At 51.1% G+C, this 114395-nt stretch carries 108 protein-coding genes, 2 tRNA genes, 3 pseudogenes and 1 riboswitch (1 of these 114 running past the window's edge); of the genes and pseudogenes, 56 read left to right on the forward strand and 57 right to left on the reverse strand.

Annotation, left to right across the window (positions count from 1 at the left end; genetic code table 11):
- Positions 1–347: 347 nt before the first annotated feature.
- The 4 genes from NDI45_RS16050 to NDI45_RS16065 all read right to left on the reverse strand — a co-directional run bounded on the left by NDI45_RS16050 (position 348) and on the right by NDI45_RS16065 (position 3017).
- Positions 348–908: a GNAT family N-acetyltransferase gene (locus NDI45_RS16050; RefSeq protein WP_348247921.1), complete on the reverse strand. Its 561-nt coding sequence runs from the start codon at positions 906–908 to the stop codon at positions 348–350.
- A gap of 354 nt (positions 909–1262) precedes the next feature.
- Entirely contained in the window at positions 1263–1487 is a 225-nt protein-coding gene (locus NDI45_RS16055) for a hypothetical protein (RefSeq protein ID WP_348247922.1), read from the reverse strand.
- 215 nt (positions 1488–1702) lie between these two features.
- Positions 1703–2242 (reverse strand): cold shock domain-containing protein, encoded by a 540-nt coding sequence (locus NDI45_RS16060; protein ID WP_348247923.1) that lies wholly within the window; start codon positions 2240–2242, stop codon positions 1703–1705.
- Positions 2243–2480: 238 nt separating this feature from the next.
- Entirely contained in the window at positions 2481–3017 is a 537-nt protein-coding gene (locus tag NDI45_RS16065; protein ID WP_348247988.1) for a GNAT family N-acetyltransferase, read from the reverse strand.
- A gap of 135 nt (positions 3018–3152) precedes the next feature.
- On the opposite strand from NDI45_RS16065, the gene NDI45_RS16070 reads away from it, so the two are divergent.
- The gene (locus NDI45_RS16070; protein ID WP_348247924.1) at positions 3153–4031 is read left to right on the forward strand and encodes an aldo/keto reductase; all 879 of its coding nucleotides are present in this window, start codon (positions 3153–3155) and stop codon (positions 4029–4031) included.
- Between the two features lie 159 nt (positions 4032–4190).
- Here NDI45_RS16070 and NDI45_RS16075 read toward each other — a convergent pair whose 3' ends face one another.
- Complete coding sequence (locus tag NDI45_RS16075; protein ID WP_348247925.1) at positions 4191–4556, reverse strand: ASCH domain-containing protein; 366 nt, start codon at positions 4554–4556, stop codon at positions 4191–4193.
- A 453-nt stretch (positions 4557–5009) separates the two neighbouring features.
- On the opposite strand from NDI45_RS16075, the gene NDI45_RS16080 reads away from it, so the two are divergent.
- From NDI45_RS16080 to NDI45_RS16130, 11 genes are all read left to right on the forward strand, one after another.
- Positions 5010–5204: a hypothetical protein gene (locus NDI45_RS16080; RefSeq protein ID WP_190790952.1), complete on the forward strand. Its 195-nt coding sequence runs from the start codon at positions 5010–5012 to the stop codon at positions 5202–5204.
- Positions 5205–5369: 165 nt separating this feature from the next.
- Positions 5370–7349, forward strand: a complete 1980-nt coding sequence (gene htpG, locus NDI45_RS16085) for a molecular chaperone HtpG (RefSeq protein ID WP_190790951.1) — start codon at positions 5370–5372, stop codon at positions 7347–7349.
- A gap of 128 nt (positions 7350–7477) precedes the next feature.
- On the forward strand, positions 7478–7714 hold the full coding sequence (gene rpmB, locus NDI45_RS16090) for a 50S ribosomal protein L28 (RefSeq protein ID WP_190790950.1): 237 nt from the start codon (positions 7478–7480) through the stop codon (positions 7712–7714).
- A gap of 673 nt (positions 7715–8387) precedes the next feature.
- Positions 8388–13568 (forward strand): hormogonium polysaccharide biosynthesis protein HpsA, encoded by a 5181-nt coding sequence (gene hpsA / locus NDI45_RS16095; RefSeq protein ID WP_348247926.1) that lies wholly within the window; start codon positions 8388–8390, stop codon positions 13566–13568.
- Positions 13569–13739: 171 nt separating this feature from the next.
- Entirely contained in the window at positions 13740–14579 is an 840-nt protein-coding gene (locus NDI45_RS16100) for a hypothetical protein (RefSeq protein ID WP_348247927.1), read from the forward strand.
- 49 nt (positions 14580–14628) lie between these two features.
- Positions 14629–15732 (forward strand): prepilin-type N-terminal cleavage/methylation domain-containing protein, encoded by a 1104-nt coding sequence (locus NDI45_RS16105; RefSeq protein ID WP_190791450.1) that lies wholly within the window; start codon positions 14629–14631, stop codon positions 15730–15732.
- A gap of 132 nt (positions 15733–15864) precedes the next feature.
- Positions 15865–16383: a GspH/FimT family pseudopilin gene (locus NDI45_RS16110; RefSeq protein WP_190791449.1), complete on the forward strand. Its 519-nt coding sequence runs from the start codon at positions 15865–15867 to the stop codon at positions 16381–16383.
- 328 nt (positions 16384–16711) lie between these two features.
- The gene (locus NDI45_RS16115; RefSeq protein ID WP_348247928.1) at positions 16712–18028 is read left to right on the forward strand and encodes an AmpG family muropeptide MFS transporter; all 1317 of its coding nucleotides are present in this window, start codon (positions 16712–16714) and stop codon (positions 18026–18028) included.
- Positions 18029–18082: 54 nt separating this feature from the next.
- On the forward strand, positions 18083–18361 hold the full coding sequence (locus NDI45_RS16120) for a hypothetical protein (RefSeq protein WP_348247929.1): 279 nt from the start codon (positions 18083–18085) through the stop codon (positions 18359–18361).
- A gap of 57 nt (positions 18362–18418) precedes the next feature.
- Positions 18419–18907 (forward strand): GNAT family N-acetyltransferase, encoded by a 489-nt coding sequence (locus NDI45_RS16125; protein WP_348247930.1) that lies wholly within the window; start codon positions 18419–18421, stop codon positions 18905–18907.
- Positions 18908–19047: 140 nt separating this feature from the next.
- Complete coding sequence (locus tag NDI45_RS16130) at positions 19048–19959, forward strand: aldo/keto reductase (RefSeq protein ID WP_348247931.1); 912 nt, start codon at positions 19048–19050, stop codon at positions 19957–19959.
- 146 nt (positions 19960–20105) lie between these two features.
- On the opposite strand, the gene NDI45_RS16135 is transcribed toward NDI45_RS16130, so the two are convergent.
- Complete coding sequence (locus tag NDI45_RS16135; RefSeq protein ID WP_348247932.1) at positions 20106–20717, reverse strand: peroxiredoxin; 612 nt, start codon at positions 20715–20717, stop codon at positions 20106–20108.
- Between the two features lie 424 nt (positions 20718–21141).
- Between NDI45_RS16135 and NDI45_RS16140 the strand changes: the two genes are divergently transcribed.
- A complete protein-coding gene (locus tag NDI45_RS16140) occupies positions 21142–23199 on the forward strand; it encodes an amylo-alpha-1,6-glucosidase (protein ID WP_348247933.1) in 2058 nt (685 codons plus the stop codon).
- Here NDI45_RS16140 and mug read toward each other — a convergent pair.
- Complete coding sequence (mug, locus tag NDI45_RS16145) at positions 23133–23741, reverse strand: G/U mismatch-specific DNA glycosylase (RefSeq protein WP_242067596.1); 609 nt, start codon at positions 23739–23741, stop codon at positions 23133–23135. The genes NDI45_RS16140 and mug overlap by 67 nt on opposite strands.
- A gap of 366 nt (positions 23742–24107) precedes the next feature.
- Here mug and NDI45_RS16150 point away from each other — a divergent pair, with 366 nt between their 5' ends.
- Positions 24108–24392, forward strand: coding sequence for a hypothetical protein (locus tag NDI45_RS16150; RefSeq protein ID WP_348247934.1), 285 nt, complete (start codon positions 24108–24110; stop codon positions 24390–24392).
- 71 nt (positions 24393–24463) lie between these two features.
- Here the strand turns inward: NDI45_RS16150 and NDI45_RS16155 are convergent, their stop codons facing one another.
- Together NDI45_RS16155 and NDI45_RS16160 are read right to left on the reverse strand one after the other, a co-directional pair.
- The gene (locus NDI45_RS16155) at positions 24464–25039 is read right to left on the reverse strand and encodes a DedA family protein (RefSeq protein WP_348247935.1); all 576 of its coding nucleotides are present in this window, start codon (positions 25037–25039) and stop codon (positions 24464–24466) included.
- Between the two features lie 123 nt (positions 25040–25162).
- A complete protein-coding gene (locus NDI45_RS16160; RefSeq protein WP_348247936.1) occupies positions 25163–25297 on the reverse strand; it encodes a hypothetical protein in 135 nt (44 codons plus the stop codon).
- 310 nt (positions 25298–25607) lie between these two features.
- Here NDI45_RS16160 and NDI45_RS16165 point away from each other — a divergent pair, with 310 nt between their 5' ends.
- Positions 25608–26054: an NUDIX domain-containing protein gene (locus tag NDI45_RS16165; protein WP_348247937.1), complete on the forward strand. Its 447-nt coding sequence runs from the start codon at positions 25608–25610 to the stop codon at positions 26052–26054.
- Between the two features lie 123 nt (positions 26055–26177).
- Positions 26178–27137, forward strand: a complete 960-nt coding sequence (locus tag NDI45_RS16170) for an aldo/keto reductase (protein ID WP_348247938.1) — start codon at positions 26178–26180, stop codon at positions 27135–27137.
- 143 nt (positions 27138–27280) lie between these two features.
- Here the strand turns inward: NDI45_RS16170 and NDI45_RS16175 are convergent, their stop codons facing one another.
- The 5 genes from NDI45_RS16175 to NDI45_RS16195 form a co-directional block, all read right to left on the reverse strand.
- Positions 27281–28051: a universal stress protein gene (locus NDI45_RS16175; protein WP_348247939.1), complete on the reverse strand. Its 771-nt coding sequence runs from the start codon at positions 28049–28051 to the stop codon at positions 27281–27283.
- A 228-nt stretch (positions 28052–28279) separates the two neighbouring features.
- The gene (locus NDI45_RS16180; RefSeq protein WP_190794664.1) at positions 28280–29119 is read right to left on the reverse strand and encodes a nitrate ABC transporter ATP-binding protein; all 840 of its coding nucleotides are present in this window, start codon (positions 29117–29119) and stop codon (positions 28280–28282) included.
- A 38-nt stretch (positions 29120–29157) separates the two neighbouring features.
- Entirely contained in the window at positions 29158–30627 is a 1470-nt protein-coding gene (locus NDI45_RS16185; RefSeq protein ID WP_348247940.1) for an ABC transporter substrate-binding protein, read from the reverse strand.
- 259 nt (positions 30628–30886) lie between these two features.
- On the reverse strand, positions 30887–31741 hold the full coding sequence (gene ntrB, locus NDI45_RS16190) for a nitrate ABC transporter permease (RefSeq protein ID WP_190794666.1): 855 nt from the start codon (positions 31739–31741) through the stop codon (positions 30887–30889).
- Positions 31742–31864: 123 nt separating this feature from the next.
- Positions 31865–32003, reverse strand: a riboswitch (cyclic di-AMP (ydaO/yuaA leader).
- 521 nt (positions 32004–32524) lie between these two features.
- Positions 32525–33043: an Hsp20/alpha crystallin family protein gene (locus NDI45_RS16195; protein ID WP_348247941.1), complete on the reverse strand. Its 519-nt coding sequence runs from the start codon at positions 33041–33043 to the stop codon at positions 32525–32527.
- A gap of 546 nt (positions 33044–33589) precedes the next feature.
- On the opposite strand from NDI45_RS16195, the gene argF reads away from it, so the two are divergent.
- Positions 33590–34516, forward strand: a complete 927-nt coding sequence (argF, locus tag NDI45_RS16200; RefSeq protein WP_348247942.1) for an ornithine carbamoyltransferase — start codon at positions 33590–33592, stop codon at positions 34514–34516.
- Positions 34517–34838: 322 nt separating this feature from the next.
- On the opposite strand, the gene NDI45_RS16205 is transcribed toward argF, so the two are convergent.
- Together NDI45_RS16205 and NDI45_RS16210 are read right to left on the reverse strand one after the other, a co-directional pair.
- Positions 34839–34923: transfer RNA gene (locus NDI45_RS16205), tRNA-Leu, on the reverse strand.
- Entirely contained in the window at positions 34902–35774 is an 873-nt protein-coding gene (locus NDI45_RS16210) for a M48 family metallopeptidase (RefSeq protein ID WP_190794669.1), read from the reverse strand. The genes NDI45_RS16205 and NDI45_RS16210 overlap by 22 nt, the downstream gene beginning before the upstream one ends.
- A gap of 161 nt (positions 35775–35935) precedes the next feature.
- Between NDI45_RS16210 and NDI45_RS16215 the strand changes: the two genes are divergently transcribed.
- The 3 genes from NDI45_RS16215 to NDI45_RS16225 all read left to right on the forward strand — a co-directional run bounded on the left by NDI45_RS16215 (position 35936) and on the right by NDI45_RS16225 (position 39611).
- Positions 35936–36568 (forward strand): HD domain-containing protein, encoded by a 633-nt coding sequence (locus tag NDI45_RS16215; RefSeq protein ID WP_190794670.1) that lies wholly within the window; start codon positions 35936–35938, stop codon positions 36566–36568.
- A gap of 92 nt (positions 36569–36660) precedes the next feature.
- Positions 36661–38715, forward strand: coding sequence for a thioredoxin domain-containing protein (locus tag NDI45_RS16220; RefSeq protein WP_348247943.1), 2055 nt, complete (start codon positions 36661–36663; stop codon positions 38713–38715).
- A gap of 11 nt (positions 38716–38726) precedes the next feature.
- On the forward strand, positions 38727–39611 hold the full coding sequence (locus NDI45_RS16225; protein WP_348247989.1) for a LysR family transcriptional regulator: 885 nt from the start codon (positions 38727–38729) through the stop codon (positions 39609–39611).
- Between the two features lie 208 nt (positions 39612–39819).
- On the opposite strand, the gene NDI45_RS16230 is transcribed toward NDI45_RS16225, so the two are convergent.
- Complete coding sequence (locus tag NDI45_RS16230) at positions 39820–40245, reverse strand: thioesterase family protein (RefSeq protein ID WP_190791352.1); 426 nt, start codon at positions 40243–40245, stop codon at positions 39820–39822.
- A gap of 84 nt (positions 40246–40329) precedes the next feature.
- On the opposite strand from NDI45_RS16230, the gene NDI45_RS16235 reads away from it, so the two are divergent.
- A complete protein-coding gene (locus NDI45_RS16235) occupies positions 40330–40707 on the forward strand; it encodes a helix-turn-helix domain-containing protein (protein WP_190791355.1) in 378 nt (125 codons plus the stop codon).
- A 125-nt stretch (positions 40708–40832) separates the two neighbouring features.
- Here NDI45_RS16235 and NDI45_RS16240 read toward each other — a convergent pair whose 3' ends face one another.
- From NDI45_RS16240 to accC, 3 genes are all read right to left on the reverse strand, one after another.
- Positions 40833–41621 carry a sulfite exporter TauE/SafE family protein gene (locus tag NDI45_RS16240; RefSeq protein ID WP_348247944.1) on the reverse strand — a complete coding sequence of 263 codons (789 nt, stop codon included), beginning with the start codon at positions 41619–41621 and terminating at the stop codon, positions 40833–40835.
- Positions 41622–42211: 590 nt separating this feature from the next.
- Positions 42212–43681: a 9,9'-di-cis-zeta-carotene desaturase gene (gene zds, locus NDI45_RS16245; RefSeq protein WP_348247945.1), complete on the reverse strand. Its 1470-nt coding sequence runs from the start codon at positions 43679–43681 to the stop codon at positions 42212–42214.
- A gap of 65 nt (positions 43682–43746) precedes the next feature.
- On the reverse strand, positions 43747–45090 hold the full coding sequence (gene accC, locus NDI45_RS16250) for an acetyl-CoA carboxylase biotin carboxylase subunit (RefSeq protein ID WP_348247946.1): 1344 nt from the start codon (positions 45088–45090) through the stop codon (positions 43747–43749).
- Positions 45091–45116: 26 nt separating this feature from the next.
- Between accC and NDI45_RS16255 the strand changes: the two genes are divergently transcribed.
- A complete protein-coding gene (locus NDI45_RS16255) occupies positions 45117–45284 on the forward strand; it encodes a hypothetical protein (protein WP_190794516.1) in 168 nt (55 codons plus the stop codon).
- Here the strand turns inward: NDI45_RS16255 and NDI45_RS16260 are convergent.
- Entirely contained in the window at positions 45251–46564 is a 1314-nt protein-coding gene (locus tag NDI45_RS16260; RefSeq protein WP_348247947.1) for a hypothetical protein, read from the reverse strand. The genes NDI45_RS16255 and NDI45_RS16260 overlap by 34 nt on opposite strands.
- Here NDI45_RS16260 and NDI45_RS16265 point away from each other — a divergent pair.
- From NDI45_RS16265 to NDI45_RS16290, 6 genes are all read left to right on the forward strand, one after another.
- Positions 46563–46784, forward strand: a complete 222-nt coding sequence (locus NDI45_RS16265) for a hypothetical protein (protein ID WP_348247948.1) — start codon at positions 46563–46565, stop codon at positions 46782–46784. The two genes, NDI45_RS16260 and NDI45_RS16265, sit on opposite strands and share 2 nt — an antisense overlap.
- 423 nt (positions 46785–47207) lie before the next feature.
- Positions 47208–47816, forward strand: a complete 609-nt coding sequence (locus NDI45_RS16270; protein ID WP_190794513.1) for a chemotaxis protein CheB — start codon at positions 47208–47210, stop codon at positions 47814–47816.
- Positions 47813–48268: a hypothetical protein gene (locus tag NDI45_RS16275; protein WP_348247949.1), complete on the forward strand. Its 456-nt coding sequence runs from the start codon at positions 47813–47815 to the stop codon at positions 48266–48268. The genes NDI45_RS16270 and NDI45_RS16275 overlap by 4 nt, the downstream gene beginning before the upstream one ends.
- Before the next feature lie 248 nt (positions 48269–48516).
- A complete protein-coding gene (locus tag NDI45_RS16280; RefSeq protein WP_347277933.1) occupies positions 48517–48912 on the forward strand; it encodes a response regulator in 396 nt (131 codons plus the stop codon).
- A 244-nt stretch (positions 48913–49156) separates the two neighbouring features.
- Complete coding sequence (locus tag NDI45_RS16285) at positions 49157–49597, forward strand: response regulator (protein WP_190794511.1); 441 nt, start codon at positions 49157–49159, stop codon at positions 49595–49597.
- A gap of 421 nt (positions 49598–50018) precedes the next feature.
- Positions 50019–53600, forward strand: a complete 3582-nt coding sequence (locus NDI45_RS16290) for a PAS domain-containing protein (RefSeq protein ID WP_348247950.1) — start codon at positions 50019–50021, stop codon at positions 53598–53600.
- Positions 53601–53820: 220 nt separating this feature from the next.
- Here the strand turns inward: NDI45_RS16290 and groL are convergent, their stop codons facing one another.
- Positions 53821–55503: a chaperonin GroEL gene (gene groL, locus NDI45_RS16295; protein WP_348247951.1), complete on the reverse strand. Its 1683-nt coding sequence runs from the start codon at positions 55501–55503 to the stop codon at positions 53821–53823.
- A 95-nt stretch (positions 55504–55598) separates the two neighbouring features.
- Entirely contained in the window at positions 55599–56582 is a 984-nt protein-coding gene (locus tag NDI45_RS16300; protein WP_348247952.1) for a M48 family metallopeptidase, read from the reverse strand.
- A gap of 192 nt (positions 56583–56774) precedes the next feature.
- On the opposite strand from NDI45_RS16300, the gene NDI45_RS16305 reads away from it, so the two are divergent.
- On the forward strand, positions 56775–57023 hold the full coding sequence (locus NDI45_RS16305; protein WP_190793089.1) for a hypothetical protein: 249 nt from the start codon (positions 56775–56777) through the stop codon (positions 57021–57023).
- A 9-nt stretch (positions 57024–57032) separates the two neighbouring features.
- On the opposite strand, the gene NDI45_RS16310 is transcribed toward NDI45_RS16305, so the two are convergent.
- The 6 genes from NDI45_RS16310 to rpmF all read right to left on the reverse strand — a co-directional run bounded on the left by NDI45_RS16310 (position 57033) and on the right by rpmF (position 61091).
- Positions 57033–57719, reverse strand: coding sequence for a hypothetical protein (locus NDI45_RS16310; RefSeq protein ID WP_190793090.1), 687 nt, complete (start codon positions 57717–57719; stop codon positions 57033–57035).
- 105 nt (positions 57720–57824) lie between these two features.
- Entirely contained in the window at positions 57825–58211 is a 387-nt protein-coding gene (locus tag NDI45_RS16315) for a histidine kinase (RefSeq protein WP_190793091.1), read from the reverse strand.
- A gap of 60 nt (positions 58212–58271) precedes the next feature.
- Positions 58272–59060, reverse strand: a complete 789-nt coding sequence (gene larB, locus NDI45_RS16320; RefSeq protein ID WP_348247953.1) for a nickel pincer cofactor biosynthesis protein LarB — start codon at positions 59058–59060, stop codon at positions 58272–58274.
- 216 nt (positions 59061–59276) lie between these two features.
- Positions 59277–59942, reverse strand: a complete 666-nt coding sequence (plsY, locus tag NDI45_RS16325; RefSeq protein ID WP_348247954.1) for a glycerol-3-phosphate 1-O-acyltransferase PlsY — start codon at positions 59940–59942, stop codon at positions 59277–59279.
- A gap of 145 nt (positions 59943–60087) precedes the next feature.
- Entirely contained in the window at positions 60088–60684 is a 597-nt protein-coding gene (locus tag NDI45_RS16330) for a sulfite oxidase-like oxidoreductase (protein ID WP_348247955.1), read from the reverse strand.
- A 233-nt stretch (positions 60685–60917) separates the two neighbouring features.
- On the reverse strand, positions 60918–61091 hold the full coding sequence (rpmF, locus tag NDI45_RS16335) for a 50S ribosomal protein L32 (protein ID WP_190793095.1): 174 nt from the start codon (positions 61089–61091) through the stop codon (positions 60918–60920).
- 152 nt (positions 61092–61243) lie between these two features.
- On the opposite strand from rpmF, the gene NDI45_RS16340 reads away from it, so the two are divergent.
- Entirely contained in the window at positions 61244–63193 is a 1950-nt protein-coding gene (locus tag NDI45_RS16340) for an ABC-F family ATP-binding cassette domain-containing protein (protein WP_348247956.1), read from the forward strand.
- Positions 63194–63209: 16 nt separating this feature from the next.
- On the opposite strand, the gene NDI45_RS16345 is transcribed toward NDI45_RS16340, so the two are convergent.
- Both NDI45_RS16345 and NDI45_RS16350 read right to left on the reverse strand, forming a co-directional pair.
- Positions 63210–64595 (reverse strand): serine/threonine-protein kinase, encoded by a 1386-nt coding sequence (locus tag NDI45_RS16345; RefSeq protein WP_348247957.1) that lies wholly within the window; start codon positions 64593–64595, stop codon positions 63210–63212.
- A gap of 411 nt (positions 64596–65006) precedes the next feature.
- Positions 65007–65075: pseudogene (locus tag NDI45_RS16350) on the reverse strand (transposase); the annotation flags it as partial.
- Between the two features lie 326 nt (positions 65076–65401).
- On the opposite strand from NDI45_RS16350, the gene NDI45_RS16355 reads away from it, so the two are divergent.
- The 5 genes from NDI45_RS16355 to NDI45_RS16375 all read left to right on the forward strand — a co-directional run bounded on the left by NDI45_RS16355 (position 65402) and on the right by NDI45_RS16375 (position 71424).
- A complete protein-coding gene (locus tag NDI45_RS16355; protein WP_348247958.1) occupies positions 65402–66466 on the forward strand; it encodes a BMP family ABC transporter substrate-binding protein in 1065 nt (354 codons plus the stop codon).
- A gap of 1 nt (position 66467) precedes the next feature.
- The gene (locus tag NDI45_RS16360; protein WP_348247959.1) at positions 66468–68024 is read left to right on the forward strand and encodes an ABC transporter ATP-binding protein; all 1557 of its coding nucleotides are present in this window, start codon (positions 66468–66470) and stop codon (positions 68022–68024) included.
- A 155-nt stretch (positions 68025–68179) separates the two neighbouring features.
- Positions 68180–69274, forward strand: coding sequence for an ABC transporter permease (locus tag NDI45_RS16365; protein WP_348247960.1), 1095 nt, complete (start codon positions 68180–68182; stop codon positions 69272–69274).
- A gap of 1 nt (position 69275) precedes the next feature.
- The gene (locus NDI45_RS16370) at positions 69276–70253 is read left to right on the forward strand and encodes an ABC transporter permease (RefSeq protein ID WP_348247961.1); all 978 of its coding nucleotides are present in this window, start codon (positions 69276–69278) and stop codon (positions 70251–70253) included.
- 94 nt (positions 70254–70347) lie between these two features.
- On the forward strand, positions 70348–71424 hold the full coding sequence (locus NDI45_RS16375) for a phosphoesterase (protein ID WP_348247962.1): 1077 nt from the start codon (positions 70348–70350) through the stop codon (positions 71422–71424).
- 500 nt (positions 71425–71924) lie between these two features.
- On the opposite strand, the gene NDI45_RS16380 is transcribed toward NDI45_RS16375, so the two are convergent.
- Together NDI45_RS16380 and NDI45_RS16385 are read right to left on the reverse strand one after the other, a co-directional pair.
- The gene (locus NDI45_RS16380; RefSeq protein WP_348247963.1) at positions 71925–72527 is read right to left on the reverse strand and encodes a Uma2 family endonuclease; all 603 of its coding nucleotides are present in this window, start codon (positions 72525–72527) and stop codon (positions 71925–71927) included.
- 84 nt (positions 72528–72611) lie between these two features.
- Positions 72612–73034 (reverse strand): hypothetical protein, encoded by a 423-nt coding sequence (locus NDI45_RS16385; protein WP_348247964.1) that lies wholly within the window; start codon positions 73032–73034, stop codon positions 72612–72614.
- A 235-nt stretch (positions 73035–73269) separates the two neighbouring features.
- Between NDI45_RS16385 and NDI45_RS16390 the strand changes: the two genes are divergently transcribed.
- On the forward strand, positions 73270–73869 hold the full coding sequence (locus NDI45_RS16390) for a hypothetical protein (protein WP_348247965.1): 600 nt from the start codon (positions 73270–73272) through the stop codon (positions 73867–73869).
- A gap of 188 nt (positions 73870–74057) precedes the next feature.
- Here NDI45_RS16390 and NDI45_RS16395 read toward each other — a convergent pair whose 3' ends face one another.
- From NDI45_RS16395 to NDI45_RS16420, 6 genes and pseudogenes are all read right to left on the reverse strand, one after another.
- Positions 74058–74597: a transposase gene (locus tag NDI45_RS16395; RefSeq protein ID WP_190794754.1), complete on the reverse strand. Its 540-nt coding sequence runs from the start codon at positions 74595–74597 to the stop codon at positions 74058–74060.
- 2 nt (positions 74598–74599) lie between these two features.
- Positions 74600–74896, reverse strand: a complete 297-nt coding sequence (locus NDI45_RS16400; RefSeq protein WP_190794751.1) for a transposase — start codon at positions 74894–74896, stop codon at positions 74600–74602.
- A gap of 90 nt (positions 74897–74986) precedes the next feature.
- Positions 74987–75319: a XisI protein gene (locus tag NDI45_RS16405; RefSeq protein WP_190794752.1), complete on the reverse strand. Its 333-nt coding sequence runs from the start codon at positions 75317–75319 to the stop codon at positions 74987–74989.
- Positions 75307–75724 (reverse strand): annotated as a pseudogene (locus NDI45_RS16410) (XisH family protein). The gene NDI45_RS16405 and the pseudogene NDI45_RS16410 overlap by 13 nt, the downstream one beginning before the upstream one ends.
- A gap of 86 nt (positions 75725–75810) precedes the next feature.
- Entirely contained in the window at positions 75811–76170 is a 360-nt protein-coding gene (locus tag NDI45_RS16415; protein WP_348247966.1) for a hypothetical protein, read from the reverse strand.
- A 9-nt stretch (positions 76171–76179) separates the two neighbouring features.
- The gene (locus tag NDI45_RS16420; protein ID WP_190794919.1) at positions 76180–76425 is read right to left on the reverse strand and encodes a hypothetical protein; all 246 of its coding nucleotides are present in this window, start codon (positions 76423–76425) and stop codon (positions 76180–76182) included.
- 189 nt (positions 76426–76614) lie between these two features.
- On the opposite strand from NDI45_RS16420, the gene NDI45_RS16425 reads away from it, so the two are divergent.
- Positions 76615–76830 carry a helix-turn-helix transcriptional regulator gene (locus tag NDI45_RS16425; protein WP_348247967.1) on the forward strand — a complete coding sequence of 72 codons (216 nt, stop codon included), beginning with the start codon at positions 76615–76617 and terminating at the stop codon, positions 76828–76830.
- Here NDI45_RS16425 and NDI45_RS16430 read toward each other — a convergent pair.
- From NDI45_RS16430 to NDI45_RS16470, 9 genes are all read right to left on the reverse strand, one after another.
- On the reverse strand, positions 76827–77780 hold the full coding sequence (locus tag NDI45_RS16430) for an HNH endonuclease (protein ID WP_348247968.1): 954 nt from the start codon (positions 77778–77780) through the stop codon (positions 76827–76829). The genes NDI45_RS16425 and NDI45_RS16430 overlap by 4 nt on opposite strands.
- 2 nt (positions 77781–77782) lie before the next feature.
- The gene (locus NDI45_RS16435; RefSeq protein ID WP_348247969.1) at positions 77783–78352 is read right to left on the reverse strand and encodes a hypothetical protein; all 570 of its coding nucleotides are present in this window, start codon (positions 78350–78352) and stop codon (positions 77783–77785) included.
- Position 78353: 1 nt separating this feature from the next.
- Positions 78354–78809 (reverse strand): DNA phosphorothioation-associated protein 4, encoded by a 456-nt coding sequence (locus NDI45_RS16440; RefSeq protein ID WP_348247970.1) that lies wholly within the window; start codon positions 78807–78809, stop codon positions 78354–78356.
- Positions 78810–79053: 244 nt separating this feature from the next.
- A complete protein-coding gene (locus NDI45_RS16445; protein ID WP_190791786.1) occupies positions 79054–79623 on the reverse strand; it encodes a Uma2 family endonuclease in 570 nt (189 codons plus the stop codon).
- 53 nt (positions 79624–79676) lie between these two features.
- Positions 79677–81737: an AAA family ATPase gene (locus NDI45_RS16450; protein ID WP_190791785.1), complete on the reverse strand. Its 2061-nt coding sequence runs from the start codon at positions 81735–81737 to the stop codon at positions 79677–79679.
- Positions 81734–81898, reverse strand: coding sequence for a hypothetical protein (locus tag NDI45_RS16455; protein WP_190791784.1), 165 nt, complete (start codon positions 81896–81898; stop codon positions 81734–81736). The genes NDI45_RS16450 and NDI45_RS16455 overlap by 4 nt, the downstream gene beginning before the upstream one ends.
- Positions 81899–81904: 6 nt before the next feature.
- Positions 81905–84022: a DNA phosphorothioation system restriction enzyme gene (locus NDI45_RS16460; RefSeq protein ID WP_348247971.1), complete on the reverse strand. Its 2118-nt coding sequence runs from the start codon at positions 84020–84022 to the stop codon at positions 81905–81907.
- A gap of 32 nt (positions 84023–84054) precedes the next feature.
- Positions 84055–84381, reverse strand: coding sequence for a nucleoside triphosphate pyrophosphohydrolase (locus NDI45_RS16465; RefSeq protein ID WP_190791783.1), 327 nt, complete (start codon positions 84379–84381; stop codon positions 84055–84057).
- A gap of 356 nt (positions 84382–84737) precedes the next feature.
- Positions 84738–85358 carry a tyrosine-type recombinase/integrase gene (locus NDI45_RS16470; RefSeq protein ID WP_199296526.1) on the reverse strand — a complete coding sequence of 207 codons (621 nt, stop codon included), beginning with the start codon at positions 85356–85358 and terminating at the stop codon, positions 84738–84740.
- 320 nt (positions 85359–85678) lie between these two features.
- Between NDI45_RS16470 and cas12k the strand changes: the two genes are divergently transcribed.
- Positions 85679–86260 carry a type V CRISPR-associated protein Cas12k gene (cas12k, locus tag NDI45_RS16475; protein WP_347277868.1) on the forward strand — a complete coding sequence of 194 codons (582 nt, stop codon included), beginning with the start codon at positions 85679–85681 and terminating at the stop codon, positions 86258–86260.
- A gap of 962 nt (positions 86261–87222) precedes the next feature.
- On the opposite strand, the gene NDI45_RS16480 is transcribed toward cas12k, so the two are convergent.
- Positions 87223–87295 (reverse strand) — tRNA-Thr (locus NDI45_RS16480).
- A 442-nt stretch (positions 87296–87737) separates the two neighbouring features.
- Positions 87738–88946 carry a CIA30 family protein gene (locus NDI45_RS16485; RefSeq protein WP_242067217.1) on the reverse strand — a complete coding sequence of 403 codons (1209 nt, stop codon included), beginning with the start codon at positions 88944–88946 and terminating at the stop codon, positions 87738–87740.
- 225 nt (positions 88947–89171) lie between these two features.
- Here NDI45_RS16485 and NDI45_RS16490 point away from each other — a divergent pair, with 225 nt between their 5' ends.
- Positions 89172–91682 (forward strand): M48 family metalloprotease, encoded by a 2511-nt coding sequence (locus NDI45_RS16490; RefSeq protein WP_348247972.1) that lies wholly within the window; start codon positions 89172–89174, stop codon positions 91680–91682.
- A 46-nt stretch (positions 91683–91728) separates the two neighbouring features.
- Here the strand turns inward: NDI45_RS16490 and NDI45_RS16495 are convergent, their stop codons facing one another.
- Both NDI45_RS16495 and NDI45_RS16500 read right to left on the reverse strand, forming a co-directional pair.
- A complete protein-coding gene (locus NDI45_RS16495) occupies positions 91729–92118 on the reverse strand; it encodes a hypothetical protein (protein WP_190790964.1) in 390 nt (129 codons plus the stop codon).
- 48 nt (positions 92119–92166) lie between these two features.
- Entirely contained in the window at positions 92167–93195 is a 1029-nt protein-coding gene (locus NDI45_RS16500; protein ID WP_190790963.1) for an S-layer homology domain-containing protein, read from the reverse strand.
- Here NDI45_RS16500 and NDI45_RS16505 point away from each other — a divergent pair.
- A complete protein-coding gene (locus NDI45_RS16505) occupies positions 93194–93394 on the forward strand; it encodes a hypothetical protein (protein WP_190790962.1) in 201 nt (66 codons plus the stop codon). The two genes, NDI45_RS16500 and NDI45_RS16505, sit on opposite strands and share 2 nt — an antisense overlap.
- A gap of 21 nt (positions 93395–93415) precedes the next feature.
- On the opposite strand, the gene NDI45_RS16510 is transcribed toward NDI45_RS16505, so the two are convergent.
- Entirely contained in the window at positions 93416–94999 is a 1584-nt protein-coding gene (locus tag NDI45_RS16510; protein WP_348247974.1) for a DUF3747 domain-containing protein, read from the reverse strand.
- A gap of 154 nt (positions 95000–95153) precedes the next feature.
- Here NDI45_RS16510 and NDI45_RS16515 point away from each other — a divergent pair, with 154 nt between their 5' ends.
- Entirely contained in the window at positions 95154–95384 is a 231-nt protein-coding gene (locus NDI45_RS16515) for a hypothetical protein (protein ID WP_348247975.1), read from the forward strand.
- Between the two features lie 835 nt (positions 95385–96219).
- Here NDI45_RS16515 and NDI45_RS16520 read toward each other — a convergent pair.
- Positions 96220–97014, reverse strand: a complete 795-nt coding sequence (locus NDI45_RS16520; protein ID WP_190790959.1) for a PD-(D/E)XK nuclease family protein — start codon at positions 97012–97014, stop codon at positions 96220–96222.
- 437 nt (positions 97015–97451) lie between these two features.
- On the opposite strand from NDI45_RS16520, the gene NDI45_RS16525 reads away from it, so the two are divergent.
- The 4 genes from NDI45_RS16525 (at position 97452) to NDI45_RS16540 (ending at position 101965) form a co-directional block, all read left to right on the forward strand.
- Positions 97452–97973: a phosphoribosyltransferase family protein gene (locus NDI45_RS16525; protein ID WP_348247976.1), complete on the forward strand. Its 522-nt coding sequence runs from the start codon at positions 97452–97454 to the stop codon at positions 97971–97973.
- 108 nt (positions 97974–98081) lie between these two features.
- Complete coding sequence (locus NDI45_RS16530) at positions 98082–98207, forward strand: hypothetical protein (RefSeq protein ID WP_277879064.1); 126 nt, start codon at positions 98082–98084, stop codon at positions 98205–98207.
- 113 nt (positions 98208–98320) lie between these two features.
- Positions 98321–99265 (forward strand): PleD family two-component system response regulator, encoded by a 945-nt coding sequence (locus NDI45_RS16535; protein WP_190790957.1) that lies wholly within the window; start codon positions 98321–98323, stop codon positions 99263–99265.
- 132 nt (positions 99266–99397) lie between these two features.
- Positions 99398–101965 (forward strand): glycogen/starch/alpha-glucan phosphorylase, encoded by a 2568-nt coding sequence (locus NDI45_RS16540; protein WP_348247990.1) that lies wholly within the window; start codon positions 99398–99400, stop codon positions 101963–101965.
- 18 nt (positions 101966–101983) lie between these two features.
- Here the strand turns inward: NDI45_RS16540 and NDI45_RS16545 are convergent, their stop codons facing one another.
- Entirely contained in the window at positions 101984–102436 is a 453-nt protein-coding gene (locus NDI45_RS16545; protein ID WP_348247977.1) for a hypothetical protein, read from the reverse strand.
- A 343-nt stretch (positions 102437–102779) separates the two neighbouring features.
- Between NDI45_RS16545 and NDI45_RS16550 the strand changes: the two genes are divergently transcribed.
- The 5 genes from NDI45_RS16550 to NDI45_RS16570 all read left to right on the forward strand — a co-directional run bounded on the left by NDI45_RS16550 (position 102780) and on the right by NDI45_RS16570 (position 108014).
- The gene (locus NDI45_RS16550) at positions 102780–103043 is read left to right on the forward strand and encodes a YkvA family protein (RefSeq protein WP_348247978.1); all 264 of its coding nucleotides are present in this window, start codon (positions 102780–102782) and stop codon (positions 103041–103043) included.
- A gap of 69 nt (positions 103044–103112) precedes the next feature.
- Positions 103113–103679: a hypothetical protein gene (locus tag NDI45_RS16555; protein ID WP_190793748.1), complete on the forward strand. Its 567-nt coding sequence runs from the start codon at positions 103113–103115 to the stop codon at positions 103677–103679.
- Between the two features lie 48 nt (positions 103680–103727).
- Complete coding sequence (locus NDI45_RS16560) at positions 103728–103916, forward strand: YqaE/Pmp3 family membrane protein (RefSeq protein WP_348247979.1); 189 nt, start codon at positions 103728–103730, stop codon at positions 103914–103916.
- A 130-nt stretch (positions 103917–104046) separates the two neighbouring features.
- On the forward strand, positions 104047–104445 hold the full coding sequence (locus NDI45_RS16565) for a phage holin family protein (protein WP_190793750.1): 399 nt from the start codon (positions 104047–104049) through the stop codon (positions 104443–104445).
- A gap of 440 nt (positions 104446–104885) precedes the next feature.
- Positions 104886–108014, forward strand: coding sequence for a response regulator (locus NDI45_RS16570; RefSeq protein ID WP_348247980.1), 3129 nt, complete (start codon positions 104886–104888; stop codon positions 108012–108014).
- Here the strand turns inward: NDI45_RS16570 and NDI45_RS16575 are convergent.
- Entirely contained in the window at positions 107968–108639 is a 672-nt protein-coding gene (locus NDI45_RS16575) for a cytochrome b N-terminal domain-containing protein (RefSeq protein WP_348247981.1), read from the reverse strand. The two genes, NDI45_RS16570 and NDI45_RS16575, sit on opposite strands and share 47 nt — an antisense overlap.
- Positions 108640–108914: 275 nt before the next feature.
- Between NDI45_RS16575 and NDI45_RS16580 the strand changes: the two genes are divergently transcribed.
- The 4 genes from NDI45_RS16580 to NDI45_RS16595 all read left to right on the forward strand — a co-directional run bounded on the left by NDI45_RS16580 (position 108915) and on the right by NDI45_RS16595 (position 113408).
- Complete coding sequence (locus NDI45_RS16580) at positions 108915–109736, forward strand: DUF6671 family protein (protein ID WP_190793472.1); 822 nt, start codon at positions 108915–108917, stop codon at positions 109734–109736.
- Between the two features lie 11 nt (positions 109737–109747).
- On the forward strand, positions 109748–110443 hold the full coding sequence (locus NDI45_RS16585) for an aspartate/glutamate racemase family protein (protein ID WP_348247982.1): 696 nt from the start codon (positions 109748–109750) through the stop codon (positions 110441–110443).
- Between the two features lie 134 nt (positions 110444–110577).
- On the forward strand, positions 110578–112017 hold the full coding sequence (locus NDI45_RS16590) for a TldD/PmbA family protein (RefSeq protein WP_348247983.1): 1440 nt from the start codon (positions 110578–110580) through the stop codon (positions 112015–112017).
- 59 nt (positions 112018–112076) lie between these two features.
- Positions 112077–113408 carry a TldD/PmbA family protein gene (locus NDI45_RS16595; RefSeq protein WP_348247984.1) on the forward strand — a complete coding sequence of 444 codons (1332 nt, stop codon included), beginning with the start codon at positions 112077–112079 and terminating at the stop codon, positions 113406–113408.
- Here the strand turns inward: NDI45_RS16595 and NDI45_RS16600 are convergent.
- Entirely contained in the window at positions 113396–113581 is a 186-nt protein-coding gene (locus NDI45_RS16600; RefSeq protein ID WP_348247985.1) for a hypothetical protein, read from the reverse strand. The two genes, NDI45_RS16595 and NDI45_RS16600, sit on opposite strands and share 13 nt — an antisense overlap.
- Between NDI45_RS16600 and NDI45_RS16605 the strand changes: the two are divergent.
- Together NDI45_RS16605 and NDI45_RS16610 are read left to right on the forward strand one after the other, a co-directional pair.
- Positions 113571–113699: pseudogene (locus NDI45_RS16605) on the forward strand (DUF29 family protein); the annotation flags it as partial. The gene NDI45_RS16600 and the pseudogene NDI45_RS16605 overlap by 11 nt on opposite strands.
- A gap of 59 nt (positions 113700–113758) precedes the next feature.
- Positions 113759–114395 carry the 5' portion of an MBL fold metallo-hydrolase gene (locus tag NDI45_RS16610; RefSeq protein ID WP_348247986.1) on the forward strand. The gene runs 236 nt beyond the window's last position, so only the first 637 of its 873 coding nucleotides appear in the window; the start codon lies at positions 113759–113761; the stop codon falls past the right edge of the window.

The following is a 114395-nucleotide window of genomic DNA, read 5'->3' on the forward strand; positions in this document are numbered from 1 at the left end:
GCCTCTCGTTGTAACATCCTTGCAGCCATGCCGGAAGTCATTCGTCAGCACACGCTATTTCACTGGTGGAGGCAGGCATAAAATAGTGTTACTTTACTATCCGGATTCCGTATTAGTAATGCACTTTTACGGTCTAACTTACAGCACATTGATAAGCTCTTTCAGTATCTGAAATAGGTTCTAAGTGTTGTAGTAGCCTTGCGGGTATTTTCAGATAATTTGCCCTATCAAAAATTCCTAAACCTATCTCAACCAAACCTCGTGCTCGGGCATCTCCATAAGAACTTGCAAGCTAATGGCTAAAGTGAGCGGTGACAAACAACATTGAAACGAAGCGCAAAGGCTCTTCACGTTCGCTCCACTACTGTGTTAGCTGGCTCCTGTTCGAGGATGAACTGATGCACTTTCTCTGCAAAGCTTGCATTGCTGACTAAGCCGCCATCCTTGAACCCCACCCGCGCAGCGACGATCTTTGAATACTGATTAGCTGGCACAATCAAAGCGATCACTCGACGATAGCCAAGTTCATCAAGGGAGTAACGAGCAAGTGCGGTAGCGATCTCCGTTGCATACCCTTGCTGTCTCGCGCTCGGCATCACTGCGTACATTATCTCTATCGTCTCTTCGTCGTGCGGATTCAAGCCACAGAACCCCACAAACTGTCTGGTCATCTGTTCTTCGACCGCAAAGGCAAGCATGGGATGTGCAGAGCTATATGACTCGATGGTGGACTCAACAAGTTGCTTGGCTCCCTCTCTGCTCTTCTGCTCCTGGGCAAAGGGAAGAAATGCCGTGGACTCGCAATCCGTCATAAAGCTGATGAACAACTCAATATCTTCGCGAGTGAATCTGCGAATTCGCAATCGTGCTGTATCAATCTGTTGTGTGGGTAGAGGTGGAGAGATCATCGATATCCTCCTTGACAGCTAACAGTTCCCATCACCCGCTCCAGAGAATTTTTTACATTTGACAGACAACCTTTTAGCGGTTAGTGTGCATGGGAATTGTTATACGGTTCATAGTGGGTATTCAGCCGATGGCGCAAGCCCAAGTTCTTATCTATCTAAACCTAGTTCACTGATTTCTTCAATTGAATCTTCTGAGATTGCTCCGAGGGTAATGCAGTAGGGAAGTTCCCGGTCTTCTCTATGGAAGGCAACATATGCAATTCCTTCTTCTTTAATCCAATAACACATTTCAATCGCCCAAATTCGGAACCACTTTGGATACCCTCCGTTTTCAGGGTTACCCCTAAAGTCGGGCTATCCCCATTCCTCTTGGATTTTTGATACTACTCTTATATACTCCTGCAAAAAATCTTCCTCAATGGCTTCCCAACCTGAATAATCGTATTCAGAGAAACCGCGTGAGACTTTCCAATCACAGGTTTGCCCAAATGTACTGTAATTGCCGGGGATTAGTTCAACGAGCAACTTCTCTAGAATATCTTTAGGGTGTTTATCAGCAGGGCATTTTAGGGCTTCCATTCAAACCCTCCATAACGGCAGCATGAACATTATTAACAATCTTAGAAGACACTCTAATTGAGAGCCTTATTTCAATTTGAATCTCAGCAAATGAATGTCTGATTACACCCAAGGCGTAGCCGCATAACGGCAAAATGCAGCGGAGGCAGATAAACTCGAACTCAGCACCAGCGGCTCTCGACCGTTCGCTGTCATGAAGTGTTGGGCGGCTGTAGCTACCTTGGTGCTTTACGCCAACCATTTGCGATCGCCTCTGACTCTGAGCAAAACCACCTCTCGCTACCTGCTGGATCGATAACAGTTGATTCATAATCCTCCATACCCGGAAGATGATATAACTTATTACTTGTTTCAACTGAAATATTGCCTTTGATAATGCATCCTGGCTGTGTAATGGATGTGATTGGCGAGGGAGAACGGCTACGACTAAACTGCATTGTAACCAGAGTAATAGCAGCTAGAATGATGACACTAGCAATGGTTTCGAGTAATCCACCTTTTCTGTTTTTTCTTTTAGTTGCCAAAGGTTGAGACACAACACCTTGGATGAATGCTCTAGCAGCACGTATCTTTCCATCAGATTCTGCAACTTGCTCATATAGAATCGTGTCTCCAACCTTTGGACGACGACCCGATCCTTTTAGAGCATTGATATGTAAGAAAACTTCTTTTCCACCATTATCTGGTTTGATGAAACCAAAGCCTCTATCATCCTTCCAAGTTGTTAATTGCCCCTTCTGTAGTGCGGGTTTCATGCAATAGCCTCAAGGTAATACCCATTTTTTAGTTTTCCCAAACGCGATCACCTCAACAACACTCTCAAAGTAATATCATACAGATAACCTCAAAATAGATTAGCCTTTGCTACTCATAGATAACCTCGCTGTACCGTCCCCAAAAGGATATGAAGCAGCCCAACATTCGCGCTCACCAGACGCAGATAGACTTTGCAACTCAATCAATCATTTGATCCGTTCCGGTGCAGCGCGATGGTTAGGTTGCTGGTAGTTTCTCAGGTGCTTCTCTTCTCCAAGTTTGAATTTCATAATAAAGCAATGGATGCTCATTGATGATCGCTCTCCGAGTTCGGGACATCCCCAACGCTTCAAGCACTCGAATCGAAGCTATGTTAGGCTCATCAACATCTGCCTCTACTTTCTTCAATCCAAGCACATTAAATGTGTAGTGAAGTACAGAGAGTGTAGCTTCCTTTGCATATCCCCGTCCCCAAAGTTGAGGCTGTGTGCCAAAAATTAGACTTGGTGAACTTTGTAATGAATGAAGCAGACCTGAAAACCCTGCTACCTGATCGCTTTGACGATCAAAAAAGAGCCAAATCCCATAGCCATAACGAGCAAAGCTCATCACACTTGTTTCGATAAATGACTTTGCTTCCTCATTAGTAATTTGTCGGTCGTCGAAGAGAAACCGTCGGACATCAGCCTCTGTCCATAGCTGGTGTATAGCATCTAAATCGCTCAGTTGACAGGGGCGCAAACTCAAACGTTCAGTGCGAAGCAAATGTGACATTATTCTGATGCCCTGCTCTATGTTTTCTCTCAACAAATTCAACTTAGCACTGAGTTTCTGAAATTGTTTGAAGCCTTTCGCTATACCAAGGTGATTCCTTAGATATGATTCAACAGTCATTGATGGAGATGCGATATGACAACCAATTCTGAATCGCTTCCACTCACGTATTCGATGAGTGACGGCTTACCTGTTAATCGAGTGGGCTATGGTGCAATGCGTTTGACCGGGCAACCTGGGAACTTTGGCGCTTATGCTGATTGGGAGGGCGGAAAAACGTTATTGCGTCGTGCTGTTGAACTGGGTGTGAATTTTATCGACACGGCTGAAGCCTACGGTCCTGGCTTTAATGAAGAACTCATTGCTGCTGCACTGCATCCCTATCCAAAGAACCTTGTGATTGCAACTAAAGGCGGTATTGTTAAAACATCTCCCAGCGACATCCGACCTAACGGTAATCCAGAAAATCTACGACGAGGTTGTGAAGCCAGTTTGCAACGTCTTAAACTTGATCGCATTGATCTTTATCAACTGCACCGACCCGATCCCAATGTGCCATTTCTAAAATCCATCGAAATGCTGGCAGAACTGCAACGAGAGGGCAAGATTCGGCATATTGGCTTATCCAACGTGTCGATCGACCAAATTGAGCAAGCCCGTCAAATCATTGCGATCGCTGCTGTGCAAAATCGCTTCAGTTTAACAGACCGTAGTGGTGAAGAGACTCTAGATTACTGCACACAGCATAACATTATGTTCATTCCCCACGGTTCACTGGGAGCACACCCACTGAGGCAAGGAGCACCATTAGCCAATGCAACAGGAGCTTTGGCAGATATTGCTACACAACACGGTGTTCAGTCAAGCCAAGTTGCGCTTGCTTGGATGCTGGGTCGTGCGCCAAACATTGTATTAATTCCAGGCACTACTGCAATCGCTCATCTAGAAGAAAATACTGCGGCTACCTCAATCAAACTGACTGTTGATGAACTTGAGTTACTAAATCGGATGTGAACCGAACTATTTCCTCTCACAATTGATTTTAGGTCATGCCTCAACCGATAACTTAAGCAGCCCAACGGCAAAGTTGAGCGGCAGTAAACAAACCTAAACTCAATATCAAGATCCTCCGGCTGTCCGCTCCAACGAAGTGTTCGACCGCATTTGCGCTCATCATACTACTTGATTCGGTTCAACAAGCTCAAAGTAGTAAGCTACAAACTCGAACTCATCAGGGGGATGATTAAAATATTCAACATGATCGCTTCGGAACTCTTCTGCCGACATATTAGTTTCACCCCGCCAGAGCCTTTCTGGTATGTTGTTCCACGTGCATAACTCCAGGCAAAGAATTCGTATTTTGCACGCTGGTGTTTTGTCTAGCTTGTAAACAGTGTAGTATTCACCAACTGTCAATGCATGATTGTAGTCATCCTCATCACCAAGCTGATCTAGCCACACACAACTTGCCGTTTTACGACCTTGAACAATTTGGTCAGCTAAATTATCAGAAACAAACTGAATTCGCTTTTCTTGCATTCTTAGAACTTCTGTACCTTGAAACTGTCGTGTAGACGGAGATGAACAAAGCAGATTTAACGATTTCCTCGTCTTCTCGTAGCAATATAAACCAAGTTGTGGCAGACAACACTAATACACCACTCAACAGATACCCTAGCGGTCGAACTATTAATTAGGCTGAACTCGTTCGGGCTATCTACCCTGTAGAGGCAATTAGGCTGAATAAATTCCGTCTAATCGCTCCGATCGAACATTAGCCCGACATTTTATATTCTGCCTAAGATCTTAAAAACGGAATTAGCCCGAATCAAGGGTGTTTCGATCGAATTACAGCCTAGACCACGGCTGTTTCTGATCAATGACGATTACCCCGAAGGGGGAACTGCTTCGCATCGCCCCAAACCTCAATATTGCGATCGAAGAAAATTGGTAGGTTGAGCGAATGGCTTCTTGCGCTCCACTGAGAGAGCCATGACCCTTCCTAAAGATGGACTGAGGGAACTGGTCGAATCCCGATCAAACGAGAGTCTGACGATTTCTGGGCCTGAGAATGCGGTGATGCTCAGCAGCTCCCTCTTAAGGGCACTCGTTCAGGTTCGACCGGGCGGAGTGATGCGGCTTTACAAACGCGGGGCTCTCATCACCATTCAGACCATTCCCCTGTAGCGTAGCTGTTGTCGCTCTAACTCCGATGCAGAAGGTAGGGGAATCCGTAATCCTTCAAGTAGGGTCAACCAGAATGATTACAATGGGAACGATCGCCTAGTCTAGAGAATCATCGGACTGGCAAAAGTTTGTACTTGTAACTTGTAACCCCTGCGGCACTAATCTATGACCACGATTCTGGAACAGGGCAATATCAGCATCCATACGGAAAATATTTTTCCGATCATCAAAAAATGGCTCTACTCCGACCACGAGATTTTTCTGAGAGAGCTAATTTCCAACGCAGTAGATGCAATCCAAAAGCTGCGGATGGTGTCTCGCTCTGGGGAATTTACGGGCGACGCGGGTGAACCGGAAATTACGATCGCCATTGATAAGGAGAAAGGCACGCTGTCGATTTCCGATAACGGCATCGGTATGACGGCGGATGAGGTGAAGAAATACATCAACCAGGTCGCCTTCTCTAGTGCAGAGGAGTTCGTCCAGAAATATAAGAACAGTACCGATCAGTCGATTATCGGTCACTTTGGTCTGGGCTTCTATTCATCTTTTATGGTGGCGTCGCAGGTTGAGATCGATACGCTGTCTTACAAAGAAGGATCGCAGCCCGTTCACTGGTCTTGCGACGGTTCGACTCAGTTTGAGCTTTCGCAGTCCGATCGCCAGGCGGTTGGCACGACAATAACGCTGACCTTGATGGAGGAAGAAAAAGAATATCTGGAGCCGTATCGGATTCAGCAGTTGGTCAAAACCTACTGTGATTTCATGCCCTTCCCGATCAAGCTGGACGGCGAACAGACCAACAAGCAAAAAGCTCCCTGGAAGGAGTCGCCCAACAGCCTCACCCAGGAAGACTATCTGGAGTTTTACCGCTACCTGTATCCGTTCCAGGAAGAGCCATTGCTCTGGGTACACCTGAATACGGACTATCCGTTTGTGGTCAACGGCATCCTCTATTTTCCGAAGCTGAAGCCGGATGTAGATGTCACTAAGGGGCAGATCAAGCTGTTCTGCAATCAGGTGTTTGTGAGCGACAACTGCGAGGAAGTGATTCCCCGCTTCCTGCTGCCCCTGCGCGGCGTGATCGACAGCTCCGATATCCCGCTCAACGTTTCCCGTAGCTTTTTGCAGAACGATCGCACTGTCCGCAGAATTGCCGACTACATTGCGAAGAAAGTAGGCGATCGCCTCAAGGAGCTTTATCGGGACGATCGGACTCAGTATATTCGCTGCTGGCAAGACCTGGGAACCTTTGTCAAGTTCGGCTCGATGAACGACGACAAGTTCAAAAAGCAGGTCGAAGATATCCTGATCTTCCGCACCACGTTTGAAGGGACACCGAAGAGCGATACGTCAGCGGTTCAGGTACAGTCGGCAGAGGGCGATTTGTGGCAGGACGTTGAGCCAAAGGAGCAGGCAGCAGACAGCCTGGACGGCAAATTCTACACCACGCTCAAAGACTATCTGGAGCGCAACAAAGCCCGCCACGAAAATCGGGTTTACTACTGCACTGACCCAGCCTCTCAGGCGACTTACGTGGAACTCCACAAGAGCCAGGGCTTAGAAGTGCTGTTTATGGATTCGTTCATCGATTCCCACTTCATCAGCTTCCTGGAGCGCGAGCATCCCGAAGTCAAGTTTTCCCGCGTTGATTCTGACTTGGATGAAACGCTGATTGATAAAGAGAAATCCAGCGAAATCGTTGACCCGACGACGAATAAAACTCGCAGTGAGCAGGTCAAAGAGCTGTTTCAGCAGGCGTTAGGCAAGCCCAAGGTAACGATTCGCACTGAGGCTCTCAAGTCTGACCATGCAGAAGCAGCTCCTCCAGCGATCGTCCTTCTTCCCGAAGAGCTGCGCCGTATGAGCGAAATGACTGCCCTGCTGACGCAGCAAACTGCTGAGTTCCCGGAAGAACATACGCTGCTGGTCAACACCGCACACCCCCTGATCCAAAATCTGCTGACGATCAACCAGGGCAAGATCCTTCAGGCGGGCGGTCAGTCTCCCTCTGGCGAATTGTCTACGCTCATCTGTCAGCACGTTTACGATCTGGCACTGATGGCGCAAAGGGGCTTTGACGCAGACGGCATGAAATCGTTTGTGGAGCGATCGAATCAGGTGCTAACCCGCCTGACGCAGTAGTAAAGTAGCCGCAGAGCAGGACAGGGAGAGAAGCTGCTCGATCGCTTGCAATCCGGCTGCGATGCTCTGCACTGCTGCTATACTAAGGGATTGTGTCCATCGAAGTCGAAATAACCAGGTCAAATCCTATGGCTCGTCGCTGTCAAATTACTGGCAAAAAGGCAAACAACGCCTACGCCGTGTCTCACTCGCACCGCCGCACTAAGAAATTGCAGGAAGTTAATCTTCAGGAAAAGCGCATCTGGTGGGAAGGGGGAAAGCGGTTTATCAAGCTGCGTCTTTCGACCAAAGCAATCAAAACGCTCAACAACCGGGGTTTAGATGCAGTTGCCCGCGAACTGGGACTGGATCTCAGCAAGCTATAAATTCCGCTTTCTGCGCTTTTTATCGGGTTTTGCTGCGCTTAATTGAATTCATTTCGATCGCGTTATTGACTATCAAAATTCGCTGTCGAAACCTTCTCAATCGAGAAATTCTATTTTTTCGAGCTTTCTATTTCAGAGATCTTTCTCAGGCAAAAGCCCTAGTGAGAAAGGTCTCTTTTATTTTGCTGATCTTTTTGCTGATTGCGGCGGCGTGTGCTTGAGGGCTGTGATCAGAGGAGCCTTCATGATTTGGGCTTCATCTTCATGACTCTGACGATCGCTTCATCGGATTTTATAATGCGTTGCGGTTCAAACCTGCGGCTGCGCTTGATCGTTTCTCCAGTTGGGGCGGGTATCCTATGCGGCAATAGGCGCAAATAGGCACGATCCGGGCAGGGTTTACTCTGGTTGACATTTCAGACCTTTTCCCTCGATAAATTTACTGAGACTTGTTTAATAATGTCTTGTTTACTCTGAACAAATTCGAGTTTCCCTGTAATTTCCTGCGCGTGATTCTCCTGTTGTTCCAGCGGCTAGAAGTTGTTAAGACGGTGATTACAGAGACCGATTGGCAAGATTGATCCCAAAAACACGGTTCAAATGTGAAGTTTTGAAAGGTCAAAATCTCATTTTCTCGAACCTCACTGACTAGGCAGAAAACAGGCAGACAGATATGTCAACCCCACGGAAAATCAGGGCAATCCCTAAACTGATGCAGCACCTTATCAAATCGCCACGTACCTGGATTAAAGGCTTCGTGCGCTGGGTCATGCGTGTGTTGCTCTTGATTGGCAGACAGCCTCAGCCTCAAGCAGGTTTTGTGCTGCCCACCACGGCACTGCTGCTGCTGGTCGTCACGCTGACGGTTGGCGCGATCGGCTATCGCACTTATACCCGGACGCAGCAGACGATCGGCGAACGGCAACAGCAGGTTATTTACAATGCCGCAACTCCGGCGATCGATCGGGCAAGGGCAAAGCTAGAGTTTTTGTTTGATCCGCTTCGTGATCCTCGTGCAGGGGGCGTTCCCAGCCAGCGACAGTTGCTTGGCATGATGCTCAACGATGGGCGGAATATTGCAGGTTCCCCCGGACCTCAACGCTTTCCATCTGATCCCAATGCTCCTGATCCCTACACGCTGCCAGGGGAAGAACGTCTCGACATTGACGGCGATCGTTTACGGGATAACGCCTGGAAGTATCCTGCCGATACAAACGGTGACGGTGTAACCGATGCAACCGTTCTCTATTCCATTATCATGACGGCTCCGGCAAACAATGCGGCTGGCGTCACCCCTGTCAATCCGCTACAAGATTCCCGGCAGACTGCCCTGGAGGATCGTGCCGAACGGCTGCAAGTGCGAAACGCACCGCTCAGTAATACTAACCAGGCAAACCTGGCTTGCCAGCGTTCTAACGGAGGGGCGGCAGGCTTGAGTCTTGTAAACGGCGACGGCTGGTTTCCTGACCCTAACAACCGCACCAGGCTGCGGAAGAATTTTCAGGTCAATGCCTATGTCGTACCGAATTCGCAAAACGGAACGGTATCGACGCTAGAGTTTCAGCAAGACCGGGAAGCAACCCAGGGCTTTAAGTGGGCTGCCTGGTTCCGCAATGACCTCGAGATCTTTCCGGGTGCGTCGTTTAACTGGAACGGGGCGATGCACACCGAGGGCAGCTTTATTTTGGGTGGAAACAACTTCCGCAGCTTTTTGGTGAGTTCGGCAAACTCCTGTATTTTTGACAAGTCGGAGTTGACCGTTGCTCGCAATCTGAATAGCACCAATACAGAAACCTTTGCTGGGCAGTTCATTCTGGGCATTACCAGAGACGACACCGATAACAGTTCAGTCAAAATTGATGCGGATCTGGCGCAGTTAAATCAAACCTTTGATAGGAACAACGATTCGGTCGATCGCACCCGTGTTTCGCCGCAGCCTTCAATCACCGACTTAACGCTGGAACCTGTAGTTCTGCAAACTCAGGACGAGTCACGTTCTCGTGGAGCCAGCATTACCAATGGCAATCCTCAAAATGCTGCGGATACACGCTGGGTGGATGGGATATTTAACAATAGTGCGCAAGGCAGACTGATCCAATCGCCCCAGCCCACACCCTACCTGGATGATATTTTCCGAGCGGATAATCGCCTTGGTCCAAAGCCCAAAGTCGGACGCCAAAATCCCCTCCCAGTTGAGCAAGTGATCGTCGGCAGCACGATCGGGCAAGACATCCCTAGCGATCGACAGGATCTGATTAGTGCTGATCCTCCTGAGGGCGGCGCAAACTCAGAGGTTGGTCTTGATGGCTACTGGGAACGACGGGCAAGGCTCGAAGGTTTGCGGCTGGTAGTCGGGCAGCGGCTCGAACTCGGCGACGCGGCAGGCTGGGGCGGACCCACCGATGCAAGTGGATTTTCAGCGGACGGTAATCCCCTGGGTGCGGGATCAGAGCCGCTTCGCCCCTGGCCCGGAGGTTGCTCCTCGGCAGCCAATCGCTGCAACGAACAGCGACAGCGACGCACCCTGTTCGATAATCTGCCTGCGGTTCAGGCAACTGCGGTCTACCATGCCAGTGCGCAAACGGGTCGCGACTTTCCCCTGGCTTGTATTGCCACCACGGTGCATCCGGGAACCGCTGGAACCCTGGATAGAAGTTCAATATTTGAAAATTTAGCGGCTCCTCTTCAGGGAACGGCAGCCATTCCTGGGTACAGCGATCAGGCAAACCCAATGGTGATTAGCGATTTCTTCCGGGGTCGCGGTACAAATGGCTGGGAGTTTGAAACGCCCAGGCTGGACGAGTTTACTAACCCTAACAGTAGCCTGATCACTGCTCTGAAAAATCTGGCGAACTTTGCAGGCGATCCCAACGGTGGTGCGCCCTCTTTCCAACCTCCAGCAACGCAAGTAGGTCGAAACGAAGTCCATCCCTATCCCAGCATGGCGATGTGGGGTGATTTCTCGATGCTGCGGAGAGTCCTGGCTATCTATGGAAGTCGTGGTTATGCTTCCCTGAGTCCTGCTGATAAGACAACGCTCCACACCGCTGCCTGCACCCTGGGAATGCTGGCATACAACGTCGATTACCTGGAAAAGCTTGATTACGCTACCCTGGAAGCCATTCCATTACCCGGAAGTCCTACCCTACGACTACTGGGCAGCCCTCTTCCCCCAGATCGTGCCGAAATCACAGGTAATAACTTCTCCAGCCTGACGAATGATCAAATCGTCACGTACTTCTCTGGTCTGCGGGGACGCATTCGCCTGATTAACCTGATGATTGATGCTGAGACTGAGGTGGCTGCGCGTGAGATTAACGAAAAGGTTCGCAGTGCCAACCCAGCCTTAAACTTAGCCCTGCCTGATTCAGTTTCAGGCAGCCGCATTCTCAGGGATCTGGCACTGATGAGCAGTACTGAGCGACAGTTCATGACCGACTTGGACCGTAACAGCAATCCAGAGTTCTACGTGCGTCTGTTAGAACGCTGGCGCGACGATCCGGGTGCTGGAAATGTGGCAGCCCGCCGGGTTATCCAAGACCAGATCTACCTGGCTCAGCTCATTATTACGAAGGAGCAAGTTGCCCGCGATCGACAGTTTGGCTTTTACGGTACCTATGGGGAAAACACAGAAGCAGAAGGAGGAAACATAACAGAGCGGGTATTAGCACAGGCTCCATTAGGGCAATGCCAAGCCTGGAATGCCATTGCCACCGACACCACGCCCAAGGATGCGCTTTTCAATCTCTGTTCCTATCGTCCTCGCTATCCCATTCTCTATTCGCTCTTTCCTGCGGGAACCAGTGATACCAATCCGACCCCTGCCCCAACGGTTGCCGCAGCCCTTGACGGTGCTGGAACAGACGACTTTATCTCCCATCCTGACTACCAGGGAATTGCAGGCAGTGAAAACGACCTCTATGTCCGTGACTCAGAAGACCGGAGCACCAGAGGAACCTATATCTCACTGCAGAATTCCACGGTGACCTATAACGTGGTGCGTCCTGAGAATGTTGCCCTGCGTCCTCGCAGATTGCCAATGCCCAATGCCAGCCATACTGCTCTGGGTGGGGCACTCCGCGATCGATCGACGGGAACGATTATGGCGGGGCAGGATTGGCTGCTGCCTACAGGTGCTGGGCTATCGGATAGTGTCACTGGGGTAACGGATGGTCGTACACCCAACGGCAACGCCCGTAACTGGATTAAGGTTTGCTCGGTGTCCTGCTCCTTCCCGGCAGAAAGCTCCAACAACGCAAACTATCCTCGCCTGCTCCAGCTGACTAGCGCGACTGGCGCAAATAACACGCCTGGCGCAATGTTCCCCGTCATGTTTAAGGATCATGCCTTCTTTAACGGACGGGAAATGATGACGGTCAGAAGCCTGGATCTCGACCTCGACCTGATGCGGAATAGCCAAAGCAGCGTGGGCTCTGACTACTGGCTTCCCAGAAGCGGTATTGTGTACGCCTTCCGAGAAGATTCAGTATCTGAGGCAAATATTGTTCGTCCGGCTAGCAATCGCTGGAGCAGCTGCAATACCGAAGCGCGTATGCAGACGACCGCGACCTGCCAGATGAATACCTACGCCGATGCCTATGCTTCAACCGACCCCCCTCTGAACGCTGCCAACCGGATCACGCCAAAACCTGTGGATTACCTGCCTGATCCCGATCGTCGTCCGTACGGGTTCCGCTTAAAGCAGGGCATCTCTCTGGTCAGGGGCGGAGCTGCTGCCAATGAAAACAACCTGTGGCGGGGCCTCTCCTTTGTGACAGCCAACCCTGCCTACATTCTGGGCGACTTCAACCTGCACCGCACCTTTGATGCAGCCCCCGCTGCTCTCGAAGAGTTTACGGCTCCCCTGGCAGCGAACTACGGTAACTTCTACCAGCGTGGCTCCGGTGGGGCAAACGGAACCTTAAACGAAAACTTTGCGAAGTCTACAACCGACCAGTTCCGACCGAGCGAAGTTGTGGCAGATGCCGTCACGATCCTGTCGTCTAGGTTCTGCGATGGCAGTATCCAAGATGCGATGACAACCGCAGGTCGGCGTGGTCGAACAGTGGAAGTAGAACCTTCTTCGCTACAGGGTCGTTATGGATGCAGTACCCGTACCACATCGTTCCTGAACCAAAACCGTCCGACGGTTCTGCCCAATGCTGACCCGCCTAACACCCAGAAACAGGCGCGCTGGGTGACTGCCAACATTGCAGATAGCTATCCCCTGATTCTGCGAGATTTGGCATCTGGCAATAACCCCGATATTGGGGATTCGCCCCTCTTGATTAGCCGCAGTGGAATGCCCATTCAGTGGAATGCGAACGACGGCTTCCGGGAATACCGCGCAGCTGACGGCTTTTATCGCACGAGCCAACGACGGGCAATCAACGAGGCGCCAAACGCAACACGAATCAACACGATCGTGGTAGGAGGTCTCGTTCCGACGCGCTCTAACCAGGGCTACGGGGGGTTGCACAACTTCCCTCGCTTCATCGAGTGGTGGAAAGACAAAGACCTGTTCTTCTCTGGAGCATTCCTTCAGCTCAACTTCAGCAGCTATGCGACTGCGCCGTTTGACCTGGATGCCTGGGAGCAGGGAGCCACGCCTGCCCAGGGAGCTGGTTGTCCACAGAATGATACGAGCACAGAAGACATTTGCTACTACGAGGCTCCAGATCGCCGCTGGGGTTATGATCCGGCACTGCAATACGGACCTCCGGCTCCAGTTGCCGAACGATTCCAGCAGCCTGACTCAACTCGCAGCGAGTTCTACTCAGAGCCTCCGGCGGATGATCCCTATATTGCACGTTTGAGCCAATGCGTCGCGCCAAATAGCTGTCGCCCAAGCTAGGCAAGATCGCCCAATGGAATGTCCTTGCTGCTAACCCCTGCGGCAGGGCATTCCCTCAAGCCCATCTGCGTTTGCCTGTCCTAGAGTTTGCTTGTCCTAAAGTTTGCTTGTCCTGCATTTGCCTGTTCTGGAGTTTGATGGTTCTGGAGGAGTTCTGCCAAGGAGATGTCTATGTCTGCCCATCCTGCCCACCGTTTAATCTGGTTTCTGCTCTGGCGATCGGGTCGCCAACCGTCGATCGTCTCCCGATCCGCGTCTGAGCAAGGCTTAACCATCATGGAATGCCTGGTAGCAGTCATGCTGATTGTCATTACGATCGCAATGGTTGCCCCGCCACTGGTGTTAGCCACCGCTACACGAGTCCAAAATCGCCGGGCAGAACAAGCCCTCCAGGTCGCTCAGGGTGAGGTCGATCGCATCCGGGCACTGGTTTCAACGGGGCAGCACGCTCCGGCAAGCCTCCCTGCGTCAGTGGCTGGAGCAACGGCAGGAACTCTGGCAAGTGTGGCTGCACCGACTCAGATCGATGCACGGCTACGAAGCCTGAACCCGACCGGAACAGAATGCTCGAATCGGTTTGACCCAAACTCATCTCCCCCTGCGGTTGCCGTCAATGCGGCGTTGCCCATTGATGTCGATGGCGACTGCGTGCCGGAGTATCTAATGCAAATTTTTCGTACCCCTGGCTTAGTTTCCAGATCAGAAGGAGCAACAGGTCAGCAGTCGCGCCCCTCAGAGTTTGATATTGGCATCCGGGTTTACCCGATTCAGGCAGCTGAAAACTTTTCGCCGCAAGCATCCCGCAATGCGCTCACGTTACCCAACGACCTGAGAACCGAGCCTGCCCAACTTCAGCTCACCAGCGGCACTCTCCGCAAACGTCCCCTCGCCGCTTTCTACACAAAGCTAGTCTGGACCGAAGAAAGAACCTCGCTGTGCAGCTTCTTTTCCCAAGCCGATCGCCAAAGAATTGCGTCCTGTTCTAGCGTATTTCCGGCGGGTTCTCCCTGACGCTCAATGTTTCTGATAACTCCGTGCATCCTTAGAGTACCCAACCCCTATGGCTAGACGCTTCCTTCTATCGCGGCTCAAACGCCTGCTGATTCCTCAGGCAAAGCCAGAGCAAATCAATTCGAGTCGGGCAAAGTCGATGACCCCCCAGGGGAAATTGCTTCCGATCGCAGCAACACCGAGCAACCGAGGATTTACACTGCTGGAACTGCTTGTCGTTGCCGTGATCGGTGGCGGTCTGGTCTCCGGCTTGATGTTTATTGTGGTGCAGCTTATGCAAGCCGATCAGCGCGAGTCAGCCCGCACGGAAACGCAGCGCGAAATGCAGCTTGCAATGGACTACATCAGCAATGAACTTCGAGAAGCCGTCTTCGTTTACACCGGCGAATATATGCCAACCCTGACCCAGCATTTGCCTGCATCCCTCACTGAGTCAGGGAAGGTGCCGATTCTTGCATTCTGGAAATATCAGCCTTTCCCGGATGCCGTTAAAGCTGCCTGTGTTTCTGCCAATCCACCCGCTGGAGTGGGCTGTATGTCAGGTCAGTCCTACGCGTTAGTGGTTTATTCGCTCGAACGAAGACCTGCTTCAGGGACTCCCTGGCGAGGAGGAGCGAGAATTACGCGCTATGCATTAACTCAGTTTGAAGGGAATAGCACAACCATTACATCTGGCTATGTCAACCCTGGCGATGAAGGAAATTTTGCAACGTGGCCTTCCATGGGCGGTGTAAACCTGCAAACTGCTGCAGGAGGTCGCCCTGCCGCTTCCTCAGGCACGGTTAACACGCTGGTTGATTATGTAGACGGGCAAACCACCTTTAACACAACCGTTCGCTGTCCTGGTGACGACGGAACAGCTGCAAGAAAACCCTACAGCCTCTCTCCGCCAGACTCCATGCTCAGTGTTTCTTCGCCCCCAATGCCTCGTAGTTTCTATGCCTGCGTCATTTCTACCCAGGAAGTAGCCACAGTAACCGGTACCCAAAACTTGCAAACGGTCGGTGAATATCAGGATGTCGTTTTATATCTACGCGGTAGTGCGGTCGGCAGACCTGGAATCTCCACGGCTCTGAGCGCTCGATCAGCTGAACTGCTGCCCACACTGGAGACCAGAGTACTGCTGCGCGGTGTCCTAACCCGTCAACCTTAGGAGTGATTCCGTTTATTAGACCCTCGCCCCTAAAAAGAGACCAGCGAGAGCGAGATCAACAAAGAGGGCAAGGATTTGCAAAAGAAGGTCTATCGTCTTGAAGCGATACCACGAGAAACCAGGAGACAGACGATGAAATATGAATTTAGGCAGACTGCACCAGCCGGATTTACGATAGTCGAGCTGCTTGTCGCAGTGCTGATGTCTGGCATTCTCGCCGCAATTGCTGCACCAAGCTGGCAAGGATTCGCCGCTTCCCGACGGGCAGACACGGCGCAAAATGAAATCCTGCAAACACTGCGGCAGGCACAGGCAGATGCAATCCGCACGCGCCGATCGCAAACGGTGACCTTTAACCCGACGGCAACGCCTCCAACTGTCCAGGTTGGTAGCCGATCGCCAGTACGATTGGGCGAAGAAACAACCCAGGCTCAGCTTCGACCTGGAATCCTGTCACTCGCAGTGAGCAATAGCAGCACTACCCCCAATAACGTTGTCGAATTTGATTCGCGTGGAACGGTGACAAAAGGCGTAAATATGATTATTACCGCGACTTCGGCTGGAAACAGCAACCGAAAACGCTGTGTAATTGTTGCAACACTTCTGGGGACACTTCGAACGGCTCAAAATAGTGATTGCAACTCGATCTAGTTTGCTCCAGCTGGGTTTTTCCAAACCTATTTCTTGAGCAACCAGCAGTCCTAGCCCAACCGTAAGGAAAGGATCGTTACGGATTTAGAACGGATTCAGAGTTGAGATACGCTCCTCCTGTTTTAGTTATCTAAGAAGAGATTTTGACTCAAGGCTGTATCAATGCAGTATCGATGTAGCAGCAATGCAGCGATCGTCATACTTCCTGCAAATTCCCAATTCGCTCCAACCACTTAGGCATCAGCTATTAATCATCCTTTTAACGTGCTGCTGACCTGTGGCAAGATGGCATCAGTCTAAATTTCGATGCTGTGTCTGTTAAGAACTCGTGCACATAACCCGATCGCTTCTAAAAGTTTTTGAGAGTCGCAAAATTGCCGCGCTGCTACTGCTAGGATTTGCCTCTGGGCTGCCGCTGTTTCTGACCAGTCGAACCCTGCAAGCCTGGATGACGATGGAACAGGTGGATTTGAAGGCGATCGGCTTATTTAGCCTGGTGGCACTGCCCTATTCGCTCAAGTTTCTCTGGTCACCGCTGCTCGATCGCTATGTGCCGCCGTTTCTGGGACGCAGACGAGGCTGGCTGCTGGTCTCCCAAGTTTTGCTGACGCTGGCGATCGGCTTGATGGCACTGCAAAACCCCCGACAGACCCTCCAGTTGCTTGCCCTGAATGCGCTGCTGATTGCCTTTTTGAGTGCGACGCAGGATATCGCGGTTGATGCCTACCGAGTCGATGTGCTGGAAGAACGGGAAACCGGAGCCGGAGCCGCCGTTGCCGTATTGGGGTATCGCATCGCGCTGCTGCTCACCGGATCGCTAGCGTTGATCCTGGCAGATCGGATTTCCTGGCAGCTAGTGTATTTGTGCCTTGCCGGACTGATGGCGATTTGTATTGGTTTTACGCTGTTTGCGCCTGAACCTGATTCATCCCTGCGCGAAAATCGTCCGCCTGCCACGCTTGCCGATGCCGTGATTCTGCCCTTTCAGGAATTCTTCCGGCGATCGGGTCTGGGAATGGGACTGACAATTCTGCTCTTCATCGTGCTATATCGCTTTGGTGATGGATTAGTGGGCAACATGGCAACGCCGTTTTTGCTGCAAACCGGATTTAGCCAGACGGATATCGGCGCGATTCAAGGCGGAATGGGGCTGTTGGCAACGATCGTGGGTGCGCTGGCAGGGGGCGCAATCTTGGGGCAAATCGGCATTTATCGATCGCTCTGGGTCTTTGGCATTTTTCAGGCAGTCAGCAACCTCGCCTATTTCGCCCTGGCACAGTTGGGGCAGAACTATCCGGCAATGGTGCTGGCAATTAACATCGAGAATTTTTGCGGTGGGCTGGGAACGGCTGGCTTTGTTGCCTTTTTAATTAGCTTGTGCAATCACCGCTTTTCGGCAACTCAGTACGCGCTGCTGTCGAGCTTGGTGGCAGTTAGTCGGGATATTTTGGTCGCGCCTGCCGGAAGCGTGGCACAAGCAACAGGCTGGTCTACTTTCTTTTTGCTCACCCTGCTAGCGGCTCTGCCCGGACTGCTGCTGCTGCCAATTTGCGCTCCCTGGAATCAAAAGCCCGCATTGGCGAACCCTCCAGGGTCTTATAATTCTGAACTGGAGACAGACGAAGAAGATCGATCGCAGTTGTAGGATAGAAATATCAAGCTTTTTGCGGCTCAATCCTTATCGCTGCTGTTCCCAAGCATGGCCATTTTTCGTCAATATATTGCCCCGCTCATTGTTGTTCTAATTTTCTTTGTAGCTCTGATTGCCGTCAGTGCTCGTATCTTTTTACCGTCTGACCTGGCGGCTCCTGCCCCCATCGAAGAAGTCCGCCCAGAAGGCGCTTCACCCACAAAAACCGCTGACGCAGCGATCGTTTCTCCTGCCCTTTCTTCCACAACGGATGTTGGCGTTGCCGATCTGCCGCCCACTCTGGAAACGCTCGTTCGCGGTTTTCCGTCTGTGGATGGCGCAATGTAGTAAGATTCGGAGCAAAGTTTGGGTCATGAGTAGCCGTTTTGCTTGCGAGGTCAGCGGGTGAACTTGCCATCCGGCTATCGGTTGCGTTCTGGCTCAGGGCTCGATCGCGCCCTGCTGGTCAAATTTATGCAGCGCACTTATCAGGAACTCTTTCCTGGGAATGGATTCGCGCACCTCTCGCACACCGTCGAGCAATATCTTTCTGCAGAAACGCCGCTATTCTGGATCGAACATACTGCATCGTCTTTTTCCTCTCTTTCCTCAACTCCCTCAACTCCCATCGCCTGTCTCTGGATGGGAACCGCGATCGATCAAATTGAGGGTGATCGATATCCCTATATTTTTCTGCTGTACGTTCATCCCGATTATCGACACCGGGGAATTGGAACTGCCCTGATGCAAAAAGCAGAAGATTGGGCGCGTGAAAGAGGCGATCGCCAGGTTGGTCTACAGGTGTTTGTGCAAAATCAGGCTGCGCTGCGACTCTACGAGAAATTGGGCTATCAGCCGCAGTCGGTGTTTATGGTGAAGCAATTTTCAGAATAAGACTCAAATATAAGACGTAGGCATCAGACATAGACATAAGACTGAAACCGGAATAGAACTCAATTATTTATCGCCAAACGGCCTCACCATACGCACCCTGCCCTGCATTCCCCCCCTACTTTCTCATTTCCCACCCCCTCATGCCCCTCACACAACTTCCGCTTCATGGCTCAGAACCCCTTTGCTCGCGTTTGATCTTCGGCGTTTGGCGCATGGCGGAATGGCAGATGACTACGGCTCAGATTCGGGAACTGATTGATCGCCTTGTAGAATGGGGCATCACGAGCTTTGATCATGCTGATATCTACGGCGACTACACCTGCGAAGGTCTGTTTGGGGCAGCTCTGGCAGAAGATCCAGCGTTAAGAGAGCAAATCCAAATCATTGATAAATGCGGAATTCGGCTTGTGTCCGATCGCCGTCCTCAGCATCAGATGCACGATTACGATACGAGTGCTACCCATATCCATGCTTCTGTAGACAACTCCCTGAAGCAGCTCCACACAGATTATCTGGACGTTTTGCTAATCCATCGTCCTGACCCGCTGATGGATGCGGATGAAGTTGCCCAGGCATTTATCGATCTAAAGCAAGCTGGGAAAGTGCGTTATTTTGGTGTGTCGAATTTCACGCCCAATCAGTTTAATCTGCTGGCTTCGCGGTTGCCGTTTCCCCTGGTTACGAATCAAATCGAAATTTCGGTGCTCCATCTAGAACCCTTCATGAACGGAACGCTGGATCAGTGTCAGCAGTTGCGGATCGCACCAATGGCCTGGTCGCCGCTGGCAGGAGGTCGTTTGTTTCAACCTAAAGACGATCGCACTCAGCGAATTCAAACGGCACTGCAACATATTGGCGAACAGTTCGGCGGAGCCACGATCGATCAGGTCGCCTTTGCCTGGCTGTTAACCCACCCCGCCCGGATCATTCCAATTCTGGGAACCGGTAAGCTCGATCACATTCAGGCAGCAGTCGCGGCTGAACAATTACGGCTAACGCGAGAGCAGTGGTTTACCATCTGGACTGCTTCAACTGGAGCCGAAGTCCCATAACTACACCAAAATAAGACATAAAAATAAAAAGCGTGGCAGGGTTACCCACCACACTTAATAGAGTTACTCAGAACTACTGAGAATTATTCAAAAATCCAAATCCCGATCGACCTAAAAATACGATCGCGATTTCAGATTGATGCAGACTACACCGCAGCGAAGAAATTCTTCGACTTCACGGGGTCAGGAATCATCGTGGCTTCACCCGGCTTCCAGTTGGCAGGGCAAACTTCGTCGGGGTGAGACTGAACGTGCTGAATCGCTTGCAGTGTGCGGAGGGTTTCGTCCACACTGCGACCAAAGGCCAGGTTGTTGATCGTGGCGTGCTGAATCACACCGTCTTGGTCGATGATGAACAGACCGCGCAGTGCCACACCTGCTTCCGGGTCAAGCACGTTGTAAGCTGCGCTGATTTGCTTTTTGATGTCAGCGACGAGCGGATAGTTCAGATCACCCACACCGCCAGCCTTACGATCGGTCTGCGTCCATGCGAGGTGAGAGAATTCGCTGTCTACCGATACACCTAGAACTTCGGTGTTGATGCTCTTGAACTCATCATACCGATCGCTGAACGCCGTAATTTCGGTTGGGCAAACAAACGTGAAATCGAGCGGGTAGAAGAACAGCACGACGTATTTGCCGCGATAGTCAGATAATTTGATTGTCTTGAATTCCTGATCGTACACAGCCGTTGCCGTGAACTCAGGGGCAGGCTGACCAACTCGGAGGCATCCTTCCATGCTGTAGGTCAAGGTCATGAATTACTCTCCTTAAATGCGTCTTAATGCGTCTCAGTGCGTCTAACGAACATGAACCCGATGAACTCTTCACCGAACCGTGTCCTAAAATTTGTTCAGGTCACTCGGTGCAGAGCGATTTCAGGATAATTCAGGTGACTTAGGGTTAGGTGGACTTGGGCCACAATTCAAATGACGGGAAAGACAGAGAATCTTTGATCAAAACTTTTACAAAAAGCTTCAGAGATTCAAGCCTGCGCTCGAGCGTCATTACAATCTGTTACGACTATATCATACTCATAACGATTTTGAGTATCCCGCCCCAAAGCAGTTTCCCTTATGCACTCCTCATCTCCTTATCCATTCCTAGACCTACTCACTCCCTGCCTCACCTTTAAACTTCTCCACGTAGGATAGAAATACCCACTATCCTAAGGAGACCGGATTGGATCGAATCGATGAGCGAGATACCCGCGAGTGGCTGCTCACCAACGGCATCGGTAGCTTTGCTTGCGGAACAGTCTGCGATGCCCATACCCGCACTTATCATGGCTGGCTAATGGCGGCTCTGGAGCCTCCCGGTCGGCGAACGCTACTGCTGTCGCGGATTGATGCAGCGATCGAAATTGGCGGACAGCGATTGCAGCTCGGCGTGAATTTCTGGATTAGCGGCGCGATTTCTCCGCAGGGCGATCGGCTACTGCGATCGTTCACGGTTGATCCGGTTCCCGCCTGGATTTGGGGACAGGAGCACTGGCAGCTTCAGCGTCGCCTGGTGATGCCCTACGGAGTGCTGTCTCCCCAAAACGATGAGCCGCCTAGACTCAAAACCCGAACGCTGATTCACTATCGCTATGAAGGCAATCAGCCTGCCCTGCTTTCCCTGCGTCCCTTGATTGCCGATCGGGGGCTGCACTATCAGCAGCAACAGCAGCCTGAGCTGGAGTTTGCTCAGCTTGTCGAGTCAAATCGGCTCTTACTGCAAGCCAAAACGCCGACCCGAACCGGAATTTCCTGGCAGCTTTCCTGGACAACGGGCACTTATCAGGCTGATGGAATATGGTACTGGGGCTATCGCTATCCAGAAGAAACGAAACGAGGACTCGCCGATCAGGAAGATCTCTACAGTCCTGGAGTGCTGACGGTTCCGCTTCAATCTGGAGCATCCGTGACGATCGAGGCAAGAGTGCGAGACTTCGATCGCTATCAGGGACGAGCAACGCTAGATGAAACCACGTTTGATCAAACCATTGCTGCCGAGAAGGAGCGATTAAAGACCGTATTTGCACTATCTCAGAATCGATCGCACAATCAAAAGCGAACCGTGCCGTCCCAGCTCCTTCAGGCGAGCGATCGCTTCATCGTATATCAAGCAGTCAAAAATCGTCCTACCCTGATCGCGGGCTACCCCTGGTTTAACGAATGGGGGCGCGATACGCTGATTGCCCTGCCAGGAATCGCACTTACGCCTCAACGTCATGAATTAGCAAAGGATTTGCTGCGGACTTGCAGCGACTACTGCGATCGAGGTTTGATTCCCAATCGGTTTGCTGACGAAGACGCACTGTCCTACACCAATATGGATGTGGGGTTGTGGTGGATTGAAGCCTTGGGGCAATATCTAGAAGCAACGCAGGATTGGGCATTTCTAATAGAGCAGTACCCCACGGTCGGCAAGATTTATAAGGGACTGACGGTAGGAACGCTGCACAACATTCGCATCGATGCCTCAGACAATCTGGTGACGTGGGATGCGCCCAATATTGCCCTGACCTGGATGGATGCTCTGGTTGCCGATCAGCCTGTGACGCCAAGACGGGGTAAGCCGATCGAAGTGAATGCTCTGTGGTATTCCGCGCTGTGCTGGGCATCAAAATGGGCAGAGCAGCTTCAGAAGTTCGATTCGGCGTCTGATCTGGATCAGGGAACGCTGGCAAACCAGGCACGCCGCTACAGCCAACAGGCAGAGCAAGTGAAAGCATCGCTGCAAAAGTTCTGGAATCCGGCGCAGAATTATCTATTTGATGGCATCTCGCCGGACGACTATCCCGATTCCAGTATCCGCCCGAATGCAGTGATCGCCCTTTCCCTCAGCCATTGCGCTTTTCATGCAGCGATCGGGCAAGCCGTGATGCAAACCGCCTGCGATCGGCTTTTGACCCCCTACGGCTTACGATCGCTCGACCCCGCAGACCCCCGCTATGAAGGCAAATACGAAGGTGGCATCTGGCAGCGCGATCGGGCATACCATCAGGGAACGGTCTGGAGCTGGCTCATTGGGGCGTTTGTGCGCGGCTGGCAGCGATTTTATCCGGGTCAAGCTGTTCCGTTTGATCCAGAACCGTTATGGCAACATTTTCAGCAGCAGGCAGGCTTGGGGTTTATTTCTGAAGTGTTTGACGGCGACCCGCCGCATTTGCCACGTGGGGCGATCGCTCAAGCCTGGTCGGTGGCGGAGTTGTTGAGGCATTGGGAGGAGATTGCCAGCCGCAGCGATCGATAAGCCTCGGCTAAGTCCTGAAGCTGATAGTGGGCGTTTAAGCCACTTGGATTCGGCAAAATCCAGACCATCGCCCCGTGCCAGTGTTCAGGCTGCTGCCCCATTTTTGCCTTGGGCTGCTGAAAGGCTAAGCGATAGGCACTCACACCCAACACCGCTAGACAGCGCGGACGGTAGGTGTGCAGCTTTTCGGCTAGAGCCTGCTGCGCTGCGACAAATTCTGCGGCTGCGACTTCATCTGCCCGTGCCGTTGCACGATCGACCAAGTTGGTAATGCCGTAGCCCAGTTTCAGCAAATCCCGATCTTCATCTGGGGAAAAGAGGCGATCGGTAAAACCTGCCTGATGCAGCGTTTTCCAGAAGCGATTGCCAGGACGCGCAAAGTGATGCCCCACCACAGCACTGTAAAGGCTGGGATTGATGCCGCAAAACAGAACGCTCAAATGATGGTCAATAATATCGGATACGGTGGAATTGTAGGCAGCCTGGATATCGGCTTTGGTGGGCTTAACTTTGGTGGGCTTAATTGGGCGCTGCATTGTCATGCTGTAATTGCCATGCGGTAGATGATGAAGATTTCGCTGCAAGATTAAACTGCGGATTACGATCGATTGATGCTAATTGCTACGCTGCTCAGGAGCGCATTCTGTAGGATCGGTTGACTCTGTAGGATCGTTTGATACAGCGTAACGCATTAACCCTGAGCCTCCCAATCGATGAGCTACGCGTACTCCCTAATACACCTTATGGAGAAGACAAATTAATGAATTTGCGCTCCCCAGGAGCAGGACACGATTTAACCAGAAACAAGGGAAATGTTATTCATCAATTCGTAAACACTAATTTATAAACACGAGTGGGAAATGACGAATGACAAACTAAAAACTTGCTCGATCGTAGTGTAAAAATCAGTGCAGCGACAGTTTCACAGAACTCTCATTAGGGCGCATCCCAATCAGCCGATTCCGCCCGAACCCTTACCGCCGGAAGAAAAGGTTTTGCAACTCAAAGGTCGAATTAGTGCAGAAGAGTCGATCGCGCAAGCCAAAAAAATGGTTCTGCGTTTGCTAATTGGCGGGTTGGTGCTGGGAGTTATTACGTCGATCGCAATTATCAAACTAATTGATCTGCTGGATAAAACCTTTGATACCGATCTGGCTCCGTCTCGTTCACCGAGTTATCACCAAAATCGTTAGCCTGCAATCACTCCACAATTAATTTGAAATCACAAATCCTTGTCCGTTGCTTAACGATTGTGAATTGGGAACTACAGGATCGCTTTCCGTCGCAGGAAAAATCGAACGCCCAAAATGCAGAGTGCAATGGCTCCCACACTCATCAAAAAGAGGGTAGTGGTTGAGCTGAAGTAAGTGTTGATTAGCTCGTATCGGTCGCCCAGCACATACCCGGTATAGGTCAACAGCGATAGCCAGCCTACCGCGCCGCAGCTCGTATACAGCAGAAACTTTAGCGTAGACATTCCGCTAATCCCAGCGGGAACTGCCATGATATTGCGAAGTCCGGGCAGCAGCAGGGAAATGAGCAACGCCTGCCCCCCATAGCGACGGAACCAGCGATTTGCTTTTTGCAGCTTTGCCGGAGAAATCGTGAGCCATTTCGGCTGCCGATCGATCAGCTTGCGCCAGCCTTGCTTTCCCAAAATGCGACCGCCAATGTACCAGGGGAAAATGCTCAGCAAAAAGCCCACGACCCCGGACAAGACAACATAAACAAAATGCAGTTTTCCCTGCGCTGCCATAAAGCCTGCAAGCGGCATAAACACTTCAGGTGGAACGGGGGAAACCACCATTAAAATCACAATTCCGAGATAGCCAGTTTGCATAGCTGATGTTTAAGTTTTCCTGTCCTTGACGTAATCGGGAGCTGAGAGTTTCAAGCTGAGTTTTAGTATTGTTCGATGCAATTTCGATCGCTTCGCAGTTCCCCAAAGCGTAATCGCATAATTCTAAACACGGATACTAAGATGGGCTGAAAGCTGTTCGCTCAAAACCGCTCTCCGTTCAGGCGATCGCCCGTTGATGCTGCGTTGCAGCTTTAAGTTTAAGCTGTATTGCTGCATACCGATTCGACGATCGGTCACTTTAGGTAGCGTAACAAGCAGAGCCTCAATCAGTGCCTACCCGACGACTAGTGTTCTTTCTAGAATTTGCCGTTTCTCAGGACAGACTGAGACAAGATCTAAACCAGCCTTCGGATAGGGTTCGTTATTATAAAAGAAGAGTGGAGCAAATCAAAAAAATGGAGGGGTTTCAGTGAGTTAATCAAATCATGCACTGAATGAATCGTGAACGAAGCGATTTGCATTTTCAATCAAGTTCTCAAACCATTAGTATCTTTGCTTCTTCACCCAAAACTGTCTTTTGACCCTTCACTCTCTCATCAATTAGTTTGTGCAAACCACCCCTTTAAAACTGCTGAAAAAAACCGTCCGTAAACGGCGTAGAGGTACTGCGATCGTTGATACGCCTCAGGGTGTGCTGCTCGTGGCGGGCAAGAGCGGACGATTTTTATTACCTGGAGGAGCTGCCGAAAAAGGAGAATCGCGCAAGGCGGCAACGATTCGGGAACTGCAAGAAGAAACAACCCTCAAAACAATTTCAATGCAATATCTCTTTAGCTACACCGGACACATTCGCTGGCGTAAGTCGGGCTGGGTGCGCGATGAGCATAAAGTATTTCTCGTTGAAGCGCAGGGAACGCCGCAGCCAACCCACGAGATTCGCGAACTGCGGTTCTACCAGCTTGGCGACCAAGTGCGAATGTCAGAAGCAACCCGCGCCATTATCGATCGCTACCTGATACTGAAGCAGTTAAAAGAGAAGTCGCCTGATTCCTAAGAGTGGCTCCTGATACTGATTTCTGCTGCTGACGGTTGATGCAGTTATCTCGATCGGCTTACGCCTGATCCTGAGTATCTGGGCTACACTATGAAGTAATTGTAAAGTTTTATAAAGCAAGCAATGGATATCCTCTCGATCGGCTCTAGCGGTTTGACAATCAAGCCTCTGGGAATCGGCACCTGGCAATGGGGCGACAACCTGTTTTGGACTTACGGCAAAGATTACGATGCAAGTTCAGTCGAGCAGGCATTCAAGACCGCTCTAGAGTCAGGCGTTAATTTTTTTGATACCGCAGAAATCTACGGATTGGGCAAGTCAGAAACGCTGCTGGGACAGTTTATGCAGCAAACCAATCAGCCTGTCTACATTGCAACGAAGTACTTCCCGCTGCCCTGGCGGTTTGGAAAAAGTGCTGTTGCTGATGCGCTGACTGCAAGTTTGAAGCGGCTCCAGCGTAACACTGTAGAGCTGTATCAAGTTCACCAGCCCTTTGACTTTTTCATGGGACAGCCCACCTTGATGGAGGCACTGGCTGACGAAGTACAACGCGGCAGAATTAAGGCGATCGGCGTGAGCAACTATTCGGCGGATCAGATGCGACAGGCGCACGAGCTACTGGCAAAGCGCGGTGTTCCTTTAGCGGTGAATCAAATGCAGTATTCGCTGCTGGCGCGTCAGATCGAGCACAACGGCGTTATGGCAGCAGCAAAAGAGCTGGGCATCACGATTCTGGCTTACAGCCCCTTGGCGCAGGGTTTGCTTACCGGAAAATACACTCCTGAAAATTATCAAGACCCGACGGGCGCGCGCAAGCTAGACCCTCGCTTCAGCAGAGGTGGCGTGGAAAAATTGGCTCCGGTGATAATGTTGCTAAAGCAAATCGGCGAAAAATACGATCGCACTCCCGCCCAAGTTTCGCTGAACTGGCTGATTGCTCAGGGTAACGTTGTCCCAATTCCAGGTGCAAAGAATGGGAGCCAGGCCCAACAGAATGCAGGCGCACTGGGCTGGAGCCTCACGCAAGAAGAAATTGATCGCATCGATCAGGCAACTCGCCCGCACCAGCAGCGATTTCTTTAGGCTTCGTTCGTAGGTCGCGGCAAGGATTCTGTGTATGACCTTTACACGCTCAAAGCCCTCCAAAATTGGGAGATTTAGGGGGCTGCCCAGCCATGTTCAACTCAACCATTTATCCTTCGATTGAGCAACGCCCCGCTAATTTCCTACTGCTTTTCTAGCTCGTGCGGAATGCCCAGGATCGGGCAGGGAAACGCTGGGGTGAGCAACTGCTGGATCAGGGAATGTTCTCCGGTCGTACAGCCTACCATCAGCACATCTGCCTTTACAGCCTCCACTACCTGACGCAGCTCGATCGCCACTGCCCCAAAGCGCAAATGTGCCTCTAGAGAACCACGCCATTCATCAGCTAGACAGCGAGCCTGCCACAGGATGCGATCGGCAGTTTCGAGGGAATCGGTTAGCGATCGAGCTGACTGGGTTTGAATCGTTCTGGGTTGATAGACGGCTGCTGCCTGCGATCGGGGTTTGGATTGAACTGCCGTTGCAGTTTGCTTCTGAATCGAGGGGAGACCGCCAACCTGCGCTTTTTGAAGAGACTGCGATCGGAGTCCGTTCAGATCAGGAGCGGCAGCGCAAGTTAACTGGAGCGAGTTGCAGCTATCCAGCACATAGACGACGTGAACGGTAACAGATTTGTTGGTTGCGAGTTTCGTTTGATGAGCAATCCAGAAGGCAAAATCGAGAGCAGTTTGGCTATTCGGAGAGCCATTGTAGCTGATGACAATATTGGTCGTTTCGTCGATCGACTCCGAAGTTGCCTCAGCAGCGTCAATTGCTCCCTTGGCAGAACTGCTTGGCATCTCAGCAAAAGAATTCTGCATCGGCGCGACACCCGGATACAAAAGCATTTGCTCACTGAGGTTGTCTTGTCCAAGCGCGCTTTGCAGGCGCAGCAGCATCGGTTGAATTCTCATAGTCGGTGTTGGAGGAGCAAGTGAGGAAATGGAAGCTAAAAGCGGTAGACGGGTCAGCGTGAAATTTAAGCGATCGCTTTACAGTTTCCTAAGGGAAACAAGCTTTGGGATCAATGAAAAACAGACAGAAATCAACAGAAACATTAGAGGGATCAATTGCAGTGTAAAGCTTCCTATTTGCCCTACACAGTCCTCTTTAGGAATAGAACGGGCTTAATTTAACAAAGATTAAAGTTGGTCATCGTGTCCGAAATGACGATCGAGGAAGTTGAGCGCGTGGTTCCGCAGTTCGTAGTATTCAGGCAGTTCTCGCAGCTCCTTCGGCTGCCGTGGATGGGCAAAGGGAACTTCCAAAATTTCGCCAATTTGGGCAGCAGGTCCATTCGTCATTAAGATAATTCGATCGGACATATACAACGCCTCATCCACATCGTGAGTAATCATCATGACCGCCTGACGGTGGTTTTCCCAGATATCCAGGACTTGCCGCTGGAGCTTGCCCCGTGTCAGCGCATCGAGCGCGCCAAAGGGTTCATCCATCAGCAGCACCTTGGGACGAATCGCTAAAGCGCGAGCAATCCCCACTCGCTGTTTCATGCCGCCCGAAAGCTCATCAGGATATTTTTCTGCCGCAGGGGTCAGATTCACCATTGCCAGATGTTCGTTGACAATTTCCCGCTTTTCTGCTGAAGAGAGGTTCCTCAACACTTCATCCACTGCCAGCCGAACGTTTTCTCGCACCGTGAGCCAGGGCAGCAGCGAGTATTGCTGAAATACCATCATGCGCTCCGCTCCGGGTTTACGCACTTCGCGCCCTTCGAGCCAAACAGAACCAGAGGTTGCCTGTTCTAGACCTGCCACAATCTTCAGCAGGGTCGATTTGCCGCAGCCCGAATGCCCGATGACTGAGATGTATTCATCTGCGCCGATCGTCAGATTGATGCCATCCAGAATCACGGTCTGGCCACCTCCGGCGGCAGGATAAGCTTTGGTTACATTCTCAATCCTAAGAAACTCGGCTGGGTCACGCAGGCGATCGGTGGCGGGGAAGGTAAGCGGTTTGATCATGAGGTTCTCCGGGTGTGAGGGGGTGAGTAAGGGGTCAGCTAGGATAAATAGAAGGGTTTGGGGCGATCGGCTCGAATTTCAAAGCTTTTCAGGTAGCCGACCGGATCGCTGGGATCAAATCCTTTCTGGTCGATAAAGACAGTAGCGGGTTCTACTTTGTAGTCTTCGCTGGGGCAGTTAATGCCCATTTCGGCAGCGATTTCGCGGTAGAGGTCTGATCGCCAGGCTTTTTTCGTCAGTTCGTCTGCGTTTGCCGGAATTTCGCGAATCTGTCCCCAGCGGGCGGCTTGCGTCATCAGCCAGAGACTTTGCGATCGCCACAAGAAGGTGGAATGGGCGTTGGCGGGTGTGGGGAGGTCGGTTGGGAAGTCGTAAAAAATGGTGGTATCGGCGGCAGCAATCGTCCGGTCTTTGCTATCAAACCCGCCATAGTTATATTCGCCAATAATGCCTGGACCCGTAAACTTGGTTGCACATTCGGGCAGTGAAGGCAGATTGTCCGGCGTGATCAGGGGCGGGGTTTTGCAGGTTTTCGGTCTGGCTCCGGTGAACGATCGCCCGGTGATAATCTTTGCAACTTCGGCGCGATTCTCCGGCTTGCTGCAATACTGGCAGGCTTCGATCATGGCTTTCACCAGCGATCGATACGTCTTGGGATTTTCATTAATAAAAGGCTCCATCACTGCTAGCAGGCGATCGGGATGTCCGCGCCAGACTTCCTTTCCTTGAGCAAAGGTGAAGCCAATTCCTTCATTCCCCCGAATTGCGCGAGTGTTCCAGGGTTCTGCCACCATGTATGCCTGCATTGCACCAATTCGCATATTCGTTACCATTTGGGGCGGCGGCACAATAATCACGCGAAATTCGCTCAACGGATCAACGCCTGCGGCAGCCGAGACATAGCGAATGAAATATTCATAAATCGCCGAACTGAGAACCACTGCCCAAATTCGCTGATCCGAGGGCAGACCTTCAAAATAGCGACGGAAATCCCGCCCGAATGCCTCCAAATCACCCTTGTACTCATGCCAGGGGCGAATCCCCGATTCCCACATGGCACGATTCATGGTCATTGCATTGCCATGGCGGTGGATGGTCATTGCGGCACACATCGGGGCATGGCGCGCACCTTCTGCGCCAATTCGGGCATTGGTCACGGCTCCTGAAACCACGGGTGACGCATCCAGCCGACCAAAAATTACGCCATCTCGTGAGGTTGCCCAGCTTGCTTCGCGGCTAAGCTTCACGTTCAAGCCATATTTGCGAAAGAAGCCTTTTTCCCAGGCAATCGCAAAGGGAGCGCAGTCATTGACAGGCACATAGCCAATCGTTAAATTCGGTTTTTCCAGCGTTTGGGGATCGATGATCGGTTCTACTTCAGCCGCCATTTGCGGCAGTCCTTGCGGCGCCCTATTCGCACTTACCGCACAGGAAGCCAGCGTCGTTGCAGCGACCGAAGCTCCGAATCCTTTTAAGAAGTCACGTCGATTGAGACGATCGTGGTTCATATTGGTTTGGGGAGTGGGGAGTGGATAAAGGATGGAAAGTCGGAGGGATGAGAGAATGGGGAGGTGAGGAGCGGGTTTTGCGGTTCGTTCTATAAATGGGGAGCGTCTTGCTGCTCAACCTGATTCAACAGACGGTAGAGAGACTGTGGAAATGATTGACGCAAAGCTGATGAAGTAGATTAGGAAGCTCTGACGCAAGGGCGATCGAGAGATTTTATCCCCTGCTCACTTACCCCTCACCCCCGGATTCCCCACTTGATTAGGCTGCCGACTGCGATCGAAAACGACGACGAGTGACAAACTGCTGAATTTTGACCACGATAAAGTCCAGAATCAGCCCGGTTAGCCCAATTACAACCACCGCCAGGAAGACCGAGCTAAGGTTCAAGCGGCTCCACTCATCCCAGACAAAGAAGCCAATGCCTACACCTCCGGTCAGCATCTCGACTGCGACGATCACCAGCCATGCAATGCCCAGGCTAATGCGCAGCCCGGTGAAGATATAGGGCAGACTGGCAGGCAGAATAATTTTGATAACTCGTCTCCACTGAGGCATTTCCAGGACTCTCGCCACATCCAGATAATCTTTGGAGACGCTGGATACGCCAAGTGCAGTGTTAATAATCGTTGACCAGAGCGACGTAATGAAGATGACGAAAATCGCAGAAGGGTCTGCCAGGTTAAAAATTGCCAAGGCGATCGGCAGCCAGGCCAGAGGCGAAACGGGCTTCAGGATTTGAATAATCGGATTGAGTGCCAGCATTGCCTGACGCGACATCCCAATCAGAAATCCGGCGGGAATTGCAACCAGTGCGCCTAGGCTAAAGCCAATCAAAACGCGCCGCAAACTTGCCATCAACAGCCAACCAATTCCCAAATCGCCAGGACCACGACGATAAAACGGATGCAGCAAATAGTCCATGTTTGCCTGAAGTGCCTCTGGCGGGGTGGGCATCAGGTCGCTGTTAAACAGGGCAATTATCCACCACAGCAAAATCAGACCTGCAAATCCCAACGCAGGCAGCAGCACAGTTTCTTGTAGCACGACTGGCTGCACACGCCTCCAGGCTGCTTGTCCGGCAACGGCGATCGAACCCACAAATTGTACAACCATCCTGAACTCCTCAGGGTTGAAGGTGGACAGAACAACGGAACCACTGTCCAACAGTCAAGGATACTGACGAGCTTTAGCACGGTTGCCCAAAGACGGTTATCCAAAGACAAATTGCCAAAAGCTTCAGTCTCCCCTCAATGCCGACGGAGTTAGCTGACGGGCTAGGACTGAGAGGTGTCCTTCTTGCGATACGCCCCAATATTGGTTCCTCCGCTTCAGTCTTCTTTGGTTAGGGTGAGACTGAATTAAGCTGACTGTTTGAGATTAATTTGAAGTGCATCCATACTAACATCACCCATTGCGTCCGTCAATCTCTCTACTGCTAAAGCAATCGAATTGCTTTCACCATTGTGTTTGCTTATTCAGCCGAAGGTAGGCGATCGATTTTGCGAATTTTTGATTACAAACGTTGCGTCTCTAAGTCGAACGCAGAAATAAACGCTGTAAATAATTTCAATAAAGTTGGTTGAAGAACGGTGAGTGCAGGTGAGTGCAGTAAATATGAATGTCAAGGCAGGTTTAGCAGGAGTAATATCAGCTTTAGCTTTAGGATTTGATGCAGAAATTATGATTTGATGCAGAAAATTGATGCATCGAGGATAGATAAAAATTGGTTTATTAAACCATTGGTGTACCAATACAAAAATGGTGTACCAATACAAAAATACAAAAAAGCAAGAGGCGATCGACCTCCTGCTTATTGCGCTATCTGTTTAACTCAAATCTAATTTGTCTAATTTGCGTGTCGCTTACTCCAGAGGCGGCTCAAAACCGCTCAAGCTCTTAGCTGTTGGCTTCGGTAGCCTGTGCCTCATTCGATCCGGTGACGGCTACTGTCGCGGGTTCGGTCGTCGGCTCGATCGTAGGCTGAGCCAAGTCTGTCAGATTCAGCTTCACCACTTTGTTGCGAACTTCGACGACTTTGGGCAGCGTCAGGGTCAAGATGCCATCTTTGTATTCGGCTTGAACCTGATCGTTCTGCACAGTAACCGGAAGCGGCACAATGCGGCGGAATTTACCGTAGCGAAACTCGGACTTCATAATGCCGTTGGTTTCGCCCTGCTGCTCACTGCGATACTCACCGGAGAGAGCAACTGCTTCACGGCTCACTTCAACGTTGATATCTTTCACATCCATGCCGGGAAGTTGAGCTTTCAGCGTAAATGTTTCACCGCTATCATGTAGTTCGATCGCCGGAGCCCAGCTATATTCGCTCGGTACTGCAATCTCATCAAACACTCGATCCATTTGACGGCGGAGCGTTTCCATTTCGCGCCAAGGATTCCAATATCTCACTAACATCGCTCTATCTTGTGTGGGGTAATTGAAACGTTTAATCCTCATGTTTTGATTATGTCTTGCACCTCAACCCGGAGACAGTGAGGAGAACTGTACAGGAATGGTGAAGTTTCCCGAAAAAAGACGATCGAGTGAATAAGTAAGCGCATTGTACGCAAACAGTTTTTGAAGCTTAAGTCGAGTTGAGAGGTAACAAAGCGGTTTGCTAGCTTGAAGGTATGGCAAAGTACTTCAAATTTCAGTCGTTACTTGAGTAAGTTGCTTGAGTAAACGGACAAAGCCTGAGCCTGCCAGCGGCTGTGCCAACACTTGTAATCCGATTCGATTTCTTTTGGAGATTTATTCAGGCGAGCGGGATAAGAACGGCTCCCTCTTTGCTGATGCTCGAATTCAGTTTGCCGAGCCAAGCCCCCAGGCGGTAGAAGGAAAAAGTTCCTGAGACAAAACGAGAATTGCTCAGGAGTTGAATTGAACACTGCACGATCGCAGAAAATCTGGTAGGGTTTTAGTTTCCGGAATTCAAGAAACCCCTACTATCAAGCTTCAGAAATGAGCGTAGCGACATTAAATGGGCGGGATCTACTAAGCATGGCGGATTTAAGTGTGGCAGAACTGCGGGATTTGCTGGATCTGGCGATCGACTTGAAAGCAAAGAAGCTCAACCCGCGCTGCGAAAAGATTCTGGGTCTGCTGTTTACCAAAGCTTCGACACGCACCAGAGTTAGCTTCTCGGCGGCTATGTATCAAATCGGCGGGCAAGTACTGGATCTCAACGTCAACGTCACCCAGGTGAGCCGGGGAGAACCCGTGGAAGATACAGCGCGAGTGCTCGATCGCTATCTGGATGTGCTGGCGATTCGCACCTACGAGCAGCAGGAGCTTGAAACCTTTGCCCGCTATGCCAAAATTCCCGTGATTAATGCTCTCACCGATCTGGAGCATCCCTGTCAGGTGTTAGCCGACTTGCAGACCATCAAAGAAGAATTTGGACAGCTCGACGGTTTAACGCTTGCCTATGTCGGCGATGGCAACAACATGGCAAACTCCCTGATGTTGGGCTGTGCCTTAAGCGGTATGAACGTTCGGGTTGCTGCTCCTGCTGGCTTTGAACCAAACGCCGGAGTTCTGGAGCAGGCAAAAGCGATCGCAGGCGATCGAACCGAAGTGACCCTCACTCAGGACGCGCAAGCCGCCGTTCAGGGCGCACAAATTGTTTACACCGATGTTTGGGCGAGTATGGGACAGGAAGATCTGGCAGACAGCCGCATTCCCGTTTTTATGCCCTACCAGGTGAATGAAGACCTGATGAATAAAGCCGACTCAAAGGCGATCGTGCTGCACTGTCTTCCGGCACATCGCGGCGAGGAGATTACAAACGGCGTGATCGAAGGCAACCAATCGCGGGTCTGGGACGAGGCAGAAAATCGGCTGCATGCTCAAAAGGCATTGCTGGTAAGTGTGTTGGGCGTGGAGTGAACAAAGTGGATTGAAAGAGAGGGAATTGAATAAAAAAAGAGGGAAGAGATAGTGTCCCTTCCCCCGATCGGTTTGAATTTTGATTAGATGGGTTGCCGTCCTTCAGTTTCTTCCGCAGCATTTGAGTTTGTTTGCGGAGCTGTCGCTGTCGGGCACTGCCGCCTTTTCCTTTATCGTTTCTGCCCTGCTTGCGGGGAGATTCCCATCGCTTCAACCGTTGAGCCATGATCCGAACCCTCCTCGAATTTAATCTTGCTTGAGTAATTCAGCTTTACTAATTCACTTCTTTACTAATTTAATTTTAGTAATTTACTTAAGTCTATGGGCAGAGGGAGAATCGAACTCCCATGAGGGGTTACCTCGCCACATTTTGAGTGTGGTGCGTCTACCAGTTTCGCCATCCGCCCTTTTCAGCTTCATCATTATAGCGCATCGATCGCTTCTGGAGAATCCCTGCGTATTCCTGGCTGCTTGCCCAACGATCGACTTCTCTAGCTCTAAGTACCGGGAGGGGATGGCTTAGCGGCGTGGTTTGCATCTGGCGCAGCAGCTTGCCCACATCATCGGTGGTCATGGTGTCATACGATCGCGCCTGTGCTAAAAATGCATCCAGATTGAGCTGAGAGGCAAGCGTAGGCGAACCGCCACTTAGTTTCATGAGCACCGAGGCAACCACACGCGGCTCTTGAGCAACCAGCAACGCAGCGCGATCACAGGTAAATTCTGCACAGCGCACCCATTCCATTAACTGAGTCTGCAAACTCTGTGCCAGCACCGCACCCCAGGAGGGAACCTGTCCGGCAGCCAGCACCAGCACATTCACTAGGGTCATATAAACACTGTGTTCGCACTTGAGATGCCCCAATTCGTGAGCGATCACTGCCTGGGTTTCTTCGGATGTGAGCATATCAATCAGCGATGTATGCAGCACAATAAACGGCTGTTTGCCTCGCATTGCAAAAGTGTAGGCATTGGGAACCGGATGCTGCCGCACATAAAGCTGAGGCGGTTCCAGGTCAAGAATTTTGCAGGCTTCCAGCAGCAGCTGATGTAAATGAGGCAACTGCTGATCGCTCACCAAAATGCTAGACGCAATATTTTCTAAATAGAAGAATCGTTCTGCCACAGGTCCAAGCACCGATCGCACAACTAAATCCATCCCCGGAATCTGCTTGAGTGCCTGAGTTGCCTCACGATCGAGCGGATGGCGAAAGTCGTTAGAAGTTAAACCGACCAGCAGAGATTTGGGAAGAGACATAGGGGCAATCGTGTGGTGAAAAAGTGCCTGCTCCCATTCTAATCAAACCCCCTACATACCCACTGATTCAATCTAAACGCGATCAAGACGCTCACCCCCTCATCTCCCACCCCCATTCACACTAAAATAAAGCGTCAGCCCACCTCCCTCCACCTCCCACCGTGCAGCAACGACTCACCCAACAAATTCAATTCATCCTGGAAATTGATCGCCTTAAGCACATCCTGCGGCAAACCCTGCTGGTCGATGCATCACGGCAGGAAAACAGCGCAGAGCATTCCTGGCATCTGGCAATCATGGCGATCGTGCTGGCAGAGTACGCCCCTGCGGGAACAGACATGAGCCGCGCGATTCAAATGCTGCTGATTCACGATCTGGTTGAAATTGATGCAGGCGATACCTTTTGCTACGACGTGCAGGGCAATCTGGACAAAGCCGATCGAGAACAGCGTGCCGCCGATCGCATTTTTGGCTTATTGCCGCCGGATCTGGAAGCCGAGCTGCGTCTTTTATGGGAAGAGTTTGAAGCGCGGGAAACGGCAACGGCTCAATTTGCGGCTGCACTCGATCGCATTCAGCCCCTCTTGCACAACTACAAAACGGCAGGCGGAACCTGGAAGAAACACGGCGTTTCGATCGATCAGGTCTGGAAGCGGATGGAACCGGTTAAGCAGGGCACGCCTGATTTGTGGGAGTGGGTCGAAGCAATTGTGGCGGAGAGTGTGGCTGCGGGATATATTCGATTACCCCTGCGGGAAACTGCGGAGCAAGCGGCGCAGCAGGCAACTCTATAGGAAATGACTGAGGCAAGCAGCCCTTTGTCATCAGCCCTTCGTAAATCAAGCTAAAACGCTAGACTCAACAGTGAAGCGTTCCGGCTGCTGTTATGACCAATCGCCTCGCTCAGACTCAGAGCCTTTATCTCCGCAAACATGCCGATAACCCGATCGACTGGTGGTCGTGGTGCGATGAGGCATTAGAGAAAGCAAAACAGGAGAACAAGCCGATTTTTTTGTCGATCGGCTACTCTAGCTGCCACTGGTGTACGGTGATGGAGGGCGAAGCGTTTTCTGATCCGATCGTTGCCGATTATCTAAACGCGAACTATGTGGCAATTAAGGTCGATCGCGAAGAACGCCCGGACATTGACAGCATTTATATGCAGGCACTCCAGCTCATGACGGGACAAGGCGGCTGGCCCCTGAATGTGTTTCTGTCGCCGCACGATCTCCTGCCTTTTTATGGGGGAACTTACTTTCCGCCAGAGGCGAAGTACGGGCGACCGAGCTTTTTGCAGGTCATTCAGGCACTCCGAAATTTTTACGACACCGAGGCAGTCAAGCTTCAGGCAGTGACGGACGAGCTGCGGGAACGGTTGAAGCAGGGCGCGACGATCGAGGGAAATGGCGAACTCTCTGAAGAACGCTTGCAGGAAGGGCTACGGGTCAGTCTGACGGTACTAGCCGCGAAGGGAGGGGGGCCAAAATTTCCCATGATTCCTCACGCGATGACTGCCCTGCATAGTGTTCGGTTTCAGCACAATGACCCGGATTTGAATCGACTGGCTGTTTGCCAGCAGCGCGGCATGGATCTGGCATTGGGTGGCATTTATGACCATGTGGCGGGTGGGTTTCATCGCTATACGGTTGATCCGACCTGGACAGTGCCTCACTTTGAGAAAATGCTTTATGACAACGGGCAGATCATTGAGTATCTGGCGGAGCTGTGGGCGATCGGAATTCAGGAACCTGCCTTTGCCCGATCGATCGACGGTACCGTCCAGTGGCTTCAGCGCGAGATGACCGCTCCTGAAGGGTACTTTTATGCGGCGCAGGATGCGGATAGTTTTCCTCGTCCAGACGATCGTGAACCAGAAGAAGGCGCGTTTTATGTCTGGAGCTATTCAGAACTAGAGCAGATTCTCACGCCCGAAGAATTGACCATTCTGGAAGCCGAATTTAGCGTCAGTCCGGCTGGCAACTTTGAAGGCAAGAACGTTTTGCAGCGATCGAGGAGCGGTGAACTTGCTTCGATCGCAGTAGCCGCGCTAGAAAAACTATTTACCGTGCGCTACGGAGCCTCTGCTCTGGACACCACCACATTTCCCCCAGCACAAAACAACCAGCAAGCAAGAACTTTGCCCTGGAAAGGACGTATTCCGGCGGTGACCGATACCAAGATGATCGTCGCCTGGAATAGTCTGATGATTTCGGGACTGGCACGATCGGCTGCAGTCTTGCAAAACGGGGCGTATTTCGATCTGGCAGTCAGGGCGGCACAGTTCATCTTGAATTACCAGTGGCAGGATCACCGTCTACATCGGCTCAACTATGACGGGCAGGTCAGCGTCATTGCTCAATCGGAAGACTACGCGCTACTCATCAAAGCTTTGCTTGATCTGCATCAGGCAAGCTTGAGTCTGGGACAGGACGGTCAACAATGGCTCGCTCGCGCCCAGGAAGTGCAGTGTGAGTTTGAAGAATTTCTCTGGAGTCGAGAGCAGGGTGGCTACTACAACACCGATGCAGTGAGCGATCTGGTTGTGCAGGAACGCAGCTACGGTGACAATGCCACACCTTCTGCAAATGGAATCGCCGCGATGAACCTGATCCGGCTGTTTCTGCTCACGGAAGATTTGCAATGCTTCGATCGCGCCGAGCAAACGCTGCAAGCTTTTAGCACTGTGATTGAGCAAATTCCGCAAGCCTGCCCTAGCTTAGTGAGTGGGCTGGACTGGTTCCGCTATCCGACGTTGATCCGAACCACGCCTGACGAAATCGCAAACCTTGCTCAGCAGTACTTGCCAACGATCGCCCTTCGCCTCGACTCACACTTGCCCCCCGGTGTAATGGCAATGGTCTGCAAAGGCTTGAGCTGTCTGGAGCCTTCTACCGAAAGCGAACAAATGCAGCGTCAGATTCAGAAAGCGTTGGGCGTTTAGGATCTGTGCCGATCGAATTTCGCCATTTACGCTACTTTGTCGCGGTTGCTGAGGAACTGCACTTTGGTCGTGCCGCCGAGCGGTTGCATATTGCCCAGCCACCGTTGAGTCAGCAAATTCGGCAGTTAGAAAATGAGCTGGGTTTTCAGCTGTTTCACCGCACAAAGCGATCGGTCGCCCTGACCGAAGCCGGAGCCGTTTTTTTGCAGGAAAGTCGCCGGCTGCTTTATCAGCTTGAGCAGGCAATCCAGACTGGACGGCAGGTTAGCCGGGGCGAACAGGGGCAACTCGTCATCGGGTTTGTCAGTTCTGCGGCGTATAACGTGCTGCCGCCGATTCTGCGATCGTTTCGGGCGGCTTTTCCTGAAGTGAAGCTAGAACTGCATGAACTGACGACCGATCACCAGCTTCAGTGGCTCAGCGATCGTCGATTAGATGTGGGCTTGGTGCGTCCGCCGATCGACGATCTGCTGTTACAGGTGCAAACTATTTTTCAGGAACCTCTGGTGCTGGCACTGCCCGATCGCCATCTGTTTGCCCAGGAGCCGATAATTTCGCTCAAGGCGATCGCTGCCGAGCCATTTATTCTGTTTCCGCGATCGCTGGCTCCCGGCTTGTATGACCAAATCATCAGCCTGTGTCAGCGAGCCGGATTCAGTCCCACCGTTGTACAGGAAGCGATTCAGATGCAGACGATTATTAGCTTAGTCGCCGCCGAAATTGGGATTGCGATCGTCCCCGTCTCCCTCAAAAACCTGCAACGAACGGGGGTGATCTACAAGCCTTTGCAGGAAGAAACACCCCAGGCAGAAGTGGCGATCGTTTGCCGTAAATTGGACGTCACGCCAACTGTCCAGCGATTTTTAGATTTAGCCACTCAAATGACTAAAAGTTAAAAATTTAGGCATTCCTGAATCAGGAAATCATTCTCGAAACCATTCTGCTGTTTCAGGGTTACAAATATTCTGTAATCAATTGGGCGATCGTCATCTTAAAGCATGAGACAAATACTGACCTGTTTCCTGCTTTTTCAGCACACTTTTCTTCAGCACACAAGCCGCTTTACTCGTCGCAGATTACCTCAAACTTCAATTGTTGTATTGCTTACGCCACGAACTCTTGATACTTTTGCTTTAATCTTTCTGGCATACGGATCGGCTTGTTGTTTTGTAAATCAACAAAAATACCAACTTGTTCACCAAGAGCCGCTACTTTGCCATTGACAGAGATCACTGCATTAACAGTCCATCTCAGCGATTCCATTATCTCGATCCACATCTTGCCGGTTGGAACGTCAGAAATTTTGATGGGCTGCTTGTAATCAATTTTTGTCTGCACAATGACAGGCGCAATTCCATTTTTGAGTTGTTCGTCCAACGGGAAATGACGGGCTAGCATCTCTAAACGTAAATCTTCTAACCAACGAACGTAAACAATATTGTTGACAACACCCGCAAAATCAATATCGTAAGTTCTAACGGGTAGATGAATTTCGACCTCAAACAGTTGCTTCTGTGCCGTTGTGTCCATGTTTAGCTTTTAATTTGCAAGTTAGGCTGTAGCTTAGCAAGAATAGCTTGTAAAATGCAAGTAACTAAGCTGCTATATCTAGCCATGATCCAGCCAAAACGCTCTTCTTGCCCTGTCTCCTGTACGCTAGATTTGATTGGCGATCGCTGGACGTTACTTGTCATCCGAGACATGATGTTCTTTGGAAAGCAACGATTTGAAGAGTTTTTAGAATCCCCTGAGGGAATCTCGACTAATATCTTGGCAAACCGCCTCAGACTGCTTGAAGAATTAGGTTTAGCAGAAAAGCAGCCTTACAGTAACCATTCCCGTCGAATGAACTATCAACTCACCGAGAAGGGAAAAAGCTTGCGTCCTGTTTTGAAAGTCATCACTGCTTGGGGTTTGAAGCATATTGCTGACACACAGATTCCTCAAAGTAATCCGTCGGATGCCAGTAACTGCAAAGCAACTGAACCATGAATCCCGATAGGCAAACTTTCAACCATCGTCGCCACAGACATCTTAAGCAGTACAACGTTCCCCTAGGCGCTAGTAACCTTGAACTCAGCATCAATGACTTGCGACTTGCGGCTGTAAGGGGGTTGTTATGAGGCTGGCTTGTGCTGCGCCAGCTTCAACGCTGACAATAGTAGAATTGGGCCCAAGATTAGATACAACAGAGAACTTGATACATACCTTAAAAGATTACTGCCAATAAATGCACCCAAAATTGAACCAGATGCCATTGAAATGATAAATCTTTGCTCTGTTTTAACTTCCTTAAGTCTTTGTTGGCTTCTGTACTTAAACAGACCCATCAAAATTGTCGGAATGCTAATCGCAAGGCTCAAACTTCCTGCCAGCTTAATATCAACGGAAAATAGCAAAATGATTGTTGGGATAATCAACTCTCCACCTGCCACACCCAACATACTGCTGAATATGCCAATTACGATTCCTGCCAAAAATCCAAAGCTGATTCTTAAAAGGCTTGGTAGTTGCAAACTCTCAAGACTGAAAATGAGGTTATGCCCGACCAGCACAACGCTAAGAAAAATCAGAAAAGCGACGACAATTCGGTTTAATACTCGTTCGTTGATTCGAGTTGCATAATGAACTCCAACATAAGAGCTGATTAGAGAGCCTGCCAGAATGTTGATGGTCACTGCCCAGTTCGCAGCAACATTTTCCAGCCTCACAACGCCGCTTCGAAAAATGAACGAAAACGCCACTGTAACAAAACTAACGATGAGATTGATAATAATTGCTTGTAGAGTTCGATAGTTAAAAACGCTGACTAGAACGGGTAAGCGGAACTCCGCACCACCCAGACCTATCAGTCCGCCAAGCCCCCCAACCAAAGCCCCCCAACCAAATGCCCAAAAATTTCGCATTCAACTCCTCCACTTCGGAACAGAAGTATTATGAGCGATGTGCTTTGAGGTTGAGGTAATCAATAGCAGCATTTAACTCTGACTACCCCACAGATGGTTTCTAGCTGCGCCCTCACCCGGAAACGAAGCCGGATAACTACTGATTGGGCTGAATATTTCCGTCTAAGCTCCTGAAGTAGCGATATAGGCAGAAATGGTTCCGTCTAAGATCCCGATTCGGCTAGTTAGGTAGAAAAATTCAGGGTAACTCCCCTTCATTGCCTCAAAGCTCGATCGCCTCAAACCAGTTCTCGTGAGCAGGTTTAACGAACTCTGCCCATTCCGCCTGATGAAAAAGAGCAGATCTGAAGTATGGGAACAAGAAAGCAAGTGAGTAAAACGATCGACAAGTTTTACGTGAAGCGAATCGCCAGTAACAGAGCGCAGGTGACTCGATCGTCCGGGATGCGTTTGTGCAAGGCAAATTGATGAGCCTTCTGGAGCGATCCGCCCAAAAAATGCTCAACCCCTCGTCCCTTGATTAAATCTAACGGGGGAGGGGTTTGGAGGAGGGAGGTTGGGCTTTGCCAATCGCCTAATCCTTAAATCGCCTAATACTTAAACAGTCCGGCTCCCTGAACTTTGTATCCGGTGGGTTCGAGGATGCGGGCAGCAGCTTGCTTGCCGGAGATGGTTGCGCCTTCCATGCTGTCGATATAGTCCTGAGCGGTGTAGCTACCTGCTAGGAAGAAGTTGGCGATTGGCGTTTTTTGGGATGGGCGGTAGGGGTCCATGCCGGGCTGTTCGCGGTAGAGGGACTGCGCCAGCTTCACCACGCCAAACCAGGTCATATTGAGTTCGCGGGATGAGGGAAACAGATCGTGAATTTGCTTCAGCGCGTGTTGAGCAATTTCCTCGTTGCTCATTTTGATAAACGGATCGCCGGGAGTGAGAACTACCTGCATCAGCGAACCCTGCCCTTCCCGGTAATAGTCCTTGGGACTGGTGAGTGCCAGGTCTGCAAAGCAAGAGAAATCGGCATCTGCGCTGTAGAGCAAATTGTCCATGCCTGCGGCGCGATCGACCTGCTTTCGCAAAGCCGGATCATTCATTTCTGTGACCCAGCCATCGAAGCGCATTTGCACCGTGACGACCGGAACCGCTTCCAGCTTGTAGATGTTGTTAAACTCCTTCCACTGGCGCCATTCCTGCGGCAGCAATCGCTGAATTCCGGGCACATCACAGGCGGCAAGGTAGGCATCGGCGGTAATGGTTTCTTCGGTGTCGCCCTGAGCAATAGATAAACCTGTGACGATCGTTTGTCCGTCGCGTTCCTCAAACAAAATGCGGCGCGTCTGGCGACGGGTGTGGATTTTTGTGCCCCGGTCTTCCAGGTATTTGACGATCGGCTTGTGCAGATATTCGTCGGGGGAGCCTGCCAGCAGATTCAGCCGTGAGGCTTCGGTTTTGGTCGCAAACATCAGGAAGATTGTCAGCATGCAGCGTGCCGAAATTTCCTCAGTGTCGATAAAGCCCAGGGCGAGGGCGATCGGGTTCCACATCCGCTTGAGGCTATTCTCAGAGCCACCATGACGGCGAAACCAGTCGGCAAAGCTGATGTTGTCGAGCGATCGAATCCACTGCATCGCCAGGTCATAGCTCACCAGACCGGGAACGACAGGACTTGTGCCAAGGGCGATCGCATTTTGCAGCTTGTCGATCAGCGAGAGCTGTTCGGTGGTAAAAAATGCCTTTAGCCCGTGGAACGGCGCACCGAGCAAAAACCGGAAATCGAGTTTGCCGACCTGCCCGCCGCGATTAATGAAATTGTGAACGTGTTCCTTGGGCAGCAAATTCTCAAACGCGCCCACATGCTTCATCAAGGCAAACAGGTTGTAATAGTTGTTGAAAAAGACGTGCAGTCCCATTTCTACATGGTTGCCGTCTGCGTCGATCCAGCTTCCGGCTTTGCCGCCGACAAACGATCGCGCCTCAAAAATCTCAACTTCGTGCCCTGCATCGACCAGCTCTACTGCTGCCGCCAGACCTGCCAATCCTGCACCAACGATCGCAACTCGCATTCCGCCCGTCCCCTAAGGTTCTCTTTACATATATTAAAGGAATGGGGAATCCTTGTAGCCGCCGTTTATTGCATCATCTGCTCGACAAAATTGGTGTAAACTTCCCCTTTCAAAAACTGCGGGTTGTCCAGAATCCGCTGATGAAAGCCGATCGTCGTTGAAAGCCCGGTGATCGCACATTCGCGGAGTGCCCGTCGCATTCGCTCGATCGCCGCTTCTCGATTGTGTCCCCACACGATCAGTTTGCCGATCAGCGAATCGTAGTAGGGCGGAATTTCGTAGTCGGTGTAAACGTGGGAATCCATCCGCACGCCAAAGCCGCCGGGGGGCAAATAGCCGCTGATGCGTCCGGGGTTAGGACGAAAGTTGTGGTCGGGGTCTTCGGCATTAATGCGGCATTCGATCGCGTGCCCCCGAAGCTGCACCTGATCCTGGGTCAGGTTGAGCTTTTCGCCCTGGGCAATCCGAATCTGCTCTGCCACCAGATCCAGCCCGACGATCATTTCAGTGACGGGGTGTTCGACCTGGATGCGGGTGTTCATTTCCATGAAGTAGAAATTGCCCGATTGATCGAGCAGAAATTCGACTGTGCCCGCGCCGATATAACTAATTGCTTGAGCCGCTCGAACGGCAGCACTGCCCATTTTTTCGCGCAGTTCGGGGGTGAGGGCTGGGCTGGGGGCTTCTTCGAGCAGCTTTTGGTGGCGACGCTGAATCGAGCAATCGCGTTCGCCCAGGTGAATCACGTTGCCGTAGCTATCTGCCAGAATTTGAAACTCAATGTGGCGCGGACGTTCAACAAACTTTTCCAGATACACGCCTGCGTTCCCAAAGGCGGCTTCTGCCTCGCCCTGGGCTGCCAGGAAAGATTTGATCAGCTCATCCTCCGTCCGTACCAGGCGCATTCCCCGTCCGCCGCCGCCCGCTGTGGCTTTGATAATGACTGGATAGCCGATTTCCTGGGCGATCGCCAGAGCCTCTCTCTCGTCCGTGAGCAATCCATCGCTGCCGGGAACGATGGGAACGCCGATGCGCTGCATAGTTTCTTTTGCAGTGGACTTATCGCCCATCGATCGCATCGCTTCCGGGGTGGGACCGATAAAGGCTATCTGGTGGTCGGCGCAAATTTCGGCAAAGCGGGCGTTTTCTGCCAAGAAACCATAGCCCGGATGAATCGCAGTCGCATTGCGGGTCAGGGCAGCAGCAATAATATTGGGAATGTTCAGATAGCTTTTGCTGCTGGGAGCCTCGCCAATACAGACCGCTTCGTCGGCAAGCTGCACATGAAGCGCGTGGCGATCGATCGTGGAATGCACTGCCACGGTTGCAATGCCCATCTCCTCGCAGGTTCGCAGGATTCGCAGGGCAATCTCCCCCCGATTTGCAATCAAAATCTTTTCAAAATGCATGGGTCGTCGGCTGAGGGATAGGGTCGTTGACCGCTTCCGAATTTCCGTGGCAGATGACGCGCTTACAGCAGCAGCACGGCGACAGCGACATTCTTAAACCGGGCTTCGAAAGTGATCCAGGAAATCATCGTATCACGCGACGGCTGAGGCGATCGGCGTTTCAGACCTCAGCTTGCAGCGCAGCCCGTCCCTGATCAAGGGCGATCAGCATGGCGCGGAATTCAATCTCTCGCTGGAGTCCGTCAATTTCAATCACTCGATCGCCCTCTACCGAATCACTCATTACAATTAGCAGCACCGGATCGGGCTGTTTCACCCATAGCGTTGCCTCGATCGCATCCAGGGAAATCTGGGCAAGCGGTTTGGTATTGCGATAAAAGGTGAGCCGGTTGCGGTTTAGCAGCAGATGCTCTTCAAAGCTGAGCCTTGCCCCCTGAATCAGCAGGACGAGCAGCGTGAAGCCTAACTCCAGGGCGATCGTCCATTTCCACGGTGGGATGAGCAGCCCGATCAGATCAAAGAGCGAACTACTCTCCCCAGGCGCGATCAGCAAGAAATGAAGAAATGCGCCCCAGTACACCATAAAGTTCGACATCCACAGCACAAACAGCAAAAATCCCGTTCTTTGCCCAATCTGTTGAATCAGCAGCCAACCACTAATCCACCGCCAGCGCGAAGAAATTTGCCACTGCTGCGCGGTTCTTTGCACCTGGATCGTTTTTGGAAATGTCTCAGAAAATTCGATTAGTCCGTCGGCTGGACTGCTTCGCATCATTCCCTCGTCGATCGGCTCCCAGGCAAATTTTCCCTGCCCTTCACTCTGCTTGAACGCGATCGGCACATGGAGCTGTCCTGCAAGCGATCGAGCAATATCAAGGGCACGGCTGACCTGCCTTTGCTCATCGACTAATAGCTCTGAGGCATCGCATAGCCGCAGATTGATTTGCCAAACCACGCCGAGCCGATCGTCAAACACGCCGCCGTAAAGTTCGCTGCGGTGAATCGTAATCTGTTCAATTTCGGTTTGCCTCAGCTTCAGATGATTGTGCTGTCCATCGGGAAGCTGCTGATCCCAAACCAGCCAATGCTCGCTGCCATGCAGGTGAATAATGCTGCGGCTGCCTGGCGATCGAAACCGATACCGAAATTCATACAGCGCAATCTGCCGATCGATCGTCCAGATCAGCAGAAAGGCGATCGTGATCGGCTGCTGTAATGTACCAAAGCGATAAACCATCAGTGAACAAACGCACAGCAGCAGAAAGAGCAACGCGGATAAAAGGCCGTCTGTCTGTTTTCCCTTGACCAGTTCAGCCCAGACCACTTGCAGCAGCAGCTGATAGAGGGCAGAAAATCCTTTTTTGATCAGGACGATCGGCTTCAGGAGTGGCGCATAGGCAGGCGGTTGGGCAAAATACGCGCTGCCTTGGAAGTGCATTTTAGGCGGCATCTGGGACGACATTTGGGGCGGCATGATTAGTTCTCACGCTTCAGGCGTTTATGTCAAAGATGCCCGAATTGCGATCGAAACATTAGCCAATGATTGTGACTCCACAAAGCCCAGCCTTGTATTTCTGGAATTTCCGATCGCTTTTATCTATCGAATCCGCCTATCTCGAATCCGCCTATCTCGAATCTACCTATCTGCTCAATTGATTCAACCAATGCTCAGCGGGCGATCGCTAAACCCTTGAACAAACCCTTGAACTGTTTTAATCTATTCGGGTTTTCCCGAATTCTGCTCGATCTTTTCGCGCTCTATTTATTAATGAAGGATGATTAATGAAGGGGAAATGAGGGGGATTTGAACCGCGTAAGCCACAGGTCTAATCCCCTTCCCATCGCTGCCTCAGCCATTTCCTCAATCAAGCGGATTCCATGCAAGCTCAAATTTAATTGGGACGAATTCTCGATCGGTTGAGGCTGGATACAATCGATCGCAATTGAAGTTGCTGCTGATGATGGAGGAGCCGCACGCTGCTAAGACCTTAAGCTAAAGCAGTTCATTGAGCTTCGCACCGTCCTGTGATGCTTGCGCTTATGCCATTCGGATGAGCTGTTATTGTTCACGGTCGCTCACTGTCACGGTTGCTCACTGTCGCTTAAAGGACACTCTCATGGCTAATCAAGACTCGCCAGCACACCCTTTAATTGTCGTGGGTGGTTCAATGGGAGCAATTCACGCATTAATCCAGCTATTGCAACACCTGCCAGACAAATTTCCCGCAACGATTTTTGTAGTGATGCACACTCAGGCACGTCAGTCGCTTGCACTTGCCCAGACGCTACAACCCTGGAACGAAATTCTAGCCTGTGAGGCGATTGATGGCGCGAGCATTAAATCCAGGCACCTCTACACTGCGGTACCAGACCGTCATTTGCTCCTGTCTCTAGAAGGAATGCGTGTGGTCATGGGTCCGAAAGAGCACGGATTTCGACCCGCAGTTGACCCGCTATTTCGCACCGCTGCTGAACACTACGGCAAGCGAGTCATTGGCATCATTCTTTCCGGTGGGCTTTGGGATGGGACAGCAGGACTCGCAGAGGTTAAAGCTCGCGGAGGCGTTACGATCGTGCAAGACCCCCAGCAAGCCCTGGTTCCCAGTATGCCCCAAAGTGCCATTAACTACGGTGTTGCTGATCATATTCTCCCGATCGCCGGGATCGCCCAGTTGCTCGTCACGCTCATTCAGCAACAGGCGCATGAATCAAAGAACGCGCTATGACCCAGAAAGAACCCAGACCCGATGCTGCTCATTTAGAACAGGACGCTCTTGAGCAAATGATGGCAACCAATTCGCCTGCTGGTCTAGGCTGCACAGATTGCGGGGGATCACTGTGGCACGTGAACAGCGGCGGCATAAAGCGTTACCAGTGTCATGTGGGGCACGCTTTTCTTCCCGAAAGTTTGATCAAAAGCCAGGGAGAAGAAGTCGAACGGCAGTTGTGGACAGCGTTACGGTTGCTGCGAGAACAAGCTGTTGTGGCTCATTGGCTGGCAGCAGAAGCGCGATCGCAAAAGCGTCCAGCCCAGGAGATCGAGCAGATTGTGGCACAGGCTGAGCAAGCGTTGCACCAAGCCGAGACATTGCATCAGATGTTGCTGAGTAGTTCGGTGAGTCCGGTATTGGAAACTCGTTCAGAGTCACCGATATCTGATCTGCCAATGAACCAGTGAAACGAGGCAAGTCAAACGGGGCAAATCAAACTGCCTTTTACCCCTGGACAAGGAAGGGCGATCGCGACGCTGCTGTACAGTCCCTTTTTAAAGAACCCTCTTTAAAGAAAATTTCCTCAATCTACCGAAGGTTAGAGGGTAGTAAAGCACTGCATCTAGAATACTGGGACAGGGCAGTTTTTGCGGTTCTGTTTTGTTCTACCTGTCCTAATTGATTCGCTCCCCAATTGTTGCCTCCCAGGATTGCTGTGTCTGCTTCCAACTCCCGTATTCTGATCGTTGATGATTTGATGGACAACTTATTTCTGCTGCAAACCGTTTTGGAGGCAGAAGGATACGAAGTTGACATAGCAGATAATGGTCGGTTAGCGGTAGCAATGGTGGAAGCCAATCCGCCAGACCTGATTTTGCTAGACGTGATGATGCCTGGTATGGACGGATACGAAGTGACGCAGGAAATTCGCCAGAGGCAAGACCTACCCTACATTCCAATCCTTTTAGTGACGGCACATGAAGAGCCTAAAGCGGCTGAAGGGCTGAATTTAGGAGCTAATGATTTTATTCGTAAACCGGTCGATTTTGACGAACTGGTGGCGCGGGTAAAAGCTTTTCTGCAATTCAAAGACAGAATGCATCCTGTCTGATCGCGATTAAAATTTCCCTTGCTGTTCCCAATTCTGGGGGAAACTGAACCATTGCTCCGTTGCAAAGTCCCCCAAGTTGACTCATGTAAGGGGCGATGCAGCACTTTTGATCCCTCTAAAGCAACCTCCTAAAGGAATCCGGGTCACAATCTATTCCTTCCAGTTCATTCTTTTTCTTACCCCTGACCGAAGAAATAGGGCTGAAGAAGTTTCACGATGTGAACTGAAAAATAAAATTTTTATCATGTCTGCGATTGATTCTTTTAATTCTTCGCACTTTCCCGCCCCTTATATTCTGGTTGTGGATGATATCGAAGACAATCGAGCACTGCTGCAAGTGCTACTGGAAGGTGAAGGGTATGTGGTCGAAACTGCGTCAGAAGGCTATGGTGCGATCGCCAAAATCGAACGCCATCCTCCAGACCTGATCGTGCTGGATCTGATGATGCCTGGCTTAGACGGCTGCGGCGTTGCCGAGTGGCTCGCACAAAACTATCCATTTATTCCGGTTCTGGTGGTGACGGGCTGTTCTGAGTTTCCAGATTTCTGTCATCGATATCAATTAGTTGCTGACTGTATCCGAAAGCCAATTACCTTTGAGGAGTTGCTTGAAAAGACGCGAGCTTTTGCAGCAGCCTCACAACATCGCAGGCAATCTATCTATCACTTTCTGGATCGAAATTAAGCCAGGGGTCAGAATCAAACTTAGTCTTTTGTAAGATGAACCAGCGCAGCGTAATGCCTGATGCTCGAAGGCTCACTGCGTTACGGCTTTACCTAACACACCCTACGGTTAATTACTGAGCGATGGTTCAGTTTCCCCGGGATTGGGCGCAGTTCGAATCATCGTATCGCTTTTCAAAAGTCTGATTAGACTCGATCGCCGCTCAACTGTCGCTACGGTAGGCAATATCGTAGACAAAAGGTGATGGGAGAACTGTAATGAGCGAACTATATCATTAGGCGAACTATATAATGAGCGAACTACGATAGACGAACTCTAATGGGCAAACTAATGGGAATGGGCAAACTAATGGTCAAACTGTGATAGGCAAACCGCGATCGTTTACTTTATTGCAAGTGTAAGAACCAGTAGTGTCTATATATTGCTGATTCAAATCTTTATGGACTTGAGAAACTGGTTTCTTGCTCCCGATTGCCCTGTCGACAGAGCTGCTTCCCATCGCCAGAGTTTAAAGATTGCGCGAGTTGCCAGTGGTCTGGTCGTGCTGTTGGGATGCCTGGTTCTGCTTGGCTGGAGCTTGAATCTCGCATTTCTAAAGAGCGTGATTCCAGGGTCGGTGTCTATGAAGGCGAATACAGCCCTTTGCTTTATTTTGGCTGGCGTGTCGCTGGGGCTGCAAACTCGAACCCGCCGCTCTGCCACGACTTCCCTTGCAACAGGCTGTGCAGTTGCAGTCGGTGCGATCGGTTTACTGACGAGCAGTCAGTACGGGTTCGGCTTCAATCTTGGGATCGATGAACTGCTGTTTCGGGATACTCCGCTTTCTCCGGCAACGTCTCATCCCGGTCGCATGGGCATCAATACCGCTATCAACTTTGTGCTGACGGGTGCCGCCCTCTGGTTATACAGTCAGCGAGAGAAACTAAGGCAGCGATCGCATCAGCAAGCCAGGTTCGATCGCATCACTGTGGCTCAAAGTTTAACGGCGGCTGCGGGTTTAATTGCGCTACAAGCGATGGTGGGCTATGCCTATAGGGTTCAAGTGCTGCATCGGGTCAGCAGTCTGACCACCTCAATGGCAGTTCATACTGCGTTCGCGTTTATCCTCCTTTGTGCAGGGATTCTGGCACTGGAAAGCGATCGGGGACTAATGCACACCCTGACTCGTCGAGATTCGATTGGAAGTGATGTCGCCCGCCGATTTGTGCCTGCCACGATCGTGGTGCCGCTGGTTCTGGGGTGGGTCTTTTTACAGGGGCAAGATTCAGACGCTTATGACCCAAACTTCGCGCTGTCGCTGCTGTCTCTATCGCAGATTGCTGTTGCGCTGGGGTTAATTTGGCTGAGTGCTGGCACGCTCGATCAGCTTGATCAGGAACGCAAGCAATCTTCCGAACGGCTGCGCCTCAGCGAGGAACGACTCCAGCTTGCTTTGCAAGGATCAAAGCAGGGAATCTGGGATTGGAATCTCATCACTGGGGTTTTGACCTGGGACGATCGCTGCAAAGAAATTTTTGGACTGCCGCCCGATGTTCCCGTGACCTGGGCATGGCATCTCGACGCGCTGCATCCTGACGATCGCCAGCGAGTGTCTCATGCGGCTGCGACTGCGTTACGCGATCGCGCTGAGTTTGACGAGGAGTACCGCATCTTTCAACCGAACGGCACAATGCGTTGGGTACTGGCACGCGGACAAGGATATTCTGACGCTGCTGGGGAACCTTGCCGCATGTCAGGGACGGTTCTCGACATTACCGAGCGTAAGCACATCGAAGACGCTCGCAGAATCGCCGAACTCAATGACCAGTTCCTCAACGACCTCGATTCGCGACTGCGCCAGCTTTCCGATGCGGACGCAATGGAATGGGAAGTGGTCAGTCGATTAGGCGAATACCTCAAGGTCGATCGCTGTCTGTGGCACAACGTTGACCTGCAAGCAGATATCATCACCGTCGAGCAGGATTGGCGATCGCAGGCAGAAATGCCCAGCATCGTTGGCACGTATCGCTTATCCGAAATGATGTTGCCCAACATAATTCATCAATACCAGCAGACCAGCCACCCTGCTGTCGTTCGGGATGTTGCAACCTGTGAGCATACTGCGCCTTTTGCTCAAAACTATAGGGGGCTGGGAATTCATGCCTTTGTCGCCGTTCCCTGCGTAAGAGCAGGACGCTGGGTTGCCCATCTTACTGTCAATTCCGCCGCCGTGCGCTCGTGGCGATCAGATGAAGTAATGCTCCTTCAGGAAGTGGTGGTGCGGCTCTGGCCGCTGATCGAGCAAACGCGAACGATGCAGGCTTTGCGCGACAGTGAAGAGCGGCTGCGCCTGGCTTTAAGGGCTGCGAACCAGGGCTTGTATGACCTCAACGTTCAAACCGGAGATGCGATCGTCAGCCCCGAATATGCCTTGATGCTAGGGTACGATCCAGAAACCTTTGAGGAAACCAACGCCAGATGGCGCGAACGCCTGCACCCCGACGACTGGGAACCCGTCAGCCGTGCCTATGAAGAATACATTGCTGGGAAACAAGATGAGTATCGGGTTGAATTCCGGCAGCGTACAGTCAGCGGCAGCTGGAAGTGGATTTTGTCGCTGGGCAGAATTGCTGCTTGGGATGCTGAAGGAAACCCGCTGCGGATGCTGGGCACGCACACTGACATTAGCGATCGCAAGCAAGCCGAACTCGAACGTGAAGAACTGCTTGCCCGTGAACAGGTCGCCCGCCAGGAAGCAGAGCGGGTAAACCGCCTGAAAGATGACTTTTTCTCTGCCTTGTCCCACGAACTGCGAACGCCCCTCAACCCAATTCTGGGCTGGACGAAAATGCTGCAAGGGCGCAAGCTAACTCCCGAAAAAGTGGCTCATGCACTGGAGACGATCGAGCGCAACGTGCGACACCAGATTCATCTAGTCGATGATTTACTGGATGTCTCGCGGGTGATTCAGGGCAAGCTGCGGTTAAGCTTTTGTCCGCTCGATTTGACACTCATTCTGACTGATGCAATCCAAACGGTGGAATTTGCCGCGCAAGCAAAATCTGTCACCCTTCAGTTCAACCCTTCAGAGCCGATTTACACGATGGGCGATGTCGATCGGCTGGGACAGGTCTTCTGGAATCTGTTCTCGAACGCTATTAAATTTACCCCAGAGGGCGGTCAGGTTGAGATTCAACTGTCGGTTTCTCAAGACGGCTTCAGCCGCTTTGCTCAGGTTTGCATTGCTGATACTGGAATTGGGATCGCGCCTGATTTTTTGCCCCATGTTTTTGAATACTTTCGTCAGGCCGAGGGCGGCTCAACGCGGAAGTACGGCGGCTTAGGGTTAGGGCTGGCGATCGTGCGGCATTTAGTCGAACTGCACGGCGGCACAATTACCGCAGATAGTCCTGGGCTAGGACAGGGTGCAACGTTTATCGTCAAGCTGCCCCTGCTGAACGAAGGCGATCGCTTTGAGCCAACCGATTTTGGCAGGCAAGCGGCAGACGACGGAGACAGTCATGGCTCAGCTGCCCAGGCTGCATCGCCCCCGGACGCGATTGCTTTATTCTCTGGGATGACCACTTCGTTCGGTGCTTTGGCGGGCGTTCGCATTGTGCTAGTCGATGACGAGCCAGATAATCTAGAGCTGCTGCGCTTTTTGCTCACCCACGAAGGCGCAATTGTCACTGCCTTTACCTCGCCTTCAGAAGCATTGCGGCACATTGCCCAATCTCCGCCCGACCTATTAATTAGCGACATTGGAATGCCAGAGCTGGATGGCTACGAGTTCATTCAACAAGTTCGATTATTGCCATCGCCACAATTGCAGGCTATTTCAGCGGAAGCTACACTGCCAAAGACGGAAGCTGCACTGCTGCCAAAGGCAATTGCACTCACCGCTTTTGCCCAACCCTCCGATGAGCAGCGAATTCTTGCAGCAGGCTTTCAAGCATATCTCCCGAAACCGATCGACCCGCTTCAGCTCATTGCAGCCGTCAAACAGATTTTGTTTCAACCCTGACGTTCAACCCTAATCCGCAGGCAAATAGGGCATTGCGCGCCTTCTTGGAAGAATTCATTTAATAAAAAAATGGGCAGACAAGATTTGTCCAGCCCACCGTGATGTTTGTAACGTGATATTTGTAATAGGGCGATCGATGCTCAATTCAGACTCTTCATCCGCAGAATCGATCGCCTAACGACAGAATAAGCGACAGAACAGGGCATAAAACAGCCGGAAATTACATCATTCCCATGCCGCCCATACCACCCATGCCGCCCATGCCGCCCATACCACCCATGCCGCCCATGCCACCCATACCGCCCATATCAGGAGCAGCGGCTTTCTTCTCTGGCTTATCGACCACGAGAACTTCGGTGGTGATCACCATGCCTGCGATCGATCCGGCATCTTGCAGCGCAGAGCGAACCACTTTGGCAGGGTCAATAATTCCGGCAGCGATCAGATCTTCATAGGTGTTGGTCAGGGCATTGTAGCCGTGGTTGAAGTCCATATCCCGGACTTTCTCGACGACGACAGAGCCTTCTGCCCCTGCATTGTCTGCAATCTGACGCAGTGGAGCTTCGATCGCCCGCAGCACAATGTCTGCTCCGATCTGTTCTTCTACGTTGAGGGTTTGCTTGAAATCTGCCAGATTCTTAGAAACGTGCAATAGCGTTGTACCGCCACCAGGCACAATTCCTTCTTCAACAGCGGCTTTGGTTGCATTGAGCGCATCTTCCAGGCGCAGCTTCCGATCCTTTAGCTCCGTTTCGGTTGCGGCTCCCACTTTGATGACGGCAACGCCGCCCACCAGTCGCGCCAGTCGCTCTTGCAGCTTTTCGGTGTCGTAGTCAGAATCGGTTTCTGCCAGCTCACGCCGAATTTGGGCAATCCGCTTTTCGAGGGCGGTTTTGTCGGGGGCTTCTGCCACGATCGTCGTCGTATCTTTAGTGATGGTGACGCGCCGCGCCGAACCCAGCATTTCTGCGGAAATGTCATCCAGGCTCAAGCCAATATCCGGTGAGATGACCTGCGCGCCAATCAGAACGGCGATGTCTTGCAGCACTGCCTTGCGTCGCTCACCAAACGACGGAGCCTTGACTGCCACCACGTTCAGCACACCGCGCAGCTTGTTCACCACGAGCGTTGCCAGAGCTTCGCCTTCGATGTCTTCAGCAATCAGCAGCAAGGGTTGTCCGGCACGAGCAACGCGCTCCAGTACCGGAACGAGATCTTGAATATTGCTAATCTTTTCGCTGGTCAGCAGAATCAGCGGATTTTCCAGCTCCGCGATCATTCGCTCTGCATCGGTGACGAAATAGGGCGAGATATAGCCGCGATCGAACTGCATCCCTTCCACCAGTTCCATCTCGGTTGTGAGGGACTTGGATTCCTCGATCGTGATCACACCATCCTGACCAACTTTGTTCATTGCCTCAGCAATCATGCCGCCCACTTCGGGGTCGCTGCCTGCTGCGACGGTCGCCACCTGCTCGATCGCATTGCCTTCAACAGGCTTTGCCACATCTGCGATCGCGTTTACAAGCTGAGCGATCGTCTTCTCAATGCCGCGCCGCAGCGCGACCGGATTGCTGCCTGCCGCCACGTTGCGGAGTCCTTCCCGGATGAGTGCCTGCGCCAGCACGGTTGCGGTCGTGGTTCCGTCGCCTGCCAGGTCTTTCGTTTTTGAAGCAACTTCCTGAATCAGTCTTGCGCCTGCGTTTTCGAGCGGGTCTTCTAGCTCGATTTCTTTGGCGATCGTAATTCCATCATTCACGATTTGCGGTGCGCCGTACTTGGCTTCTAGCACCACATTTCGACCCTTCGGACCTAACGTAATCCGCACTGCATCTGCTAGCGCATTAACGCCGCGCTCCAGTGCCTTCCGCGATTCCTCGTCGAATACTACAATTTTGGGCATACTTCTCTACCATTGCTCCATTGTTGAATTTAGCACTCCAGGCGATCGAGTGCTAATTTTGAATGGAGGGAAATCCGAACTTTAGTGTTTAGAGCTTACCCCTGGCTGCGTTTGATGTCCTCGATCGCTTGCTGAAGGGACTCGATTTCGCGGCGGAGGCGATCGACTTCGCTTTCCCCAGTTGCGCTGATAGAGTCAGAGGGCCGCGGCGGCACGTTGACCGCTCCCTGATTGGTGCGCGGATAGTTGCCTGCTTTGATGCGGCGATAGTCTTCTGAGGTTGCCCAGTCCTGGAGGTATTTCACCCGTTCCACAGTAAACGGATGGCTCAGTGCGCCCTCAGAAATATTGTTATACAGCAAAAATTTGTAGACCTGGTTCAGTCCGTCCTGGTCGAGCTGCTGATAGCGATCGGACTGGCGAATAAATTCTTCCAGGTTTAGCTCGCTAGCATAGCGGACGCTTCCCCCCGCAACCCGCATCATGGAATGGAGGATTGGGTTCAGGTCATCGGTGACGAGCAAGGCTGCGCGATCGGCAGAGAGTTCAGCTTTTCGCAGCCATTCATAAAAGGCGGCAATCAATCCGGTGCTGATCAGGCTACTCAGCCCAAAAGTTGCTCCCGCCAAACCAAAGACCAGATTAATCGCCCAGAGTGCCATTTGATTAAGCGTGGTATGTCCGCATTTGATGTGTCCTAGCTCGTGAGCAATGACCGATCGCAATTGGTCTGCTTCCATCAAATCAAGCAAGCCCGAACTCAGCACCATACAGGGGCGTTCCTGTCCCAGCGCATAGGCATTGGCGATCGGAGATTGGGAGACAAATAGAATCGGCTCTGAGCTAACATCCAAATCGCGCACCGCTTCTTGAAAGATCTGATAAATCGAGGCGTATTGACGTGGACCGACCTCGATCGCATTCCCGGTTAAAAAGACCTGCCTCGGACGCTCGTAGATAAATTCCACAAACTTTCGCGCCACCAGATCAAAGCCGGGAACACTCCGCAGCGTTTGTTCTGCCTGAATATCAAGCGGATGGCGAAAAGCAGTGCTGGAAATTCCAGAATAGGTCGGCATAGGTTAAGCGGCGGTTAAAAGTTGGGATGCTTCAGCGTTAGCGTAGCGCAGCGATTCCTTCAGCAACAAAGGTTACAGCTCGTCAGCTAGTCCAACACACTGCTCAGACATCCTCTCACTTTATTCCTTCTGAGGGATCTCTCGCCAGAGTCACTCTTCAACACTAAGAAGTGAAGTGCCAGAGAAACCCACATGACTTCCAGCGAATCCAGTCCGTCAAATTCAAATCCGGTATTCAACACGCCGCAGCCGACTGAGCTACAGTCCGAAGAAACAAGAGAAGCGGTGCTAGAAAGGCTAGCTGCCCATCAAAGCCAAGAATCAGACGCGATCGATCCAGAATCAACGCCCAATCCAAACGCAAAAGATGCCGCCTTCCTCGATAATGTGGATGGGCTGGAGAACCGCCATATTACCCGGTTAGACAGTCCTCCAGGTTGAGTAGTTTCACTAGCGAAGAGCCTGACTGGAATTTCGTTCGAAGTTCGATTGCAGGGTTAACGCCAGATCTGTATCAGGTTCTACCACTACCACTTCGACTTCCCGTCTGTCGCGCAGCAGCACTTCGCCCAGCACGCCGACTCCAGCTCCACCAAGAATTTCCAGGAAGTCAATACTGCCGAAAATTTCTCCCAAAACTGCGCCTGCGGCTGCCCCGATCGCCGCTCCCCGGAAAATGTTGGGATTGGTGCGGCGGCTCACGGTTTCGGTTCGGGTGATTACATCCGAAGTAGCATTGATCGCAACGGGTTCTGCGTCTTCAAATAAGGTAATTTCTTCAGCCACGAACTGAGTGCCACCCGATGCAGGCTTCAGCTCTCCCTTAATCTGGCTGCCTGCCGGAATGAGCACACTGCCTCTGGTGCTAGTGATATCGCGAGCGACGGTCAGCGTCACGGGCACGGTTTCTTCTGGAGTCAGAACGATTTTCTCTGATTTGTCATAGCGCACCGGAATCTGTGTTCCTACGGCAACCATCGGCGTACGCCAGCTATCGGGGAATCGCTGGGCGATCAAATATCCTTCGGACGAAGCGGCATCAGATTTGGCGATCGACAAGGGAAGGGCGACTGTTGAAGCGGCAATGGTTGCCAGAGTAACGGCTAAACCAGACTGCCAGGGATGAGAAAGCTGCATGGGTTCCTCCAAAATCGAGATCAGTTGAGATCCGCATCTGGATGCTGTTGACTTCAGCAAAACCAGAAAGTTCCTCAATTTTGCTCTAATGTACCCAAATTATTCCTAGCGGGATGGTGAGGCATCAGCAACTACTTCCCGACAGCCTGCAATGCCCAGAGCAGGGTTTTGGCGATAGGCAGCTTCGGGAACCCAGATGCGCACTCGGCGATCGGCAGCGATCGTATAAAGATAGTCCACATCCGGGTGATAGTCTACGCCCACCTTGAGATTCGAGAAATCATCCTCGCAGAACTCAAAGCCAAACCGCACCACCATTTGAGCCACTAAACACTCTGGCGTATCGCTCGCTTCTCCAGAGGCATCCCGCTCCTGCCAAAAGGTTTCGAGAAACGGGGTGAGAATCGCCAGCACCTTGTCCGGTGTTCCTCTGCGGCTGGCATAAACGATCGCTGGATTCCCTTCAACAATCAGATGATACGATTCTGACATTGGCTTACTCCTGCTCGATTCCTGACTGAATTTCTGATTATCTGATTACAAGGTTTGACGCTACTTCTGAGAAACACGGTGCTGGAGTCGATCGGCAGTCCGTAAAATTTGACCTGCCAGCACTGCCGCCCCAAACCCGTTATCAATATTCACCACACCGATTCCGGCGGCGCAAGAATTCAGCATGGTCAGCAGAGGCGCGAGTCCGCTAAAGCTGGCTCCGTAGCCAATACTGGTGGGTACGGCAATCACCGGACAGCCTGCCAACCCTGCCACCACGCTCGGCAACGCCCCTTCCATCCCTGCCACCACAATCAGCACATCCGCATCTGCAATCACCTGCCGATTGCTCAACAAACGGTGAATTCCTGCCACGCCCACATCCCACAGCCGCTTCACCTGAAAGCCCGATAGCTCAGCTGTCACCGCCGCTTCTTCTGCTACTGCCAAATCCGCCGTTCCTGCCGAGAGCAAGGTAATTGTTCCTGGATAGCGGGGTTTGAGATCCGGGGGAACGATCGCCGCAATCCGAGCCAGTCGATAATATTGCAACCCTGGCACGCGCCCCTGAATCTGCCCATAAACCTCCGGCTCGATCCGCGTTGCCATCACGAGGGGGTTTCGCTGCCGCATCGTCTGCATGATTTGCACAATCTGCTCTGGCGTTTTGCCCGGTCCCCAGATCACTTCGGGAAAGCCCGTTCTGAGCGATCGATGGTGATCGAGATTGGCAAATTCATCAACGGGTTCAAAATCAAAATGCTTGAGCCTGTCCAGAGCCGCTTCGGGACTTACCGCGCCTTGGGCGACAGATTGCAAAAGATGGTGGAGAGCTTCGGGGGAGGTCACAAATCGTAAAAAGGAGAACAGTCACAGTTCTTTCCTATTCTACTGGGAGTGCGATCGTGCCGGTGACTTTAAGCGTTTAGAGGTCTTGCCCTGGTAGAGGATTGGGAGTAAATTCGTGCTGTGGTTTAGAAGAGCCGATGACTATCGCCTTCAGGAAGCCCCTAATCTGCGATCGTCTCCAGCAAGCTAATTTTCGATGAGCTAATTTTCGATGAGCTAATTTTCGATTTGCTTTTGCCCGATGCGCGGTTCCGTTCCTGCCAAAAGTCGCCGGATGTTTGCTTGATGCCGCCAGATTACAAAGAGCCCACCAACGATCGCCATGAGCTGATAGGGCAGCGGATAGCCCAGACCGATCATCAGTGCCATGCCTACGATCGCCGCAATAATCGATCCCAGTGACACAATGCGCGCCAGTGCCAGCACGATGCTAAATGCTGCCAGTGCCCCCAGCCCAACCTGCCACGACATCGCCAGAAGTACCCCCAGTCCGGTTGCTACGGATTTGCCACCCGTAAACTGAATCCAGATTGAGCGGCTGTGTCCCAGCAGTGTTGCCAAAGCCGCCAAAGGAACCATCCCGTCTAACCAGGTTTGTGGATCAATGCCCGCAGGCGCAGCAGCAGTAATTATAGGCAGCGAGAAAAACCAGCGCGTGAAAGCGATCGCCGCCACACCCTTGCCGATATCGATTAGCAACACTGCCAGAGCCGGAAGTTTGCCGATCGTTCGCAGCACATTCGTTGCGCCTGTAGACTTAGAGCCATGTTCGCGGATGTCGATGCCCTTCAGCAGCTTTCCCGTCCAATAGCCCGTCGGAATCGATCCACAAAGGTAGGCAACGAAGAGAACCAGGACGCTGTATCCGAACCAAACCGCCATGACGCTTGCTCCTGCTGAATGCAATTCCAGTGTACAGCGATCGATTCCTCAAAAATAAGCTCAAAAAATAAGCCTCATGCCCGCAGACACAAGACCTATTTTGTTTCAATCATTATTCAGCGCTGCCTTTTAGAACAGGCGCGAACTATCGCGAACTATATCGTTCTTCTGCCCAGGGTTCGCCGCGATGATGGTATCCGTTGCGCTCCCAAAAACCCAGATCGGTGCGATCGAGGAATTCCAGCCCGTTGATCCATTTAGCACTTTTCCAGGCGTACAAATGAGGCACAACCAGGCGCATCGGTCCACCGTGGTCGGGCGGCAGCGGCTCGTCAAACAGGGTATGGGCAAAGAAGTTTTCTTCGCGCAGGAAGTCTTCCATTGAAATATTGGTCGTGTAGCCGCCGTAGCAGTGTTCCATCAGGTGAACTGCCTTCGGATCGACTTCGATCTGCTGCATAAAATCGGTGACTTTGACCCCACGCCACTTCACGTCTAGCTTCGACCAAGTGGTGACGCAGTGAAAATCAGCGGTGAACTCCGTTTGCGGCATTGCCATGAAGTCCTCCCAGGTGAAGGTTTTGGGAGTGGCTAAGCCCCAGACTTTAAATTCCCAGGTATTAATATCAACTGTTGGCGTTTGTCCGTAGGTGAGTACGGGAAAGCCGCTTGCAAGATGCTGTCCGGGCGGAACACGGTCTTTTAGCTCAGAGCTTGGTTTTTGGAAGAATTTGCCTAGCATAAGCCCAGTAGAGGTAAGTGAGGGAAAGACTGAACTTGCGGTTGCCGATGCGATCGATCACCCATGACCGAAATCTTTTGACTAGAAGTTAATCTTAGATCAAAAACACAAACGCGGATGGCTGAACGCAATGGCTGCATTGCGCTAGGTACACGAGTTTTAACTGCACCGGCTTTAACTACACCAGTTTTAGGCGCAGCAGTTCTAGCCGTCCCTCTACTGTCAACCTAACCCTACTCTTCTTCCTCTTCCTCGTTCTGTGGATAGACGAAGCTCGTGGAACGACCTGTCAGCACAGACTTGCCCAGGGACAATGCTTTTTGCGCTGCGACAGAAGCTTTCCGCTTCCAGGTGGCTTTGCGCTTATCGCGCTTGGATTTCGAGGTTTTCTTCTTAGGAACTGCCATGGCCGGGAGAAACCGCAAATTACACTACAACCTTTCTAGCTTAGCAGCAGTCGGGCGATCGAGTTCAATTGTTTTTCGGAAGAACTCACCCCCAAGCCAAACAGGTAAACTGGATGAGAAACGGCAACAGAAAAACAGCAATCCGGGCACTCATGACAATTTTTACGCTGCGATCGGTTTCCAAAGACTTTGGCATCAAAGAAATCCTTAGAGATGCCAGTTTCAGCCTGGAAGAAGGCGATAAGGTGGGGCTGATTGGCATCAACGGTTCCGGGAAATCGACGCTGCTGAAAATGATTGCCGGGCTGGAGCCGATCGATCGCGGCGAGATCTGGAAAAATTCGGGCACAAAGATTGTCTATTTACCGCAGCAGCCTGACATGGACGAAGACCGCACGGTGATCGATCAGGTGTTTGCCGACGGCGGTGAACAAATGACGCTGGTGCGCGAATACGAAGAACTTTCTGACAAGCTTACCCATGGGCACGGTGACCCAGAGCGGCTGATGGCCCGGCTGACTCAGGTGACAGGAAGAATGGAGGCGATCGGCGCGTGGGATGCGGAAAACAACGCCAAGAGTATTCTGAGCCAGCTTGGAATTCAGGACTTTGAGGCGCGAATTGGCGATCTGTCGGGCGGCTATCGCAAACGAATTGCCCTGGCATCGGCACTGCTATCTGAACCGGATGTGCTGCTGATGGATGAGCCGACAAACCATCTGGACGCGCTTTCAGTCGAGTGGCTGCAAAGCTATCTCAATCGGTTTCGCGGCGCGCTGTTGCTGATTACCCACGATCGCTATTTTCTCGATCGCGTCACGAATCGGATTATTGAACTTGATCGGGGTGAGCTGTTCAGCTATAGCGGCAACTATGCCTACTATCTGGAGAAAAAAGCCGAAGCCGAAGAAGTCGCAGTCAGCAGTCAGCGCAAACACGCGGGAGTGTTACGACGCGAACTCGAATGGCTCAAACGCGGACCCAAAGCCCGCAGCACCAAGCAAAAAGCCCGAATCGATCGCATCCACGAAATGCAAGCGCAGGAGTTTAAGCAGGCGCAGGGTAAAGTTGCCATTTCTACCGCAGGTCGGCGGATCGGCAAGAAAGTGATCGACCTGAAGAACGTGGGGAAGGCGTTTGGCGATCGTGTTTTGATTAAAGGCTTTACTTACAGCTTTAGTCCTGAAGATCGGGTGGGCATCATCGGCAGCAACGGAGCCGGAAAATCGACGCTGATGAACATCATTACCGGGCGGCTGGAGCCAGATGGGGGCAAAGTTGAACTGGGAACAACGATTCACATTGGCTATTTCGACCAGCATTCCGAGGATGTGTCGATCAACGAAAATCAGCGTGTGATTGATTATCTCAAAGGCGTTGCAGAGCTGGTAAAAACGGCAGACGGCAGCATCATTACGGCTTCCCAAATGCTGGAGCGATTTTTGTTTCCGCCGAATCAGCAGTATGCGCCAATTAATAAACTTTCGGGCGGCGAAAAGCGACGGCTCTTCCTGCTGCGGGTGCTCATGGCTGCGCCGAATGTGCTGATTCTAGACGAACCGACGAACGATCTGGACGTGCAGACATTGGCGGTTTTAGAAGAATATCTGGAAGACTTTAACGGCTCTGTGATTGTGGTTTCTCACGATCGCTACTTCCTCGATCGCACCGTAGACACCATTTTTGCCTTTGAACCAGACGGCACCCTGCGCCAGTATCCGGGCAATTACACCACTTATTTGGACTTCAAAAAAGACGAAGAGCAGAATACTGTGGTGAATGTGGCGGAGAACAGCACGAAGAATCGTTCCGCACAATCTGTGAATGCACCTGAGAAAGAGGCGGAGAAATCGGCAGATCGATCGCAGCAAAACGGAACTTCTCGCAAACTGTCATTCAAAGAGAAACGAGAATACGAAACTTTAGAAGCGCAGATTCCTCAGCTTGAAACTGAAAAAGAAGAACTCGAAAAGCAGCTTTATGGTAATCCGCCCATTGACTATGCAGAGATGCAGCAGCTTACGGAAAAGCTGGCCCATTTGAGTCAGACGATCGACTCTGCGACAGAACGCTGGTTAGAATTAGCTGAACGCTTAGGATAACGAACAGAGGATGGGATTAGCCCAGTCTCAACCATCGTTCCAGTATCCGCACTAGCCAGCGACAGTTTTCTTCGCCCAACCCTTTGCCAATAAAGATCTCGGCTCGACCCACTTGCAGGACGACTACCCTGGCATCATATCGGTGTTTGCCGCTGCCAAAGCTTTTCATCGTTTGAAAAATATCTTCAATGGCATGGGTTGGAGCTGCATCCATTGAAATCAATCTGCCAAAGGGACGCTTATAGATTGAAAGATCTTGGCGATCGAACTCAACAAAGGTGGGCAGGAATTCCCAATAAACCATTGCACAAATCAGCAAAACAATCAGGAGCGCAAAGAACACCACTGGAGGCATTGCAATCAGCGCTGGCAGAACCGGACTGAAGATGCGTCCAACGACCATCAGCGCAATTGCGATCGGGACGAGCATTAAGAGCTGTCGGCGATTCGTTCCAGGGATGGTAATCAGCAGGTGTTCCGGGCTTTGCTGCACAGTAATATCTGCCCCGGTGGGTGCAACGAACGATCGCGTTTCGATCATTTCCTCAATTTTCTCAGGCGGCGGCGATAACACGGGTTTAACCCAATGCACAGGCTGAGGAGATTCAAACTGTAACGCGGTCAGTGCCGCCCTTGCAGTCTGGAAACGATCGCCCACATCCGGTTCTACCAGTCTGCTGATCCATTGCTCAAAGCTGGGATTGAGGCTGACGCGATCGACAAACTGAATCCGTAAATCTTTCTGGGGCAATTCAGCTGGAGATAGACCGGTCACCAGATGGATCAGCGTTGCCCCCAATCCGTACAAATCAGAAGCCGGAACTGCTCGCCCGCCAAACTGTTCAATTGGCGCATAGCCATAAGTCCCGACGACCGTGAACGTTGCCCCCTCTGCCGCAGCCCGATCCTGAACTGCTCCAAAATCCACTAGATAAAGACGATCGCCCTCACCCAAAATCAAATTACTGGGCTTGATATCTCGATGCAAAACCGGAGGGCTAAGTTCATGCAGATAGCACAAAAGCTTCAACAGACTGGTGGCAATGTGCCGCACCTGGGTTTCGCTAAAGTGTTTTCCCTGCTGCAACAGTTGCTTCAGCGATTCTCCTGGCAGATAATCCTGCACCAAACTAAACCAAAACAGACGGTCTTCAACCGTGAAGGAATCCCGGTATTTAGGAATTTGGGGATGATTGAGCTGTTGCAAGACCAGAGCTTCTCGCTCAAACAGCTTCAAATCTTCCCACTGCATACTGTCGCCCAGAGACAGCAGCTTGATCACCACGGGCTCTGGAGGTTGCAGCACAAGGTCGCGAGCGAGCCAGGTTTGCCGCCCAGTCGTTTTTCCAAGCGGACGATCGAGTTGATAGCGTTCTTGAAGAATCTGTCCAGTTTGCAGCATAAGCGATCGAGTTGCGTTAGAGCGGAGGAAAGGGAAGCAATCAGACCGTTGCTAACAGGTTGCTAAGAAGTTGCTAAGAAAGAGTTTGCCCCGCTACTGGCAGAAGACACAGCATGACTACAATCGCAAAAAACTAAATATCTGACAGTGCGATCGCCGATCCGGTAGGATGCTTTAGCGACAGCGTAACGCACGATCCAAACCACGAAATACCCACCGGAAAATCACAACAACCCTTAGCGGAACATTCTCATCACCCATCACCCCCCTCCAAAAACGGCACCCACCCCCCGCATTCCCTAATCCTTCGAGTGCACCCCCTGCGCCACAAATCGGTGAAAACTCGAATACTGCCAATCCACCGCCCGATTGCAACAAAGAACCGGAAAGGTCGCTACAGAGCCAGGGCTATCTTTGATGCGTGACCTGCGTAAAAAAATACGTGCCGCCTGCAATTTTGCTTCTGCGGTAGTAGGGCATGATATGAGGCGAAACGAAGCTGTTCCCCCTTCGGGGTAATCGGGTTTTGTGGAGGAGTATTCCCCGATCGAGCAAATGACGCTGAATTCAAATAAAAGACGATTACGGTTTGAGAGGTTTTGGAGTGAAGCGTTTCGATGTTGGGAGATTATGCGTTAGCGTCAGCGTAACGTATCCTACTCGCTGAATCGATCGCAACCAAATCACCTTATTCACCCGATCGAATGGGTTTCAGCAAATTTTGACCTGATTCAGTAATTCCCACGATATTATCCAAGAAATAGGGTCGTTCAATGGCCACTCCATCACTATCTATGCAAAAACGAATGTTTCGCCGCCAATTGATCCGGTTTCTAATTTCGCTAACGGCTGTGACGGTGACTGCAACTGCCTGCGGTTCTCAGTCGGGAACGGATGCAGGCTCAACAGCAAGCGGAGGTCAGCCAGGCACTCAGCAAAAGGTTGGCGTTGTTTTAGGCACAGGCGGCGAAAATGACAAGTCGTTTAACGAATACACGCTGAAGGGAGCCAGAGAAGGTGCAGAGGCTGCCGGAATGGGATTTTCCTACGTTAGCCCAACGAGCAACAGCGATTTTGAAAAGAACATCGAAACCCAGATTTCTGAAGGCGCGAATCTAATCGTTTCAGTGGGTTTCCAGATGGGCGACGCGACGGCGGCGATGGCAAGAAAGTATCCCGATGTGAAGTTTGTGATCATCGACTATGCCTACGCCCCAGAAAATGGCGGAGCTGACCCTTATCAGGGCGACCTGAAAAACGTCACCAGTCTCATGTTTGCCGAAGATCAGGCGGGCTACCTGGCGGGCGTATTGGCAGGCTGCGTCAGCGAAACGGGCAAAGTTGCCACGGTTTCTGGGATGGAAATTCCGCCTGTGGTGCGGTTTGTGCAAGGCTTCCAGAGCGGTGCGAAGTCGGTGAATCCCAATATTGTTGCCTATAACCAGTACATTCCTGACTTTGGCGACCCGGCGACAGGAAAATCGGTCGGGCAGAACTTCATTAGCCAGGGTGCGGACGTGGTTTTTGGCGTGGGCGGCAACACGGGCAACGGTGGACTGCTCGCAGCGAAAGAGGCAGGCAAGAAGGCGATCGGCGTAGACGTAGACCAATATCTCTCTTACCCAGAAGTGAAAGACGCGCTGATCACCAGTGCCGTGAAAAATATTGATCTGGCAACCGCAAACGCCGTGAAGGAATTTGCTGCGGGTCAGATCCAGCCGGGAATTCAGCAAGCAACGATCGAGACAGGTGGAGTCGGCTTGGCTCCCTTCCATGACTGGGACAGCAAAATTTCCCAGGAGTGTAAAACGAAAGTGACTCAGGCAACCGAAGCCCTGAAAACAAACCCCCAGCTATCAGGAGCGAAATAGCGTGTCTGCCGTTCTGGAAGCGCGAGGGATCAGCAAGCGATACGGTCGGGTGCTGGCAAATGATGCAATCGACTTTATGGCGCGATCGGGCGAAATTCATGTGCTGTTGGGCGAAAATGGCGCAGGCAAAACCACGCTGATGAACTTGCTCTACGGCTTAGAGCGTCCTGATAGCGGCGAAATCTGGGTGGATGGAAAACCGATCGTCCTTGCCAGTCCCAGAGATGCAATTCATCATGGCATTGTCATGGTGCATCAGCACTTTATGCTGGTTCCCGTGTTTACAGTGCTGGAAAACGTAGTGCTGGGCGTGGAGCAAACTCGCGGGCTGAAACTGGGCAAGTTGGGCAGGCTGGAACGGGGAAAACCAGAGCGACGGATTCGCGATCTGGCAGATCAGCTCAGCCTCGATCTGGATCTCAACGCCAAGGTTGCCGACCTTCCCGTCGGAATTCAGCAAAAGATTGAGATTATCAAGGCACTCTATCGCGGCGCGAGAATCCTAATTCTGGACGAACCCACTGCCGTCTTGACTCCCGCTGAAACCGCAGAGCTGTTTGATCTGCTGCGAAAGCTGACTCAGCAGGGCTTGTCGATCGTCATGATTACCCACAAGCTAAAAGAAGCTCTGGCAATCGCCGATCGAATCTCCGTGATGCGCCAGGGTCAGATGGTAGGCAGGGTCAATCCGAGAACGGCAACCGAGGCAGAGCTGGCCGAACTGATGGTCGGACGCAAAGTGATCTTGCAGGTCAACAAGCCCCCTGTTCAGCCCGGGGAACCGATCGTCATTGTGCGCGATTTGCGAGTCTTAGACGATTACCCCTCCGGGAAATTGCGAAGCAACCGCCAGCACATTGCCGTGAACGAGGTCAGCTTCACGATTCGCGCCGGAGAAATTCTCGGCATTGCCGGAGTCCAGGGCAACGGACAAACTGAACTCTCGGAAGCCTTAGCGGGTCTGCGTCCAGTGGCATCGGGTCAGATCACGTTTCTCGGTCAGGAGATCACGACTGCCAGCCCTCGGACGCTGATCGATCGCGGCTTGGCGCACGTCCCCGAAGACCGGGGCAAAAACGGCATCGTCAAATCCTACTCCCTGGCAGACAATATCGCCCTCTGCACCTACTACAAACCGCCTTTCGCCAAGGGATTGCAGCTCCGAGAAGGCGCGATCGTCCGCCAAGCCACCCGCTTGATCGAAGAATTCGACATCCGCCCCGGCAACCCCGGCTATCCCGCAGGCTCGCTCTCTGGCGGCAACCAGCAGAAGCTGATCATGGCAAGGGAACTCTCCCGCGACGCCAAATTTCTGATCGCCTGTCAGCCCACCCGTGGGGTCGATATTGGCGCCATCGAGCTGATTCATTGCCGCATCATCGAAGCTCGATCTCAAGGAATGGCAGTCCTGCTGATTTCCTCCGAATTGGACGAAGTGCTTGCCCTCTCCGATCGGGTTGCGGTGATGTTTCAAGGACGCATTATCGAAACTTTGTCGATCGAGCAGGCTTCTCGCGATCGAGTGGGGCAACTGATGGGCGGCAGTACCCTTTCCTGACGAAGCAAAAGATTCAGCATATAAACCCAAGGGAACCGAGCCAATCATTCTAAGTTTCAAAGTCCCCCAAAGTTGGGGGATTTAGGGGGCAATACAGCACTCCTCACTCCCCTCAAACACCCTCATCTCCCCACTCATCTACCCCTTTCCCACCCGTGCCCTCTACCCTCAAACCCTACCTCCGCCAATTCGGACTTCCCCTCCTCGCCATCCTGACCGCGATCGTCATTACCGTTCCCGTGATCGGCTTTGCGCTGGACTGGAACTGGGCGAAAATTGCGACGGCCTATGGCGGATTACTGGATGGAGCCTTGTTTAAGCGATTTGCCTTCGCGAATACCTTGGTGGCGGCGATCCCGCTGATGTTCACCGGGCTTGCGCTTGCCCTGGGCTTTCGGACGGGCGTGTTTAACATCGGCGCACCGGGACAGTTTTTGATTGGCGCGACCTGTGCGGTTTTTGTGGGATACGCGATTCCCCTGCCACCCCTGATTCACCCGATCGCCGCACTCATTGCCGGGATAGTCGGAGGCGGATTGTGGGGCGCAATTCCCGGATTTCTAAAGGCGCGGTTTGGCTCCCATGAGGTGATCAATACGATCATGCTCAACTACCTTGCATTTTTCCTGCAGGATTGGCTGGTCAAGAATCCGCTGAAAGACCCCAATCCGGCAGTCATCCGCACTCCAGAAATTTTAGCAACGGCAGAACTGCCCCGCTTTTACGATCGCCTCCATATCGGTTTATTTCTGGCACTGCTAACCGCGTTTGGCGTCTGGTATCTGCTAAGCAAAACCACGCTGGGCTATGAGCTTCGCACGGTGGGCAGCAACCCGGAGGCGGCAAAGTATGCAGGCATGAAGCTGGGACGCTTGACGGTTCTCAGTCTTGCTTTATCGGGCGCATTGGCAGGGCTGGGCGGCGCAGTGCAGATCCTTGGAGTCGATCGCGCGATGCCTGTGCTGTATTCCAGCGATTACGGCTTTGATGCAATTCCGGTGGCTCTGCTAGGGCAGAATCAGCCGATCGGCGTGGTGCTTTCTGCGATTTTGTTTGGCGCATTGCGAAATGGCAGCGACCTGATGCAGCTGCGATCGGGTGGCACGGTATCGCGAGAAGTGATTTTTATTGTGCAGGCAGTGATTCTCTTATTTGTGGCAGCTCCGGCGATCGTGCGCTGGCTCTATCGGCTGAGATTGCCGCAAAGCGAGATCGAAAAAGAAGGTGGACTGACGCGAGGATGGGGCTAAGATGGACGACCTGAGTGGATTTCTGAAGCTGGCACTGATTACCGCAACGCCGATCGCTTTAGGCGCATTCGCCGGAATTATGTCTGAGCGGGCGGGCGTCGTGAATATTGCGATCGAAGGCATGATGCTTACCGGGGCAATGGTGGCGCAGTTAGTGGCAATGTACCTGTATCAGCCGCTTCAGAGCGTTTTTGGCGGCGCGGCAGTTCTGGTGAGTTTGCTATTGGGAACGATCGCTGGAATTGGCTCTGGGGCATTGCTGGGCGGTCTGCACGGCATCACCTCAATTCGCTTCAAGGCAGACCAGATCATTAGCGGCACAGTGATTAACCTGCTGGCGTGGGGCATCACAGGCTGGGTGTTTCAACGCTGGATGACCACCGGTGCGCCCACCTCTCCCGGAACCTTTCCGCGTCTGCCGATTCCGTTGCTGAGCCAGCTCCCGATCGTCGGTGATTTGCTATTCAACCATCAGCCGTTGGTCTACACAATGTTTCTGCTAACGGGCGTTCTTTACTACGTCCTGTTTTACACACCGTGGGGTCTGCGGATGCGGGCAGTGGGCGAACATCCTCGCGCAGCGGATACGGTGGGGATTAATGTCCCGCAGGTCAGGTATATTTGCACGATCGTTGGAGGGGCGATCGCCGGGCTTGCCGGAGTATGGCTGACGCTAGAGCAGGTTGGAGCCTTTTCACTTCGCATGAGTGCCGGACGCGGATTTATCGCTTTAGCCGCCATGATTTTTGGTCGCTGGCATCCGGTGGGCGCACTGGGAGCCTCTTTGCTGTTTGGACTCGGAACTGCAATCCAGATTCGAGCCGCTAGCCTCACTGCAACCGATTCCGCCCTGGCGTTGATTCCCTCCCAGGTGTATCAGGCAATCCCCTATCTGCTGACAATCGTGGCTCTGGCTGGGTTTGGCGGCAAAGCGACTCCCCCTGCGGCAAGCGGTCAACCCTACGAAAGCCATCAATAGAAAATCCATCCCCCCGATTTCCGTCGATCGAAAGACGTGATTCCGCCAGAGGTCGTTACGGTGAAAGTATCTCTCATCACCCGAATCGTCCTCTATGCTCACCGCGACGCCTAATACCACCCCGACCCTCGAAGCCGCGCAGCAAGCTTTTCAGCAGTTTATCCAGTCCTGCTCGAAATCCGATCGCCTTGTAACGCTGCATGATTCAGATGCAGATGGACTGACCGCCGGAGTCGTGTGGCAGCGTGCCTTTGAACGCATGGGCTTTGAGTCTGTGGTGCGGGTTGTGCCCGATCGCGAACGCAATGCCTGGACGACCGCAAACCAGCAAAAAGTACAGGCAGCCAACCCTGATCGTCTGTTTGTGATGGATCTGGGCAGTCAGGATCAGGCGGTGATTCCGGGTGTGCCGACCTGCTTTATTGACCACCACCATCCCGAAGGCGTGCCCGCAGGCGATACGCTGATCAGTGCCTACACCTGGGAACCTGTGCCCAATACGTCTTTAATGATTTGGGAGCTGTGTCGATCGCTCGTGGATATTGCTGATCTCAAATGGATTGCCGCGATCGGAACTGTGAGCGATTTGGGCGATCGTGCCCCGTTCGAGCTGCTGACTTCTGCCAAGAAAAAATACACTGCTAAGTATCTCAAAGAAGCCACTGCGCTGATTAATGCTTCGCGGCGAGCAGGCGAATACCATCCTGAAATTGCGGCTCAGGCATTGCTGAATCACATGAATCCGAAAGAACTGGTCAACTCAACCGCGCCCGAAGTCGAAACCCTGCGCCAAATGCGATCGGAAGTGAAGCAAGAACTCGAACAAGCCCGCCGCGCTGCTCCCACCTTTGCTGGAAAAGTTGCCCTGATTCGGCTGCATTCGCCCTGCCAGATTCACCCACTGATTGCCCAAAGCTGGCGCGATCGACTGCCCCAATACATTGTGATTGCCGCGAACGACGGCTATCTACCGGGACGAGTTAACTTCTCTGCGCGCTCGAACAGCCAGAATGTCCTCGAGTTTCTGCAAAGCCAGCCCATTAGCGACGGCGAAGGCTCATTTGGGCACGGTCACGATCAGGCATCGGGGGGAAGTTTGCCCGTCGATCGCTGGAATGAACTGCTGAAGCAGCTTGGCTTTTCAAAGCAGGTTTTCGCAAAAGCGTCTTGAGCCGACTTGAAGTTTGATAACCCGTGCCTGATTCAGGGAAGATGTCATTGCTCAGGCTGGGAGTCTTGAGCGAGAGCTTGAATATCCTGATGGGCGCATTCTAGCTTTGTTTGTGTTGCTTTTGTTTCTCCTTTAGAGGACTCCATTTCTCGCACCTGCAAGCCATCCCTTTTCACGGGCAGGTTTGGCTATTTTGCCTGGCAGTTCGTCCGGCGATCGACGTTGCTGCCTTCTGCGATCGCTGGGAGCTAAACGATGGTAACCTTTACAAAGCTTTAGGAGATCTGAAAAAAAAGGGCATTGTCATCTCTATCTCCAGCCAACTGAACCTTCAACTCTCCTAGTCTTCTCTGGAGTAGAACTGCTGCTTGCCCAACTTCAGGGTGCGCGAAGCCGGGTACATTATCTGTTGTGATCTGGGCTGATAGTGGAAAGCAGGAACCGGGCTCTATCCACTTTGCTATGGTTACTAACCTTTGGATTGAGCAAAAAGGTAAAGGTTAGGGCATGATGTCATCCAATCTTAAATTCAATCCAGGAAATAGAGTGGAGGCGATCGCCTCTCCCATCTGATATCGTTGTTGAGCATATTCCCCATTTACCAATTGGCAAACAATAAACGTAGGTTGTTTTGGTTTCCCGATAAAGGCAATTCCGCCTAAACCCCGGAAATCTACAATCCAATACTCCGAGATGCCCAGCAGTGCATATTCTTCCACCTTACGGGCATAATCATCCTGCCAGTTAGTACTCACTACCTCCGCTACTAACCGAATCGCTTTACCACTTGTTAAAACAGGCTGTTTCTCCCAAAGCGGTTCTTTAGCCAACTCAGCTTCATCCAGCACAATTACATCAGGACGGAGGGCTGTCGCTTCAGTCTCAGGTGGGCGAATCAAGCAGTTTTTAGGAATTGTCCATTTCAAGTTCAAACGCAAGATCTCAGCGAATAACCTCCCAGCCAGTTTTCCTGAAGTGGATTCGTGAGGTCCGGTTGGTTCCATGTCGCGCAGTTCACCATCGATTAGTTCATATCGTGGGTCATCGCCATACTGTCTTAGAAAGTCTTCAAAGGAGAGGATTTTAGAGGATGTGTAAGTCATCATTCACCCCATTGGGCTTAGCTTTCAAATACAGATCAAGTACCTTGTTCCCAATTGCTTCCGCCGCTTTCTCAAACACTGACATTAGATCCTCCCCAGTACACGCTTACATTTAGAGGGCATATAAAGGGCTGAGACTCTCAAAAAATGGTGATTTAAGGTCAGCAGAGCAATACCTCCTAGCTTTGCTAACTCGATAAGGGCTTCTAAGCATTCCACTCTCCACTGCTCTAGCTGGTCCTCGTACTGAATCAATTCCTCACGCTCAGCTTTAACTAGTTCGCCCTGCTCACAGCGATCGCGCAACTCGTTCAACTGCTGCTGCTCATCCGTAGGAAGACAACGCTGGAGCACGTCAATCAAAGCCACTTCTTCAAGACTAGCTACAGCTTGCTGCGTAGGTTCAGATAAAAACTCCAATAATTGCACCAAAGCAGTGAACCGATTGGTCAGCAACCGCTCAATCAGTTCGATCGCCCTTCTACAAATATTGGTAGCTGGAGTCATAGAACGCTAAATAGATTTGTGCTTAATCCCAATTGTACTAAAGCTCATCCCAAAGCTCCTCAGGTAGGGTATAACCCAAACTTAAGATTTCTTGTTTTGACAGGTGAGGGCAATAGCCGTTCATCTGATGAATTGAAGGTAGTCTGGACTGTAAAAACAATTCAGGAGCAAAAGGTTGCTGTGGAGTGTGAAACATTAAGTCGTCGCGTTTTTCCACCAGCTTGGTTGGCACGGTATGAGTGAGCAACCGAATAGAGTTGAGAATTTCCAACTCTCTCAACTACTTGGACAATACCTCAATCTTGAAAAGTTCTGCACTTGCACTCAAACCTACCAGAAGTATGCCGATCAGATTGATCCGTACCCCAAGAACTTAGAAGAGACTATCCCAGCACTAAAAGCTTTGTGCCAACACATCCTTGACCCCGCGATTACTCACTTTGGCATGGAGCAATTTCAGTTAACCTACGGATTCTGCTCAAAGGATCTGAAGCGGTTCCTGGCTCAGAAAGACCCAGAGACAGGGATTAAGAATGGACGGGTTGATCCGAGTCGTGACCAGCACATGGCCCATGAGAAGAACCGAAATGGCAAGTATTACTGCGATTGCCTCGGTGCTGCCTGCGATTTTCGGATTGTGAAGTTGGAGAGCAATCGTCTTGTGGAATGGATTCTGGAACAGCAGTTACCGTTTGACTCGCTGTACTACTACGGGGGCGATCGACCCATCCACATCAGCTATAGCCCAAAACAAAGGAAAGCTATTTGGGTATTTACCGATGGAGGAGTACCCACAAGGAAAGGGATTGAGCATTGGATAAAAGCACCAACTTAATGGAGCTAAAACTTTATGTTTCCTACTGATGGACAATCACAGAGTCCCTACTCAATTCAATGTAATTGTGCTGAGATAGCAAATTAACGATGAGGGATAGATTTGTAGTGAAAAGAATTTCTAAGTCTGCGTTTTTGATATTTCCCGTTGTGACGAGCAGAAGTTTATAGAATTCATTTGATATCTTTTTAGGGTGTAGCTAACCGCTTCAGCATGAGCCGGATAAAGCAAAGATTGAGCTTTGCCCTCGCATGGTCTAAAGTCCACTCAAAGTTCTTCACTAAACTCTTGCACCGCTCCACCCAAGCATTCGACCGTTCCACAATCCATCGAGTGGCTACTCGGACAAAGCCAGATTTACCCTGAGCCTCCTTTTGCGCCTTCGACGGTTTGGGAGAACGCTCAAAGCGAATCTTCGTCATAATCTGGGGATAAACGTTTTTAAGCGCTTGCTTGATCTTGTCTGGATGATACCCGTGGTCTATGAGGATTGTAATCTTGGGAATATTGACAGGTTTCGCTTTGAAATAAGCGATATTGTTCGAGAGCATCTCAATCAATCCCTGGTCATCTGTCACATTTGCTTTGGTGCAGTGGGTAAAGAAGGGAAACCCTAAGGTATCCACTGCTAGATGTCGTTCCATTCCATTAGTTGCTTTGTAATGACAGAACCCTTTGGAGGCAGCACTCGCATTGCAAGTGTTCTTCACTGCCTGAGAATCAATGATGATTAGGGTTGTCCACTTCGGTTTTTTTGAACCTGTTGCCGCACTTTTTGATGAAGTGCCTCGAGAATCTGGTCGAGAGCTCCAGTTTCCCGCCACTGCTTGTAGTACCAGAACACGGTGGAGTAAGGGGGCAGATCTCTCGGCAGGTCACACCAGTTACAGCCATTCTTGAGCTGGTAGAAGATGCCATCAAGAATTTGACGTTTAGTCCACAATGGTGGTCTAGTCTGCTTCTTGGACGGCAAGAGTGGCTCAATAATTTTCCATTCTGCATCGCTCAGGTTGCTGGAGTATGCCATTTTTGCTTTAGTTTAATCCAGCATCCTCAAAGATCTCAAATGAGTTCTATAGGAGTTGAAGTTTTCAAGGGCAAGGGCAAGGAAAATCATTTAACCAGCGGCATAATCGGTAAATTGACGCATAAAGGGTGGTTGAAAACCGAGAACAATGTCTTGAGTGGGAACGCCCAGGGCAACCAGTTCCGCTGCGATGTCATCTTCTGTGCCATTCCATTGAATCCAGATTTTGTTGTCTTTAATATCTAAATGAAGGACAGGTCCAAAAACATGGCGTTTGTTATGCCAGCCAATATAGATAAGTTGGTAGTGATCTTGTGTTTGATCAAACAGCGTCTGCGCTTCCACTTCTTGGTCGCTGCCACGGTTTGCTTTTTCTGTTAGCAAGGTTTGAATAAAGGCTCGGTACTGATCTAAATTTGCCATTGCACGATCGCCTCCTGTTCAATGTCATAAACTAAAAGATTGAGTTGACTGTGAAACAACAGACTGAATGAAAGGGAGTTTAAAGAAGTCGTTGTAGGTGTTTTGGGGAACTGCAAGATATAGAATCCGTTCTGGATCTGCGTCTTCTAAGGCATAGCGGTAGTTAATGAATTGACCGATCGCCAAATGAAATTTAGAAATCGTAGAAGCACCAATAAAGCTTTTGATTTCAACGGCTATTTTTTGCCCCTCTTTTTGAGCAGCAATAATTTTTTCTGCTCCCAGGTCAATATACATATCAATCACGCCTCCAATTCGAATATGAAGTGGATCATCTGTAATAATCCACCCATCTTTTTCAAGAGCAATTTTGACGGCATTATGAAATAAATCTCTGGCAGACATTTCTCCTCTTCATTCTCCCACTGCAATTCCTTCTACTCTATTATCTCTTCATTCTCCCACTCCCTCATTTTGCCTCGCCTTAAACTTCATTGCAGCCCAGTCACTGGGAGCTTCAGACACTCTGGCACTGCTCTTCTTAGAGCTTGCTTAACTGCCTCGACATTACCCGCCTCAACGGCTTGTTTCAAATCGCGATCGCGGTGTGCGGCTTGAATTGCAGTTTCTTTATCACGGGAACTGGTATCAAACACTCTTTTTAGATCTTTGAGAATGCCGGAACGGTTGGAAGCAAGCTGATATTGGCGTTCGGTATCGAGCAGCTTTGTCATCAGTTCGAGTTGCATGGAATCACCTTCGCAGAGTTCTTCGAGGAGCTTCCATTCATCAATTCCTAGTGAGTTTTGATTGGAGTTAGGGCGGGGAACGGGCTGAAATTTTGCATCCATTGGTCATGATCAATTTGTGCCAATCATGCGACTGGCAACACTAATGACCTCCGGTGAGTTCTTGATGACGACTGGGCGGCTCCATTCACTACCAGCGATAATGTTGCGGTTATGCAGCAACAGGATCATTCGCTCAACAGCTTGACGAGAAGCGGTTAAGGTCATTTTCACAGGCTCCTCGTGTGGGGAAGATTGAGCAGAATTGGCTTCAGGTGGTTGCCCCGCATCATTCGCAGAATCTCTGTCAATGAACATTACAAATACTCCTAAAACGCAGGAAAGACTGGCACATTAAATTGTCACAGTCCAATTAGTCTTTATATAGGCTACCACAGTCCAATTGGACTGTATACGAAGATGCAAAGCTCTGACACGATTGATCATGCTTGAGGTAAACCGTGTTTAGAGAGTATGGGGAAAGCGGGTAGAGTTCTAAAAACAGTCATGCAGAGCTACGGCATTAGTCAGGGAAAACTAGCCGCAGCGATGGGGATTGGTGCATCTAATGTTTACCGATGGGCCAATGAGATCCGAGATCCCGGATCTGAAACGGTCATGAAAATTTTGGAAGCACTTGAGAACTTAAACCCTGATGCTGCCACAGAATTTAGACAGCTTTATATGAATCCTGATTCAGAGACAGGGACAGAATCAGATTAGGCAATTTTCCAGAATGCGCGATGCCACTGAAGAGAATCAATTCTTGGATTGTAAATCTTCTGGTTTGGCAGAAGAATAGCTTCTCCATCAAAATCTTTTAGTGGTCGTATATCTGTTGGGCTTTCTTCATGGAAGCGCTCGCGTGGAATAATAATTTTGTAATCATCACCAATACCAAACCAACCACGATCAAATGCCCAATGATGATTTTTACAAAGAGCAATTCCATTATCAAAGCGATCGTCGTGAAACTCTGAAAATGGTTTGATATGCGCTCCATCTACAATGTTCTGACTATCTTGGCTAACGATCTTCAAACAGCAAAGGGCACAATGTTGTAGATACAAGGAGACTACGTTACGACGGAATGCAGCATTTCTAACAAATGTCTTATCTTGGTCTTTAATATCTTCTGTTGTGTAAACAGCACCGCCTTTTTCAAATAATCTCAACTGAATATTATCTAGCTCATCAACTTCATAAAGTTTTTCTAGCTGTTGTGTCTTTGCTGGAAACCATGTTGAAACTAGAGTTTCAGCCAAATGAACCCTTGAACTCACATCCTGTAAATACTCAAATAATTCATCATCTACATACGCATATTTAACTGTATTTCGGAGTGCTGATAAACCTTTAATTTTAGTTCTACTTGCAATCGTTGCCTCGAAACCAGGATTAGGCATAAGATGCCAAAATTTATCGCCTGTGAGATGAAAGAAAGGTAAGGAAATATCTGAGCGATGATCAGTGGTTACTAAATTTGACCAGTATTTGAGGAATGTAGCAATTAGCTCAGGAGTTAAATAGATTTGATTATGCTGTATTCTACCTTTGTCAAATTGTTCAATCACAGAGAGTAATAGAGTTGGTTTGTGTGGTGCAACTCCATGGGCGCGATCGACTCCTAGCTTTGTAAACTTTTTAGCGTAGTAGCTTAGGTCTTTCTTCATCGCTAGTTATAAAGCTCCCAATAGCCATCTCTGAGGTACTCTGGCGGATCTCGAAATTCATCGCTTTGCGAAATCTCTTCGACTAACTCAACCTTATCCGGAAACCATCGAGCAACTAACACAGTAACTAAACTACTTCTTAGAATTGGGTCTTGTAGAAATTCAAATAGTTCTTCATCTAAATACGCATATTTAATTGCTTGCTTGACTTCTGCAAAAGTTTTCAACTTCTCTTTAGAAGAGATTAGTTTTATATAACCTGGATTTGCCCATAGATGCCAAAACTTGCCACTTCTCATGTGAAAGAAGGGTCTAGAGATATCAGGATTGTGGTTGAACGAGCCTAGATAACTCCAGTATTTAAGAAATGTTTGAATCAGTTCAGAAGATAAATAAATTTTGTTCTCTGTAATAATTTCTCTTCTAACTTTTTCAATGACGGATAATAACAAAATGGGTTTATGAGGGGCTACACCATGAGCACGATCGAGCCGTAAACGTTGAAACTTTTTTGCATAATAGCTCAATGCTTCAATGTCTCTTATTGCTTTTTTATGTTCATCCTGAGGCATATCAAAATAGTTGATCTAGATCAAAGTCTTCTGTATCATCCTGTTGTTTCTGCTTCTCTAAATACAGGATTAACAGAGTTCGCTCTAAAGGCTCCTTAATTCCATACAACTCCCTACTCAAAATCTCAAGTCCACCATTCGCATACTCTTGAAATATTTCTACTCTTTGAAGATCAGTTTCTGGATCAGAAGCCAGAATTTTGGGATCGTTGGTTTCAGCGATCGCGATCAAATCAATAATCGAACGATCTCGAAACTGCTCTTGCAATACGGCATCAGGATCTTTTCTAGAAAACTTCCCTAAAGGAACTTTTTTCCTGTGTTTGAAGCCTATGGCCGCAGCAAATGTTAAGACATCGGCATAAGTTGAGAATAAGCCCGTTCCGTCTTCTTTAGCTCTCAAAGCTTTGACCATCTCTGCTTTGTCCTGAGATATTTGAACCCTGGCTAAAGGCATCTGTGAATTAAATAGAAGCTATTCAGTTCTTATAACATTAAAAGCTCTCAGGGCTTTGACCAGTTTTGCTTTATCTTTTGCAACCTTGATGCGGATATCTGCCATTTTGAGAGCTGAATGGGTGGATAATTAAGGTGGGGCTGTCTTTAGGATTTCCAGGTTAGGGTGCTGGAGTTACAGCAGATGAGGCGATCGCTTTCAGTAGATAAACTAGGCAATCAGTTCCTTGCGCGATCGTTGCAGGTCACTGATCGCTTCCTGCTTGTAACAGTTGCTCAACCGTTAAGTCAAGTTCAGGAAATAGTGTAGATAGGAGGCGATCGCTTCCCTGGTATTCCACCGACTCATACAGCCCATCAACCAGCGTTAGCACCAACACTCGCTTTTTCATTGGATCAATAATCCAATACTCAGGAATGCCTCGCGCTGCATACTCCGATCGTTTAAACCGATAATCCCGATCCTCATTTTTCTTGCCTGGAGATACAACCTCGATCGCTAATAAGGGAGCAGGCATATCTCCTGTAATCGTGCTGTGTCCTGATGCCAATAGCGATGCCGCCAACTCCTCCCCCAAAACCATTAAATCCGGCATTCGCACTCGACCCGCTACAACAATCTCAATATCCTTGTGTCGTAACCATGTCACTGGCACAAATCGCGCCAACGATACCAGCAGGAATACAGAAATCCTGGCATTGAGGTTGCTTTCGGGCGGCATCTTAATGATTTCTCCATCTACAAACTCTTGCTGCCCTTCATAAATTTCTTCTAATGCTAAATAGTCTGAAATCGTCTGTTTTGTAACAGTCATCCCAAATCCTCCAACTCGCCATCCTTCGTACTCCTTACCCCTCAACCTCCACTCTAACGCCGCTCAACCTCCACAACCTCCGTCCATTCAAACTCATTCGGGCTTTGCCGCACCAGTGGGTAAGTTTCTCCATTTAAGACGATCGCCTCTGGCTCACAGTCAGGCTTTGCCGAGTTAAACACCAACACATATTCCTTGTCGATGTAAGGTTCCATTTCCGTTTCCACCTCACCGCGCCACTGTGTCTTCGTTGCCAACACCACTAACTGATCCGCCAACATGGGAATCAACTTCGCAATCTGCCGCCGATAGTTCTCATCCAGCGTCCCAAAGGGCGAATCCATCACGATTGGAAAACTGCTGCTATCCAGCCCAATCAGCGAATGCTTCTTACTCCAATAGCGCACCCGCTCAATAATGCTGCCAATAAACGACAGACTGAGAATCTGGTTCTCTCCGGTTGAAGGCGCAGCAATACTCTCACCATCGGTTAAATTTTCGACTAGCACCAGTTCATAGTTTTCCGTCAGTTTAGGAACCTGCGTCTTAAAAGACACCTGCCGGAAAATCTCTCGAACCTTCTGTTCCAACACCACCCTAAACTTGCTATCTACCCGCGATCGCACTTGGGTAAGGCGATCGATCGCATCATCTGTCGCCTTCATCTGCCGCTGAATCAGGGCCTGTTGCTTGCTCTTTGCCTTCAGGTCCTTGATCTGCTTGTTCAGATCGCCAATCTCTCCTTCGCACTCCTCAATATCCCGCGCCACATTTTCATCTTCCCGATGCAGGTCAATGATCCTGTCCTCAATCTCCTCCAGGCGTTTTTCCAAACCACTGACATTGACATCTTCGCTGCCCTTCAACTGCTCCCGGATGTCGTCAAGCTGGTTCTCTAACGTCGAAAGATGTCGCCGCAAATTTTCGATGCTGGCTTGCTCTTGCTCCACCTCTGCCCAAAATTCTGGAATTTGTCGCTCAATACTGTTCACCTCACCGCCCATCTGAATCACCGCTTCCTCGACCTGCTGAATCCCAGAGCGATCGAGCCACGATTCTACCTGCTTGCGAGCCTTTGTCCCTTGCTCTAGTTGGGTGCCGCAGATGCACGCCCCATCCTCCAGCAAGTCTTCTACAAACTGTTGCTTAATTCCGGCAGGCAATTCTCCGCGCTGCCGCAATTCATCGGCGAGATTGCGAAACTGGGCGATCGCATCGGTGAGAAACACCATATATCCCCTCGCTGAGATCGTCCGTCGCAGCTTATCTTCACTGCGATCGAGTTGTGCCTGAATTTCCTCCTCCTGTCGCTTCAGATCATCCCGCCGCTCCTGAATTTGCCCAACCTTATCCAGGTCACGTAGCTGCGCGGTTACTTTCTGCTTCTGCTCCTCAAACGCCTCCAGTTCAGATGCAATTTCCTCCCGTCCAGCCTCCAGTTGAGCCTTCTCCTCAATCAGGTCTTCTTTCTCTTTCACCAGTCGCTTTGTTTCTGGATCGCCAAGCTCTGCCAGTTCCTTGTTGAGCGATCGGTAGGCTTCCTTCAAATGGTTAATGGCCCGATCCAGCACCTCCACGCTCAGCAGTGTCCGAATGGCTTTAGAAATCTCTGATTTGTTTTCTGATTTGACAATGCGATCGATCCGCTCTCCATCAAAAAAGAAGTAGCGATGCAAACTCTCTGGCAAAACCTGCCCCACTTTGTCTTCTGGCACCTCTGGAGGCTGAACCAATTTGCCATTGATCTGAAGCGCAAGTTCTCCCCCCTGTTCGATCGGCAACTCACCCGAATGCGACTTCTCGATGTAGCACGATCGTCTAGCACGATAGCGATTGCTGTTATGCTCAAACACAACCTCGACCCAGCAATCAACTCGTTTTCCTGAGGCAGTTTGGGCAATGGCTCGTTTATTAATATGCTGCTCTGGCGAAGCAAATGCCCCTGTATGCTGACCGTATAGCACCCAGGTAAAGGCATTGAGCAGTGTGGTTTTACCTGCCCCGTTATTACCATGAATGACTGTAACACTACGTCCCGGCTGCCCCGCCAGATTAATCTCCACTTCTCCCCAAAACTGACGGAAATTGAACAGCTTCATCGAGACTAGCTTCATTTCACCGCATCCTTAATAATTTGGAGAATATCGGCTTTCACCCTGGGTCTATCCGAGTGTAAGTTCTCTTTCTCCACTCGAATCACCTCCCGAATAATTTTTTCAACTTCAGGGGGCGCAGTCGTAATCGGTTCTTCAATGTCGTTATAATCTGAAGCCATACTTACTTAAAGTTCTAATAATTGATACCTTTCTTGCAGCAGTAGCAGTACTTTTCTAGCCTGTCCGCTATTGACAGCTAAATCGGCGAACTCAACAAACCGCTTCAACTCCTTTCGCAGTAAATTTCGCTCGATACTCCAAGATTCCCGTCCCAAATCAGGAGGTATCACAATCATGTCAAACAACTCAGCCCTTTCTTTGCCTGGACTCGGACGCAGAATCCGCCCCCGTCGCTGGATGAACTGCCGAGGGTTGCTACTACTCGCCAAGATCACAGCAGTTTGAATGGCTGGAATATCCACGCCTTCATCTAAGCAACGAATCGCTACCAATCCCTGTAGGATGCCCTGCATGAATTGGTAGCGCAGTTCTTCCCGCTCCTCCAGGCTAGTTTCGGCTGTGTAAGTTTTAACTCGGTAGCCTAACTCGTCTTGTAGCAAAGCCATAGCCGCTTCAAGTTGACGAATGCTCTCTTCAGTCAATTGGTCCTCAACAGAACCGTCACCACAATAGAACAAGGTATGACTGGTTTGCAGACGCGTGGACATAATTTGGCGCAAAGCATTTAGTTTATTGGCTGCTGCTCCTACAATCCGCGCCCGTTGCATCAGTAGCGCCGTTAGTATCTCGTTGTCATCTGCATCGCCTCCGATCCCAATGGCGCGACCAATGCGACTGGTGAGTTCCTCATATCGCTCAATCTCAGGCTCTGTTAACTCTACTAAAACCGGATAATAAAGATAAGGAACTAACGCTTTAGCAGCGATCGCATCTTTCAAGGTAAACTCTGGCTCCAAAACAGAACCAAAGTATTCAAGCAATCGCTCTGTACCGCGCTCATCAAAGTATCGTTCAGGCGTAGCCGAGAGCGCCAATCGTAGTTTAATTTCTTGGGGCAGGCTTGACTCTAAACGGGTTGCTCCTAAGTTGTGTGCCTCATCCCCAATGATGAACGATCGCTTCGGGAAAAATTGCAGTTGAGACTGGAGGCTGTCTCGCATTAATGTTGCATTCGTTGTAATCACAGTAACAAACTGTTGATTTTCTGAAAGCACTGCTAATAGTTGAGATTGCAGTTCTCCTTGCCAGCTTTTCACCGTTTCAAATGCCAGAATGGGTTGTAAGCCAAACTGACGAGCTTCTTCTGCCCACTGAGTCACCAAATGTCGGTAGGGACAGACGATCAGTAACGCCTGGAGCGGTTTATCTTGCTCAACACTTGTCCGATACAGTTCAGCCGTGATCGCCAGAGCCGTGATCGTCTTGCCACTCCCCGTTGCCATCTTCAACGTGCCTCGTCCCTTGTTGGCAAACCAGTTGGCGATCGCCTGCTGCTGGTAAGGACGTAGCTTTAGCCAAGAGGGGATTTTGGGCACTCCCTTAAGAGGCAAGCCGGAAGTGGAATAGCCACCGCTTGGCTCTGACACTCTGGGTTCTATTAACGGCGGCTCTCTAGGACATAGTCTCAGGAGATTCTGCTGCACCGCTTCTGGAAATTCCAGTACATCCAAGTTTTCAGTCCGGTTATCCCAAAGGCGCTGAAAGTTCTCAACCTTCCGCAAAGCTCTTCTACGGAAGGGCATATCCCACGAGCAGTAAACATCGATACACTCAAAATTCTCAATTAAGGCGCTGTAGCTCTCATTAGCTGATCCCATAAATGTGACGAAATTACCCTCGCTGTCGGAGAAAATCCCTACTTTCTCGTGATAAATCCCCCGGTCACGTATCTTCTTAGGGACAGCAAGCTTAATTTCTAGAAATCCCTTAGCCAGTAGCCAGGCAAGACAAGTCAGGCGATCGTGAACGACTTGGTCAAACTCAGATTCCAACTCCCGCAAGAGGGTATCGGTAATGGCTGCTTCCCGCTGCTTCAGTCCTTGAGCGATCGCGTTTGCATCTTCAGGGGATAGCTGAGGGGATGCAATCAATTGCATTCTTCCCCCAGAACGAATTAAAGCAGTTAAGCCTTTTGCTGCCGCTGCCATTGAGGAACTAGAGAAATAGCCAACTGCTCGTTTATAAACGACCGAGTTTTCGAGACAAGGAGTATAAAAATCTTGAATCAGATCACAGCTATCACTCCGATATTCATCCTGAATCTCTAAATCACTCAGACTCAACGCCAACAGCCCTTCAATATGTTTGCTTTAGTCTAGCCCGTCTGACTCCAAAGCAAAAAGAGCCGTTGTTCAAATCCACCTCTCTCTGCGCGTCGGTGTTCCTGCTCTGCTCGAACGGTTGCAGGATTAATCTGATGTACTGCCATTAACGCATCTATAACTTCCAGCAAATCAGCTAGCTCCTTAGGCAGTTCCTGAGTGTCAGCCTCGGCAACTTCATGTGCTTCCTCAATCAACTTCTGGCGTAGGGCTTGCTGATATTCCTCCTCCGATAGCACCTCTGACGCACATTTTCTTCCTGCTTCCTCAATAATCTCGGGAATGCGATCACGTACCAGCTTGTTATAAACCTTTCTCATCTATCTATAAGTCAATTTAATCGATATGACTGAGAATATCAGTGAACCTGCGCAATAGTTTTATTATCACAGAGAAGCATGGTGGGTTGACGCAAGAGACAACCTTAGCGCCATCCTCTAACCAGTGAAATAAACACAAGAAGTATTGACTGCCTCGATTAGTCCCAAAATGGGTAAAATGTACCCTTTTGTCTCTAAGTTGAATAAGGAACAGTTCGACTACTGTAATTAAATAGAGGCAATCCTTGCGGCAATGGCAAAGCCGTGCTGTAAAGCGCCAGCTATCTATTAACCTTGTAAGCTATCGAAGCCGATAGGAAGTTTACAAAATAGGAACTGGGATACGATTCACAGGCTTAGCATAAACTCGATCGAATCATCTCAGCCGAATTCCCAACCCACTTGGCAAGTTGAATACTGGCAATATCTCCCTCTCGACAAAGGCTACAGAAGGTATGGCGCATTTGATAGGGATTGCGGTATTCAACGCTGGGCAGTACCTCACCATCTGGCAGTAAGGTGTCCTGCGAGAGAGAGGCAAGAACCTTCGTCCAGGCACGAGTCGTGAAATTGTGCCAATCGATAAACTTCCCTTTGGGGCTAGGAAACACCAGGGACTCTGGATGGCAATCCTTTGGCTTAATTGTGGCAATGATTTCTGCGAGTTGAGCATTGACAGGGAAGTTTCTCAGCTTTTGAGTTTTCAGCCCATCCTGAATCACCAGTTTCTTGCCATCGTAGATAAGAACTCGTCGGAAAGTGATGAAATGTTGGCTGATATGCTTCCACTGCAAGGCAAGAGCCTCAGAAGGTCGGCATCCCGTGAAAAATAGGAATTCGACAAGCGAGGCATATTTGCCGTAGTGGCGATCCGCCTTGAAGGCAGTAATGATGCGATTGCGCTCCTCTGTCGTGAAAGGATAGATTTCCTCTTCCTCCTCGCCCTCAGACTTTTCCAACTCAATTTCTGCTGCCATTCCCTGAAAAGGGTTGGAATCGATCAACCCCACCTTTTTCGCCCATTTGCAGCTTGCCGATAGCTGCGTCAGAACTCGTTTTGTAGAATCCGCAGGGACGTTAGCATTCAACCAGTCAAAGGTAGCCTGAGCTTCAGTCAGCCGTTTATAGGGGCACCTACTTATATGATTTGCGACCCATCCATACATCCTGATCGTAAATGCTGACTTTTTGTGCGATCGCACCTCCCTGTAGCGATTCCAAATCTCAGCCAAATCTAGACTCTCAGCAGGGTTAAGAGGAGTCGTGTCATCAGTAGCCGTAGCCGACTGCACCTTATATTTTAGTTGGACTTAGCGTTGGGTTGGCTCAGCCTATAACAGTGGCAGTGGTCAACGGCAGAACCGGAGATGTTCTGACTTATCGAACTCCTCGTACATTACTAGGCGATCGCTACTCTCTCCTCAACCGTCAACGACAACGGCAAAAGCAGAATGCCCTGCAACGTCACAAAAATCAGAAGCGCGGCGTAGCATACCAACCTTCAGAATCAGAACTGGGTCAGTATGTTGATCGCCTACTGGCACAGTCCGTCATTCAACTGGCTCAACAGTATCAAGCGGGCAGCATCGTGATTCCTAGCCTGAAGCATCTTCGAGAATTACTCTCCAGTGAGATCACGGCAAAGGCTGAACAGAAGTGTCCGGGTTCGGTTGAGGCTCAGGACAAATATGCTAAAGAGTTCCGTAGGGCAATCCATCAATGGAGCTATAACAGACTTCTTGAAACGATTTGTTCTAAAGCTAACCAAGTAGGGCTCACAGTCGAGACGGGCTTCCAACCATCAAAGGGAACCGCCCAAGAACAGGCAAAAGATTTGGCGATCGCAACCTACCACTCTCGTGCGATCGCCACAAAATAATCTTGCCTTTGGGTACATTTGAACCTGGACAAGTTAATATTTGAGTCAATAGCGCCGCAGTTCAAGCTTTCTAAGCCGCTGAACTGTGAAAAATGTGGGTCAGTTTGGTCATCGTGAGATGGCTGTGCTTTCCGACCCTGATAACTGTCCGCTCACTGACTGCCATCCTGGTACAAATTTGATCTCGGAATTTGTATGGGGATGGGAAGCTGCATTCGTCGATTCCCTTCTTCCAATGTAGCGTAGGTGCGCGCCCAGCAGAAGTGAGTTAAGCCTCCTTTGAAGGTAGGTACGGGAGCATTATCTCTTCGATTTTTAGATGCAGATGATGTTACTGGAGTGGCAGTTACTGAATCGCCCCGAATCATTGTGGGAGTCCTCCATAATTTTTTGGCAAACCGAAGCGAGGTTCAAAATCCCGAAAGGTTAGCCAAACGTACACAATCCTTCTGAAATCTAATTTCCAAGGTTTTTGTTGCCTACGTTTGACGCTCGTTATTGCAAATAAATGTTGATTGTTGCAAAGAGCAATCGAGCTTTGGCAATTTCCTTTAGGGAAGCAGATGGTACAAGGATTCTAGCGCTGGGAGTCGCAATCGCCCTCTCAGGTATAGGTGGGCTGAAAGTATAACGGAATACTCAGGCAAAGTACCAATTTTCTCGTCGCGATCGCCCTCTCAGGCATGGGTGGCTGAAATTAGGCTTAAGGAAACCACAAACTTTTCCTGTGTTGCGATCGTTTGTGGGTTTATGAATGGAGGACTGAAAGGAGCAGCTGATTTGTAACCAGCAAAAGGTTTATTGAAAAGACAGGAACGACACTAATTTGCGAAAAGATTGAAGTAAAACAAAGGCGACATTAATTTGCGAAATGTGGTAGACTCCAGCAAATTGTCCCGAAAACGACATTAATCTGCAAATTGCGACATTCAGTTCGCGAATGTACACTTGTTTTACTTAAAAGCTGGTGACGGGACTCGAACCTGCGACCGGCTGATTACAAATCAGCTGCTCTACCAACTGAGCTACACCAGCAATTTTGGTATCGTAAAAGTTCCGAAGGGGAGCTTATCAATACAGTTTTACAGTATATCTCACAAGTCGTAGTGTGAACAAGCGAAACGAAATAACCTCAGCAAGTCGGGTAAACTGGCCCGTCGCTTTGTTCTATTCGGTCATTTCCTGCCCTTTGCTCCGAAGCCAGGAAATTTCCTGAGTCTATCTTCTTCCTATCCAGCCATAAGCAACACTGCAATACTCAAACATCCCTTTCTCCGGTCACCTGCTTAGGAGCGTTTTCCAAATCAACCGGAATTCAATGATTCCAGTTACTGTCAACCCTGGTTTCATCAAATTTCTTCTTGATCCGTACCCCAGATCATCAATCAAAAGCTTGCTTCAGGATTTAGCAACTCCGGCAGGCAACATCAGAATTCATTGACTCATTGATTAACTCGATCGCAACAACTTAATTCAGTCAGTTATGTTCCAGCCGATCGATCGCCCTCACCCCATCTGCTGCAATCTTCGCCGCATCATCGCCTTCGGCAGGACGAAGAATCATCACCGGAAGACCGCTCTGGCGCAGCAGAATTTCGGTTTCAGGACTTGGGGGACAGACAAGCACAAAGGGCGATCGATTCCCCTGTTGATAGGCAGAAATCGACTGCACCTGAAGCTGAAAGAAACCGGGCTGGAAGTGGGGATTGAGCGCGCCGTCGTATTCAAATTTGCTGAGCATGAGCTGAAGGGCGCGGATGCAATTGAGCTTCAGTGGAGCATTTGGGAGCGTGCGGGCACGAAAGACGGGAATCAGGGTCGCGAAGGGAATGCGAACGGTGATCCAGGTCTGGGGAATCGTGTCGAAAGAAGCGCAGTGTGCCACGCCGTCCCATTGCGTTTCGCCGCGCAGCATAAACTTATAGCGGTTGCCGTCGCCTTTCAGTTGCAGTTCGATGCCGTCGTAGCTGGAGAGGTCGATCGGCGGTTCCAGGTTGCGCGTTCTGACCGAAGCAAAGCCGCCAGAGTTTGCGGTTGAAACCTGTCCTGAAAATTCTGCTGTGTCGCCATTCAAGCGGATACCGCTCTGACTCACGCCACCCATTACGACATCATCGAGTGCGCCCCAAATTTCCGACAGCTCAGCCTCAGACCGATTCGCCTCAGACCCACTGGCAGACTGCTGGCTGAAATCAAAAATTGGCAAACGCACAGTCGATCGCTGAACTGCCTGAAGCAGGAAACGCACCGTAGGTTCGACCACCTCAGAGTTAGGGGCGCAAATGATTCCTCGAATGTCTGTTAGCAGTTCGGGCGCGGGAGGCTGCTGAAGGTCGAGCGTCACCCACTCCACGTTTTCTCCAATGGGCAGATGCGGATTCGCTGAATCGATCGACCCGGCTCGAATGGGCTTGCCCTGCTGCTGCAAGTGATCAACCACAGCAGTCAACACATCACGGGTTCCGATCGCCAGAATCGTTTGAGGCATCATAGACAGAGCAGGAGCAGTTGGCAGCGAAGTTGGGGTTGGAGAAAGGGTGAGCGATCGGCTATTCACGGTGGGGTCAGGACGACTGCCAAACCACTGCTGAAACCAGTTTATCTGGCTCAAAATGGGCACAACCCCAAAGTAGGACAGCGTTTTCACAAAGCGGTTGAGATCCCAGCTCGGCGATTGACGAGTCATCATCTACCCCCAATAAATGATTGATGCGTGTTACTGATACGTGAAAAATTTGTTTGCCTTTCTACAGCCTAGCGACTTTCCCCGTAAGCGACAGAATCCCAGACAAGAGGGGCATACTCGATCGCAGTTTGCTGTTTGCTGGATTTGGGGCTGCAATAAGCGATCGTCAAGTCTGCTACAAGTAAAGGCTGACAGCTCAAACCAATCTGATAGAGGTGTATTGCGATGAGCGATGCGAAGCAGTTCCCCTCAGGGGGTAATCATTCTGACGCTTTTGGGTCAGGCACATCATCACCGAAGCCATCCGGGAATCTGCTGCAATCTGGCTTGCTGGCGCTGAAACAAAAAGAGTATCGCCGGGCGATCGAGCTGCTCGAAGCGGTGTGTCAGATCCCGATCAGGCGCAGCGATCGTTCTGCTGGAGAACTGCGCAGCAATCGGCTCAAGGCAGAAATGGGACTGGTCAAGGCATACGCCCGTACACAGCAGCCCCAGAAAGCGATCGACCTCTGCCGAACCTTGTGTGGCAGCTCCAATCCCCAAGTGCAGGGTTGGGCAAATCAAACGCTGAGCGACCTTCAACATCGCTACGGAATCGCTGCTCCATCGGTTGCCGCTCCATCGGTTACCGCTCCATCAAATGTCCCCCTCGCTGAAGAACCAACCGCAGCCGACTGGACAGATGAAACGGGATTTGTGCCGCTTGAGGCGGATACCCCCCGTAGCGGATTTAGCCCGTTCGCTGCCGCTGCTCCAGAAACTGTGCCGCCTCAGCAAGCTGATTTCCGCAGGGCAGGTGCTTCAGAGACAAGCAGCGATACTCCGGCTGTCCAGGCTGCGATTTCTCCTTCTCCAGAGCCAGCAGACGGCACAGCTTCAGCGCGATCGGCTCCCTTGCCCCCCCGAGAAGCAGCAAGAGAAGCGGCAACCGATCATTCCAGCAGGAAAACGGCTTCACAGCGCCTGCAAAAAGGGGCGAGTTTGGGAACGGTTGATCGATCGGGATTTTGGGCACTTCAGGTAGGAACGATCGCCCTTTTAATTGGGTGGCTTTGTGCGCTGATTCATTTCGGACGCGATCGGCTGAATGAGTTTCTTTTGAGCATTCGCTTTGATTTCTTTAATCTGAGCGTCTGGACGGTTTACTTCGATCCGTTTTGGGGTGTGGTCATTGGGTTGACGGTGCTGTTTTTCGCGTCGCCCTGGCTGCTAGATCTGGTGCTGAAGTATTGCTATAGCATGGAAGACTGGCGGCGAGCGGAGTTGGAGTCCTTTAGCCCTGAAGCTCTGCGGCTGCTGAGGCAGCTTACCCAATCGCACAGCCTGCCCTTTCCGACGCTGAAACGGTTGCCGATCGCCGTTCCACTTTGTTTTTCCTACGGCTACTTGCCCCGCAACGCCCGAATTGTGGTTAGTCAGGGATTGCTAGAGCGGCTAGAACCCGATGAGATTGCAGCTCTTTATGCAGCAGAGTGGGCACACATCACACAGCGCGAAGTGGGCATTCTGTCGCTAGTGGCGATCGCTGCTCAGTTGCCTTATCAGGTTTACTGGTCGGTCGCGAGTTGGGGCAATCGTCAGTCGCTTGGAATCTTACAGAGTTTGGCGATCGGGGTGTCGAGCCTGGGCTATGGAATCTACTGGCTGCTTAGGATTCCGGCACTGTTGCTATCTCGAATTCGGCTGTATTTTAGCGATCGAACAGCGGCAGAGCTAACAGGCAACCCCAACGGGTTATCGCGGGCACTGCTCAAGCTTACGATTGGCATGGCGGAAACCTTGGCGCAGCATGGATCAACGCCGCCCCTGGTGGAAAGCTTAGATCTGCTAATGCCTATGGGCTATCGTCAATCGCTAACGCTGGGCAGTTTGCATCAGCCGTCTAGGCCAGATCTGCTGGAGTGGGATTGCCGTCAGCCCTATCGCGCCTGGTTGAATGCGCTGAACGGTCATCCTTTACTGGGCGAGCGACTGAACCGACTCGCTGATTATGCGCGGCACTGGCGGCTCGAACCGCAAATCTCCTGGAAGCCGGAGAAACCTGGCTCGGCGGCACATCCTCGATTCGCATGGCTCTGTTTTGCACCCTACCTCGGCGTTTTGGCTGGGTGGCTCGTGGCTGGGATACTGTGGGCGATCGGCTTTCTAGCAAAGCAAATGCGCTGGCTGGAAATCGACTGGATGTGGGCAGACTGGTCGGTGGTAACAGGCTTGGGACTGCTGGGATTCAGCCTTGGCACATTTTTGCGAATCAATGCCTTTTTTCCAGATATCAAACGCTCTGCCCTGAAGGGAGAAGTTCCACTCGCAGACTGGCTCAGCGACCCGGCTGCACTTCCGATCGATCCGCATCCGGTGCGGCTTCAGGGGCAGCTCTACGGACGACGCGGCATTCTAAATCGGCTGCATCAAGATTTGTTTTTGCAAATCGATTTCCCCCCAGCGGAAACTGCTTCGCATCGCGGCATGATTCGGCTGCATTATACGAGCCAGATTGGTTGGCTGGGCGATCTGCTGTTTCAGGTAGTTCGTCCTGAGATCTGGCTTGCCCCATCCCCTAAAACTGTCACCGTAGTCGGCTGGTTTCGGCGCGGTGTTGTTCCCTGGATTGATGTAGAAACCATCCAGTCGCCACGGGGCACGATCGCCCGCAGTGATCATCCCGTCTGGTCAGCTATTTTGGGAACGATCGCCGCTCTCGTCGGAGCCTATATCATTCTCACCGGAGGCTCCTAAAAAAACCTCAACTCTTACCCTCGGCTCCCCGAACCTCCTCAACTTCCTAATTCTCAGCCAACACTTCGATCGCCTGCCGATACGCCACGATCGCAAAATTCCGCTGCTGTTCTTTCAAGGCATAGAGAATTACATTAGAAAGCTCATCGTTCACGATCGCCCGAATCTCGATATTGGGTTTGATCTGGGTTTCGACCTGCGCCTCGGTGCCGTCCGATAAGGAAGAGCCACCTGCCTCAGAGTTTTCGGGCGGAGTAATGGCGGTGTGGTGCAGCCGGGTATAGCGTCCGCCGCCCTCTACCTGAGTAATGCTGTAGCCAATCACCTTCAGACTTTTAAGCAGTGAAACAATGCTTTCCTGAAGGACAGCTTCGGTAATGATGGTGACTAGCACCGCCGATTCGGTTAGAGAAGAAGCTTGCTCAAAGTCCAGCATTACGATCGCAGAATAAAATTAAGGTCGAACAGTTCAAGGTCGAATAGTTCAAGGTTGAACAGTATAGTTAGACGAAATCGGCGCAACCTGTCCGGCGGAAACGAGTGCCTGATATAAAAAGGCAGCGACCTCGGCACGGGTGGCAGGCTGATTCGGATTCAGTATATCAGGGCTGGGATGGTTCACGACCAAACCTGACTGAGTCGCTGCCGCCGCCGCCTCAACGCCCCAACTCGGAACTTGATCGCGATCGCGGAAAAGCTGAAGGGTCGAGTCAGGATTTGCCGGAGCTGTCAGTTTCAGTCCACTGGTGAGCGCTGCAAGTGCCTGGATCCGGGGAATTGGCAGAGCGGGCTGGAATGTGCCTTCGGGAAAGCCTTTCAGAAAGCCCGTCTTCACCGATGAATCGATCGCGTTGGCTGCCCAGAAGCCTACCGGAATGTCTTTGAAGGCGAGCGAGGCTTGCTGATTAGCCTGCTGGTCGAAGGTGTTTTGAATCAGTGTGGCAAATTCGGCGCGGGTCACGGGCTGATCGGGACGAAACGTGCCATCCTCAAAGCCGCTGATGTCCCCGCGCTGCGCCAATGCGGTAATAAAGGGAGCTGCCCAATAGCCAGAGGGCACATCCGGGAACGAAGCTGCAACCGGGCTGACAGGGGGAGCAGTCTGCGCCGATCGATCGACGGTTTCAGGACTGCGATCGGCTTCATCCTGGGGAAGTGGGACAGGGATGATTGCACCGGGAGTTTGGGGGTCGATCGTTTCCGGTAAAGGACTTGCCGATGGTGCAGGTTGTAGCACGGGTGGGCTGATGCTCTCTCCTTCTGCCGTGGGCGGCACGATTAGCAAATTGCCAGAATCGTTCTCAGGAGTTGAACTGGGTGACTGTTCCCCGGTCAAACCCGGAATTGGAAATAGTCCGGGCTGATTTGCCAGAAAGCTTTCGTTTCCGCGTGTGAGTCCCCAGGCAAGCACTGTTCCCAGGCTGGCAAAGGCCACCAGTACAGCGATAAACTCATCGAAATCCAGTGGGCTTCTACGAGAAGAGCGGGGGTCTGAAGGGGGGCGGGCAGTCATGGCAATCGTTCTCCTGATGAGTGACCCTGCACAGGCAGGCGATTGCCCGTCAGGGAAAACTGCTTCCAAATCGGGACGACAAACCTCAGCGACAAGGCAATATCGTCAGCCTGGAGACACTATAGGCAATATTCTCCGATCGAGATACAGTCTTTTGGCAGATCAGTCTAGCGCAGCTCAGCCAGGATTGAATCACTAGAGTTGAATCAGCGAAGTCAGATCACCGAATTGGCACGATCGTCACAGACAAATTTTCTCCAGCCAGCCGCCGCCGAAGCTGCTCGGCACTGTTTAAATCACGAAATAGCCCTGCCTGAACCGCAGGCTGACCGTTAACGGTCACAATCTGCGTTTGAGGCGCGAGCGATCGAACCCGATCCTGCAATTCAGCCGAATCTGCTGCCACGATTACACGATAGCCATAGACAATTCCGGTCGCCTGTTGCTGTGGTGGCTGAGGAAGGGAAGCAGATTGTGAAGGGGTAGGAGCCGTGGACAGGGGTGGGGGAGTTGTGCCTGGGGTGATCGGGGTTGTGGGAGTCGAGGGAACTGAGGGAGTCGGGGCAGTGCCTCCGCTGCTAGGCGAATTTGGCAATGGTAACGGACGAGTAGCAGTCGTGGCAGGCGGATTTGGCAGCGGCAACGGACGGCTGGCAGGGGTACCGGCAGTGGTACTGGCAGGGGGAGCAGGCGGGGGCGGCACAGCAGGAGTTCCCGCAGCAGGGCGATTTGGCAGAGGCGGCAGAGTGGCTCTGGGAGTGGTGACGGGCGGCACAGCAGGAGTTCCCGCAGCAGGACGACTCGGCAAGGGCGGCAGGGTAGCTCTGGGAGTGGTGACGGGCGGCGGATTTGTGCCTGGATTTGTGCCTGGATTTGTGCCTGAATTTGTGCCCGAATTTGCACTTGGCGCATTGCCAGACCCCGCTCCCGAAGGATTACCCGAATTCGCACGGGGTGACTCTGGCGGCGGCACTGGAATTTGCACCGGAGCGGTAGAGGTTCCGGGCAGGGTGGTTCCGGGTTGAGGAGTTCCCCTGGGAGAAGGCTCGGTGAGCGGCGAAGTGCTGCCAGTTGGGGGCAAAAGCGGCGGACGAGAGGGAGATTGGGGATTGGGAAGCGAGGGCGGCAGGATGGGTCCAGCTGTGGCAGTCGGGGAAGTTGCAGCCGCAATCAGCACTGAAATCGGCTGATCGTTGGTGAGATAAACGTGTCCGGTTGACCGCCCGTTGAAGATGCGACGAGACAATCGCCAGCCCGGATCGAGCCGAATTCGGACAAACTCTCCGGGTTGGGGAAGTCCGTAAGTTCTACCGATCGGAATGTTGAGATTGCGCTGACGATTTGAGGCAGCCACCAGCACTAGATCATTGCCCTGCCGCAACACGCGCAAACTGTACTGCAATCCCAGGTCTTCGCCGCCCGTTCGCACTGAGTAAGCATTGCTGTCGTTGCCGCGTCCACAAATTCCTGTGAAATCAAACCGGGTAAGCAGCGGATCGACGATCGTTGGACCTGGACCCGTCTCTACTTCATCCCAGCAGGGGCGATCGTTTTTTACTTGTTCGATGATCAGCAGCCCGTAGCCAATGCGACCTGCCGGAGCTGCAACAATAACAAAGTTCTCTGGATTATTAATTTCTGCTTGCTCAAATTGCACTGCCGAGGCAGGAGTGCCCCAGAGCGGGGCTGCCATCAACAGGAGTGCGAGTAGTCCAAACCGTCTTTTTTTGCCTGTTTTCATGGTGTGTAGCAGCGTGTAGTGTGAAGAGCGAATCCAGGTGATGAACGTTGTGAACTTTTGCAAAACTGACAGCAGCTTCCCCGCTTCAGAAAGATAGCGTATTTGCCGTTGAGTGCCAATTCAGAGGGCCTGACCTACATCAATCTCTAATTTTTTTCTACGGGAACAGTCAAACCTGCTGTGTAGCGTTGCTTTAGTGCCCCAGACGATTAAGATTATGCCCCTCATTCGCGTGTTTTCCTCAGTTCATCCGGCAGTTCATTCGGCAGGGCATTCGGTTGATTTCCACTTTTCCGAAGGAGCAATCGCTGCTCAGGCTGATTTAGCTTCTGCCCTGGTTCAGGTTGATGCTGAGATTAGTGTTGACGATCTAAGCCAGTTTGAAATCATTCAGAATCAGCATTCTGCCTGGGAAATTCGGTTTGATAGTGGATCGCCTCCTCAATGAATTCGGCTGATACTGACCGGAGCCAACATGATTCATACAATGCTTTTCGATGCCGATGGCGGTTCCATTACTCAACCGTTTAGCAAAGTGCTGCCAGTGCTTCCCCAGACAACTCGGTCTGGTTTCTCTCTGTTCCGCAGTTCCAGCTTGAACTCAGTGCGGCTCCCCTCTAGGAGAAGTGCGAAGCAGGCGATTTCTTGAATGCAGCCGTGACACGTCCCCAGATCCACAGGATTGAGCTACAGTCAGTTTCGCTTTCTGTGCCTCAGTCACTGGCGATCGAAGTCAAATCAAAATCGAGATGCAAGAGGAAATGATTGTTTTTTCTGGAGTGAGCTTCAAAGTTTTCTGGAAAGATATTTATCAGATTGCTGTGTTGATAAACGGTTTGCGGATAATACAACAAGTCATACGAATAGATCACCCGTTCAGGTGATGAGCAACGTTTGTAAAATCGCTACACTATAAGTACTGATATACCTAAGCAGTTTGTCAACCCGGCAGGAAACTGTCGGGCTTTTATTCGCTTTGCTTTTTTCGCTGTATTATTTCTGTGTTTATTTGTGTCTATCTAAATGTGCACTCAAACTTCATTCTTTGATTGATTCAAAATGAAACGCAATGAAGTTGAAGTATTGAATCACCCTTTTCGGTTTCTCTAAACTTACACCTCCTAAAAAAGTAAAAAAGGCTGAACTATTCTGACGATCGATTGACCGCAGTGTTCCCAGCCTTGTGCAGCAGTTCGTGATTTTAACGGATGAATCCCACCAGCCAACTTGGAGACTAAGCGCGGGCAGGTGCCAAACTTCAACCGAGCGGCTAGAGCTTTCGGCTAGATACTTAGAACAAGCTGTAAGCCTCGTGCAGGTCGCGCATCTTCGGGCAGCGGCTCTGGCTGCGTTCGCATTGCCGGGCAATATTTGGCATAGGCACATCGATCGCACTGGTCGCCCGGAGTCGGGAGCCATCGCTGATCGCGCCGGAGTTCGATCGCCATATCGCCAATCAGTGACTTGACACGCTGACGATGCCCTGGCGTTGCCTCAAAAGAAATCTTTTCACCTGTCCGTAAATAGAGCAAGCTCATTCGCCGCAGATTTCGCCGATAGCGTTGCTCCAGAGCCAGATAATATAGCCCGATTTGCAAACCCATTTCGTCAGATTCGGCGTAGTCAATTTCCTTAGCTGACTTATAATCAATCAGTTCCAGCCCGTCTTCCAGATAATCGATGCGATCGTACCGTCCCGACAGCACAAACTCTAAATTCTCAACTTGCAGCGATCCCTGAATTCTGCCTTCTACGGCAAGCGGCTTTCGCATTGAAGACTGGTTCGCGATAAACCCATGATAGTACCGCCGCAGAATCGATCGCCCTTCCACAATCTGGCTGGGACTCAGATCAGTAATCTGCTGATTCCAGCAATAGTCGATCCAGTCTACTCCCGGAATCGGGTCTTGATAGTGCCAGTCCTGGTAAATCTGGGCAAGTGCCTGATGCAGCGAGGTTCCTAACACGGTAGACCCAAAAAAACTAGTTCCCTCTAAGCGTCGCTCATAGCGAAAGTAGTAGGCACGAGGGCAGCGGTGGTAGGTTTGCAGCTTGGCGGCAGAGAGCAGATAGGACATGGAACGAAACCCTCCGGGGAAAAGTAGCACCCACAGAAACGATCGAGCGATACGGTTCTATGGGTGCAGTCTGTCGGGCATGACGCTTTTATAATGACACTAGATGTAGGATTCGGGTAGGTTCTTTTGTATTAATTATTTCTATATCTAGCGCAAGGGGTAGGGTGAAGGGGTAGACATGAGCGGGGGTAGATATCAGGGGGGATAGACATAAGCAATTGACGAATTCGACTTGGTATTGGCGAGGGTAATTGATGCGATCGTCAAGGGAAAGAACTGCCAGGCAACCTTACCCCCAACAACTCCCTTCCCGCTCCCCTTCCAACTCAATTCCTCACCCGCCCCATCCCCCTTATCTCCCCGCCTCCTTATCCCCTCATCCACCCCTTCCCCTACCCTTGATATGATGCTTCTCATCCTCCCAATTACATCACCTCATGGCAGACCTCTACGTTTCCTGGTCAGACTATCACCACAAAATTGAACAGCTTGCCTTAAATATTCATCAGTCCGGCTGGAAGTTTAATCAGATTATTTGCCTCGCTAAAGGAGGGCTGCGGGTAGGGGACATCCTGGCACGGATTTTTGACCAGCCCCTGGCGATCTTGGCAACCTCGTCTTACGGTGGCATGAATAATCAGGTGCGTGGATCGATTACCTTCTCGCAGGACTTGACCATGACGACTGCGAATTTGGGAAGCCATGTACTGCTAGTGGATGATTTGGTGGATTCGGGAACGAGCCTTAGAAAGTCGCTAATCTGGCTCGATCGCAAATATGGCTTTTATGTCGAGGAAGTCAAGACGGCAGTGTTGTGGTACAAATCCTGTTCCTGCATTGCACCAAACTATTACGTGGACCATCTCGAAGATGATCCCTGGATTCATCAGCCGTTTGAGGAGTATGAGCAGATGAATCCGGCAGATTTACCCGATCGCCTGGCAAATCAGGCCACGTAGGTCTGGGATCATTGCCCCGTTGGAGGATCAAGATTGGGAGCTAAGGATAAGCCAGGCAGACACAGGAAGTTCAAGATCTCAAGATTTATAGAGAATTCACGCAAAAGCGTGCAGAATTCCGCAGAATCGCCGATCGCCTCAGGTCGTGATCCAGCCTATGATGAGGAGCTAGGGCACTGGTCTAAGCAGAGATTTGAGCAGTCCGAATCGGGTTACGACCAGCCGGAATCCTGAACAGCCAGTGTCACAACCAGCGTCCGAGCTTCCAGCTTTGAAAGGGCAGGCAACTACAAAGTGCAGGAGATTTCTCAATCAGTCCTGAATCACAATCTACGCCGCCTTCAGCCATGATTCAGCTTTCTGAGCCAATCACCGCTCCGCTCGTGCTGGTGATCGACGACGATCGCCTATCACGGATGCAGATGCGCCTGTTTCTGGAGCGGGAGGGTTATCGGGTTGAGGAAGCGGTGGATGGCGAAATCGGGCTGCTGGCGTTTCAGGAAGTCTTGCCCGATATTGTGCTGCTGGATGCCCTGATGCCAGAGGTGGATGGGTTTACCTGCTGCCTCCAGCTTCAGCGACTCCCGGTCTATGGCAACACGCCGATTTTGATGATTACCGAGCTAGAAGACCGCCCCTCGATCGATCGCCTGTTTGAGGTGGGAGCCGCCGATTATGTCACCAAGCCTGTGCAATGGGCAGTGCTGCGGCAGCGAGTCCGCCGTTTGATTCAGCAGGCAAAGCTTCAGCAACAGCTTGAGTCTGCAAATCGAGAACTGAAACGGCTAGTTTCCGTTGATGAACTGACTCAGATTGCAAACCGTCGTCGCTTTGACGAATACCTGCATCAGGAGTGGCAGCGAATCTCACGGGAACGGCAGCCCCTTTCGCTGCTACTTTGTGATGTGGACTGTTTTAAGTTTTATAATGACACTTACGGACATCCGGCAGGCGATCGCTGCTTACAGCAAGTTGCCCAGGTAATTCAAAGCGTGGTTAAACGCCCGGGTGATCTCGTAGCGCGCTATGGCGGCGAGGAATTTGCAGTCATTCTACCGAATACCCCTGCGGAAGGAGCGGTTCTTCTGGCTGAGGCGATCTGTCAAGCCCTGCGCCAGCAAGTACTTCCCCATTTTTCCTCCTCGGCTGCCGCCTTTGTAACACTTAGTGTGGGCGTGAGTTCAATTCTGCCGAATGCAGAGAAAGCGCCTGCAGAGCTGATTCAGAATGCAGACCAGGCGTTGTACTGCGCTAAAAAAGCAGGCAGAAACCGAGTTTTCCTGAAGATCTAATAACTTTTAGAAACAAAGATTAAAGGGTAGAGATTGCTGTATCGATTCATACGATTCTCTTGCTTCTTGCGGGTGTAATGTGCATAAGTTGGATTGATTGTGGGATTTAATGGGCAACCAACTGTGAGTTCTATGAATAGCCAGCCCGATATGCATATTCACGTTGAGGATGACCGCACCGGCATGACGGTTTCGACCCTCAAACGTGCTTTAGCAGACAACCTCTACTACATCCAGGGCAAAGACGAAACCTTTGCTAACCTCTACGACTACTACATGGCACTGGCGTACACTGTGCGCGATCGGCTCGTCCATCGCCGCATTAAAACTGCCCAGGCTTACTTCCAAAAAGATACCAAAGTTGTTTACTATCTCTCTGCCGAATTTTTGATCGGTCGTCTGCTGCTCAACAATTTGCTCAATCTCGGTCTGTATGACCAGATGCAGCAAGTTCTCAAAGAAGTCGGGCTCAATCTGGACGATTTGCTAGAGCGTGAAGAAGAACCCGGACTCGGCAACGGCGGCTTGGGCAGACTGGCAGCTTGCTTTCTAGATTCGATGGCAACGCTGGAAATTCCGGCAGTCGGCTACGGCATCCGCTACGAGTTCGGCATTTTTGACCAGTACATTGCCGATGGCTGGCAGGTCGAGCATCCCGACAACTGGCTGCGCTCTGGCAACCCGTGGGAAATTCCTCGCCCGGATTACATGGTCGAAGTCAAGCTTGGCGGCTATACCGAAGCGGCAGCGGATGCTCAGGGACGGGTGCGGACGCGCTGGGTTCCTCGCATCACGATTTTTGGCACACCTTACGACACGCCCGTTTCTGGCTACGGCAAAAACACGGTCAATACGCTGCGGCTCTGGTCAGCAAGGGCAGGCGAAGACTTTGACCTGCACGTTTTCAACGCTGGAGATTACACCCAGGCAGTCGCCGCCAAAACTTTCTCGGAAAACATCTCGAAGGTTCTGTATCCCAACGACAACACGCCTCAGGGTAAGGAATTGCGGCTTCAGCAGCAGTATTTCTTCGTTGCCTGTTCGCTGCAAGACATTATTCGCCTCTACCTGCGAAACCGCAGCACGTTTGATGATTTCCCGGAAAAGGTCGCGATTCAGCTCAACGATACCCATCCAGCGATCGGGGTTGCTGAGCTAATGCGCCTGTTTATCGACGAGTATGGCCTGGACTGGGATAAAGCCTGGGACATCACCCGCCGTACCTTTGCCTACACCAACCACACGCTGCTGTCAGAAGCTTTGGAACGGTGGTCAGTGAATTTGTTTGGCAAGCTGCTACCCCGCCACCTGGAAATCATCTACGAAATCAACTTCCACTTCCTCAATGAAGTCCGAGCGAAGTATCCCAACCAGCCGGAAAAACTGGCGCGGATGTCGCTGATCGAGGAAGGCGGCGAAAAGCAGGTGCGAATGGCGCATCTTGCCTGTGTGGGTAGCCATACGGTGAACGGGGTTGCGGCCCTGCATACCGAGCTGATCAAGCAGGAACTCATGCGGGACTTTTATGAGCTGTATCCCGAAAAGTTCCAGAACAAAACCAACGGCATTACCCCCCGTCGCTGGCTGATGCTGAGCAACCCGGAACTGTGCCGCCTGATCAGCGAAAAGATTGTCGATCGCTCCGAAGCGGAAACGACTGCACATCCCTGGATTACCAACCTCGATGAACTGCGCCGCCTGGAAGCCTTTGTAGACGATCCCCAATTCAGGGCACAGTGGCGATCGATCAAACAGTCCAATAAAAACCATCTGGCAGATTACATTCTGCGATCGAATGGTCTGGAAATTGATCCCAATTCACTGTTCGACGTGCAGATCAAGCGCATCCATGAGTACAAGCGGCAGATCCTTTGTGCGATGTACATCATCACGCTGTACAACCGGATCAAGGCAAATCCTAGCCTGGAGATTGTGCCACGCACGTTTATCTTTGGCGGCAAAGCGGCTCCGGGTTACTTTATGGCGAAGATGGCGATCAAGCTGATTAACTCGATCGGCGAGGTGGTCAACAATGATCCCGATGTGGCAGGACGGCTGAAGGTCGTGTTTCTGGCAAATTACTCCGTCTCGCTGGGGCAGTTTGCCTATCCGGCAGCAGATTTGTCCGAGCAGATTTCGACCGCAGGCAAAGAAGCCTCTGGTACAGGCAATATGAAATTTGCGCTGAACGGGGCACTGACGATCGGTACACTGGACGGCGCAAACGTCGAAATTCGTGAGGAAGTCGGGGCTGACAACTTCTTCCTGTTTGGTTTGACCGCGCAGGAAGTGATGGATCTGAAGGCAAAAGGCTACAAGCCGCTCGACTACTACAACAAAAATGCCGAGCTCAAGCAGGTGATCGATCAAATGTCGTCGGGCTTCTTCTCGCCTAAGGAACCCAGTCTGTTTATGTCGATCGTCGAATCGCTGCTCAACCACGACGAATATATGCTGCTGGCAGATTATCAGTCCTACATTGAGTGTCAGGAGCGTGTCAGCGAGGCATTCCGCGATACGGAACAGTGGACAAAAATGTCGATTCTCAACGTTGCTCGGATGGGTAAGTTTTCCTCCGATCGCACCATTACAGAATACTGCCGCGATATCTGGAACGTTGAACCAGTTCCGATTGATCTAGAAGCCTATTCGCAGGACAAAGCTGGACTTCGCATTCAGCGAGCCACCGAAATGGCGTAGGCAATGATTTGATGTCAATCACTTCATGCGCTGAATCCAGCCGCGATCGAGTATCCAGTTAAGACTCAGCGCAACTGCGCCAAACAGCAGCAGACTCTCTGCAACCCAGATGCCCCCAGTCCACAGGGGCATTTTTTTGTCTAAACTTGCCTCAATCTGCGCAAACCCCCGCACCAGACCAAACGCCCCAACTGCCCCCGACTGAAGCTGCGGATTGTTGTCCTGCCGCACTACGTATCGATACGTTACCCCAAACAGAAACCCTGAGAAGATTGCGATCGCAAACGAAATCAAAGCTTCCTTGTGCAGCAATGTTTCTCGCCAGTTTGCATTTTCAGATTGCAAGTAGTGATTCAGAAAAGCGATCGGCACAAATGCAGTAGCCGCAATTAGTTTACCGACAGTACCCGCTTTGAGCGACTCCAGACGTTCCGCGGTTTGGCTATTTTGATCAAATGAAAAGAGGGACATGAGGCGATTGAATAACTCCTGTTTCGTAGATTAGCCTGTTTCGTAGATCAACCTGAGTTTAGATTCAGGGCATGTTGAAGAACTGATAACTGCGATCGAACTCGTCTCCTATCTTTGGTTGCTGTGTAATGAGCTGAATGAGCTTTGTTGCAGGCTTTGCAGCCTCCTAAATCTCTCAACTCTGGAAAAACTTTGAACGGTTTACCTCACGATCGGTTGGGGATTCCGCACTCCCGTTTTTGAGCCAAAGTGGGACAGACAACACCGATCTATCGGTTCTCCACACCAGAAGTTTTGAGGGGAATTTGCGAGGATCATTGTGTCATCAGAGGATGCCCCGCAAATGAAACTCTTCATCAAGCCGCTCTACAACTGGTATCGCAATCTGCTCCGGAACTCCAAATATCGCTGGGTTGTGATTGCCGCAAGCCTACTTTACATTGTTAGCCCCGTTGATTTTGTCACCGATATGATTCCCATTGTGGGCTGGCTCGACGATGGATTGATTGCCTCGATTCTGGTGACTGAAGCTTCCCAACTTTTGCTGGAGCAGCTTAAAAACCGCAAGGCGAAGAACCAGGCAGAAGTTCAAAAAGCCTTGAGTTAGGCTTTAGCGACCAGAAGTTTTGAGGGAAACGCTCCTCACTCCCCATATTCCTAGATTGGAAGGTGCCCAATGACAGATTCTATGAAAGACCAGCTTGCGACTGACCTGGAAAAGGCAAAGACTGAAAGTGGAATGCGGGCAAATCGCCTCCGAGCAATCGCTAAAGCGGCAGCCGTTGAAGCGATCGCCGAAGTCAAAGCAGGCTCCAAAGAGCTGGGATCGATTGCAAAAAACAGCTTTTCAACCGTTGCAGCAAACTCGAATACTCCTGCTGAGAATCCTGCCGCTCACCCTGAGACAGACTCAACCGCTCAGCAAATAATCCGCTTCAAAACGCTAATCCTGAGCTTGATTAAAGGACTGCGTGAGCGTTTAGACACATTGGATACACAACTCGATGAACGGTATGGCGATCGCTACCAGGCAGCAAAGCGACAGCTTGAGCAAAGTGCAGTCTGGTACAGCACAACTTTGGAAAAGGCAAAAGCATCGCCTGCTGAACCCGCTCTGCTGGAGCAAAAGCAAAGTGAACTCACAGCACGGGCAGAAGCCGCTGGAGTTGTCGTCGCTCAGAAAGAGCAGCAGATCAAACAGCAGATTAAAACCATTCTGAAAACGATCAACTCGACTCGCTGAACTGTTTGCTGAACGATTCGCTGAAATTTCTCACCTTGAGGTGACACGATGAAACTTCTTCGCTACGCATTAGGACTCCTGGTTCCTCCGATCGGCGTTTTTCTGACCTATGGCTTCAGCACCACGCTGCTCGTCAATCTTCTCCTGATGCTGTTGGGGTGGGTTCCTGGAAGCATTCATGCCGTTTGGGCGATCGCCAAGTCTGACGAGAAAGCTAGCAATCGAGGAATTGCTTAGTTTGTTCGATTGTTGTTTGAATAATTGGTTTGCATCATTCGTTTGACTTCTTCATCTATCTCTAAACAATCTTTCATCTATCTCTAAACAATCTGTCTCTAAACACTGTCTCTAAAAAAGGAGAATTTACATGATTGGATATTTATTGAATACGCTGATTACTGCCTTAAGCCTGCTCATTGTTGACATTGTGATTCCGGGTGTCAATTTGGCAAACTTTCCCGCTGCAATGCTGGCAGGGGTGGCGATCGGAATTGTGAATGGAGCCGTCAAGCCTGTGCTGTCGCTGCTCTCACTCCCGGTTAACTTCCTGACGCTTGGAGCTTTCTCGCTCATTGTTAACGGCTTCTGCTTCTGGTTAGCGTCTCTGCTGATTCCTGGCTTCACGGTGTCAGGGCTGCTGGCGTTCGTTCTGGGTCCGGTAGTGCTGTCGCTGGGAACCACGTTCCTCAACAGCTACTTTGCGAACAAGCGTTTGGGCAATGCTGTCGCTGCTGCCAGCCCAACAATGGAAGTGAGCAGCAAATAGCATTCCTTCGACTGGCTTAACTGGCTTAAAAGTTGACTTGAGCCGTGTGAGAGGTTCTACATTGCCTGATCCAGCGGTCAACTCTGGGGGACTTTGAGATTCTAAGGCAAGCGATTCTAAGGCAAGCTAAGTTCCTTCCAGAATTTACCCACCAGGCAGTTAAAGCACAAGCATTACTTCTCAAACAGACTGCTATCAATTTCACCTTCTATAACTTTTATCAAGGGGAGGTAGGGCACGATCGGCTCGACCTCTCTTTACGATCTTGAATCATGGGTACGGTTGGTCTTCAGAAAAAGAATATTTAGGAATGTTACAAAATAAGTATCCCAAAAATTTCAGCCGAAATTGAACGGGCCGCGCTGCAAATAAGGAACGTTAAGGCAGTTCACTTTCCAGAGCGCGAGATCGTATAGCACTGGCTCTCGTTAACCCTCCCAATGACGCAAGCTCCTATCCCCAAGAATGAGTCTGAGCGGCTTCAGGCACTTCTGAATTATCAGATTCTTGATACCGCCGCCGAACCCGCTTTTGACGATCTGACCCGTCTGGCAAGTTTTATTTGTGGAACGCCGATCGCGCTAGTGAGTTTAATCGATTGCGGTCGTCAGTGGTTTAAGTCAAACATAGGGCTGCCTGTATCAGAAACCAATCGAGACATTGCCTTTTGTTCGCATGCCATCTTGCAGTCTGATCTGCTGATTGTGCCCAATGCAACCCTAGACCCCCGCTTTGCGAACAATCCCTTAGTGACTGGAAGTCCTTGCATTCGGTTTTATGCAGGCGCACCGCTGATTAATCCCCAAGGCTACGTGCTGGGAACGCTCTGTGTGATAGATTATAAGCCACGCGACCTGAACCCTCAGCAGCAGGACGCTTTAGCCACCCTTGCGCGTCAGGTGGTGACCCAGCTAGAACTGCGGCGAAACCTGATCGTTTTGCAAAATGCCATTACCGAGCGGCAGCAAACCGAAGCGAGCTACCAAAATTTCTTTGAGAATGCTGCCCTGGGACTTTATAAAACAACGCTGTCGGGCAGATATTTGCAGGCCAACGCTTCGCTGGCTCAGATTTATGGCTATGACTCTTCTGCCGAACTGACTGCTACCATCCAAAATGTTGATCAGCAGCTTTATGTTGATCCGCTTCGCCGACAAGTGTTTATGCAAGAAATTCGATCGCGAGGCGAGGTTTGTGGATTTGAATCTCAGGTTTACCGAAAGGACGGACAAGTCATTTGGATCTCAGAGAGTACCCGTCTTTTGTATGATGCGACCGGAGAGCCGATCGCCCTTGAAGGAAGCATCACCGATATCAGCGATCGAAAACAGATTGAAATCAAGCTGCACAACCAGAACCATCGGGCTTCTTTGCTGAATGCAGTGAGCCAGCGGATTCGCTATTCGCTTCATCTGGAAGACATCCTCAGCACCACGGTTGCCGAAGTGCGGCAATTTTTGGAAGCAGATCGGGTGATGATCTACCGCTTTGATGCTGATTGGAATGGAGATGTCGTCGTGGAGTCGGTTGCACCGGGCTGGCGATCGGCACTGGGCGAAAGGATTGAAGATACCTGTTTTAAAGCAGGGGGATGGTTGCCCTATTACCAGGGCGGAAGTTCCGCGATCGCTGATATCGATCGAGTGACCCTTGATCCCTGTCACCGCGATTTGTTAACCCGGTTTCAAATTAAAGCCAATCTGGTCGTTCCTATTATTCAATCCACAGGAATGCCCAACGAACCGACCCTTTGGGGACTGTTGATTGCTCACCAATGCGCCCACCCGCGCCAGTGGCGACCCGACGAAGTCACACTGCTCAGTGAATTGGCAGATCAGGTTGCCATTGCTCTGGCACAGGCACAGTTGCTCGATCAGGAAACGCAGCAGCGCAAAATGCTGACCGCACAAAACGCCGCACTAGAACAGGCTAAGCAGGCGGCAGATCAGGCAAATCAAGCCAAGAGCAACTTTTTAGCCATGATGAGCCACGAGATTCGTACGCCGATGAACGCGGTGATTGGCATGACTGGACTGCTGCTCGATATGCAGCTTACTCCCCAACAGCGGGAATATGTTGAAATCATTCGCACGAGCGGCGACTCGCTGCTGACGATTATTAACGACATCCTGGACTTCTCAAAGATTGAATCGGGCAAGCTCGAACTTGAACAGCATCCCTTTAATCTTTCAACCTGTATTGAAGACGCACTTGAGTTGCTGGCACCCAAAGCCGCCGAAAAAGAACTTGAACTGACGTATCTCAACAAATCAAAAGTTCCGGAGATGATCCTGGGCGACGTAACCCGACTGCGGCAAATTCTGGTTAATCTGCTCAATAATGCGATCAAATTTACCGAAACAGGAGAAGTGACAGTTTCAGTGAGTTCGCGTCAAATCGCAGCTGCCGAAACTGCACTAAACGCCGCAGCAGAACTCAACGCGCCTGTTTATGAGCTTCAATTTGCAGTGAGAGATACGGGCATCGGCATTCCAAAAGATAAGCTGGGGCGATTGTTTAAAGCGTTTAGCCAGGTCGATGCTTCAACGACGCGCCAGTATGGAGGCACAGGCTTGGGCTTGGTGATTAGCAATCGCTTGAGCGAAATGATGGACGGCAGGATGTGGGTCGAGAGTCAGCCGGGAGTTGGCTCTACGTTTTACTTTACGATTGTTGCCCCCGCTTGCCTTGACCCGATCGCGCCTCAAGGGTTGCCCTCCCTGGCAGCGAGAAAAGTGCTGATTGTCGATGACAACGCCACGAATCGCCAGCTTTTGACCTATCGCACCCAGTCCTGGCAAATGGCCCCTACAGCAGTAGCTTCCGGTGCGGATGCGCTTCGCCTGCTGCAACAGGGAGAGGCGTTTGACCTAGCAATTCTCGATATGCAAATGCCCCAAATGGATGGTCTAACGCTAGCAGAGGCAGTGCGAAACCTCCCAGCGGGTCAGGCGTTGCCGCTCGTGATGCTAACTTCGATCGGTCATAAAGACCTTACCACAACCCAGCGATCGTACTTTGCCGCATTGCTGACTAAACCCATCAAATCAGCTCCGCTCTACCGCATCTTGACCCAGGTCATGAGTGGGCAGCCGCGCCAGATTCAGGCTGTTCGCCCTGCCGAGCCAGAACCCAATTCAGACTCGGAACACAAATCGTCGCTGCGAATTTTGCTGGCGGAAGACCATCTGGTCAATCAAAAGCTAGCTTTGCTTATGCTCCAGCGTTTGGGCTATCGAGCAGATGTGGCAGGTAACGGATTAGAGGTTCTGGAAGCAATCCACCGTCAGTCTTACGACGTCGTGCTGCTGGATGTCCAAATGCCCGAAATGGACGGACTCGAAGCAGCCCGGCGTATTTGTCAGCAGTGGCAGTCAAACCGTCCGCGCCTGATTGCAATGACGGCAAATGCAATGGAGGGCGATCGCGAAACTTGCCTCAATGCGGGCATGGATGATTACATTAGCAAACCAATGCGGCTAGAAGCCTTGGCGCAAGCTCTGGAGAGATCCAAACCCGCGTCTAGCGTGGGGAAGTCGTCTTTGCTGGACCGGGAACCGCAGGCGTAGCTTCGGGAAGATGAGCCGTTTCGTACATCATCCGCAGAGTGCGACGCTGCTCCCATTCCTGCAACAGCAGCGAACCGAGATGAAAGACCGCCATCCCAACGGCGATCGCAGACAAAACATAGCTGTGCAGCGTATAGAAGTGTTCGACGGTGGTGGTATCGATCGATCCTCCGGTCAGCACATCCTTTGCAAATTGACCGACAAAAGGCAACTGCTCGATCGTTTGCAGCTCGATCTTGAGCCGCCAGTAGCCCAACTGATCCCACTTCAGAATCATCGAAGTCCAGGCAAGCCCGATCGCCAATCCCAGCAGCACAAAATCGCTGACCCAGGCAGAAAACCAGCTAATCCGAAACCGCCGACTGAAAAACAGCACAAACAGTTGCAGCAGCGCAACGATAATCATGCCGTTGCCCACGATCTGGTGGATCGAGTAAATGATCGAGCCGCCCGGTAGAGTATCGGCGATATTTTGCACCGATTCGTACGCGCCCGCCGCAGACGGATCGTAATAAAACGCGATCAAAATGCCGCTTGCAACCCCAAGCAATGTCAGGGTAAGGGTAACGACAGACAGAATTGTGGCAAAGCGCCGAAGGGAAAAGAACGAGGTGAGGGCGGACATGGTGGGTGGGGAGATAGGGCAATGGAGCTAAAGATAAAATTACTGTAGCGATTGCCGGGTTTTGAGGTGGTCTGTCGGTGTGTAGAAGTTTGGGGAGCATGGTTCAAACCTGCGCGGGAGATTGAATTTGGCATACTAATTTTTAGGGGATAGTTTTTTAGGGGATAGTTTTTTTAGGAAATAGTTTTTTAGGAGATAGGGTCGCTGTGGTTCAAAGTGGGTCTGGACGATTGCCTTTAGAATGGTTTCGCGATCGATTGGCGACGCTGGCAACGATGCACCAGAAAGAAATAGCAATTGCGCCGTTACTGAAGGAAAACTTGGGACTGCAAGTCACTGTGCCGCACGGATTTGACAGCGATCGATTGGGTACATTTACCCGCGAAGTGAAGCGATATGGCACTCAGCTCGAAGCGGCACGACAAAAGGCGATCGTCGGCATGGAATTAACAGGACACGCGATTGGAATTGCCAGTGAAGGCAGTTTTGGGCCGCATCCGGCAATGCCGTTTTTACCGTCTAATCGTGAAATTGTATTGCTGATCGATCGCGGAAATGATTTAGAAGTGATCGGTGAAGCAATTTCAACAGAGACAAACTTTAGCCACAAACAAGTCACTAATTTAGAAGAAGCAAAGACATTTGCTCGAAAAGCAAAATTCCCTCAGCATGGATTAGTCGTGATTGCAAATGCAGATGCAAACGGAATTACCAAAGACAAAGATCTGATCATCAAAGGGATCACTTCAGAAGCACAGTTAATCGATGCCGTGCAGTGGGCACTGAAACAAGCCGATCGCGTCCACATCGAAACCGATATGCGGGCAATGCATAATCCCACGCGCATGAAAATCATCGCGCAAGCCACCGAAGATTTGATTGCCAAACTTCAGAAAACCTGTCCGAACTGCAATACTCCCGGATTCTCAGTAGCCGATCGCCTTCCCGGCTTACCCTGCGGCTTGTGTGGAACGCCAACCGATTTGACGCGCTCGATCGTTTATCGATGTCAGAAGTGCCAGCATCGGGAAGAAGTGCTGTTTCCAAATGGGGTTGAAACCGCTGATCCGGGGCAGTGTCCCTATTGCAATCCTTAAGGAATTTCTGGATGAAAACGATCGGTTTAATTGGCGGCATGAGCTGGGAATCGTCGATCGAGTATTATCGGCTGATTAACGAACTGGCAAAAGCCAGACTGGGCGGACTGCATTCAGCAAAATGTGTGATGTATTCGGTGGATTTTGCCGAAATCGAGACGCTGCAACATCAGGAACGCTGGCAAGAAGCAAGCTTGATCCTAATTGACGCAGCCCAGGCAATCGAGCGAGCCGGAGCGGATTTTGTGGTGCTGTGTACGAATACGATGCACAAGCTAGCAGATGAGATTCAGGCAAATCTTCAAATTCCGTTTTTGCACATTGCAGACGCAACCGCACAGCGCATCCAGGCTGCCAGAATTGACACGATCGGCTTACTGGGAACGCGATATACGATGGAGCAGGATTTTTATCGGGGACGGCTGGAACAGCACGGCATCAAAGTTTTAGTTCCCGATGCAGCAGACCGAGCGATCGTGCATGACGTGATCTACAGCGAACTGTGTCTGGGCATCATTCAGCCTGATTCTCGATCGCGCTATCTTGCCATTATCGATCGGTTAATCAGCGCAGGGGCAGAAGGGATTATTTTAGGCTGTACTGAAATTGAGCTGCTGATTCAGCCGGAAGACTGTGAGATTCCGCTTTTTCCAACCACGCGAATTCATGCAGAAGCGGCGATCGATTGGGCACTGGCAAATGCGTGAGGCTCCTCGATTGCTAACTGTTGTTAGATACGGAATAACCCTGAAACTCAGTAAAAATGGCTAGAATTGAAAGCCTGAGCAAAGCGCGCTAAGCCCGTCCAGCCTCTACCCAGCCATTCCTGAGGAAATACGTCATGATTTCTGAACTGCAACAAATCCTCGATCGCCTTGATATCCAGGCCGATTGGGTTGGACTTCGCATGGTGAAAGAGAACGTTAGCTCTCGATCGATGCGGGATGCCATTCCTCAAAGTAATTCCAAATCATCGAGTCAGGGCGTGATGGTGGAAGTGCTGGTCAATGGTCAGATTGGCTACGGCGCGACGAACTCGCTTCAGCTAGAAGATTTGCAGGCGGCAGCACAGGCGGCAGCAGCGCAGGCACAGGCAGCGAGTCGGTGGACGATTTATCCGATGGCGGCAACGGTGCGTCCTAAAGTGGTCGGAGAGTATAGCTCGCCTTTTGTGAAACCGTTTGATGCGATGACGCCGGGAGAAATTAATCAGCTTTTGGCGCGGCTTTGTCAAACGCTGAAAGTCTCGGATGCGATCGTTCAGACCAGCGCGACGGCGATCACCAACGAAACCGAATCCTGGTTTGTCAGCAGCAGCGGCTCGGAGGTCTATCAAAAATTTATGCTGCTCGAAACGCACTTTGGGGTAACGGCTCAGTCGGGCGGTGTCGTGCAGCAGCGCAGCAATAATGGCTATCTGGCACACTGCTATCAGGGCGGCTGGGAGCTGTTTCCGATCGATGATCTGTGGGCAAGGGCAGATCAAATTGGGTCGCAGGCGATCGAGCTTTTAACGGCTGAGGAATGTCCGACGACAAAGACCATGCTGGTACTGGCTCCCGATCAGATGATGCTGCAAATTCACGAAAGCGTCGGGCATCCGCTGGAACTCGATCGCATTTTGGGCGATGAGCGCAACTATGCAGGCGGCAGCTTTGTCAAACCGTCGGATTTCGGCAAATTGTCCTACGGCTCGAAGCTAATGAATATCACCTTTAACCCTACGGTGCCGGGTGAGTTTGCAAGCTACGAGTTTGACGATACGGGCGCACCTGCCAGCAAAGAATTTTTGATTCAAGACGGCATCTTGCAGCGCGGCTTGGGCAGTCTGGAAAGTCAGGCACGGCTGGGCGTGGATGGGGTCGCCTGTGCGCGGGCTTCTTCCTGGAATCGTCCGCCGATCGATCGCATGGCAAACCTCAATCTGGAAGCAGGAATCGACAATTTCCCTGATTTGATTCAGGACATTGAATCGGGCGTTTATATGGAATCAAACCGTTCCTGGTCGATCGACGATCAGCGATACAAGTTTCAGTTTGGCTGCGAATATGCCCGCCTGATCGAAAACGGACAGCTCACCAAAACGCTGCGAAACCCGAACTACCGCGCCACTACGCCGGAATTCTGGCATAGCCTGGTCAAAATTGGTGACGAGTCTACCTGGCAAATGTATGGCACACCGATGTGTGGCAAAGGCGAACCCAACCAGGCGATTCGGGTGGGTCACGGCTCTCCGATTTGTGTCTTTCAAGATGTGGAGGTCTTTGGGGGTGGGGCATAACGTCGTTCAGTTGGTCATTCGTCATTTTGCTCGCCATTCATCACCCCGCTTCTAATTCTATGACTCCCCTTGAATCTACCTTTGATCGCCTCGTTACCCAGCTTCGATCGCTCCTGTTATCTGAAGAATCCTTTAAGCTCAGGCTGATGGGCGAACAGAGCCAGTTCATCCGGTTTAATCGCGCTAAAGTTCGGCAAACGGGCAACGTGCGAGATGGCTCGATTTCCCTGACGCTAATGCAAGACCAGCGCACCACTTCGCGATTGTTTCCTTTTACTGGAAATTGGGAAACCGATTGGCATGGGGTAAAAGATGCTCTGGAAGACCTGCGGCAGGAAATCTCCCAGCTTCCTGAAGACCCCTATCTGGTGATTCCAACAGGGGACGCGACTAGCTGTGATGTCCAGACCGGGAAGCTGCTGCTACCGGGGGCGATCGTGGATGCGATTTTGCCGGATGTGGCAGGGCTAGACTTTACAGGCATTTACAGCGGTGGGTCGATTTTTCGCGGCTATGCAGACTCTGCCGGACAAAAGCACTGGTTTGCCACCGATTCCTTTGTGCTGGACTATTCACTGTTCACGGCAGACGGTCAGGCAGTCAAAGGCACCTTTGCCGGAAATCAGTGGGATCAGGCGGCTTATACTGCCAAGCTGGTCGAGTCCAAGCAGCAGCTCGATCGCCTTTCTCAGCCTCCAAAACCGATCGCTCGCGGACAGTACCGCACTTATCTGGCTCCGGCGGCAATGGCAGATCTAGTGAGTATGTTGTCTTGGGGCGGCGTCAGCGAATCGGCAATTCAGCGAGGCGGTAGTGCACTGGGAGTGCTGCAAAGGGGCGAAAAACAGCTCTCTGAACAGTTTTACCTTAGCGAAGACTTCAGCCGGGGACTGGTACCGCGCTTTAACGAATGGGGTGAAGTTGCGCCGATCGATCTCCCCTTAATCCAGGCGGGCAAGCTGGTGAATACGCTGATTAGCTCTCGCTCCGCCAAGGAATTTGGCAAACCCGCAAACGGCGCAAGCGGCGGCGAAGGACTGCGATCGCCCTCGGTCGCACCTGGAACCCTGGCATCGTCTGACATTCTCAAAGCCCTCGACACCGGGCTCTATTTGTCTAACCTGCATTACCTCAACTGGAGCGATCGACCGAGCGGCAGAATTACGGGCATGACTCGCTACGCCTGCTTCTGGGTCGAGAACGGTGAAATCATTGCGCCGATCGAAAATTTGCGCTTCGACGAAACCCTGTATCGCTTCTGGGGCGAAAACCTGCTGGCACTCACCGACACCCAGGAGTTTATTCCGGAAGTGGGCACCTATGGCGGACGCGACGTGGGCGGAACGTGGGTTCCGGGTGCGCTGGTGGAAGGGTTTACCTATACGCTGTAGTTGGCTGTTGTCGTTGCGTGCTGTTGCTGCTCTAGGCGCGATCGGGGTGCGATCGTTTCAGCGGCGATCGTTATCATGGAGGCAATCATGGTGTGGCAGAATTGGCCCTCTACTCCTGATTCCGTAACGCCCCATGCTCCAACCGCGATCGAGCCGTGACCCATGGACTCCACACTGCTTTACGAAGTCGATTTCTATGCCTGGACGCAGGAGCAGGTCAATCTGCTTAAAACGCAGCAGTGTCACCAGCTTGATGCCGTTCACCTGATCGCGGAAATTGAAGCGCTACACACTGCAACAGGTGATCAGTGCAGACTTTTTACCGGGAATTCCTTTGATTCCTTAAAATTATGGCACATCTTACTGAACGACGATCGGAAAATGTCAGCGGTAACTTCTACGTCGATCGCACCTGTATTGACTGCGATACCTGTCGCTGGATGGCTCCCGAAGTCTTTGCCGATATTGGTGACCAGTCAGCCGTCTATCATCAGCCTATGACTGAAGCAGAGCATTTGAAGGCAATGCAGGCGTTATTGTCCTGTCCTACAGCGTCGATTGGCACAGTCGAAAAACCAACCGATGTTCTGAAAATTCAGGCAAGTTTTCCGATTCATATCGCTGACAATGTTTATCACTGCGGCTATCACGCCGAGAATTCTTTTGGTGCAGCAAGCTATTTGATTCAACGTTCAGAGGGGAATATCCTGGTGGATTCACCCCGGTTTGCGCCGCCGTTAGTGAAACAGATTGAAAAAATGGGCGGGGTTCGTTATCTGTATCTCACTCATCGCGATGATGTTGCCGATCATCAAAAGTTTCACGATCATTTTGGCTGCGATCGAATCTTGCATCAAGCAGAAATCAGCCGCGGTACGCAAGACGTTGAAATTCAGCTTTCCGGCAGCGAACCTTTTGCGTTAGCCGACGATTTGCTGATTATCCCCGTTCCCGGACACACGCGCGGACACACCGTTTTGCTATACG

This window comes from Leptolyngbya sp. GB1-A1 (genome assembly GCF_039962475.1).
Lineage (GTDB): Bacteria > Cyanobacteriota > Cyanobacteriia > Elainellales > Elainellaceae > Leptolyngbya_A.

What these genes read in the sequence shown, in the direction of transcription:
- NDI45_RS16455 (WP_190791784.1), bottom strand. Translation starts at nt 81,898, where the DNA reads ATGGCTTCAGATTATAACGACATTGAAGAACCGATTACGACTGCGCCC.
- NDI45_RS16275 (WP_348247949.1), top strand. Translation starts at nt 47,813, where the DNA reads ATGACCCAGAAAGAACCCAGACCCGATGCTGCTCATTTAGAACAGGAC.
- NDI45_RS16375 (WP_348247962.1), top strand. Translation starts at nt 70,348, where the DNA reads ATGCTCACCGCGACGCCTAATACCACCCCGACCCTCGAAGCCGCGCAG.
- NDI45_RS16425 (WP_348247967.1), top strand. Translation starts at nt 76,615, where the DNA reads ATGCAGAGCTACGGCATTAGTCAGGGAAAACTAGCCGCAGCGATGGGG.
- NDI45_RS16305 (WP_190793089.1), top strand. Translation starts at nt 56,775, where the DNA reads ATGACTTCCAGCGAATCCAGTCCGTCAAATTCAAATCCGGTATTCAAC.
- NDI45_RS16465 (WP_190791783.1), bottom strand. Translation starts at nt 84,381, where the DNA reads ATGAGAAAGGTTTATAACAAGCTGGTACGTGATCGCATTCCCGAGATT.
- NDI45_RS16355 (WP_348247958.1), top strand. Translation starts at nt 65,402, where the DNA reads ATGTTTCGCCGCCAATTGATCCGGTTTCTAATTTCGCTAACGGCTGTG.
- NDI45_RS16380 (WP_348247963.1), bottom strand. Translation starts at nt 72,527, where the DNA reads ATGACTTACACATCCTCTAAAATCCTCTCCTTTGAAGACTTTCTAAGA.
- NDI45_RS16220 (WP_348247943.1), top strand. Translation starts at nt 36,661, where the DNA reads ATGACCAATCGCCTCGCTCAGACTCAGAGCCTTTATCTCCGCAAACAT.
- NDI45_RS16175 (WP_348247939.1), bottom strand. Translation starts at nt 28,051, where the DNA reads ATGAGAATTCAACCGATGCTGCTGCGCCTGCAAAGCGCGCTTGGACAA.
- rpmF (WP_190793095.1), bottom strand. Translation starts at nt 61,091, where the DNA reads ATGGCAGTTCCTAAGAAGAAAACCTCGAAATCCAAGCGCGATAAGCGC.
- htpG (WP_190790951.1), top strand. Translation starts at nt 5,370, where the DNA reads ATGACCACGATTCTGGAACAGGGCAATATCAGCATCCATACGGAAAAT.
- NDI45_RS16135 (WP_348247932.1), bottom strand. Translation starts at nt 20,717, where the DNA reads ATGACCTTGACCTACAGCATGGAAGGATGCCTCCGAGTTGGTCAGCCT.
- zds (WP_348247945.1), bottom strand. Translation starts at nt 43,681, where the DNA reads ATGCGAGTTGCGATCGTTGGTGCAGGATTGGCAGGTCTGGCGGCAGCA.
- NDI45_RS16515 (WP_348247975.1), top strand. Translation starts at nt 95,154, where the DNA reads ATGCCCCTCATTCGCGTGTTTTCCTCAGTTCATCCGGCAGTTCATTCG.
- NDI45_RS16565 (WP_190793750.1), top strand. Translation starts at nt 104,047, where the DNA reads ATGATTGGATATTTATTGAATACGCTGATTACTGCCTTAAGCCTGCTC.
- NDI45_RS16420 (WP_190794919.1), bottom strand. Translation starts at nt 76,425, where the DNA reads ATGTTCATTGACAGAGATTCTGCGAATGATGCGGGGCAACCACCTGAA.
- plsY (WP_348247954.1), bottom strand. Translation starts at nt 59,942, where the DNA reads ATGGCGGTTTGGTTCGGATACAGCGTCCTGGTTCTCTTCGTTGCCTAC.
- NDI45_RS16065 (WP_348247988.1), bottom strand. Translation starts at nt 3,017, where the DNA reads ATGTCACATTTGCTTCGCACTGAACGTTTGAGTTTGCGCCCCTGTCAA.
- NDI45_RS16300 (WP_348247952.1), bottom strand. Translation starts at nt 56,582, where the DNA reads ATGCCGACCTATTCTGGAATTTCCAGCACTGCTTTTCGCCATCCGCTT.
- NDI45_RS16240 (WP_348247944.1), bottom strand. Translation starts at nt 41,621, where the DNA reads ATGCGAAATTTTTGGGCATTTGGTTGGGGGGCTTTGGTTGGGGGGCTT.
- NDI45_RS16435 (WP_348247969.1), bottom strand. Translation starts at nt 78,352, where the DNA reads ATGCCTCAGGATGAACATAAAAAAGCAATAAGAGACATTGAAGCATTG.
- NDI45_RS16405 (WP_190794752.1), bottom strand. Translation starts at nt 75,319, where the DNA reads ATGGCAAATTTAGATCAGTACCGAGCCTTTATTCAAACCTTGCTAACA.
- NDI45_RS16575 (WP_348247981.1), bottom strand. Translation starts at nt 108,639, where the DNA reads ATGTCCGCCCTCACCTCGTTCTTTTCCCTTCGGCGCTTTGCCACAATT.
- NDI45_RS16430 (WP_348247968.1), bottom strand. Translation starts at nt 77,780, where the DNA reads ATGAAGAAAGACCTAAGCTACTACGCTAAAAAGTTTACAAAGCTAGGA.
- ntrB (WP_190794666.1), bottom strand. Translation starts at nt 31,741, where the DNA reads ATGGTTGTACAATTTGTGGGTTCGATCGCCGTTGCCGGACAAGCAGCC.
- mug (WP_242067596.1), bottom strand. Translation starts at nt 23,741, where the DNA reads ATGACAATGCAGCGCCCAATTAAGCCCACCAAAGTTAAGCCCACCAAA.
- NDI45_RS16265 (WP_348247948.1), top strand. Translation starts at nt 46,563, where the DNA reads ATGATTAGTTCTCACGCTTCAGGCGTTTATGTCAAAGATGCCCGAATT.
- NDI45_RS16500 (WP_190790963.1), bottom strand. Translation starts at nt 93,195, where the DNA reads ATGACTGCCCGCCCCCCTTCAGACCCCCGCTCTTCTCGTAGAAGCCCA.
- NDI45_RS16195 (WP_348247941.1), bottom strand. Translation starts at nt 33,043, where the DNA reads ATGTTAGTGAGATATTGGAATCCTTGGCGCGAAATGGAAACGCTCCGC.
- NDI45_RS16450 (WP_190791785.1), bottom strand. Translation starts at nt 81,737, where the DNA reads ATGAAGCTAGTCTCGATGAAGCTGTTCAATTTCCGTCAGTTTTGGGGA.
- NDI45_RS16120 (WP_348247929.1), top strand. Translation starts at nt 18,083, where the DNA reads ATGGCCATTTTTCGTCAATATATTGCCCCGCTCATTGTTGTTCTAATT.
- NDI45_RS16285 (WP_190794511.1), top strand. Translation starts at nt 49,157, where the DNA reads ATGTCTGCGATTGATTCTTTTAATTCTTCGCACTTTCCCGCCCCTTAT.
- NDI45_RS16235 (WP_190791355.1), top strand. Translation starts at nt 40,330, where the DNA reads ATGATCCAGCCAAAACGCTCTTCTTGCCCTGTCTCCTGTACGCTAGAT.
- NDI45_RS16080 (WP_190790952.1), top strand. Translation starts at nt 5,010, where the DNA reads ATGACCCTTCCTAAAGATGGACTGAGGGAACTGGTCGAATCCCGATCA.
- NDI45_RS16230 (WP_190791352.1), bottom strand. Translation starts at nt 40,245, where the DNA reads ATGGACACAACGGCACAGAAGCAACTGTTTGAGGTCGAAATTCATCTA.
- NDI45_RS16585 (WP_348247982.1), top strand. Translation starts at nt 109,748, where the DNA reads ATGAAAACGATCGGTTTAATTGGCGGCATGAGCTGGGAATCGTCGATC.
- NDI45_RS16550 (WP_348247978.1), top strand. Translation starts at nt 102,780, where the DNA reads ATGAAACTCTTCATCAAGCCGCTCTACAACTGGTATCGCAATCTGCTC.
- NDI45_RS16590 (WP_348247983.1), top strand. Translation starts at nt 110,578, where the DNA reads ATGATTTCTGAACTGCAACAAATCCTCGATCGCCTTGATATCCAGGCC.
- NDI45_RS16340 (WP_348247956.1), top strand. Translation starts at nt 61,244, where the DNA reads ATGACAATTTTTACGCTGCGATCGGTTTCCAAAGACTTTGGCATCAAA.
- NDI45_RS16470 (WP_199296526.1), bottom strand. Translation starts at nt 85,358, where the DNA reads ATGGCAGCAGAAATTGAGTTGGAAAAGTCTGAGGGCGAGGAGGAAGAG.
- NDI45_RS16075 (WP_348247925.1), bottom strand. Translation starts at nt 4,556, where the DNA reads ATGCAAGAAAAGCGAATTCAGTTTGTTTCTGATAATTTAGCTGACCAA.
- NDI45_RS16385 (WP_348247964.1), bottom strand. Translation starts at nt 73,034, where the DNA reads ATGACTCCAGCTACCAATATTTGTAGAAGGGCGATCGAACTGATTGAG.
- NDI45_RS16400 (WP_190794751.1), bottom strand. Translation starts at nt 74,896, where the DNA reads ATGGCATACTCCAGCAACCTGAGCGATGCAGAATGGAAAATTATTGAG.
- NDI45_RS16445 (WP_190791786.1), bottom strand. Translation starts at nt 79,623, where the DNA reads ATGACTGTTACAAAACAGACGATTTCAGACTATTTAGCATTAGAAGAA.
- NDI45_RS16260 (WP_348247947.1), bottom strand. Translation starts at nt 46,564, where the DNA reads ATGCCGCCCCAAATGTCGTCCCAGATGCCGCCTAAAATGCACTTCCAA.
- NDI45_RS16485 (WP_242067217.1), bottom strand. Translation starts at nt 88,946, where the DNA reads ATGACTCGTCAATCGCCGAGCTGGGATCTCAACCGCTTTGTGAAAACG.
- NDI45_RS16370 (WP_348247961.1), top strand. Translation starts at nt 69,276, where the DNA reads ATGGACGACCTGAGTGGATTTCTGAAGCTGGCACTGATTACCGCAACG.
- NDI45_RS16270 (WP_190794513.1), top strand. Translation starts at nt 47,208, where the DNA reads ATGGCTAATCAAGACTCGCCAGCACACCCTTTAATTGTCGTGGGTGGT.
- NDI45_RS16545 (WP_348247977.1), bottom strand. Translation starts at nt 102,436, where the DNA reads ATGTCCCTCTTTTCATTTGATCAAAATAGCCAAACCGCGGAACGTCTG.
- NDI45_RS16155 (WP_348247935.1), bottom strand. Translation starts at nt 25,039, where the DNA reads ATGCAAACTGGCTATCTCGGAATTGTGATTTTAATGGTGGTTTCCCCC.
- argF (WP_348247942.1), top strand. Translation starts at nt 33,590, where the DNA reads ATGAGCGTAGCGACATTAAATGGGCGGGATCTACTAAGCATGGCGGAT.
- NDI45_RS16555 (WP_190793748.1), top strand. Translation starts at nt 103,113, where the DNA reads ATGACAGATTCTATGAAAGACCAGCTTGCGACTGACCTGGAAAAGGCA.
- NDI45_RS16180 (WP_190794664.1), bottom strand. Translation starts at nt 29,119, where the DNA reads ATGATCAAACCGCTTACCTTCCCCGCCACCGATCGCCTGCGTGACCCA.
- NDI45_RS16415 (WP_348247966.1), bottom strand. Translation starts at nt 76,170, where the DNA reads ATGGATGCAAAATTTCAGCCCGTTCCCCGCCCTAACTCCAATCAAAAC.
- NDI45_RS16310 (WP_190793090.1), bottom strand. Translation starts at nt 57,719, where the DNA reads ATGCAGCTTTCTCATCCCTGGCAGTCTGGTTTAGCCGTTACTCTGGCA.
- NDI45_RS16050 (WP_348247921.1), bottom strand. Translation starts at nt 908, where the DNA reads ATGATCTCTCCACCTCTACCCACACAACAGATTGATACAGCACGATTG.
- NDI45_RS16345 (WP_348247957.1), bottom strand. Translation starts at nt 64,595, where the DNA reads ATGCTGCAAACTGGACAGATTCTTCAAGAACGCTATCAACTCGATCGT.
- NDI45_RS16560 (WP_348247979.1), top strand. Translation starts at nt 103,728, where the DNA reads ATGAAACTTCTTCGCTACGCATTAGGACTCCTGGTTCCTCCGATCGGC.
- NDI45_RS16130 (WP_348247931.1), top strand. Translation starts at nt 19,048, where the DNA reads ATGCCCCTCACACAACTTCCGCTTCATGGCTCAGAACCCCTTTGCTCG.
- NDI45_RS16520 (WP_190790959.1), bottom strand. Translation starts at nt 97,014, where the DNA reads ATGTCCTATCTGCTCTCTGCCGCCAAGCTGCAAACCTACCACCGCTGC.
- NDI45_RS16100 (WP_348247927.1), top strand. Translation starts at nt 13,740, where the DNA reads ATGTCTGCCCATCCTGCCCACCGTTTAATCTGGTTTCTGCTCTGGCGA.
- NDI45_RS16070 (WP_348247924.1), top strand. Translation starts at nt 3,153, where the DNA reads ATGACAACCAATTCTGAATCGCTTCCACTCACGTATTCGATGAGTGAC.
- NDI45_RS16440 (WP_348247970.1), bottom strand. Translation starts at nt 78,809, where the DNA reads ATGCCTTTAGCCAGGGTTCAAATATCTCAGGACAAAGCAGAGATGGTC.
- NDI45_RS16185 (WP_348247940.1), bottom strand. Translation starts at nt 30,627, where the DNA reads ATGAACCACGATCGTCTCAATCGACGTGACTTCTTAAAAGGATTCGGA.
- NDI45_RS16525 (WP_348247976.1), top strand. Translation starts at nt 97,452, where the DNA reads ATGGCAGACCTCTACGTTTCCTGGTCAGACTATCACCACAAAATTGAA.
- rpmB (WP_190790950.1), top strand. Translation starts at nt 7,478, where the DNA reads ATGGCTCGTCGCTGTCAAATTACTGGCAAAAAGGCAAACAACGCCTAC.
- NDI45_RS16495 (WP_190790964.1), bottom strand. Translation starts at nt 92,118, where the DNA reads ATGCTGGACTTTGAGCAAGCTTCTTCTCTAACCGAATCGGCGGTGCTA.
- NDI45_RS16570 (WP_348247980.1), top strand. Translation starts at nt 104,886, where the DNA reads ATGACGCAAGCTCCTATCCCCAAGAATGAGTCTGAGCGGCTTCAGGCA.
- NDI45_RS16110 (WP_190791449.1), top strand. Translation starts at nt 15,865, where the DNA reads ATGAAATATGAATTTAGGCAGACTGCACCAGCCGGATTTACGATAGTC.
- hpsA (WP_348247926.1), top strand. Translation starts at nt 8,388, where the DNA reads ATGTCAACCCCACGGAAAATCAGGGCAATCCCTAAACTGATGCAGCAC.
- NDI45_RS16595 (WP_348247984.1), top strand. Translation starts at nt 112,077, where the DNA reads ATGACTCCCCTTGAATCTACCTTTGATCGCCTCGTTACCCAGCTTCGA.
- NDI45_RS16060 (WP_348247923.1), bottom strand. Translation starts at nt 2,242, where the DNA reads ATGAAACCCGCACTACAGAAGGGGCAATTAACAACTTGGAAGGATGAT.
- groL (WP_348247951.1), bottom strand. Translation starts at nt 55,503, where the DNA reads ATGCCCAAAATTGTAGTATTCGACGAGGAATCGCGGAAGGCACTGGAG.
- NDI45_RS16505 (WP_190790962.1), top strand. Translation starts at nt 93,194, where the DNA reads ATGGCAATCGTTCTCCTGATGAGTGACCCTGCACAGGCAGGCGATTGC.
- NDI45_RS16540 (WP_348247990.1), top strand. Translation starts at nt 99,398, where the DNA reads ATGAATAGCCAGCCCGATATGCATATTCACGTTGAGGATGACCGCACC.
- NDI45_RS16210 (WP_190794669.1), bottom strand. Translation starts at nt 35,774, where the DNA reads ATGTCTCTTCCCAAATCTCTGCTGGTCGGTTTAACTTCTAACGACTTT.
- NDI45_RS16490 (WP_348247972.1), top strand. Translation starts at nt 89,172, where the DNA reads ATGAGCGATGCGAAGCAGTTCCCCTCAGGGGGTAATCATTCTGACGCT.
- NDI45_RS16315 (WP_190793091.1), bottom strand. Translation starts at nt 58,211, where the DNA reads ATGTCAGAATCGTATCATCTGATTGTTGAAGGGAATCCAGCGATCGTT.
- NDI45_RS16535 (WP_190790957.1), top strand. Translation starts at nt 98,321, where the DNA reads ATGATTCAGCTTTCTGAGCCAATCACCGCTCCGCTCGTGCTGGTGATC.
- NDI45_RS16105 (WP_190791450.1), top strand. Translation starts at nt 14,629, where the DNA reads ATGGCTAGACGCTTCCTTCTATCGCGGCTCAAACGCCTGCTGATTCCT.
- NDI45_RS16055 (WP_348247922.1), bottom strand. Translation starts at nt 1,487, where the DNA reads ATGGAAGCCCTAAAATGCCCTGCTGATAAACACCCTAAAGATATTCTA.
- NDI45_RS16330 (WP_348247955.1), bottom strand. Translation starts at nt 60,684, where the DNA reads ATGCTAGGCAAATTCTTCCAAAAACCAAGCTCTGAGCTAAAAGACCGT.
- NDI45_RS16170 (WP_348247938.1), top strand. Translation starts at nt 26,178, where the DNA reads ATGGATATCCTCTCGATCGGCTCTAGCGGTTTGACAATCAAGCCTCTG.
- accC (WP_348247946.1), bottom strand. Translation starts at nt 45,090, where the DNA reads ATGCATTTTGAAAAGATTTTGATTGCAAATCGGGGGGAGATTGCCCTG.
- NDI45_RS16580 (WP_190793472.1), top strand. Translation starts at nt 108,915, where the DNA reads ATGCACCAGAAAGAAATAGCAATTGCGCCGTTACTGAAGGAAAACTTG.
- NDI45_RS16390 (WP_348247965.1), top strand. Translation starts at nt 73,270, where the DNA reads ATGAGTGAGCAACCGAATAGAGTTGAGAATTTCCAACTCTCTCAACTA.